At 41.9% G+C, this 115343-nt stretch carries 114 protein-coding genes, 8 tRNA genes, 13 pseudogenes, 2 riboswitches and 1 other annotated feature (1 of these 138 running past the window's edge); of the genes and pseudogenes, 40 read left to right on the top strand and 95 right to left on the bottom strand.

Going from position 1 to position 115343, the window contains the following annotated elements; translation table 11 throughout:
• Positions 1–1241: the 5' portion of a PepSY domain-containing protein gene (locus tag JCM19039_RS02090; RefSeq protein WP_042423352.1), read on the bottom strand. Its footprint begins 124 nt before the window's first position; only the first 1241 of its 1365 coding nucleotides appear in the window; its start codon is at positions 1239–1241; its stop codon lies beyond the left edge, outside the window.
• A gap of 290 nt (positions 1242–1531) precedes the next feature.
• Between JCM19039_RS02090 and JCM19039_RS02085 the strand changes: the two genes are divergently transcribed.
• From JCM19039_RS02085 to JCM19039_RS02070, 4 genes are read left to right on the top strand one after another with little or no spacing between them, the layout of a single operon-like run.
• The gene (locus tag JCM19039_RS02085) at positions 1532–2215 is read left to right on the top strand and encodes a response regulator transcription factor (RefSeq protein WP_042423348.1); all 684 of its coding nucleotides are present in this window, start codon (positions 1532–1534) and stop codon (positions 2213–2215) included.
• Entirely contained in the window at positions 2212–3636 is a 1425-nt protein-coding gene (locus tag JCM19039_RS02080; RefSeq protein WP_042423345.1) for a cell wall metabolism sensor histidine kinase WalK, read from the top strand. Before JCM19039_RS02085 ends, JCM19039_RS02080 begins: the two co-directional genes overlap by 4 nt.
• Positions 3633–4244, top strand: a complete 612-nt coding sequence (locus JCM19039_RS02075) for an SCO family protein (protein ID WP_042423343.1) — start codon at positions 3633–3635, stop codon at positions 4242–4244. The genes JCM19039_RS02080 and JCM19039_RS02075 overlap by 4 nt, the downstream gene beginning before the upstream one ends.
• A gap of 53 nt (positions 4245–4297) precedes the next feature.
• Complete coding sequence (locus JCM19039_RS02070) at positions 4298–4648, top strand: bleomycin resistance family protein (protein ID WP_042423340.1); 351 nt, start codon at positions 4298–4300, stop codon at positions 4646–4648.
• A 138-nt stretch (positions 4649–4786) separates the two neighbouring features.
• Here the strand turns inward: JCM19039_RS02070 and JCM19039_RS02065 are convergent, their stop codons facing one another.
• The 6 genes from JCM19039_RS02065 to JCM19039_RS02045 form a co-directional block, all read right to left on the bottom strand.
• Complete coding sequence (locus tag JCM19039_RS02065) at positions 4787–5098, bottom strand: YxeA family protein (protein ID WP_042423338.1); 312 nt, start codon at positions 5096–5098, stop codon at positions 4787–4789.
• A gap of 26 nt (positions 5099–5124) precedes the next feature.
• The gene (locus tag JCM19039_RS25010) at positions 5125–6087 is read right to left on the bottom strand and encodes an ABC transporter permease (RefSeq protein ID WP_238544894.1); all 963 of its coding nucleotides are present in this window, start codon (positions 6085–6087) and stop codon (positions 5125–5127) included.
• Entirely contained in the window at positions 6024–7049 is a 1026-nt protein-coding gene (locus tag JCM19039_RS25005) for an FtsX-like permease family protein (RefSeq protein WP_238544893.1), read from the bottom strand. Before JCM19039_RS25005 ends, JCM19039_RS25010 begins: the two co-directional genes overlap by 64 nt.
• Positions 7046–7825, bottom strand: a complete 780-nt coding sequence (locus JCM19039_RS02055) for an ABC transporter ATP-binding protein (RefSeq protein ID WP_042423335.1) — start codon at positions 7823–7825, stop codon at positions 7046–7048. Before JCM19039_RS02055 ends, JCM19039_RS25005 begins: the two co-directional genes overlap by 4 nt.
• 149 nt (positions 7826–7974) lie before the next feature.
• Positions 7975–9021: a HAMP domain-containing sensor histidine kinase gene (locus JCM19039_RS02050; protein ID WP_042423332.1), complete on the bottom strand. Its 1047-nt coding sequence runs from the start codon at positions 9019–9021 to the stop codon at positions 7975–7977.
• An 11-nt stretch (positions 9022–9032) separates the two neighbouring features.
• Positions 9033–9716, bottom strand: coding sequence for a response regulator transcription factor (locus JCM19039_RS02045; RefSeq protein WP_081834276.1), 684 nt, complete (start codon positions 9714–9716; stop codon positions 9033–9035).
• Between the two features lie 557 nt (positions 9717–10273).
• On the opposite strand from JCM19039_RS02045, the pseudogene JCM19039_RS27675 reads away from it, so the two are divergent.
• Both JCM19039_RS27675 and JCM19039_RS02030 read left to right on the top strand, forming a co-directional pair.
• A pseudogene (locus JCM19039_RS27675) lies at positions 10274–11700 on the top strand (APC family permease); the annotation flags it as partial.
• Entirely contained in the window at positions 11700–12599 is a 900-nt protein-coding gene (locus tag JCM19039_RS02030) for an agmatinase family protein (RefSeq protein WP_042423324.1), read from the top strand. The pseudogene JCM19039_RS27675 and the gene JCM19039_RS02030, both read left to right, overlap by 1 nt.
• 163 nt (positions 12600–12762) lie before the next feature.
• On the opposite strand, the gene JCM19039_RS02025 is transcribed toward JCM19039_RS02030, so the two are convergent.
• The 9 genes from JCM19039_RS02025 to JCM19039_RS01995 all read right to left on the bottom strand — a co-directional run bounded on the left by JCM19039_RS02025 (position 12763) and on the right by JCM19039_RS01995 (position 17927).
• Positions 12763–13362 (bottom strand): stage II sporulation protein M, encoded by a 600-nt coding sequence (locus JCM19039_RS02025; protein WP_042423321.1) that lies wholly within the window; start codon positions 13360–13362, stop codon positions 12763–12765.
• A 682-nt stretch (positions 13363–14044) separates the two neighbouring features.
• Entirely contained in the window at positions 14045–14251 is a 207-nt protein-coding gene (locus JCM19039_RS02020) for a hypothetical protein (RefSeq protein WP_042423318.1), read from the bottom strand.
• A gap of 183 nt (positions 14252–14434) precedes the next feature.
• Positions 14435–14935, bottom strand: a complete 501-nt coding sequence (locus JCM19039_RS02015; protein WP_052398432.1) for a VOC family protein — start codon at positions 14933–14935, stop codon at positions 14435–14437.
• 363 nt (positions 14936–15298) lie between these two features.
• Positions 15299–15691, bottom strand: a complete 393-nt coding sequence (locus tag JCM19039_RS02010; RefSeq protein ID WP_042423315.1) for a RidA family protein — start codon at positions 15689–15691, stop codon at positions 15299–15301.
• Positions 15692–15955: 264 nt separating this feature from the next.
• On the bottom strand, positions 15956–16129 hold the full coding sequence (locus tag JCM19039_RS24995; protein WP_238544892.1) for a hypothetical protein: 174 nt from the start codon (positions 16127–16129) through the stop codon (positions 15956–15958).
• On the bottom strand, positions 16126–16677 hold the full coding sequence (locus JCM19039_RS24990) for an MFS transporter (protein WP_238544891.1): 552 nt from the start codon (positions 16675–16677) through the stop codon (positions 16126–16128). The genes JCM19039_RS24995 and JCM19039_RS24990 overlap by 4 nt, the downstream gene beginning before the upstream one ends.
• A 17-nt stretch (positions 16678–16694) precedes the next feature.
• Positions 16695–17249, bottom strand: coding sequence for an MFS transporter (locus tag JCM19039_RS24985; protein WP_238544898.1), 555 nt, complete (start codon positions 17247–17249; stop codon positions 16695–16697).
• 97 nt (positions 17250–17346) lie between these two features.
• Positions 17347–17640 (bottom strand): hypothetical protein, encoded by a 294-nt coding sequence (locus tag JCM19039_RS02000; protein WP_152550049.1) that lies wholly within the window; start codon positions 17638–17640, stop codon positions 17347–17349.
• Between the two features lie 23 nt (positions 17641–17663).
• Positions 17664–17927, bottom strand: a complete 264-nt coding sequence (locus JCM19039_RS01995; RefSeq protein WP_042423309.1) for a TetR/AcrR family transcriptional regulator — start codon at positions 17925–17927, stop codon at positions 17664–17666.
• Between the two features lie 114 nt (positions 17928–18041).
• Here JCM19039_RS01995 and JCM19039_RS01990 point away from each other — a divergent pair, with 114 nt between their 5' ends.
• The 12 genes and pseudogenes from JCM19039_RS01990 (at position 18042) to JCM19039_RS01935 (ending at position 31403) form a co-directional block, all read left to right on the top strand.
• Positions 18042–18518: a GNAT family N-acetyltransferase gene (locus JCM19039_RS01990; RefSeq protein ID WP_042423306.1), complete on the top strand. Its 477-nt coding sequence runs from the start codon at positions 18042–18044 to the stop codon at positions 18516–18518.
• Positions 18519–18551: 33 nt separating this feature from the next.
• Positions 18552–19307, top strand: a complete 756-nt coding sequence (locus JCM19039_RS01985; RefSeq protein ID WP_042423303.1) for an IclR family transcriptional regulator — start codon at positions 18552–18554, stop codon at positions 19305–19307.
• A gap of 205 nt (positions 19308–19512) precedes the next feature.
• A complete protein-coding gene (locus JCM19039_RS01980) occupies positions 19513–20421 on the top strand; it encodes an NAD(P)-dependent oxidoreductase (protein ID WP_052398431.1) in 909 nt (302 codons plus the stop codon).
• Positions 20414–20794, top strand: coding sequence for a carboxymuconolactone decarboxylase family protein (locus tag JCM19039_RS01975; protein WP_238544691.1), 381 nt, complete (start codon positions 20414–20416; stop codon positions 20792–20794). The genes JCM19039_RS01980 and JCM19039_RS01975 overlap by 8 nt, the downstream gene beginning before the upstream one ends.
• Before the next feature lie 103 nt (positions 20795–20897).
• The gene (locus JCM19039_RS01970) at positions 20898–22487 is read left to right on the top strand and encodes a DASS family sodium-coupled anion symporter (RefSeq protein ID WP_238544890.1); all 1590 of its coding nucleotides are present in this window, start codon (positions 20898–20900) and stop codon (positions 22485–22487) included.
• 1002 nt (positions 22488–23489) lie between these two features.
• The gene (locus tag JCM19039_RS01965) at positions 23490–24632 is read left to right on the top strand and encodes a hypothetical protein (protein ID WP_042423300.1); all 1143 of its coding nucleotides are present in this window, start codon (positions 23490–23492) and stop codon (positions 24630–24632) included.
• Between the two features lie 155 nt (positions 24633–24787).
• Positions 24788–26065, top strand: coding sequence for a hypothetical protein (locus tag JCM19039_RS01960; RefSeq protein WP_042423298.1), 1278 nt, complete (start codon positions 24788–24790; stop codon positions 26063–26065).
• 131 nt (positions 26066–26196) lie between these two features.
• The gene (locus JCM19039_RS01955; RefSeq protein ID WP_193744121.1) at positions 26197–27687 is read left to right on the top strand and encodes a spore germination protein; all 1491 of its coding nucleotides are present in this window, start codon (positions 26197–26199) and stop codon (positions 27685–27687) included.
• Positions 27688–27693: 6 nt separating this feature from the next.
• Positions 27694–28736, top strand: a pseudogene (locus JCM19039_RS01950) (GerAB/ArcD/ProY family transporter).
• Positions 28736–29812: a Ger(x)C family spore germination protein gene (locus JCM19039_RS01945; RefSeq protein WP_042423290.1), complete on the top strand. Its 1077-nt coding sequence runs from the start codon at positions 28736–28738 to the stop codon at positions 29810–29812. Before JCM19039_RS01950 ends, JCM19039_RS01945 begins: the two are co-directional and overlap by 1 nt.
• Before the next feature lie 83 nt (positions 29813–29895).
• The gene (locus JCM19039_RS01940; protein WP_042423287.1) at positions 29896–30612 is read left to right on the top strand and encodes a bifunctional nitric oxide dioxygenase/dihydropteridine reductase 2; all 717 of its coding nucleotides are present in this window, start codon (positions 29896–29898) and stop codon (positions 30610–30612) included.
• A 74-nt stretch (positions 30613–30686) separates the two neighbouring features.
• On the top strand, positions 30687–31403 hold the full coding sequence (locus tag JCM19039_RS01935) for a GNAT family N-acetyltransferase (RefSeq protein WP_042423284.1): 717 nt from the start codon (positions 30687–30689) through the stop codon (positions 31401–31403).
• A gap of 357 nt (positions 31404–31760) precedes the next feature.
• On the opposite strand, the gene JCM19039_RS01930 is transcribed toward JCM19039_RS01935, so the two are convergent.
• From JCM19039_RS01930 to JCM19039_RS01910, 5 genes are all read right to left on the bottom strand, one after another.
• Positions 31761–32408: a hypothetical protein gene (locus tag JCM19039_RS01930; RefSeq protein ID WP_042423281.1), complete on the bottom strand. Its 648-nt coding sequence runs from the start codon at positions 32406–32408 to the stop codon at positions 31761–31763.
• On the bottom strand, positions 32405–32875 hold the full coding sequence (locus JCM19039_RS01925; protein WP_042423278.1) for a hypothetical protein: 471 nt from the start codon (positions 32873–32875) through the stop codon (positions 32405–32407). The genes JCM19039_RS01930 and JCM19039_RS01925 overlap by 4 nt, the downstream gene beginning before the upstream one ends.
• Positions 32876–33025: 150 nt before the next feature.
• Complete coding sequence (locus JCM19039_RS01920) at positions 33026–33634, bottom strand: DNA-binding response regulator (protein WP_042423276.1); 609 nt, start codon at positions 33632–33634, stop codon at positions 33026–33028.
• Positions 33635–33722: 88 nt separating this feature from the next.
• Positions 33723–34745: a sensor histidine kinase gene (locus JCM19039_RS21385; RefSeq protein WP_052398429.1), complete on the bottom strand. Its 1023-nt coding sequence runs from the start codon at positions 34743–34745 to the stop codon at positions 33723–33725.
• 150 nt (positions 34746–34895) lie between these two features.
• Positions 34896–35255, bottom strand: coding sequence for a DUF4440 domain-containing protein (locus tag JCM19039_RS01910; RefSeq protein WP_042423273.1), 360 nt, complete (start codon positions 35253–35255; stop codon positions 34896–34898).
• Positions 35256–35394: 139 nt separating this feature from the next.
• Between JCM19039_RS01910 and JCM19039_RS01905 the strand changes: the two genes are divergently transcribed.
• Entirely contained in the window at positions 35395–35835 is a 441-nt protein-coding gene (locus tag JCM19039_RS01905) for a GNAT family N-acetyltransferase (protein ID WP_042423489.1), read from the top strand.
• Here JCM19039_RS01905 and JCM19039_RS21380 read toward each other — a convergent pair.
• The 8 genes and pseudogenes from JCM19039_RS21380 to JCM19039_RS01870 form a co-directional block, all read right to left on the bottom strand.
• Complete coding sequence (locus JCM19039_RS21380) at positions 35832–36842, bottom strand: alpha/beta fold hydrolase (RefSeq protein WP_081834272.1); 1011 nt, start codon at positions 36840–36842, stop codon at positions 35832–35834. The two genes, JCM19039_RS01905 and JCM19039_RS21380, sit on opposite strands and share 4 nt — an antisense overlap.
• Before the next feature lie 10 nt (positions 36843–36852).
• Positions 36853–37614 (bottom strand): TetR family transcriptional regulator, encoded by a 762-nt coding sequence (locus tag JCM19039_RS01895; protein WP_042423272.1) that lies wholly within the window; start codon positions 37612–37614, stop codon positions 36853–36855.
• Positions 37615–37747: 133 nt separating this feature from the next.
• Positions 37748–38527: an alpha/beta fold hydrolase gene (locus tag JCM19039_RS01890; RefSeq protein ID WP_238544889.1), complete on the bottom strand. Its 780-nt coding sequence runs from the start codon at positions 38525–38527 to the stop codon at positions 37748–37750.
• The gene (locus JCM19039_RS01885; protein WP_307190121.1) at positions 38500–39189 is read right to left on the bottom strand and encodes a pentapeptide repeat-containing protein; all 690 of its coding nucleotides are present in this window, start codon (positions 39187–39189) and stop codon (positions 38500–38502) included. The genes JCM19039_RS01890 and JCM19039_RS01885 overlap by 28 nt, the downstream gene beginning before the upstream one ends.
• 203 nt (positions 39190–39392) lie before the next feature.
• Positions 39393–39991, bottom strand: a pseudogene (locus JCM19039_RS01880) (response regulator transcription factor).
• Positions 39988–40911, bottom strand: coding sequence for a sensor histidine kinase (locus JCM19039_RS01875; RefSeq protein ID WP_307190120.1), 924 nt, complete (start codon positions 40909–40911; stop codon positions 39988–39990). The pseudogene JCM19039_RS01880 and the gene JCM19039_RS01875 overlap by 4 nt, the downstream one beginning before the upstream one ends.
• The gene (locus JCM19039_RS27025; protein WP_307190119.1) at positions 40890–41123 is read right to left on the bottom strand and encodes a hypothetical protein; all 234 of its coding nucleotides are present in this window, start codon (positions 41121–41123) and stop codon (positions 40890–40892) included. The genes JCM19039_RS01875 and JCM19039_RS27025 overlap by 22 nt, the downstream gene beginning before the upstream one ends.
• Positions 41124–41186: 63 nt before the next feature.
• The gene (locus tag JCM19039_RS01870) at positions 41187–42239 is read right to left on the bottom strand and encodes a fatty acid desaturase (RefSeq protein ID WP_042423269.1); all 1053 of its coding nucleotides are present in this window, start codon (positions 42237–42239) and stop codon (positions 41187–41189) included.
• 235 nt (positions 42240–42474) lie between these two features.
• Positions 42475–42726, top strand: a binding site (T-box leader).
• 46 nt (positions 42727–42772) lie between these two features.
• Here JCM19039_RS01870 and JCM19039_RS01865 point away from each other — a divergent pair.
• Complete coding sequence (locus JCM19039_RS01865) at positions 42773–43765, top strand: tryptophan--tRNA ligase (protein ID WP_042423267.1); 993 nt, start codon at positions 42773–42775, stop codon at positions 43763–43765.
• An 859-nt stretch (positions 43766–44624) separates the two neighbouring features.
• Here JCM19039_RS01865 and JCM19039_RS01860 read toward each other — a convergent pair.
• Positions 44625–45065 carry a hypothetical protein gene (locus JCM19039_RS01860; RefSeq protein ID WP_042423264.1) on the bottom strand — a complete coding sequence of 147 codons (441 nt, stop codon included), beginning with the start codon at positions 45063–45065 and terminating at the stop codon, positions 44625–44627.
• A 15-nt stretch (positions 45066–45080) separates the two neighbouring features.
• Positions 45081–45419, bottom strand: coding sequence for a chloride channel protein (locus JCM19039_RS01855; RefSeq protein ID WP_042423262.1), 339 nt, complete (start codon positions 45417–45419; stop codon positions 45081–45083).
• Between the two features lie 683 nt (positions 45420–46102).
• Between JCM19039_RS01855 and JCM19039_RS26205 the strand changes: the two genes are divergently transcribed.
• Positions 46103–46228 (top strand): hypothetical protein, encoded by a 126-nt coding sequence (locus JCM19039_RS26205; RefSeq protein ID WP_255343605.1) that lies wholly within the window; start codon positions 46103–46105, stop codon positions 46226–46228.
• Between the two features lie 699 nt (positions 46229–46927).
• Positions 46928–47194 (top strand): hypothetical protein, encoded by a 267-nt coding sequence (locus JCM19039_RS01840; RefSeq protein WP_042423256.1) that lies wholly within the window; start codon positions 46928–46930, stop codon positions 47192–47194.
• 54 nt (positions 47195–47248) lie between these two features.
• On the opposite strand, the gene JCM19039_RS01835 is transcribed toward JCM19039_RS01840, so the two are convergent.
• Positions 47249–48820, bottom strand: a complete 1572-nt coding sequence (locus JCM19039_RS01835; protein ID WP_042423254.1) for a glutathione ABC transporter substrate-binding protein — start codon at positions 48818–48820, stop codon at positions 47249–47251.
• 2 nt (positions 48821–48822) lie between these two features.
• Positions 48823–49691 (bottom strand): annotated as a pseudogene (locus tag JCM19039_RS21370) (alpha/beta fold hydrolase).
• Positions 49692–49922: 231 nt separating this feature from the next.
• Between JCM19039_RS21370 and JCM19039_RS01825 the strand changes: the two are divergent.
• Genes JCM19039_RS01825 through JCM19039_RS01820 form a run of 3 tightly spaced genes read left to right on the top strand, consistent with a single transcriptional unit; the run spans position 49923 to position 51457 of the window.
• Entirely contained in the window at positions 49923–50525 is a 603-nt protein-coding gene (locus JCM19039_RS01825; protein ID WP_042423251.1) for a TetR/AcrR family transcriptional regulator, read from the top strand.
• A 21-nt stretch (positions 50526–50546) separates the two neighbouring features.
• Positions 50547–50924: an SDR family NAD(P)-dependent oxidoreductase gene (locus JCM19039_RS27020; protein WP_307190118.1), complete on the top strand. Its 378-nt coding sequence runs from the start codon at positions 50547–50549 to the stop codon at positions 50922–50924.
• Positions 50861–51457: a hypothetical protein gene (locus tag JCM19039_RS01820; protein WP_307190117.1), complete on the top strand. Its 597-nt coding sequence runs from the start codon at positions 50861–50863 to the stop codon at positions 51455–51457. The genes JCM19039_RS27020 and JCM19039_RS01820 overlap by 64 nt, the downstream gene beginning before the upstream one ends.
• Positions 51458–51873: 416 nt before the next feature.
• Here the strand turns inward: JCM19039_RS01820 and JCM19039_RS01810 are convergent.
• From JCM19039_RS01810 to JCM19039_RS01795, 4 genes and pseudogenes are all read right to left on the bottom strand, one after another.
• Positions 51874–52519 (bottom strand): annotated as a pseudogene (locus JCM19039_RS01810) (ABC transporter permease).
• A complete protein-coding gene (locus JCM19039_RS01805; RefSeq protein WP_042423245.1) occupies positions 52519–53439 on the bottom strand; it encodes an osmoprotectant ABC transporter substrate-binding protein in 921 nt (306 codons plus the stop codon). Before JCM19039_RS01805 ends, JCM19039_RS01810 begins: the two are co-directional and overlap by 1 nt.
• The gene (locus JCM19039_RS01800) at positions 53436–54086 is read right to left on the bottom strand and encodes an ABC transporter permease (protein ID WP_152550048.1); all 651 of its coding nucleotides are present in this window, start codon (positions 54084–54086) and stop codon (positions 53436–53438) included. The genes JCM19039_RS01805 and JCM19039_RS01800 overlap by 4 nt, the downstream gene beginning before the upstream one ends.
• 12 nt (positions 54087–54098) lie before the next feature.
• Positions 54099–55247: a betaine/proline/choline family ABC transporter ATP-binding protein gene (locus JCM19039_RS01795; RefSeq protein WP_042423480.1), complete on the bottom strand. Its 1149-nt coding sequence runs from the start codon at positions 55245–55247 to the stop codon at positions 54099–54101.
• A gap of 330 nt (positions 55248–55577) precedes the next feature.
• Between JCM19039_RS01795 and JCM19039_RS01790 the strand changes: the two genes are divergently transcribed.
• The 4 genes from JCM19039_RS01790 to JCM19039_RS01775 are packed head-to-tail and all read left to right on the top strand — an operon-like array spanning position 55578 to position 58389.
• A complete protein-coding gene (locus tag JCM19039_RS01790) occupies positions 55578–56084 on the top strand; it encodes a GbsR/MarR family transcriptional regulator (protein ID WP_373974804.1) in 507 nt (168 codons plus the stop codon).
• On the top strand, positions 56074–56958 hold the full coding sequence (locus tag JCM19039_RS01785; protein WP_042423240.1) for a 3-keto-5-aminohexanoate cleavage protein: 885 nt from the start codon (positions 56074–56076) through the stop codon (positions 56956–56958). Before JCM19039_RS01790 ends, JCM19039_RS01785 begins: the two co-directional genes overlap by 11 nt.
• A gap of 11 nt (positions 56959–56969) precedes the next feature.
• Positions 56970–57932: a 3-hydroxyacyl-CoA dehydrogenase NAD-binding domain-containing protein gene (locus JCM19039_RS01780; RefSeq protein WP_042423238.1), complete on the top strand. Its 963-nt coding sequence runs from the start codon at positions 56970–56972 to the stop codon at positions 57930–57932.
• Positions 57919–58389 carry a thioesterase family protein gene (locus JCM19039_RS01775; RefSeq protein WP_042423234.1) on the top strand — a complete coding sequence of 157 codons (471 nt, stop codon included), beginning with the start codon at positions 57919–57921 and terminating at the stop codon, positions 58387–58389. The genes JCM19039_RS01780 and JCM19039_RS01775 overlap by 14 nt, the downstream gene beginning before the upstream one ends.
• A gap of 62 nt (positions 58390–58451) precedes the next feature.
• On the opposite strand, the gene JCM19039_RS21360 is transcribed toward JCM19039_RS01775, so the two are convergent.
• From JCM19039_RS21360 to JCM19039_RS24975, 8 genes and pseudogenes are all read right to left on the bottom strand, one after another.
• Positions 58452–58712 (bottom strand): hypothetical protein, encoded by a 261-nt coding sequence (locus JCM19039_RS21360; RefSeq protein WP_052398425.1) that lies wholly within the window; start codon positions 58710–58712, stop codon positions 58452–58454.
• On the bottom strand, positions 58691–59506 hold the full coding sequence (locus JCM19039_RS01770; RefSeq protein ID WP_052398424.1) for a hypothetical protein: 816 nt from the start codon (positions 59504–59506) through the stop codon (positions 58691–58693). The genes JCM19039_RS21360 and JCM19039_RS01770 overlap by 22 nt, the downstream gene beginning before the upstream one ends.
• A gap of 170 nt (positions 59507–59676) precedes the next feature.
• Entirely contained in the window at positions 59677–62067 is a 2391-nt protein-coding gene (locus JCM19039_RS01765) for an FtsX-like permease family protein (RefSeq protein ID WP_052398423.1), read from the bottom strand.
• A gap of 187 nt (positions 62068–62254) precedes the next feature.
• Positions 62255–62936: pseudogene (locus tag JCM19039_RS01760) on the bottom strand (ABC transporter ATP-binding protein).
• Between the two features lie 142 nt (positions 62937–63078).
• Complete coding sequence (locus JCM19039_RS01755; protein ID WP_042423231.1) at positions 63079–64080, bottom strand: sensor histidine kinase KdpD; 1002 nt, start codon at positions 64078–64080, stop codon at positions 63079–63081.
• Positions 64081–64082: 2 nt separating this feature from the next.
• On the bottom strand, positions 64083–64772 hold the full coding sequence (locus JCM19039_RS01750; RefSeq protein ID WP_042423228.1) for a response regulator transcription factor: 690 nt from the start codon (positions 64770–64772) through the stop codon (positions 64083–64085).
• 883 nt (positions 64773–65655) lie between these two features.
• Complete coding sequence (locus tag JCM19039_RS24980; protein ID WP_238544887.1) at positions 65656–65775, bottom strand: AraC family transcriptional regulator; 120 nt, start codon at positions 65773–65775, stop codon at positions 65656–65658.
• Between the two features lie 149 nt (positions 65776–65924).
• Positions 65925–66542: pseudogene (locus JCM19039_RS24975) on the bottom strand (AraC family transcriptional regulator); the annotation flags it as partial.
• Positions 66543–66692: 150 nt separating this feature from the next.
• On the opposite strand from JCM19039_RS24975, the gene JCM19039_RS01740 reads away from it, so the two are divergent.
• Both JCM19039_RS01740 and JCM19039_RS01735 read left to right on the top strand, forming a co-directional pair.
• Positions 66693–66935, top strand: coding sequence for an Atu4866 domain-containing protein (locus JCM19039_RS01740; protein ID WP_042423226.1), 243 nt, complete (start codon positions 66693–66695; stop codon positions 66933–66935).
• A 51-nt stretch (positions 66936–66986) separates the two neighbouring features.
• A complete protein-coding gene (locus tag JCM19039_RS01735) occupies positions 66987–67709 on the top strand; it encodes an SDR family oxidoreductase (protein ID WP_042423223.1) in 723 nt (240 codons plus the stop codon).
• Positions 67710–67973: 264 nt separating this feature from the next.
• On the opposite strand, the gene JCM19039_RS01730 is transcribed toward JCM19039_RS01735, so the two are convergent.
• From JCM19039_RS01730 to JCM19039_RS01715, 4 genes are all read right to left on the bottom strand, one after another.
• A complete protein-coding gene (locus JCM19039_RS01730) occupies positions 67974–69029 on the bottom strand; it encodes a hypothetical protein (protein WP_042423220.1) in 1056 nt (351 codons plus the stop codon).
• Between the two features lie 781 nt (positions 69030–69810).
• Positions 69811–70356 (bottom strand): glycoside hydrolase family 73 protein, encoded by a 546-nt coding sequence (locus JCM19039_RS01725; RefSeq protein WP_052398422.1) that lies wholly within the window; start codon positions 70354–70356, stop codon positions 69811–69813.
• Between the two features lie 137 nt (positions 70357–70493).
• Positions 70494–70832: a multidrug efflux SMR transporter gene (locus JCM19039_RS01720; protein ID WP_042423217.1), complete on the bottom strand. Its 339-nt coding sequence runs from the start codon at positions 70830–70832 to the stop codon at positions 70494–70496.
• Positions 70829–71155 (bottom strand): multidrug efflux SMR transporter, encoded by a 327-nt coding sequence (locus tag JCM19039_RS01715; protein WP_042423214.1) that lies wholly within the window; start codon positions 71153–71155, stop codon positions 70829–70831. The genes JCM19039_RS01720 and JCM19039_RS01715 overlap by 4 nt, the downstream gene beginning before the upstream one ends.
• 84 nt (positions 71156–71239) lie before the next feature.
• Positions 71240–71338, bottom strand: a riboswitch (guanidine-I (ykkC/yxkD leader).
• Positions 71339–71652: 314 nt separating this feature from the next.
• Here JCM19039_RS01715 and JCM19039_RS22880 point away from each other — a divergent pair.
• Positions 71653–71919 (top strand): DUF2834 domain-containing protein, encoded by a 267-nt coding sequence (locus JCM19039_RS22880; protein WP_238544886.1) that lies wholly within the window; start codon positions 71653–71655, stop codon positions 71917–71919.
• Between the two features lie 245 nt (positions 71920–72164).
• Here the strand turns inward: JCM19039_RS22880 and JCM19039_RS01710 are convergent, their stop codons facing one another.
• From JCM19039_RS01710 to JCM19039_RS21345, 8 genes are all read right to left on the bottom strand, one after another.
• A complete protein-coding gene (locus JCM19039_RS01710; protein ID WP_042423211.1) occupies positions 72165–72929 on the bottom strand; it encodes an SDR family oxidoreductase in 765 nt (254 codons plus the stop codon).
• Between the two features lie 4 nt (positions 72930–72933).
• Positions 72934–73176 (bottom strand): hypothetical protein, encoded by a 243-nt coding sequence (locus JCM19039_RS21355; protein ID WP_052398421.1) that lies wholly within the window; start codon positions 73174–73176, stop codon positions 72934–72936.
• Positions 73176–73892 (bottom strand): ABC transporter substrate-binding protein, encoded by a 717-nt coding sequence (locus JCM19039_RS01705; protein ID WP_052398420.1) that lies wholly within the window; start codon positions 73890–73892, stop codon positions 73176–73178. The genes JCM19039_RS21355 and JCM19039_RS01705 overlap by 1 nt, the downstream gene beginning before the upstream one ends.
• Positions 73889–74644, bottom strand: coding sequence for an ABC transporter permease (locus JCM19039_RS01700; protein ID WP_042423208.1), 756 nt, complete (start codon positions 74642–74644; stop codon positions 73889–73891). The genes JCM19039_RS01705 and JCM19039_RS01700 overlap by 4 nt, the downstream gene beginning before the upstream one ends.
• A gap of 43 nt (positions 74645–74687) precedes the next feature.
• On the bottom strand, positions 74688–75383 hold the full coding sequence (locus JCM19039_RS01695) for an ABC transporter ATP-binding protein (RefSeq protein WP_052398419.1): 696 nt from the start codon (positions 75381–75383) through the stop codon (positions 74688–74690).
• Positions 75384–75460: 77 nt separating this feature from the next.
• Positions 75461–76843, bottom strand: coding sequence for an acyl-CoA reductase (locus tag JCM19039_RS01690; protein WP_052398418.1), 1383 nt, complete (start codon positions 76841–76843; stop codon positions 75461–75463).
• Positions 76840–77277, bottom strand: coding sequence for a hypothetical protein (locus JCM19039_RS21350; protein ID WP_373974802.1), 438 nt, complete (start codon positions 77275–77277; stop codon positions 76840–76842). Before JCM19039_RS21350 ends, JCM19039_RS01690 begins: the two co-directional genes overlap by 4 nt.
• Before the next feature lie 56 nt (positions 77278–77333).
• Positions 77334–77951, bottom strand: coding sequence for a hypothetical protein (locus JCM19039_RS21345; protein WP_052398416.1), 618 nt, complete (start codon positions 77949–77951; stop codon positions 77334–77336).
• A riboswitch (TPP riboswitch) is annotated at positions 77945–78052 on the bottom strand. (Overlaps the previous gene by 7 nt.)
• Positions 78053–78996: 944 nt before the next feature.
• On the opposite strand from JCM19039_RS21345, the gene JCM19039_RS01680 reads away from it, so the two are divergent.
• The gene (locus JCM19039_RS01680; protein WP_042423206.1) at positions 78997–79992 is read left to right on the top strand and encodes an alpha/beta fold hydrolase; all 996 of its coding nucleotides are present in this window, start codon (positions 78997–78999) and stop codon (positions 79990–79992) included.
• A gap of 105 nt (positions 79993–80097) precedes the next feature.
• Here the strand turns inward: JCM19039_RS01680 and JCM19039_RS24970 are convergent, their stop codons facing one another.
• The 3 genes from JCM19039_RS24970 to JCM19039_RS01670 all read right to left on the bottom strand — a co-directional run bounded on the left by JCM19039_RS24970 (position 80098) and on the right by JCM19039_RS01670 (position 81047).
• A complete protein-coding gene (locus tag JCM19039_RS24970; RefSeq protein WP_238544885.1) occupies positions 80098–80397 on the bottom strand; it encodes an N-acetyltransferase in 300 nt (99 codons plus the stop codon).
• Positions 80398–80607: a hypothetical protein gene (locus JCM19039_RS24965; protein ID WP_238544884.1), complete on the bottom strand. Its 210-nt coding sequence runs from the start codon at positions 80605–80607 to the stop codon at positions 80398–80400.
• A 227-nt stretch (positions 80608–80834) separates the two neighbouring features.
• Positions 80835–81047, bottom strand: a complete 213-nt coding sequence (locus tag JCM19039_RS01670) for a hypothetical protein (protein WP_042423203.1) — start codon at positions 81045–81047, stop codon at positions 80835–80837.
• Between the two features lie 1062 nt (positions 81048–82109).
• On the opposite strand from JCM19039_RS01670, the gene JCM19039_RS01665 reads away from it, so the two are divergent.
• On the top strand, positions 82110–82532 hold the full coding sequence (locus tag JCM19039_RS01665) for a DUF1801 domain-containing protein (RefSeq protein WP_042423200.1): 423 nt from the start codon (positions 82110–82112) through the stop codon (positions 82530–82532).
• 457 nt (positions 82533–82989) lie between these two features.
• On the opposite strand, the gene JCM19039_RS01660 is transcribed toward JCM19039_RS01665, so the two are convergent.
• From JCM19039_RS01660 to JCM19039_RS01650, 5 genes are all read right to left on the bottom strand, one after another.
• Positions 82990–83946: an aminopeptidase gene (locus JCM19039_RS01660; RefSeq protein ID WP_255343604.1), complete on the bottom strand. Its 957-nt coding sequence runs from the start codon at positions 83944–83946 to the stop codon at positions 82990–82992.
• The gene (locus JCM19039_RS26200; protein ID WP_255343603.1) at positions 83918–84145 is read right to left on the bottom strand and encodes an aminopeptidase; all 228 of its coding nucleotides are present in this window, start codon (positions 84143–84145) and stop codon (positions 83918–83920) included. Before JCM19039_RS26200 ends, JCM19039_RS01660 begins: the two co-directional genes overlap by 29 nt.
• A 915-nt stretch (positions 84146–85060) precedes the next feature.
• On the bottom strand, positions 85061–85327 hold the full coding sequence (locus tag JCM19039_RS01655; RefSeq protein ID WP_152550046.1) for a hypothetical protein: 267 nt from the start codon (positions 85325–85327) through the stop codon (positions 85061–85063).
• Positions 85328–85488: 161 nt separating this feature from the next.
• Positions 85489–85695, bottom strand: a complete 207-nt coding sequence (locus JCM19039_RS23540) for a hypothetical protein (protein ID WP_193744118.1) — start codon at positions 85693–85695, stop codon at positions 85489–85491.
• Between the two features lie 41 nt (positions 85696–85736).
• The gene (locus JCM19039_RS01650) at positions 85737–86888 is read right to left on the bottom strand and encodes an OmpA family protein (protein WP_042423194.1); all 1152 of its coding nucleotides are present in this window, start codon (positions 86886–86888) and stop codon (positions 85737–85739) included.
• 1030 nt (positions 86889–87918) lie between these two features.
• Between JCM19039_RS01650 and JCM19039_RS01645 the strand changes: the two genes are divergently transcribed.
• The gene (locus tag JCM19039_RS01645) at positions 87919–88803 is read left to right on the top strand and encodes a CPBP family intramembrane glutamic endopeptidase (RefSeq protein WP_042423191.1); all 885 of its coding nucleotides are present in this window, start codon (positions 87919–87921) and stop codon (positions 88801–88803) included.
• A gap of 853 nt (positions 88804–89656) precedes the next feature.
• On the opposite strand, the gene JCM19039_RS01640 is transcribed toward JCM19039_RS01645, so the two are convergent.
• The 6 genes from JCM19039_RS01640 to JCM19039_RS01615 form a co-directional block, all read right to left on the bottom strand.
• The gene (locus tag JCM19039_RS01640; RefSeq protein WP_042423188.1) at positions 89657–90514 is read right to left on the bottom strand and encodes an NmrA family NAD(P)-binding protein; all 858 of its coding nucleotides are present in this window, start codon (positions 90512–90514) and stop codon (positions 89657–89659) included.
• A gap of 101 nt (positions 90515–90615) precedes the next feature.
• On the bottom strand, positions 90616–90951 hold the full coding sequence (locus tag JCM19039_RS01635; RefSeq protein ID WP_238544883.1) for a nuclear transport factor 2 family protein: 336 nt from the start codon (positions 90949–90951) through the stop codon (positions 90616–90618).
• Positions 90952–91039: 88 nt separating this feature from the next.
• The gene (locus JCM19039_RS01630) at positions 91040–91624 is read right to left on the bottom strand and encodes a TetR/AcrR family transcriptional regulator (protein WP_042423185.1); all 585 of its coding nucleotides are present in this window, start codon (positions 91622–91624) and stop codon (positions 91040–91042) included.
• A gap of 691 nt (positions 91625–92315) precedes the next feature.
• Positions 92316–92954: a hypothetical protein gene (locus tag JCM19039_RS01625; protein ID WP_193744117.1), complete on the bottom strand. Its 639-nt coding sequence runs from the start codon at positions 92952–92954 to the stop codon at positions 92316–92318.
• Positions 92955–92995: 41 nt separating this feature from the next.
• The gene (locus tag JCM19039_RS01620) at positions 92996–93400 is read right to left on the bottom strand and encodes an OmpA family protein (protein WP_042423178.1); all 405 of its coding nucleotides are present in this window, start codon (positions 93398–93400) and stop codon (positions 92996–92998) included.
• Positions 93401–93616: a hypothetical protein gene (locus JCM19039_RS01615; RefSeq protein WP_042423175.1), complete on the bottom strand. Its 216-nt coding sequence runs from the start codon at positions 93614–93616 to the stop codon at positions 93401–93403. It abuts the gene before it with no gap.
• Between JCM19039_RS01615 and JCM19039_RS01610 the strand changes: the two genes are divergently transcribed.
• Complete coding sequence (locus tag JCM19039_RS01610) at positions 93593–94744, top strand: IS4 family transposase (RefSeq protein WP_152550044.1); 1152 nt, start codon at positions 93593–93595, stop codon at positions 94742–94744. The genes JCM19039_RS01615 and JCM19039_RS01610 overlap by 24 nt on opposite strands.
• A 167-nt stretch (positions 94745–94911) precedes the next feature.
• Here the strand turns inward: JCM19039_RS01610 and JCM19039_RS01605 are convergent, their stop codons facing one another.
• Entirely contained in the window at positions 94912–95211 is a 300-nt protein-coding gene (locus JCM19039_RS01605; protein WP_307190116.1) for a hypothetical protein, read from the bottom strand.
• 270 nt (positions 95212–95481) lie between these two features.
• Here JCM19039_RS01605 and JCM19039_RS01600 point away from each other — a divergent pair.
• Positions 95482–96326: pseudogene (locus JCM19039_RS01600) on the top strand (aldo/keto reductase).
• 479 nt (positions 96327–96805) lie between these two features.
• Positions 96806–96919 (top strand): annotated as a pseudogene (locus JCM19039_RS24960) (hypothetical protein); the annotation flags it as partial.
• A 498-nt stretch (positions 96920–97417) separates the two neighbouring features.
• Here the strand turns inward: JCM19039_RS24960 and JCM19039_RS01595 are convergent.
• Positions 97418–98768, bottom strand: a pseudogene (locus tag JCM19039_RS01595) (transposase).
• Positions 98769–99185: 417 nt separating this feature from the next.
• On the opposite strand from JCM19039_RS01595, the gene JCM19039_RS01590 reads away from it, so the two are divergent.
• The gene (locus JCM19039_RS01590; RefSeq protein WP_042423172.1) at positions 99186–101042 is read left to right on the top strand and encodes an AAA family ATPase; all 1857 of its coding nucleotides are present in this window, start codon (positions 99186–99188) and stop codon (positions 101040–101042) included.
• Positions 101043–101323: 281 nt separating this feature from the next.
• Here JCM19039_RS01590 and JCM19039_RS01585 read toward each other — a convergent pair.
• The 9 genes from JCM19039_RS01585 to JCM19039_RS01545 form a co-directional block, all read right to left on the bottom strand.
• Positions 101324–101411: transfer RNA gene (locus tag JCM19039_RS01585), tRNA-Leu, on the bottom strand.
• Positions 101412–101427: 16 nt separating this feature from the next.
• Positions 101428–101513, bottom strand: a tRNA-Leu gene (locus JCM19039_RS01580).
• Positions 101514–101562: 49 nt separating this feature from the next.
• Positions 101563–101637 (bottom strand) — tRNA-Gln (locus tag JCM19039_RS01575).
• 47 nt (positions 101638–101684) lie between these two features.
• Positions 101685–101760: transfer RNA gene (locus tag JCM19039_RS01570), tRNA-Asp, on the bottom strand.
• Positions 101761–102002: 242 nt separating this feature from the next.
• Positions 102003–102078: transfer RNA gene (locus tag JCM19039_RS01565), tRNA-Val, on the bottom strand.
• Between the two features lie 6 nt (positions 102079–102084).
• Positions 102085–102159, bottom strand: a tRNA-Glu gene (locus JCM19039_RS01560).
• A gap of 28 nt (positions 102160–102187) precedes the next feature.
• Positions 102188–102278 (bottom strand) — tRNA-Ser (locus JCM19039_RS01555).
• Between the two features lie 3 nt (positions 102279–102281).
• Positions 102282–102356, bottom strand: a tRNA-Asn gene (locus JCM19039_RS01550).
• Positions 102357–102542: 186 nt separating this feature from the next.
• On the bottom strand, positions 102543–102992 hold the full coding sequence (locus tag JCM19039_RS01545; protein ID WP_042423171.1) for a SprT family protein: 450 nt from the start codon (positions 102990–102992) through the stop codon (positions 102543–102545).
• Positions 102993–103100: 108 nt separating this feature from the next.
• On the opposite strand from JCM19039_RS01545, the gene cmpA reads away from it, so the two are divergent.
• Entirely contained in the window at positions 103101–103232 is a 132-nt protein-coding gene (gene cmpA / locus JCM19039_RS23535) for a cortex morphogenetic protein CmpA (protein ID WP_152549058.1), read from the top strand.
• A 62-nt stretch (positions 103233–103294) separates the two neighbouring features.
• Here cmpA and JCM19039_RS01540 read toward each other — a convergent pair.
• From JCM19039_RS01540 to JCM19039_RS01475, 13 genes and pseudogenes are all read right to left on the bottom strand, one after another.
• Positions 103295–105473: pseudogene (locus tag JCM19039_RS01540) on the bottom strand (Tex family protein).
• Positions 105474–105603: 130 nt separating this feature from the next.
• The gene (locus JCM19039_RS01535) at positions 105604–106029 is read right to left on the bottom strand and encodes a SpoIIE family protein phosphatase (protein ID WP_042401532.1); all 426 of its coding nucleotides are present in this window, start codon (positions 106027–106029) and stop codon (positions 105604–105606) included.
• A 187-nt stretch (positions 106030–106216) separates the two neighbouring features.
• Positions 106217–107001 (bottom strand): annotated as a pseudogene (gene sigB / locus JCM19039_RS01530) (RNA polymerase sigma factor SigB).
• The gene (gene rsbW, locus JCM19039_RS01525) at positions 106967–107449 is read right to left on the bottom strand and encodes an anti-sigma B factor RsbW (protein ID WP_042423168.1); all 483 of its coding nucleotides are present in this window, start codon (positions 107447–107449) and stop codon (positions 106967–106969) included. Before rsbW ends, sigB begins: the two are co-directional and overlap by 35 nt.
• Entirely contained in the window at positions 107446–107778 is a 333-nt protein-coding gene (locus JCM19039_RS01520; RefSeq protein WP_042423165.1) for an STAS domain-containing protein, read from the bottom strand. Before JCM19039_RS01520 ends, rsbW begins: the two co-directional genes overlap by 4 nt.
• A 115-nt stretch (positions 107779–107893) precedes the next feature.
• Positions 107894–108915 (bottom strand): annotated as a pseudogene (locus JCM19039_RS01515) (PP2C family protein-serine/threonine phosphatase).
• 18 nt (positions 108916–108933) lie between these two features.
• A complete protein-coding gene (locus JCM19039_RS01510) occupies positions 108934–109341 on the bottom strand; it encodes an anti-sigma regulatory factor (RefSeq protein ID WP_042401525.1) in 408 nt (135 codons plus the stop codon).
• Between the two features lie 4 nt (positions 109342–109345).
• Entirely contained in the window at positions 109346–109702 is a 357-nt protein-coding gene (locus tag JCM19039_RS01505; protein ID WP_042401523.1) for an STAS domain-containing protein, read from the bottom strand.
• A complete protein-coding gene (locus JCM19039_RS26850) occupies positions 109699–110550 on the bottom strand; it encodes an STAS domain-containing protein (protein WP_042423163.1) in 852 nt (283 codons plus the stop codon). Before JCM19039_RS26850 ends, JCM19039_RS01505 begins: the two co-directional genes overlap by 4 nt.
• Positions 110551–110753: 203 nt before the next feature.
• A complete protein-coding gene (locus JCM19039_RS01495) occupies positions 110754–111035 on the bottom strand; it encodes a CopG family ribbon-helix-helix protein (protein ID WP_042401613.1) in 282 nt (93 codons plus the stop codon).
• A gap of 245 nt (positions 111036–111280) precedes the next feature.
• Complete coding sequence (gene alr, locus JCM19039_RS01490) at positions 111281–112396, bottom strand: alanine racemase (RefSeq protein WP_042423161.1); 1116 nt, start codon at positions 112394–112396, stop codon at positions 111281–111283.
• Between the two features lie 750 nt (positions 112397–113146).
• Positions 113147–113401 carry a hypothetical protein gene (locus tag JCM19039_RS01485; RefSeq protein WP_042423159.1) on the bottom strand — a complete coding sequence of 85 codons (255 nt, stop codon included), beginning with the start codon at positions 113399–113401 and terminating at the stop codon, positions 113147–113149.
• A 699-nt stretch (positions 113402–114100) separates the two neighbouring features.
• Complete coding sequence (locus JCM19039_RS01475) at positions 114101–115126, bottom strand: outer membrane lipoprotein carrier protein LolA (protein ID WP_042401513.1); 1026 nt, start codon at positions 115124–115126, stop codon at positions 114101–114103.
• Positions 115127–115343: the final 217 nt, after the last annotated feature.

The following is a 115343-nucleotide window of genomic DNA, read 5'->3' as shown; positions in this document are numbered from 1 at the left end:
GCAAAGATGAGGAGAATCGTCAATATCCCTCTCGCTTCGGTAATTCGGATTGATCTCGGTGCACCAGAATGGGTCGTTGGCTTCCTGCGTTTCCATAGCCAAAAACCACTTAAAATCATGACCACCATCCCTACGCAAACGAGCAGTCCGGCTATCTGATTCCAAAACCCAAATTGTAATCCTTTATGAATCGTAATGCCAAGCGCCATCGCTTTACCTATCGTTCCATAATCATCGTATCGGTAATCGGCCAAAACCGCGCCGTTATATTGATCGATATGAACGGTTGCTTCATCTTGAGCTCGATGCGGGAAGACAGAAAGTGTGAAAACTCCTTCTTGTCCACTTGGATATAAGATATCGTATGTCGGATGAATATCGAGCTGTTTTGCCACCCTCGTCACTTCGGTAATGGATACTTGTTCAAATCCTGCAATATATTGTGATTCTGGTACAGGCAGATTTTCTGCAGCCCAACTCACATCAGCTACATCTTCAGATATGACTTCAGATTCGGGAGCAGAACCAACCCATATTGAAGGTGGATACCCTGCACCTGTGCTCGTCACTAGTTGTTGAACCCCATTTCCCCAAAAGCCGGTCCACAATAAGCCAGTGACGAGTAAGAAAATCATGCCTCCGGAAAGCCAAAATGCTGGCACCGCGTGAAAATCACGAATGAGTGTGCGTTTACCTTTTCTAAAGCGGGGAACGATCACTCCTTGAACTTTATTTTTTTTACGAGGAAACCATAAGTACAGGCCACTCACAATCATAATAATTGTCCAACAAGCGACGAGCTCGACAATTCGATCCCCGGTTGTCCCTGCCATAAGTTCACTATGTAAGTCAGCCAACCGATCCATCACACGATCGCGATCTTGCAACGTACCGAGAATCGACCCCGTATAAGGATTGACAAACACCGTTAACGACTCACCCGCTTCATCAACAATTCCTACTTCAGCAGAGCGATTGGCATCTTCCCCAGGCCGATATCTAACCACTTCGCCGCCGTGTTCATCCGCTGCAATTTCTACTTGCTCCTCAGGTGGTAGCGTCTCTCCAGACGCTTCTACTTCGTAATAATCAGCATAGATTGCAGCTTCAATATCCCATTTAAAAAGATAAATTCCCCCTGTAATCGCTAGTACGAGCAAAAAAGGAACCAATAGTAGACCTGCATATAAATGCCAGCGCCATATTACTTGCACATTCATCTGTTTTGATTTTTTTGCCATCGGTACGCTCCCCTCAACTACCACTTTTGTAAAGATTGTTCGTTGTTCTGCGATGTAGTGCCTAACGGTTTTGACAGCGTGTGACTTCCACAAAGCCCGCTACCGTATGTATATCCATCCTAAATAAGCGTTGTGAAGTCTATGTGAAATCTTCAATTCTGGCTTTTATGCCACACAATTTCTTCACAAATCGTGCCTACACTACAAGTAGAAACATTTACTAACTCATCACGTTGTACAATCTAGTGAAAAATTAGCTATAATGCAGTTGAAATGAGAAGGAGGCTACCATGAGTGAACGAAAGACGATTCTCGTCGTAGACGATGAGGAGCCATTATTAAACCTCGTAACTTCAGTATTAATATCAAACGGATACAACGTCGAACGTGCAACGAATGGTTTGGCTGCCCTTAAAAAACTTCGCACGTCGTCGATCCATCTTGTCATTATGGATGTAATGATGCCGGGTATGGACGGCTTTGAACTGTGCCAAGAAGTTAGACACCGATCGGACATTCCGATCATTATGCTTACCGCTCGTGGGGAACAAGAAGAACGAGTACGGGGGCTTCAATTAGGTGCTGATGACTATATTGTCAAACCGTTTGGCCTAGACGAACTCGTAGCTAGAATTCACGCAGTCCTTCGACGCTTAGGTCATCGAAACGAGCGGACGCTCATTAAAGTGGGCAACCTTGTTATCAATGTCGAATCACGAACCGTTACGAATGACACAGCGCATATTTCCTTGTCAAAGAAAGAATTTGACCTGTTAGTATTTCTTGCCGAACACCCTGCGCAAGTATTTTCTCGAGACCACCTTCACGAGTTGCTTTGGGATAAGGATATGACAGAGGGGAATTTGCGAACAGTAGATACACACATAAAAACATTACGAATAAAACTAAAATCCGCGAAACATTTAATACAGACCGTTTGGGGAGTGGGTTACAAATTTCAAAAGGAAACATGAATAAACGCCACCACTCATTGCGAACACGCATCTGGATAACGCTCATTGCTGTATTCCTTCTGTTAGCGCTACTCAGCGTATACGTCGCCTCGTATTTATATGAACGGCTATATGTCGACGAACACATTCAATCACTGACTGAGTCGGGAGAAGAACTTGCATCCATCTATTATGGATACGACTCAGAGAGTTCCTTTTTATGGCGTGTGCAATGGACCGACCAAAGCTCTGGTGCCGATGTGTTCTACTTTGATCAAGAGCACCCTCTACTCGAACCCGACAGCAGAGACAACCTTATGATTGAATTCTTCACCTCGGATGAGCAGAACGAATTGCTATCTGGAAAGACCATCGAAATTATTCGTACGCACCCAAGCTACGACCAAGAAGTGCTCGGTGTCGTTGTTCCTCTCATAGAAAATGAACAATTTACAGGGATGATCTTACTGTCCCAACCCCTCACGAGCATTTACGAACCTCTATCAGAACTTCGTACTGTAGGCTTAGGTTTGCTTTTCATGTTCGTCATTTTATTTTTTATAACCGGGAAATTAATCTCAAAAGAAATGATTACACCGATTCAGAAAATGGAAAGAGCCGCTCTACGGATGGCAAATGGTGAGTATGATGCTCGCATAACTGCCACGTCCAAAACCAATGAAATCAACCAGCTTGGTGAATCATTAAACCATCTCGCGGGCACACTTCAGTCGGAAGAAAAGAACCGTACAGAATTTATCGGTAACGTATCTCATGAATTACGTTCACCTCTTGGTTACATTAAAGGGTACGCAGAAGGAATTGAAAAAGGGATAATAAAAAGTGAAGACGGGATTCCTATTATTCGGCAGGAAGCGGAATCGATGCTTCATTTAGCCAATGACCTATTAGATCTCACCAAACTACAAAGTGATACGTATGAGCTCCACTTTGAACCGGTAGCTTTTGCACAGATTGTTCATGATCTTTTGAATCGAGCTGCACAAGTTGCTGATGAGAAGAGCATTGTTATTCATCGGGACATTGATGACAGTTGCATCATACATGGTGACACGCAGAGGTTAGCTCAAGTCGTTCGCAACCTTTTGGATAACGCCATAAACTATTCTAACGAATCATCCTCCATACAGGTTACTTTAAAAACATTTGATAATTGCTTTCTCTTCACCATTCAAGATGAAGGCGTTGGAATTCCAGAGGAGAAAGTTCAGCATATTAGTGAACGATTTTACCGGGTCAACAGTGCCCGCTCAAGATCAGATGGGGGTAGTGGGGTTGGACTCGCAATTGTAGATGAGATTGTTAAGAAACACGGAGGGACATTTACCGTATCTTCGCGCTTAGGCGTCGGGACCGTCGTTCAAATCGAACTCCCAGAATATGTAGACGAGGACAACGAGAAAGGGAGTGAAAACACATGAAAAAGTCTTTCACCTATGCTCTCCCTCTACTTGTAGGTCTCATACTGGGGGGGTGCGCGTCATTTTTCACGCCTTCGAACGAGACAACGGCTGAGGTTGCTCGCGATCTAAGCGAACAATCCTTGTACGTTTCATCGTTTTCTTTTGTGAACCAAGACGAAGACGCTGTTACTGACGAAGATTTTCACGGCTCATACTGGTTAGCGACGATGACATTCACCGACTGTCCGACGATCTGCAACATGATGACGCCAAATATGGCTGAAATCCAAGAAGCATCTGAGGAACAAGGACTCGCATTATCCTTTGTCTCTTTTACTGTCGACCCAGCCACCGATACCCCTGACGTCTTGCAAACATACGGGGAGCAGTACAATGTAGATTTCTCAAACTGGGACTTCTTAACCGGGTACGACCCTAATGAGATTGAACAGTTTGTTGAAGAATCTTTTCACTCTACTGTATTAAACGATCCAGCAGATCCCGATATTATTCATACGACCAACTTCTTCTTAATTAACGACGAAGGCCAAGTTGTGCGAAGTTATGATGGTTTGAATTCGAATATCCCACCAATCATATCTGACCTTGAGTCGGTAATACATTAAGGGAGGGGCTTTCTTAAATTTTAGAAAGCTCCTTCAAAGGATGGATGATCTATTTGAAAATGATACATGCAATTCCAAAACTACCGGTTCATAACATCACATCAAGTATTACTTTCTATGAGTATCAATTGGGGTTTACACTCATATACAGTGATGAGGAGTATGCGATTTTAACCTATGACAAAGTAGAGCTGCACATTTTTAAGTGGTTTACAACAGATGGCGTATCACAATTGATTGCACAAAGTTGTCGTATTCGGGTTAAAGACGTTGCTAAGTTTTATGACGACTATAAAGAAAAGAACATTATCCATCCTAACGGTCATTTAATAGCGCAGCCTTGGGGAGAAACAGATTTTACAGTCGTTGATATTAATAATAATGCAATTAGTTTTTATGAGTAGCTACCTTTAAAAAAGTCGCACTTGTTGCGTTTACGCGTTTTCCTATACGACGGTTTCAAAAACCCTTGATGTTCCCGGCACTGAAAATCAAAGGTTTTTATTGTTCCCTAAACTACTTGTACCACTGTTGGATTCCCCTCAATGTACAGGCATATGTTCTTCTTTAATAAACTCATATTCTTCTGCAAACGTACCTTTAGCAAGTACTCTTACATACGTGCCGTGATCAAGTGGAGTGCTCGTCGTAAATACAACTCTTTTTGTCTCGTTGCCCTCAGTAACCCCTTGCATTGAGTATTTATATCTTCCATTATCTTCTTCGGGCTCGCCTTGGATCTCGACGTAGACGTATTCTGCTTCTATTAGAGGATTATAACGATCCACTGTTTCGCGAAAGATTAGGTAGGCACTAGCGATAAAAACAAGTGAAATAAGACTAAAGATGAACATCTTTTTTTCATAACTATTTTTCCTTTCTATAAAGCTTTTCGAACGATGCTTCTGTAATAACGAATGGTCAAGATGGTGAACATCAAATAGATCGTAATATAAGCTGCCATACTCATAATAATTGGGGTAAGCATGCTTGCGACAATTAGAACAGAACCTACGTTTAAAGCAAAAGCAGCGTGTAATAACCCAATTGCTAGAGGAATGATGTAAACAAAAAGCTGCTTACGGATAATTCCTTTCATAATATCGTTCACTTGAAATCCGAGTTGACGCAGTGTCCGGTAATGCTCTTTTTCTTGTTCAGCTTCTGTCATTTGTTTAAAGTACAAAATGCTACCTGTAGAGAGGAGAAACACAATCCCTAAAAAGCCGGCGATGAAAATGAGTAGACCGAAGGTTTGAATGGATTGTTCGTACGAAGTATGGAAGTCAGTAATAAACAAATCACTTTCTACATTTCCCAGAAAGATATTAGAAGCGACATCTGACTGGTCAGCATCTAACAACTGAAACGTCTCATAAGTCAACACCTCTGCGAATTCCCCAACTTGAATATTTTCCCTTATGCTTTGAAAGGTTGCTTCCGAAACAATGAGTTGATCGCCAAAAAATCTGTAGTTCATCACGTTTTCAAGTTTGAAATTAGAGACAGTTAGTTGCATTTCTTCGTCGTTTGTTGCTATGAATTTTACTTCTTTCGGAAATGAAAGCTCCATTCCTTCAATAATCGCTCGAGTATTATAATAGATCGCTTCCCCCTCTTCAGGTTGTTCTACATCCACCCCAGCCTGCGCGAGTTGTTCCGATGAAAAAAGCAGAAATGTTCTTTGACGTTCGTCTGCATTATTTTCCTTCGAAGTCCATGTACCATCAAATCGAATTGCATGAAGCTCTGCATAATGAAAGTCGATTTGCTCCTCTTCTAGACGATTTGAAATCGTACCAGCTTCTTGTGGCATATCTTCCACGGCAAAATCAAAGGGCATCGCAATCTGACATCATTTTCGGTTGAGTAATATAACGAATAGGAGAGGGAAATCATCGTAATTGTCATCGCCGAAAGAACGGTAATTAAGGTTAACGAGTTCGCGTGGCCTTTTAGCCTGTGCATTAATGACGCAACAGATAAACTATGATATAAACCAAGGTTTCCTCTTTGCTTTCTTCTAAACAAATACAACATCCAGCTAATCGTTGTGTGAAAAATAAGATATGTCCCAAAAATGGTGCTTGAGAGAACGAGTAGCATTAGAAATAGGAGTGAATCAGCATGTTCAATCATTAATGTTGAGATAAAGTATCCAAAAACGATGAGACCAATTCCTGTTAACGCTAAGATTGCAGACAACATATTCGGTCGCTTATTTATACGATCTGCCCGTTTTGTGGCATGAAATAATTGCAACAACGTACTTCGGTATACGATCAAGATAATTTGTACAGATGTAATGAGAATAAGGCCTATAAATACAACCATTGTCTGAATTACCGCTTGGCTAGAAAAAGGTAAGCCAAACATTCCGTCAACACCGATAAGGTTCATGAACAGCAACAGAAAGACTCGGGAAAATAACATCCCAACAATAAGACCAATTACGAGGGCTCCAATACCCAGGATGATGTGTTCAAATATTAATAAGCGCGAAACCCACCCTTTCGATAAACCGATCAGCTGATATAACCCAATCTCCTGGCTGCGCCTTCGAATGAAGATACTCGTGGCATAGGAACTAAATACGACCGAGATGAAAATAAGTAGTAGACCTGCTACTTGAAAGGCTGCAGAAAAGTTCACACTTGCGTTAGCCATCATCACAACCGTTTCATCATGCTGAAGCGTCGAGAAGATAAAGTAAAAACTGATGCAAGAGATCATGGCAAAAAAGTATAGGTAATACATTTTTATATTTTTTCGAACGCTCCGAATGACGAGCTTCTGAATGCTCACCTTACATGACCTCCTCCGAGCACTGCCTGCATATCAAGGATGTCTTTAAAGAACGCATCCCTCGTTTTATCTCCCCGATACAATTCAGAGTACACATGCCCATCGTGCAAGAACACTACACGGCTACAATAGCTAGAAGCCAACGGGTCGTGGGATACCATCACGATCGTTACTTTTCTTAACTGATTAATTTCGTATAGATTATCTAATAAATTCGAGGCTGCTTTTGAATCTAATGCGCCAGTAGGTTCGTCCGCAAAAACGATCGAAGGGGAGTGAATTAATGCCCGTGCGGCTGAAGTTCGTTGCTTTTGCCCTCCTGAGATTTCGGACGGATACTTATTCGCTAATTCTTCGATCTCCAACATTGTGGCAATGTCATGAAATGCGCGCTCAGCTTGACTGTTCGTTATTGGTGTTAAGGAGATAGGCAACAAAATGTTTTCCTTTACCGTTAACGTGTCCAGTAAATTATAGTCTTGAAAAATAAATCCTAGATGTTCACGTCGGATGTTTGAAAGTTTGCGATCCTTCATGGCTGTTATTTCGTAGTCATTAATAAAGACCTTTCCATCTGTTGCTCGATCAATCGTGGCAAGTGTGTTAAGTAGTGTTGTTTTTCCAGAGCCTGACGGTCCCATAATTCCAATAAACTCACCTTCTGTCACGCGAAGATCAATTCCGTTTAACACGTTCTGGGCATTTTGATGCGAACTATAGGTTTTACGAATTCCCTCAGCAATAAGAACAGATCTAGGTGTGCTTTCGTTTGTCATGTCTTACACTCCAGTCAAGTTGTTCTATACAAAGTGTAATTCTTTTAAGAAACAAGGTCGTAGGTTTTACATGATAAATAAACGGTGAATGTGATATTTTTGTCACTTTAAAAAAACAGTCAGGTTTTCAACATGTCCTGACTGCTACGCTATTTCGGTTGCAAAAGTGTTCGTCTCGTCTGTTCAAATGAATTGCCTGGCTTAAAGATCATGGAGAATGATGAACCTTGGCCAACGATTGAACGAACGTTTAGTTGGATGTGTAGTTTGTTGCTAATTTCGTTTGCGAGGTAAAGCCCCATACCGGTTGAGGCATGTTGCACACGCCCATTATCTCCTGTGAAACCTCGATCAAAAATTCGTGGGAGGTCATGCCCTTGTATGCCTGGCCCTTCATCTTTAAAAGTAACAGTTACAGCATTTTTTTGATCTACTTCGGTAGTAATAACTATGGTTCCATTGTCTGGGCTATATTTAATTGCATTAGTTAACAGTTGGCGCATGACAAATGCACACCACTTTCTGTCGGTGTAACTCGTAGCTGCATCACTTCTGCTTACGTCAATCGCCAAATTCTTTTCCATACACCAAGTCGATAACTCACGAATTTCTTCTTTTATTACAAGATTTACGTCCAGCTCTTCTGGAAGCAAATCTGACTCTAACGTAGCTAAACGTGATATGTAGAGTTGCTGATCGAGAAGTAAGTGCATTTTCAACCAACTTGAGCTTAGCCGCTGAGCTAGCTCATTCGAACGATGGGCATCAATCGTAATTTTCATCGCAGTAAGAGGCGTTTTCATTTCATGGATCCAGGAGGCAAGATCATTATATTCCAAAAGATTATTGGATTTTTCTCGATGACGTAATGTTTGATTTTGCTCATGGATCTTTTCAATTAGCTTGTTCACGATACCGTCAGGAAAACGGCTGTCTGGATATGGAATACGCTCAAACCAATTCTCACCCAAATCTGTTGCAAGAGAAGATAATAGTTTATAGTATGCGGTTTCTTTTTTGTACCTCCAGAATATAAATACGAAACAAACAGTCAGAAACAATACATTTAAATATAGGAGAGAATTGGGTTCTACTCGAATCCCCATATCAAGCAAGATGAGCGTGTTCGTAAGGATAAGAAGGAACCCGAGTAATCCAATCCAGCTTTTTTTATACAGAAGATAATGAATAAACAATGGTAGACCCCCTAAAGTGTCACAGCCATATATCCGAGTCCTTTCTTTGTGACGATTCCATCAGCTAAATTAAGAGCTAAGAGCTTTTGGCGTACTCTAGTGATGTTGGCTGTTAGTGTATTGTCATTAATATATTGATCATCATCCCATAGCATCTTCATCAATTCATGACGAGAAACCACCTGATTATTCGCTTTTACTAAAACCGAAAGAATAAAGAATTCATTTTTGGTAAGGTCAACCTTCTTACCTTCTTTATATATTCCACCACTCTTAAAGTCGAGAATCGCGTCATTCCATTTAACGACATCAGAGGATGCTTCTTCATACGTATATGTACGTCGACAAATCGCTTGGATTTTTGCAAGCAGTACTTCCATATGAAAAGGTTTTTGAACATAATCGTCCGCTCCTAAATTCATCGCCATCACCATATCCGTCGGGTGATCTCTTGAAGAAAGGAAGATAATGGGCACTTTGGAGACAGCTCGTATCTCCCTGCACCAGTGAAAACCGTCGTACTTTGGCAATTGTATATCAATGATGACGAGTTGAGGGTTGTGGGCGACGAAGTCTTCCATAACATGAGAAAAATCACTCGGGTGACTCACCTCATATGACCATTGGTTCAACCCTTCCTTTAAAGCTTTCAAGAGAAGCGAATCATCCTCGATAATATACACATTCAGGTTCATTAGAAAACATCCCTCCAATTTCATTACCAGGTTTCATGCTTTCTTTCAATGATAATTCTATAAATTTGACATTAGTATAATAGAGCTTACACGGATTGTCGAATTCAGTTCTCTACTTCTTTAGCACCCTATCCTTTGTCTAAAGAATCCTAAAGCTTATCCTCTGCATTGCACAAAGGTGGTCTCCACCATCATCAATTCTCCTCTCCTTTCATTCCGTTTATCTTAACAAACGGAATTCCCGCTATTGAAACTCTCGCTGAAGCTCCTAAATCGTAGACGCCTTTATTAGGGACGATTATGTTCTCAACTGCTGATAGTAGATCGAAGAACCTCCCCCTACAAAATGAATATTTGATTATAACAGTAGAGAGAAGTTGATCTATAAGTTCATAAACCTAAACCTTAACATGGATATCATTCAGATGTAGTAACTCTCCTCCATTAAGCTGTCTGCGTTTATAAAATAGGGTTGCTACTTCCTACAATTCTGAAATTGCCTATTGATAATAATATATTTTACAAGTATTATAATTAATCAAAGTGCATTTTTATACATGAAGGATAGGGAGAAGAATACTATGGGGAAAAAGGGTATGACGAATGTAGATTTCTTTGGTCTTGCTTTTGGGAGTATGATTGGAATCGGTTGGGTTATTTCCGTCCCACAATGGATAAGTTCAGCGGGTAGCCTTGGTGCAATCATTGCACTACTCGTTACGATGACGATCGTCATCCCCATTGGCTATGTGTACGCTGAATTAACGTCTAGTTTAAAACTTGCTGGTGGTGAGTTTACTTATACGGCACAATCATTAGGAAAGACTGCAGGCTTTTTATGCGGTTGGTTCCTTATATTAGGATATCTAATCATCTTACCTTGGGTTGCGATATCTGTTCCAATTCTATTTGCTTATGTTTTTCCATTTTTAAATCAGATTCCTTTGTATACGATCATTGGAGAAACGGTATACTTGCCGCACATTCTTCTTAGCCTCGCCATGATTGTAGGAATGACGTACATCAATTACAAAGGCGCTAAACTTTCTGCTCGCTTTCAAAACACGGCTACGTTCGTCATGTTGTTTACCTTTATTGCCTTTTTAGTCGGTGGATTTTTCTTCGGAGATGCTCAGAATGCGACTCCACTGATGCAAACAAACAGTGAAGACTCTTGGGTAACCGGCATTGTCCTTGCGGTTGCTTCCATCCTGTTCTTTATGAATGGTTTTGATACCATTTCCAAAACGATTGATGAAGCAGATCAAGGCATTAATTATAAAAATTTAGGAAAAGTCACACTTAGCACCATTATCGTAGGTGGCGGGCTATACATCATCATAGTCGCTGCATCCTCTTTTTTAATGCCCGCTGAACAAATGGGCTCAATGGGGTCATTACCCTTATTCATGCTTTAGAATATCAAACGGGTTCAAAGCTGCTTCCGCTAATCGTTGTCTTCGGAGTCTTATTAGGTGTAATTACGACCTTTAATGGCTTTCTTTTGGCAGGCAGTCGGTTAGTTCGTTCTTTCGCAGCAGAAGGGTATTTACCTAAGTTTTTTGCGAAGCAACATCGCCGCTACAAAACGCCATCCTATACGTTATGGACGATGGCAGCCATCGCTTTTGTAGGCGTATTGTTTGGGAGCGGTGCTTTATTACCTCTCGTCATTATGGGTGGTATTTCTTTTCTCATCGCTTGGTTTTGTATGGCACTTAGTGCCGTTCGGGTGCGACAGATTCTACCTTCACTAGCCAAACCATACAAGATGCCTGGCGGCATCACGATGGCGTACATCGCTTCTCTATTTTCCGGTGTTCTGCTGTTCGCTATGCTCATCCCAGGTACACCGATCTCGATGGGTTCCGTTGAGTACATCTTATTTGCGGTCTGGCTAATTATTGGTGCTTTATTTTATATTTTTTATACGCGAAATAACGTCACACAATTACATTCACTTAAAAAAAGGAGTGCATCATAATGAAAAGTTATCAATCATTTGGAATTTTAGGGTTTCCTTGGGATGGAGGGGCATCGCTTGGGCGACCAGGATCCCGCTTTGCTCCTAAGAAAATTCGCGAAGCTTTTCAATGGTTTGCCAATCGTATTGAGGAAAATAAAGTGTACAATGTTGAAAAACGAACCGTCTATACCTTCTCAGAAGATCCCATTCAAGACTTCGGCAACATAGATATTGTTGCCTACAGCACAGAAGATACGTTCAAAAATGCAGAGCAAAAAGTAACGGAAATATTACAAACTGAATCCTTCCCCTTTATTCTTGGTGGAGACCACTCAATTTCTTATCCTGTCATTAAAGCATTACATGATCAACATCCTGGAAAGAAGATAGGGATTGTTCAATTTGATGCCCATCTTGATCTTGTTGACTCCTCTCCTATCCAAGGAAAATATTCGCAAAGCAGTCAAATGAGACGAGCATTAGAACTGGAACACATTCACCCTGAGCATATTGTGCAAATCGGCGTTCGCAGTTACAACTATCCATGGTATGGTTCTTACCTTGCTAACTCTGGCATTAAACAAGTGACGGCCGCTGAAGTGCACACCCAGCCGATTGAAGAAACCATTCAGTTCGCTTTGTCGGCAATGGAAGAAGTTGACCTCATTTACGTCACATTTGATATGGACGTACTTGAACCGGCCTACGCCCCCGGTGTCGGCGCTAACGAACCCGGGGGGTTAACCCCTGTTCAATGCTTTCAAATGCTTGAAGCCTTGTATCCAATTACAGATGCCTTTGATATTGCAGAAGTAAACCCACTCTATGATCATCAAGATATTACAACCTCTATGGCAGCACGCATCATGTTTGATTGTTTCGTAGCTAAAATGAAAAAAGAAGAATCCACCAATTAACTAGACGGGGACGAATCATATCCTGCACGTGAAATAATTTCAATAACCCTTGGTCTTTCCGATACTGGAGATCGGGGGTTTTGTTATGCTCAATGACTCTTATAAAATTGTCTAACTTTATAATTATTGTGCCATGTCAAATTAACTCATAAGCTACTTTTCACTATAAAAATAGCGGAGTAATAAACGCTTCTATTACAGCCGCAAATATTAACACGGGGAATACGAGTACAAAATAGCCTATAAAGAAATTCTTTACGTTACCTAGAATCGAACTGTTTTCTTTTTTCTTGTTTCTAAACAAATTGGTTATTGATCTAATAATTGATTTATTTAATTTATAGAGTAATGCTGCAGCAATACAAAATCCTAGAAACTCAAACATAAAGTGAGGAACGATGCCGATAAGAATATCTGAGAAAAGTAGCTCTTCATTGGCAAATGCCATAGGCAAGTACAGCGCTAACCCGACAGAAAAACTAGTCATCGCTATATTAATAACATAAAGAAACGGAATGGGAATCAATGCAAATATAAGCATTTGCATCGGAACGTAGACACTGTTATTGACCACATAAGCCATAAAGCGCTCCCATGAGTTCGAGTCACGATCAGTAGAAGATGATTCGAGTGTGTTAAACAAAGAATCAAAGTCAGGACTGATAAGCGCAACACATAGAAAAGTAGCGATTATCATTGCGATTGATAGTAAAAAGAAATAAATAGTTCTTCTAATCATGTCCTTCGAAAATAGCTTTTCCACGCGATCACACCCTCTTTGTTATACATGCAGTAAATGATAAGAAATAATTTAGTTACTGCTGCAATGAGCACTACTGAAGCCACGCTATCAAAAAATCGCCTTCCCCATCTTCCAATTTCTATAGTGTCATATCGAGATAACGAGAACATCACGAGATGTCTAACTTTGGGTTAATTCAAGCTCGCCGACTACTATGAATAAGTAAATTAGGGGACATTTATAAAGGATATAAAGCTTTCATTATTTTTTTCGGAGGCACCCCAAAGAATTATGCGGAATAAGAAATGACAGAGTCAATTCTAGCGATTGTAAACGAAATGAGAAAACTGACCTCTAAATTTGGTTCATCAATTGTGGATATAACTCTAAATGTGTTAACGGATGCGCGTCTAGAAAGGTTTGTAAAATCAAGAGGAATTATTATCTGAGGAGAACAATGATTTGTAATATGAGAGGGGGGCTTAGTTCGGCATGTTGATGAGACTATTCCTTTCACTAAAGCGTAATTGTAAGCAAGCGTTTTGAATCACCTCATTACCTTAACCTGTTAATGAGATGATTATTTCTTGAGTGATTAACGACCTTTTTTTTATATTATATTTTGCTTAAGACAGTTAACTTTTCGATTAATGAACATTTAGCACATCTTCTACTCTTCTGTTTGAAGAACGAATGTTTCTCTTTACTCACTCAAACCATTCATCTCTCTTTCAATGAGAAACACAGAAATTTCAAAGGCTTGTATTCGCCGTTTGGCTAGAGTGATTTGAGATTTATACTGATCAGGTTTTTCTTTAGATTCAAAGGTTTTTACTGTTTCTCTTAACTTGTTTAATGTCGAGTCAATCTGACGTTTTGCTTCAACTAAGTCCGCTCGTGAAACCTCCATTTTAGTCCCACCCTTCTTAGTGTTGAATAACGGCAACTTCCGAGGGTCGTTGTTGCTGTTACACCTCAACATTTAGTATACAGCCTCATTACTAGTAACCTATTTGTTTGTGCAGTGTTTAGCTTGACGTAATGCAAGCAATTATCCCACGTATCAAGTGAAATGAATATAAATTGAAGCCCATTATTTTATGACAACACCTTTATACGTTTCAACCATGTTTCTTGTGTACAATTCAATAATGTTCTTTTCTGTGTCCTTAAAGTAAATTCTATATTCTCTCTGACTGTCCATCTCTTCTACGATTACTTTATAATCAATATCTTCTGTCTGAAGAACATGCAATACTTCTTCCACATTTTCAATGGCAACATGTAATGCGAAATGCACATGAACGCCTCCCTCATCATATAAATTTGACCAGGATGAGATTGCTTTCTGCTTTTCTATTCGTTCTTGTTCATTGAATTTCCTTGGTAGCCATAAGCCTAAGCGTGTATTACCTCCAACATACAACCACGTTGCCCAAAGACTACTTTTGTCGACGGTCGCAGATCCACCATCGGTATATCCCCATTGGTCCACAATTGGAAAACCTAACTTTTGATGCCAGAATTTAATAGCCTTGTCCATTGACTCCACTTCCACTACCAATTCTGATATCCCATTAACATTCATTTTCATAAGAATTCACCTCCCCCAAGATTAATTGGATATGAAAATTGTAATTTAATTAAACTGTTTTTTGTTCAATCTAAAGGAGGTTTCGATACGCAACTTTAGTCGTACGCTTTTGTAGTTGAACCTTTCTGTAATCATTTGGACAGTTTTAAGTTTACTGTATAGTACAAAATAAGAGTGGAGAATAACGGGGACTTCACTCAAGAAATTGGAGCGCGTAAATGTAAAAATCCTACCACGCGACATTTGCTTGTTAAATACTAACAACTACCGAAGGTTAGAGTCGCAGAATTAGATAATGCAAGTGTAGGAATTACGATGGTTTAATGAAAAAAGAACAGCTTTTCACTGTTCTTTCCCTAAAACTTAAAGTTCCGCGCACCATAATTCGATTTCGATTTTTAATTCAGGTAGCCCGAGTGCGGTTATATATGCAATCGTCATTGACGGGTATTCATTCGCGAACCATTCATTCCACAACTGATAAAAATAATCCCAATCGATCTCTTCAGTTGCCCACACGTTCACTTTAATCACGCTGTCTGGCGACAATCCTTCTGATTTGAGCACTTGTTTCATATTTGCAAATGTATTCTTGATTTGCTCATTTAGCTGATCTGGGACGTTCCCGTTCATGTCTGTCCCGATTTGACCCGCGGTTACAATGAAACCCGCACCTTTTGGCACTCTTGTAACGTGACTGTAGTTCCCAACCGGTGCATGCATTAGACGGGGGTTCGTTCGAACAATTCTCTCCATGAATATAACCTCTCTCACTATACGTTTTCTGCGTATTTCTTACGAATTAGACACACTTCACCAATTTTTGACTAATCAATAAAAAACAGCAGTCGAATACCCATAACCCATAGAGATAAACGAAAGTATTTTCTTTTTCATGGCACGGGCACTTCCTTTCACGATCGTCTGAGAAGTATATTTGTTAAATGCAATTCAGAGTAGCAATTTCTCTTACTACATATCATAACATAAGGACTTCCCAAAACTGGAAAGTCCATGCATTTACGCTCTCTTCTCGTTAATAAAACGGGTGAGCACGAGTGCTAGAAGGGCAATGAGTGCCATCATGAAAAAGGCAAGTGAAGTTCCCCAATACGTACCCACTTCGTACGGGGCGTCCATCGTTGTTGCTGTAACACTGATGATCGTTGATAGCACAATAATGCCAAACGTCATCCCAAATTGCCGAACCGTATTGACGAGTGCCGACCATGTGGGATATCTTCATCATCCAGTGCATTCATGCTTACCGTCACGAGTGGCATAAGCGTTAATCCAAAACCGATCATAAAGAAGCAAAAGTGGAACATTACCCAATACGGTGAACTATCCATACCGACGGTGTTCAACAAAACGAGAGACAATAACGTAAATGAAAAACCAATAAATGAAATCTTCTTTCCTCCATACCGATCGTATAAATTCCCAGATATGATCGTTATCACACTTAACAAGATCGTTCCTGGAACGAGTATGAAACCAGAAAGAAACGCCGTTGTCCCGAGTACATCTTGAGCAAACATCGGTAGAATCGTTTCTGCGGATAGTAACAACATCATATTTAAAAAGACAAGAATCATCGCTAAACGAAAGGTGCTATTTTTAAGTAACATCAAATTAAGCACCGGCATATCAAGGTTTATTTGTCTTTTTACGAACACGACTAATGCTAGCGCACCTGCGACAATTGGACCGGCGACGAGCAAATGCGTAAATCCATACACACTGATGTTACTCATTCCTAAAATAAGCAATGAGAACCTAGTGCCGAAACGATAATGGACAATACGTCCAATCGCGCCGCTTGTTTTTTTATCACATCTTTCATCGTAAAGACGGCGGCCACGAGCGTGATGATAATGAGTGGCAAGATCACCCAATGAAGGGATCGCCAATCAAACACATCAATAATCATGCCTGAAATTGATGGTGCACTGGCCGGCGCAACATTAATAACCGCACCGAGTAGACCCATCGCAAACCCTCGCCGCTCATAAGGAAATACCGTGAGTAAAATTGTTTGGACGAGAGGCAAAATAATGCCCGCGCCGACGGCTTGAATGACTCGGGAAAGAACAAGTGTCCCAAATTGTGCTGATACCCCTCCCAAGACGGTTCCAGCAGCGAGACACCCAAGCGCGAATACGACAAGTGCTTTCGTTGAAAAACGATTCGATAAATACCCCGACATCGGAATGAGCACGATGGTCGTAAGCAAAAACGCCGTTGTGAGCCATTGTACTTGAGTAGCATTAACCCCATACTCTTCCATAATTGTCGGGTATGCTGTGATCAATAAAAATTGACTGAACGTAAACAAAAATGCCGCAGAAAGAATAACGGCTACGACACCTTTATGTGCAATTTTTCCTCCCGCTCATGTTTTCATCTCCTCACTTTCTCATGCCATTTAAGAACAATGGTAAAATTGCTTGAACTCTCCGTTCAAATCGGCCAACATCGCCAAAGAATAATTCAATAAAACAACCTTCAACAACCGTCAAAAAGGCAATTGAAACGTCTGCTTCACTTTGCAAAAGCCGGAAGTGATCGGTTCGCTTCTTCTCGCGAATATATCGCGCCAGTAATTTTTCAAATGAGACGAGCAAGGCGCCTGTATATTGAGAGGACTCGTAAGACTTTAAGTGACTCGGTGGAAAATACAGCATCCGCAGTAAAAACTTCAACTGTAGGTGGTCCTCGCTTTCTTTTACAAACCATCTAAAAATGCATGCAACGTTTCATCTAACGGTTGATCCCGTTGTTCAAGAAAAAAACGCACAATCTTTTGTTTTCCATCGTGTAGCGCCTCGGTTAAGACCGCATAAAAGATCTCTTCCTTACTACGGTAATGGGCATAGATCGATGCTTTTTTAATTCCGACCTCATTAGCAATTTGGTTCATTGAAAATGCATCATAATCATACGCCGCCAGGTACTGAAGCGCGACGTTCCGAATGGCTGTTGCTGTCATTGTCTCCCCTCCCTACCGGTAGTAGGTTCATTATTTCATAGATCTATAACCGGGTCAATCGTCCAAGCATGCTAGAATAGACATACGTGCAGATCCACTCAGGAGGAATAACTTATGAAAATTCGTCACATTAGAGAAAGCGATTATGATCGTATCGTCCCCCTAATCAATGACTGGTGGGCGGGAAGACAAATGGCTGATATGGTGCCCCGCTTGTTCTTTGACCATTTTCAGCCGACAAGCTTTATTGCAGATGAGGACGGTGAAATTCTTGGATTTCTTATCGGCTTCTTGTCCCCTGCCCGGACGAATGAAGCTTATATACATTTCGTTGGCGTCGACCCGAACCACCGTCAGAAAAGTATCGGCAAAAACTTATACGAGCACTTTTTCTCTACCGCGCAACAAGAAAGGCGTAGCATCGTTCGCGCTGTTACTTCCCCTGTTAACGAAGCGTCGATTGCCTATCATGTTAAAATGGGATTTTCGATTGAGCGTGGTAAAGAGGAAAATGGGATTCATATACACAAAAATTATGACGGGCCCGGACAAGATCGCGTGCGATTTGTAAAGGAGCTCGACCTTATTTAGCGAATAACACTCTCTACTTATGGAGGTTGGACTATGACAAACAGAACAAAAGACAACTTATTAGATAAATCTCTAAAAATCATCCAAGCATTTGTTGATGTTAACGAAGGTTGGGGGGTTAGAGAACTTGCTGCTGCAATGAATTATACCGTGCCTACTACTCATCGAATCTTGCTGCAGCTTAAAGATCACGGGATTGTCGAATACCAAACGGATAAGAATAAATACTATATAGGCACTGAATTGATACGTATAGGTGCTAAAGTAGCCAATACAACCCCTCTGCAAAGTATCACAAAGCCCTTCTTAAAAACGTTAGCTGAAAAGTATGAAGAAACCATTTGTTTACTTATGCTTCGAAAAGATAAAAAACAAATCTTTTGGGCTGATAAAGTGAATGGCCCGAAACCGTTGCAATATATCATTCCTATCGGAGAAATGCAGCCAATCCCTTATGGGGGTAGTGGAAAAACGATTTTGGCGTTTTTAGAAAACGATCTTATTGAAGAGATATTAAATGATGAAAAGTTTACATCAACAGAGAAAGAAAGCATATTAACGCAACTTCAGCACATTCGGAACGAAAAAGTCACAAGCACGGTTAGTGAACGTTTGGAAGGGTCAACAGGAATTGCTTCTCCTATCTTTAATCATGAAAACCACCCCGTCGGTAGCCTTCTGCTAACAGCTCCAACCCCTAGAGTTACACCTGATGTTGTTAAGAATGCTTCTGTAGATATACGCGATGCTGCCAAAGAGATCTCTTCCATCCTCGGTTCAAGTTTGTAAAGCGGGCATTTCACCCGCTTTGCAAACTCTTCAACTTAATGATTGCAGTTGCAATGTGAACACAATCCCCCTTAACCTCAAATGATTACCCAGTACAATAATTCCGAAATCTTAAACAAGTAATTGACAGCTATCTTTTGCTAGTATAAACTGTTCCTAATTAACGATACACTGTATCATATTATGATACAAGGAGGTGATTTTGTTGAATAGAATTGGTTTTATTGGCGTTGGTGCTATGGGTCACTGGATGGTCAAACGCCTGTTAGATCACCAATTAGATGTAACCGTTTTCGATTCAAACCCCGAAGCATTAGAACCATTTTTAAATCAACCAATAGGCGTTGCACGTTCTGTAACAGAAATCGGTGAGAACTGTAACATCGTCATTCTCATGCTTCCAGACTCTCAAATTGTAAAAGACGTGATTCTCGGAAACGGCGGACTCGTCACATCGCTTAGTAAAGAATCGATCATTATTGATATGGGTAGTTCGTATCCCGTTGAAACTCAGAAGATCGCGACAATTTTACGAAAGGAGACGCTTCGTTTTGTAGACGCACCAGTCTCAGGTGGTGTAAGAAAAGCAATTAGTGGTGAACTTACGGTCATGGTCGGCGCAGAAGAAACAGACTATTATGAGATCGAGCCTATTCTCCAGTATTTAGGCACCAATATTCGCTGGGTTGGCCAATCAGGTTCTGGACATGCTTTGAAATCAATTAATAATTATTTATCAGCTTCATCGATGTATGCAACAGCAGAAGCGATGGTCTTACTTAAAAAAATGGGTATTGAGCTCAATTCTGCATTAGAAATCATTAACGAAAGTACTGGGCAAAGCCATTCAACGTCGTACAAGTACCCAACTTTCATCTTGCCTAGAACCTTTAATTCAAATTTTTCTTTAAAGCTTTTACTCAAAGATATAAAAATGGCCAAATCTTTAGCAAATGATGTTCACATGCCGATGCTGCTCGGTTCTTCACTAGTTGAGATCTATGAAGCTGCCCATCTAATGGGCGGAGAGAATCAAGACCACACCGAGATCATTAAGTTTCTTGAGCAATTAGCAAAACAAAACTTATTTGAAGGAGAGAAAAGTGATGAATGAACAATTTGAAAAAGGGCTTAAAATCCGTAAAGAAGTGCTTGGAAGTGAATATGTCGAGAATTCCATAAACAACGCTACTAGCTTTAATAAAGATCTACAAGAACTCGTGACCTCGTATTGTTGGGGAGAAGTTTGGGGGAGAGAAGGTCTACCAAGAAAAACAAGAAGCATCATCAACTTAGCGATGATTACCGCTTTAAATCGACCTCATGAACTGAAACTTCATGTTCGTGGGGCGCTAAGAAACGGGCTTACAGAAGATGAGATTAAAGAAGTTTTGCTACAAACCGCCATATATTGTGGTGTACCTGCAGCCATTGATAGTTTTCGGGTAGCGAAAGAAGCAATTGATGAGCATACAGCCAGTTCTTAAACATGCCAATCTCCTAACTGCGTTAGGAGATTCTTTTTCAACAAAGCGAAAGGAGAAGGTTGATGTCTAGCTACAACGTTATTCACCGAGTATGGAATGCACTTTGGACCAACATTTAATTATGAGAAGAATGCTCCACTTTTCTCAACATCTTCAATTAGAAAAAGATGAACACAATCATGAAAAATCTACATCTTTAAATACTGACAAAGAACCCAAACCAGTGCGTACGTATTCAAAAACAAAATTTATCGGGTTACTTCTAGGTCCTGTACTCTTTCTTGTGACACTGTTTCTGTTCCATCCACCTGAATTAAGCTTTGAAGGTAGAGCTACATTGGCTATCACACTGTGGGTTGCGACGTGGTGGATTACAGAAGCGATCCCCATTCCTGCTAGTGCTTTACTTCCAGTGATCTTGTTTCCGCTTTTCGGAGCGCTAGAAGCAGATGGCGTTGTTTCCTCTTATGGAAATGATATCATCTTTCTCTTTTTAGGAGGGTTTCTCATTGCAGCGGCAATGGAGAAATGGAATTTGCACTTACGAATTGCCCTCACCATCATTAATTTCGTGGGTGCGAGCCCTAACCGACTCGTTTTAGGATTTATGATCGCTACTGGCTTTTTATCTCTATGGATTTCAAACACTGCCGCTGCTATGCTTATGATTCCAATTGGTCTTGCGATCATTACTCAAGCAACAGAGTCTTTCAAACATCATAACCAACCTCTGGACGACTTAAAAAAGTTCGAGAAGTCGATTGTTTTCGGTATTGGTTATGCTGCAACTATTGCCGGATCTGGAACATTAATTAGCGGGACGGCGAATCCAATCATGGCTGGTCAAGCAAGTCAAATGTTCGGAATTGACATTACTTTCGGTCAAATAATGGCAATTGGTATCCCTTTTGTCACAGTCTTTATCGTCCTCGCTTGGGGGTACATTACAAAAATAAAATACCGTACATCGCTTCACTACTTACCAGGCGGTTCAGACATTATTAAATCAGAAAAGAAGAAACTAGGGCGCATGAATTTCGAAGAGAAGATCGTACTTTTTGTCTTCCTTACTGTTGCCTTTTTATGGATTACGCGAACTTTCATTTGGGAAAGTGTGTTCATACAGATTACCGATGGGATGATTGCTATGGTTGCTGTACTCTTACTCTTCGCTATTCCTGCTTCTTCCTTACAAGAAAGAATCCTCGAATGGAAAGACACAGCTAAGATTCCTTGGGGGATATTAGTTCTTTTTGGAGGAGGATTGGCTATTGCAGCTGCTTTTCAGAACACTGGATTGGCCAAATGGATCGGTATACAATTTACATTACTAGAGGGAACGCATTTTCTAGTTATTATTATTGTACTTACGTTGTCAGTACTGCTACTCACTGAAATCACTTCAACGACAGCTACAGCTACGTTACTCATGCCGATCGTCGGTTCACTTGGCTTAGCACTCGGTGTTAACCCTGTTGTATTAATGGTTGCTTGTGCCTTCGCTACGAATGCATCATTTATGTTGCCTGTGGCAACCCCACCAAATGCGATTATGTTTGGTACTGGAAAAATTACAAGCTTGGATATGATAAAGGTTGGTGGCGTACTTAATATTATATCTGCGATCCTAATTGTAAGCGTTGTCACTTTGTTAGTTCCTCTAATTTGGGGCATGGATCTTCTAAGTCTCTAACGTTGACCATACTAAACTTTGTTTCAATTTTTTCGATTAAATACTTCGCGTTCGTTTGCATAGTGCGGTATGAATCGGATCAATAAAAAGTAATTGGTGACCGTTACACCATTGCGGCTGCAGGCAGAGGCTTGCAGCCTTTAGTATTACAATTGCGCAAACTTAGTCTAACGATATATTGAATAGAAGAATGACCTCCAATAATAGGGTACGCGCTTCAAACCACCTATGCTTTCTAACGTTTGGCAATGAAAAGTCGACTGATCTTTTCGCTCAAACAGAACGTTTTTGTCCACTAGGGAAGAGAGAGGGAGCAGAGTAAAGTTTCCTGCTTCTCTGCCCTTTTATGTGACCGTCCAAACTGAAATGGATGAATTAATGTTGTAAACTGCCTCATATATTACGATTTGTGACAGTTGGCAACGTTTATGTGACAACCCTCGTTAATAATCGCTTGTATTGCTAAATGAAGTACCTCACAAACAAATATATGAGGCAATTGGCACCTTAAAGTGCGCCGTTTGAGAGGAGAATTGTCACATAGAATAGTCAAAGAGATAAGATGAATGCCCCCTATTCTATGCAATGATCCCCAGTTCTCTTACTTTTTCACATCACTCACTAGAGACGGACGTTATCAACGACCTGCATTGAAGGTGCCAAAATGAACCAGGACGGGATTCGGAAGTAATCTTTTTGACTTTTCTACGTCGAGATTATAAAGAGGTGGTTCGATACTCTCTCAACCATAAATTTCAATGAATTTCTTAATGCGTTTAACTCATTGAAAACAAGCCACAAGTTCCTACTCGTGGCTTGTTTCTATATGTTTAAGTTGATTGTTACATTTCTGTAGTTATATCAGTTTCAACACCAATTTACAATCCACATTGGCGTAACCCCCCCAATATACACATTTCCATATTTGTCCCCCGCCATTTAACCACCCATCAGCGCTTGTCCAGGCATAAACTGTTACAACACAAATTATGGGGTGAGGGGATGGCTTCAAATCAAACGGAACTTTTGCAAGAGCTGAGTGTGCAAACAAATCCGATTATCATTGAGAACAGCTTTACCATTAGTCAAACGATTACCATCACTTATGGTGTCACCTTCGTAAGTGGAGCGGGTGGGCCGTATACATTAACTCGCGCACTTACATTTTCCGATTATATGTTCAATATCGTATTAAACGGATCCATGCAAGTGATTGATCTAATTTTAGATGGGGATGCAGCGAATCATCCGATTACAGACACAACAAATCGGAGCTTAATTGCAGTTACTGGCGGATCTTTATTTTTAGAATCAGGGTCGATCTTAACGAACAACAATGCCTTTTTAGAAGGTGGTGGCGTTTATTTAAGGGGAAATCCTGCTTTTGTTAACACGCTCGTCATGAGAGGAGATGCTCGCATTACGGGCGGCTATACTCGTGTAACGGGCGGCGGCATTATGGCTGCACTTCGAAATAATGGGGATTCTGTCACAATTGCTGAAAATGCCCTCATCGATTCAAACCAAGCACAATTTGGTGGTGGCGTTTATTTTCGATCTTACGTACAAGGTGTCGGTGGAAATTTGACGATCGGTGATAACGTTCAGATTGCAGCGAACTCCGCCGTTGCAAATGGCGGGGGGATTTATGTATCCAACTTCATCACTGGAAACACCGTCCCTATTTCATTGACCATCACGGGAAATGCGTTGATCAATCAAAATACAGCGAATAACGGTGCGGGTCTTTACCTTTTTGCTACAAACAGTAATGATGCGTATATTCAAACGGGTACACCTTCCATTACAAACAACACAGCTGGCAATAACGGGGCGGCTGGATTTTTGAATTTCTTAGCGCCAAGTCAAGCAAATGTAACAATTACAGGTGGGACAGTCACCGATAACACAGCGAATTTCGCCGCTGGTGGTTTTCAAGTCTCTTCAGCTGGAGGAGGAACGTGTGACCTTTCCAATGTCATTTTCTCAGGAAACAGCGCAGGCGCATCACAAGCGGGGGATTCCTATATTCAGATAGTTCAACCAATCCTTCAAACATCGCGATTAATGCGGTTACATTCCAAGGTAATTCGGCGGGCACTAACGGTGGCGGAGCGATTATTAACGGCGGTCCGGGCCCGCTAAACGTTACCGTTCTAAACAGTCTGTTCACGGATAATATTGCAGGAGCCGCAGGTAGCGGAGGCGGATTAACGATTACGAGTGGCTCAGGTGGCTCAACGACTGAAGTTATTGGAACGCAGTTTACAAACAATACGGCCGGCGTGGATGGCGGCGGTTTGTTCTTCGGTCAAGGTGCAAACGGCAATGATACGTTTGCCATTGAATCTTCTACGATTACGAACAACACAGCAACAATTGATGGTGGAGGGATTCACTTTTCTGCAGGCGGGGGCGTGTTGAATGCAAGCATTTCCAACACGAACGTTTCCGACAACATTTCTACGAACGGAAATGGCGGAGGCATCTGGGCGAGTGATCCAAATGCAAATGTGACGTTGAACGGTAGCACGACCGTTGCTGGCAATACGACCATTAACGGAAATGGCGGGGGTGTTTATTTCAACGCCACAACAGGTACGCTGCTCGTCACAGGTCCAGTTGTCATTGAAGAGAATGCAGCGAACAATAACCTCCAACTGGCGGCGAATAATGGTGGCGGCATCGCTGTAGTCGGAGGTACGGCTATTATTGAGAATTCTACGCAGATTCGCAACAATTTAGCAGGTAGATTAGGCGGCGGTATATTCATTGGGAACGGGGCTAGTGCTACCGGAACTGGCGGTACGATTTCCGGAAATGAAGCTGGTCTCTCCGGGGGTGCTATCTATACAAGTACAGGTGGAATTCTAACATTGTCAAACGCTACGGTCATCGGTGTTCCGGTTCCGAATGTTGCGCCGATTGGCCCTGGAATATTTAATGGTGGAACGTTTAATGTAAGTGGCGTGCAAAGCATCACAAACGGCCTTTACATTCCAACTGCTGAAAATGTTGCACAAATTCAAGGACCGCTCGCCGGCTCGGTGATTCAATTAAATAACACAGGTTACGTCGTGACAAATCCACAAGGTGTACCAATCACGGTCGCTGTCGCAACACTGGGATACCCATTGCTCAGCCAAAGTGACGCAGATGCTTTTTTAAAGCCAGTCGTCGGTTTTGACGGTTGGGAAGTTCGACTAAATGCAGACCGGACTGCGGTTGAAATTGCACCAGTCGTGTATACAATTACGTATTTGAACTTACAAGGCGGCCAAAGCAATAATCCGCCGACGTATACCGTCTTAGATTTGCCAATTGTGTTAAACGATCCTGACCCAATTCCAGGCCTCACTTTTATCGGTTGGCAAGATGAGTTTGGCAATTTCATCACGGTTATTCCTGAAGGAACAACTGGAGATCTCGTGCTGACTGCTGTATTCCAGCAAATCAATCCTCCAGTGCCACCTGGTCCTGTTGTAACAGGCGATCAGATCATTAATCAGTCCATTCGAATTCCTTGTGGTTGTTTCGATTTCTGTTCATGTAAAGAAAAAGAAGACGAGTGTAAATAACTTCCGTCCGGCCCGAAGAGCATCATCATTGCTCGGGCCGGATTTTTTTGTATAGACTTCACTCGCTTACATAAACTACACACACAGCCAAGCTTTTCCTATTCCCATTCGTAAAGTCGGTGTCACACATGTTGCTAAAGAGAAAATATCAGACGAACAGTCACTCTATTTCCCAGTCAGCCAAGACAACCATCGAACAGCTCCATCGTTCTGCTGACTTTGTGACAGATGAATTGACGGCGAGCAACCCGTTTCGCATTCATTATTACAAAACACTCGTCAATCAACGATCCATACATAATATCGTTTTACGCTATCTGAAAAGCCAAGACATGAACACACTGGAAGAAGTGCAGGAATTGTTGCCCGTGGAGGGGATTAAAAAGCTCGGGTTCCAACATTCTGTTCAAGATGAATTGTTACGCGGCAACCTTATTGTAGTGGAAAAAAACAATCCGCAAACGCTCTTGTCCATTCCCCTTAGAAAAACTGAGCAGCGTGCCGTGGAGATTACGGAGAACGAATTTACGGTACTGGGCCCAAAAGAAGCCTTTATTGAAGCGTTGGATGTGAACATCAACCTCATCCGCAAGCAGTTTCATAACACACATCTCATCATTCGCGAACAGACGGTTGGAAGTGAAGGGAAAAATACAGCAGCCATCATGTACGTCGAAACGATTGCTTCTAAACAAAACGTAAACACAATGATCCAGCGCCTCGAAGATTTGAGCTATGATGAGCCGATTGATGTTTCACAACTCGGGCATCTCATCTCTGACAATCCGAACTCTCCTTTTGCTCAGCTACTCGGAACAGAGCGACCCGATCGGGTTTTAGCTGCATTGAATGAAGGAAAAGTCGTCACTATGCTTGATGGATCTCCAATGGCACTCATTGGTCCGACAAACTTGTACGAGTTCTTTTCTTCACCTGACGATAATTACGTTTTATGGCCTGTCGGTTCTTTTATTCGGATGATGAGAATCTTCGGTGTCTTGTTCTCTGTAATTTCGACTTCTTTATACATTGCCATCACGACGTATCATCATGAACTCATTCCGAATGATTTGTTAACGACGATGATTTCATCAAGAATCGAAGTCCCCTACCCACCCATAGTGGAAGTGTTATTTCTGGAGATCACGATTGAATTGCTTCGCGAAGGCGGTGCACGGTTACCGAATCGGATTGGGCAAACGATCGGTATTGTCGGAGGGATCGTCATCGGAACAGCTGTTGTTGAAGCTTCTCTTGCGAGCAGTGTTCTCCTCATTATCGTGTCGTTAACCGCACTCGCATCATTTACGACGCCCACGTATCAGATGGGAAATACGATCCGTCTTATTCGATTTCCCTTTATCCTTTTCTCACAATGGTTAGGGTTTCTAGGGATTTCAATTTGTTCACTATTGTTCCTCGTGCATCTCTTGAATCTCAAATCATTAGGAAATCCATATATGGCCCCAATCTATCCGTTCAGGTGGGGTGATTTACGTAACAGCTTAGCGGTCTTGCCCGTCCGTATGCAAAACATGCGGCCGAGTTTTTTAAGACCGCAAAAAACAAAGCGATTTTCACCCAGGCCTTTAAACCATCAATCCGAGGACATTGAAGAATAAGGTGACATGATGATTTCCAAACAACTCTCCCCATTTTTTGCATTTTTTATCGTCGCTGTCATGCAGATCGGAGTCGGCATATTTACGTATGCGAGAGAGATTGCTGCAATTACAGGAAATGATGGCTGGATTTCCATCCTGCTCGCAGGCGTAGCACCCACCTTATTTTATGGTTAATGTACCGAATGCTTCGCCATGAGAATACGCTCACATCCATCCATGAACAAGCCTTTCACAAATTCGGGAAAGTTGTTGATCTGTTTTTTATTCTCTATTTCACGGCGCTCGTCATCGTCCTCACGACAACGTATGTAGAGATCGTGCGCGTCTGGTTATTTCCAGGCCTTGATCACTGGGTACTCATTATCATCCTCATTGGCCTCGTATATCTATTCACCAATTCCGGACTGAGAACGATTGTTGGCGTTTGCGTGATCGCTTTTTTCTTGATTATTCCTTTGTTGTTGTTTTCGCATTACCCTTCTGGGATGCTGCAAACGGGGAGCCTTTTCCCAGTATTCAACCATTCCGTTCTCGAGATCATGCAAGGTGCAAAAAAAATGACGTTTCAACTGTTAGGCATTGAAGTGCTTCTCGTCGCCTATCCATTTTTAAAAGATGGACAAGCTTCCCATCGCTTTGCCCAGTGGGGTCTCGCATTTAACATTGTGCTTTACGTGTTCATCTATACAATCACTTACCTCATATTTCATGAACACCATTTGGTTGAAATTATGTGGCCTACCCTTTCTGTATGGCAAATGGAATACTTAGGCATTTCCCTCTGGTTAATCATATTGTTACCGACGATGAGCCTATATTTATGGTCCAGTAGCTATATCACCAAGCAATCATTCTCCATTCGTCAACGGCCGGCCTTGCGTATTCTTACAGTCATTTGCATTGTGACTGCCTCTTTTTTTCAGAGGGAAGTCGACATTCTACAGCTCAGTCGCGTGTTAAGCACCGTTGGTTTTTATACGCTCTATTTGTATATTCCTTTTCTGTTCATTTGGACAACTGCAAAGCGAAAGTGGGGATCGGTTTGATGAAAAAATGGTTACTACTGCTCGTCACCGTCTTACTCATCAGTTGTAGTCCTGAACAAACAAAAATTGAAGACGTTCAATACTTACAAGCGTTAGGTCATGACTTGTATGACGGTAAACTCGAAACGACAGGAATTACGACGGTTATCATGCCGATGGATGAAGTCATACCTGAAAGCGAGAGCCTTGTTACCGAGTACGAACATCTTGAAGCCCTCTATTCTGGATTTCAATCGGAGTCTTCCCGAATTGTGGACACGAGCCGGACGAGTTTGCAATTGTTTAATGATGAAGTTGCGCAAGCAGGCGTTTTTCAAATTGTAGATAACACACAGAGAAATCCAATGATTGAGCAAGATATGCACCTCGCTGTAACGGAAGGCTCAACACGTGACATTCTTGAGTTTAATTACCCGTTTCATACAACACCTGAAAAATACCTCGTAGACCTTATCGAACGAAATGAAGAGATTCAACTTCCAAAGAGCAACTTGCATGAATTCTTATACCGTTACTATGCTGATGGGGCTGAGCCGTTTTTGCCGTTCATTGAAAAGCAAGATGACCGTGTAGAAGTCGTAGGTCTTGCACTGTTTAAAGAAGATGAACATAAGCAAACGCTTTCGATGGATCAAACGAAATATTTTCGGCAACTGTTCGAAAAAACAGCAGGCGGCAACCTAAGTGTTCCGTTCAACAATAATCGGAAAGTGACACTGATTGATCTTGAAACGAAACCTGATTGGAAAATTGAGCAGGTCGGAGACCACGATTTCCACGTCACCATTGATGTTGCGATTCATGCGTCCTTACGTGAAACAACAAACGTGGATGCCGATGAATACGAAAACGTCCAACAGATCGAACGTCTGACCGAGGAATTGGCAGAAACGGAGATGAACAGCATTGTTAGCTTTCTTCAAGATGAAAATATTGATGCAATCGGCATTGGAGAAATTGCGAGTTATCATATTCGCGGGCTCGATATTCAACAGTGGGAAACCGACCATTTCCAAGATGCCGACATTCGTGTAAACGTCGATGTGTCTCTAGAAGATACGGGCGCCGTCAAGTAGATTCACCTCTCTCCCTTGAGAATTGTTCTCAATTAGTATATAGTGAAGGTACTTACACTTTTGCTTGATTGGGAGGAACCGATATGCAAATCTATTGGACGAAGATTAATAAAATTATTGACGAGTCACCTGAAGTGAAAACGTACATGCTCGACTGCCCAGAAGGATTCACATGGGAAGAAGGCGCACACACTCACCTGGCATTTGAAGGGTTTAATGCTGGGGAGAAACCAAACCGCAGCCTCATCCGCCACATGTCGATTAGCACATTGCCACATGAGAACTCCATTGGCATTACGACGCGTATAAAAGAACAGTGCTCAGAATTTAAGACGATATTAAGAAACCTAAACATTGGCGATGAAGTAGCCTTATTCAAGACCCATTCCAACGTCCCATTGAAAAGAGAAGATAAGAATATTTACTTGCTATCGTCTGGTGTCGGTCTAGCCACATTCCGACCGCTCGTCCTTGATTATTTAGAGCGTGCGGACAATGTAAATCAAATTCATTCTTTAAACATTGACTCGTCAAAAGAGTACCTATTCACAACGATGTTTGCATCCGCACCCGAGAAAAAGTTCACCGTCCAGTTTGTCGATAACCGAGGGGACTATTACGAAGAAGTCCGCAAACTCGCCGCAGACAAAAACGGTCTTTTCTACATCGTTGGTAGCGATGAGTTTCTCGTTCACAACATCGATGTACTTCGTAACGAAGGCATTCAACCAGAACAAATGATGCTCGACAAGCACGAGCAAAAAATGGCGGAGTTCTTATCCACGAACGTATCCATCTAAAACACTCGCACAATCCAACAACCGTTGGATTGTGTTTTTATTTTCGCTATACTCATAAGAAAAGGGCTGATTCGATGGACGAGAATACGAATGAATTTAATCAACCTGTAGGAAAACCCCTTCCGAATTGGAAAGAGAGTGTCATCCCTACTGAAATGAAGTACATCGGTCGATACACGATCGTTACGAGATTGAGTCTTGCCTACACTAAGGAACTATACGACGCTTTTTCGCAGTCTCATCCGAGCCATTGGACGTACCTTTCCGAGGAGCGTCCGAATCATTTTAGCGATTTTGAACGTTTGATGGAAAAGAAAATTGCAAGCAACATCCACATTTATTATGTGGTCATCAACAAATTAACCGAGAAACCCGTCGGTATTTTTAGCTTGCTTAGAATCGATCCCCGTAACGGCGTCATCGAAGTCGGTAACATCCATTTTTCAGATTCCCTCAAAAAGACAGCAATGGCAACTGAAGCCCACGCGCTACTCGCCGAATACATATTTGAAGAGCTCAGATACCGCCGCTACGAATGGAAATGCGACTCCTTAAATGCCCCGTCGATCCATAGCGCAAAACGCCTGGGCTTTACATACGAAGGAACATTTAGAAACGCTGTTATCTACAAAAACCGCTCAAGAGACACAAGCTGGTTCTCTATGCTATTGGAAGAATGGCCAGATCGAAAACAAGCCTTCCACCGTTGGCTCTCTCCCGCTAACTTTGATAATAAAGGAGAGCAAATCAAACGGTTGGAGTCGTTCCGGGAGTTAGGAGGGGCAAGGTAAGATCATACATCCTGTCTATGATGGGATTTTCTAAAACTTGCTAGCGTACTCGGCTGAAATTTTACCATTGGTCATTCTATGGTAAAATTTCACGTTTCTATGGGAAGATTTTCAACAATACGCCTCGTAAAATAAGGAGAACCTTACCACAAAACCATCTATGGTAAGTTTCTCCTCCCATGCCCGCGCCAATGCTCAGGCCGAAAAAGCAGTATGTCTATGATGGAATAATATTCGGTCGCAACGTACATGCTGCTAAAATCCCCACATAGAACGGATTCGATGTTACGTTAACGAGGAACTTAGAGCGTGAGACGCTATTTATTCGTCAACATTCCCACAACATACAAAGACGCATCAGCTTCTAGACCCGAGCGAAAAGAGATGGCTGGCTGAGTAAATCACGTCAATGACGACGACAATGAGCCACACAGAACAGATGGCGAAAACCGTTTCTGACGCATACGGAGACTGTTCATAGTCCCCTGCCGAAAACCATTCACCGATATCTCTGAGCGATTCACCCCAACTTGAGACCGGCACAGGTCCTTGCGACCAAAAGAACACTTGCACACTAAGAAAAATAAGGACGTGCACTGACGTAACAAGAAAATCTTTTCGCATGATCTGACGGGGATCTCGCTGTTTCCTCATCCGTTCCCGGTCTCGTGGTGTTAATAAGTCTTGGCCACGAAACTGACCGATCTTCTTACGCATCCAACGATCGAGGCGACGGAAGTCACTAATGCCAAACGTACACGCATACAGCACAAAGATGGTGATGATGATTGTGAATGGAGACACTTCTCCTGTCTCACGGTAAACGACAAGTGCGAGCACCGCTTGAAACAATGTCATTCCGATAAATGTGATAAGGAAGAGTATGCTCGCATTTTTTCTTTGCCACAAATAACGAAGCGCCCCAAACAAAAGAAGCGATAACCAACTCGAGATTTCGGCAATAATAAACCATTCCCACTGATAACTGACGAGTATAGAACTCACAGCTGTTGCTTCTCGTTTCTAACGAGTTGTAAGGTAAACAGTGCTCCCCAAACGGAAACGAACACGTAAAAACTTCGTTGGAGCAACCCACCGATTAACGGAAAGAACACGGTTAATGCCATGCCAATAAAACAGAGAATGAGCAAACTAAAGAAAACCCAATTTAGCGTCTTGCCCGCGCGTTCACGTCTCGCATACATCGCTAGTATGATCGGCACAAGAAACATCGCCAATGCCGGAAGTGTGTGCGCAGTAAAATGAATATCCGCAGGAATGAGTCCAGATAGGACCGCCCCAACTGAAAATACGACCCATAACCGAAAAGCAACCGGTACACGTGTGAACTGGTGAATAATAATTCCCCCGGCGAAATAAGCATTCCAGAAAGAACAAATAGCGTATTTACGATTAGGTAATGAGGAGAACAGATCATATAGCTCGCCATAGGGTAAGCATTTTCTTCGCATACCGTCACTCCAAGATCACTCATTGGTTGCATCCTAAAATCGTAAGGCACAGGTGAGGCGGCGATAGCAAATGGTTCGTAGAGAATCGGAAGTAATGAAGCCACCCACGCCACCACACCGATCCACAGTAATTGTTGTCGTCGCTTCACGTCACATCCACCCTTTCTCTTCGGCGATACGGACGGCTTCGTGGCGATGAGTGACGTGCAGTTTCTGAAGAGCCGACGATAAGTAATTGCGTACCGTTCCTTCTGATAAATGCTTCCCTATTGCGATTTGTTCGGTTGAAAGCCCTTCTTTAACAGCGTGTAACAACATCACTTCTCGTTCATTCAACGGATTCGTTTCCAATGAAAATAGCAGCGGTTGCAAATCGGTCGATATGACTCGTTCTCCTTCATGTATGCGTACAATCGACTCAATTAACGTTTCGATTGGTTCATCTTTTAACAAATAACCGTCGACGTTGGCAATCATCGCTTTCTCAATGTACCCAGGACGTGAGAATGTCGTTAATAATGCGACTTTGCCGTCATACTCTTCACCTTTCTTCAGCTGTTCTGCCACTTGAATGCCCGTGAGGCCCGGCATCTCGATATCCAGTAGTGCGACGTCGACGTGCTCCGTAGCCGCTAGCTGTAAAGCTTCGCTCCCATTGCCCGTTGAGGCCACGATGTCAATATGATCTGACAGTTGCAATAACGACTGAATCGCATCACGGAGTAACACTTGATCTTCTGCTAAGAGAAGTCGAATCATTTGTTTTCCTCATTTCCAATTGGGATCATTAACGTGACGACCGTACCTTTTGGTGTTGAATGGATCGTCGCGTTCCCTTTTGCTAATTTCATTCGCTCACGATTGAATCGAGTCCGTTTCCAGACGGAATGAGCTGTTGCTCAAAACCGTTGCCGTTATCAACCACACGTGAGGTAAACGATTGCTGATCGGTAGAAAAAGATACACTTACTTCACTGGCCTCACTATGTTTATATACATTCAGTAGAGCTTCTCGAAGGGATTGAGCAATCATCGTTTCAATGACATCGCTCAATTCGGGGACATTTACAATACCATCGTTTTTAAACGTCGTCTGATTCGTCTGAAACAACTGCTTAGCGTGCATAACTTCTTCTGTAATGGACGTATAGCGAAGCGTCGTCACAACTTCACGCACTTGTTTTGAAGCAAATCGCGTTGTTTGTAGAACGTCATTCATTTCTGCTTTCGCACGTTCAGGATCATGATCGATAAATCTGAGAGCCAATTCACTTTTCACTTTCATCATCGTTAACGTGTGGCCAAGAGTGTCGTGCAATTCACGGGCAATTCGATTGCGTTCTTCTTCTTGGATGTACACATCCAATTGCGACTGGGTATTTTCTAGCTCTCTTTGCAACTCTTTTGCTCGAATGACGGACCGAGAAACGTATGGAATTAGAAGCTGAATAATTAAGATCGGAAAAAGGACGGTTGAAACATACGCACCCTCAGCCGGTGGCACAGCCACTACATAAACAACCCCGTGTGTCACAACGAGCAGCGCTTGTTGGCATAGTAGCGTAGGAACAATAGGGACTTTTCGATAAAAATCTGTAAAAAAGATCATAAAGATGAGTAAATAATAATGAAGCACGAATGCTAGAAGAATAAACAATAGAAACGCAAGTGCACTAAACAACACATAGCGCATATCAAAGTACCAGAGCGTCCCTAAATATAGAGCTAAAATAACGAGAACAATCAAGACTCTCCACACATACGAGAAATCATTGTCATACGTCAAAACGTTAAAAAAGAAAAACACAATACTTACGAGCTCCAAAAGTAAAAAACGCTTCGCATAATTCGGATAAAAAGAAACATCCATCCACACGATCTCCTCTGATTCGGCTAATTTTATTGTAGCGAAGACTCATGATGAAACCTATTCACGACTGTCATCACTTCTATGTGACACGTGTCACATGATGAATATAAAAACACTCTACCCGCTGGAGAGTGTTTATTGTCCATATGCTTATTCGTATGCTTTAGGAATGTTCGTCCCTTGGTGGAAGTACAATTGCCAGCGCCCCTCTTCGAATGTCCACACCGAGCTTCTTAATGACTCTCTTTTTGTCTGGCTGTTAAACACTCGATATGTTGTGAGTACGGATTGCGTTGACAATCGGTGTATGGAAAAGTCATGCATCGTTAAATCAACCTCCTCAAAAACACCTGGTTGAATGACATCTTCTGTATAGAAAACCTTTCCGGAACTTCCAAATTCAAAAAAATCCTTCGATAACAATCCGCGAAGTTGTTCAGGAGAAGAGCGAATCTCATACGATAAATGGCTTTCTTCTAGCTGTTGAATATGTGCTTTTAATTCTCCCATCCATCATCACTCCACAATTCTAATGTCTTACACAACGCTTGGAAAAGTGTCTGGGCAACCTTTTAATCTTGATCGTTTCCATTAGGATTGACATGCGACCATGACAAATTATATTGAACCAAAAGGGGAAAACAACACGATGCATATTACACGAGCAACGATCGAAGACCTGAGCCGAGTAGCTCCATTATTTGATTTGTACAGGGGCTTTTATCATCAAACGAGCGACCTTCCAGGCGCTACGGAGTACATACAAGCGCGTCTGGAGAATAGTGATTCAACCATCTTTCTCGCTGAAATCGACGGGGAAGACGTTGGTTTTGTTCAACTGTACCCAACATATTCTTCCATTTCCATGCAAAAAAGCTGGATACTTAATGACCTTTACGTACTAGAAGGCGCTCGGAAACATGGCGTAGGAGAAGCTCTCATGAAACGAGCACAACAATTAGGTAAAGAGACTGGTGCTAACGCCATTGAATTGAGCACTGCCATTAACAATACCCGCGCCCAACATTTGTACGAAAAATTAAACTACAGACGCGAAACTGACTTCTATACGTATACGCTGCACCTTTAATATACATCATTTTGGTGTGTAATGAAGACTTTTTCAGGGGAGGATGACAGGCTTTTGTCTTTCACCTCTCTTCGCCAATACGTTCGATCAATCAGATCCGCTACCTGTTGAGGATGTTTTTGTGGAATCATATGACCCACATTTTTGAGTATGAACAGATTAGAATGCTCTATTTCTTTAAAGAGGCGGTTAGCCATTTGTACAGTGTTAAAAGGGTCACTATCACCAACAATTATCGTGATTGGAGTCGTAATTTTGCAATAATGATGGCTATTGGCGTAAGCACATTCAGGAAAAAGAAGCACATCCTCGCGATTCGCCCGAAACTGTTTGGGACGCCCCCATAAGTCCAAGAGTAGTTCTTCATACCCACTCGGCGCAACTTCTGGTTTGAACGTCTCCCTAACGGTTTGTTTCCCCATTCTTTTGGCCACTGGTGTGGCTAACAGCGTATTCATTAAAAGCGTGCCTAAAAATGGGGTCATAATGAGCTTTGATAACAAGTCGCCTCGTTCTGCAGGATAACCTTCTTTGTACATGGCAGCCCCTAAAGTAACGATGTTCGCCACATCTTTAGGGAATTGACGAGCATAAGAGAGCGTTAATGTGCCGCTCCAAGAATGGCCAACGATGGTTACAGGTTCAACGATTCCAATCTCATATAATGCTTTATGGATAAGTTCCGCTTGCTTGTCTGCTGACATTGCTTTTTTAGGTCGGTCACTATGCCCATAGCCAGGCCGGTCAAATGATATACAATCATATTCTTTATTAGAAAGATAGTAAAGCACTTCAGTAAAGTCTTCACAAGAATTGACACCGCCGTGCAACAACACAACCGGTTGCCCCTTTCCTTGACGTAAATAGTGTAACTTCAACCCATCAACGTCTACAAACCTTCCTTTTGGGGGATTTCGTTTTTCAATTTTTTTGAATTGGTATTGATTCAATAGAACAAGTGCTAGAACACTGACAAAAATTAGTAGTACGATGATGATTCCAGTCATCTTATCCCCCCTATTGTTTGATCATCGTGTTAACCATCGTTGTTGCTACCGTATCCGCTAGATCAAACAAAGAAACGGATTCAGGCGCAACGGCCCACATGAGTATCGTGCCGTTCATCAAGGCATGTAAAGTAATGGCCGCTTGCCTCGCATCTACTTGCTCAGAAACCTTTCCCCTTTTTTGCAACGCTCGCATAACTTCTTCGGTCCCTGTAAAGAGCATTGCGAATGAACCATCTAGTTGTTGCTTGACACGCTCGTCACGCCGTCTAGATACGAATTCATACAATAATGTTGGAGGATCGTCGACACACCGTTGAAACTCATGCTTCACCATCGCTTTAAGCGCTTTTTCAGGATCTGGCTGCTCAAAAACTTGTTCAACCATTTCTGGAATTCCACGAAGTAAATCAGTTAAGACGAGATCCATTAACGCTAGGAACACATCATCTTTACTATCAAAATACCAATAGATCGCCCCCTTTGTAAGCTTGGCTTCGGAACTGATGTCATTCAATGTGGCTTTATCATACCCACGCTGCTTAAATACTTGCTTTGCCGCTGCGAGTAACCTTCCCTTTGTCCCAAGATGTTGACTACCTTCAGCTGCACGAACTCGCTCGTGCATCGTTTCTTTTGACCCAAAGTAACGTTTGACAGTCGTCCAGTGTACCCCGGCTTCACGAGCAACTTTTGCAAACGTTAATTGATCAACTGAGGAATGATGCAGTAACGCCACAATTGCTGTTTCCACTTTATCGTTTGTTTTCATAAGGTTTCCTTCCTCAGTGTGCTAAAAACATACTAACGAGTATGTTTTTAGCATATCATAAGACGGCTAAATTGAATACTTATCACGAAAACACACGTTGCCTCTGCAACGTGTGTTTTCAAGTCTATATCACTTACTCCTCTTCCATCCACTTCCCCATCAACTGATGAAATGTCGTTGGGCTATGCAACGGAACACCGTGACCTACATCTGGCATGACATACCCTTTGCACTGGTCATTACACTCTATTAGCTGGGTCATCGATTTTTTCATCAGTGCTTTTTCTTTTTCTCCGATAATGACGAGCATTTTACAGGTTGTGTCTTCAAAACCTTCAGGTATTGAAAATGATAAATTTTCAGTCATCACTTGATGGAAGATTGTTTTTGGCATAGCAATCGTTTCTTTATAATAGTCTTGGAAATACTGGTCACTTATGTACAATTGTTTTGCCTGCAAGCGCGCAAAGGCCTTGTTTCTCGCGAGTGGCAAGCTCCAAGTTGCCATCGTTGCGACCACTCTATGAAATTTCATTGCACTCGTCGACGCACTGATGATGACGGCACGGTCAATGAGTGACGCACTTTTACTAAGCATTGATACGAGCACTTGCGCCCCTAATGAAAAACCGATAACGGTGACTTGGCGTTCGTCTTTATATTGTTCAATCAATGCCAAAAGCTCATCTGCACAATCGTGTATTGAAAAGTGGCTCTTACTGCTCCGTCCATGGCCGAGAAGGTCTGGGACGATGCATTCATAATCTCTGAAATACTCGACTTGCTCTTGCCACATCCAACCACTCACTCCCCCGCCATGAAGAAAGACGAGTAGAGGGAGACGGTCCCCACTTCGATATGTATCATAATGAAGGTTCACTTCGATCACCGCCGTTCTTTGTGCGTCAACCAATGGTCTGGCACTTGCAAGTGTTCTGGAATTATTGTGTTTGCATCGCCTTTTGCTGAATTCAACTGTGCTTGAGTCAGGAAAAGCGCGCCACTCAAGTTCGCTCCCTGAAATTTTGCCCCTCGCACATCCGCACCGAGAAAGTCGCACCGGCGTAAATCACTGTTCGTGAAATTTGCCGCAATCATCAGTCTTCCACGAAAATTTTCATGAGAAAGATCTTGATTGGAGAAATTAGCTTCAATACAATCGGTTCCTTTTTTATGAAGAAGTGCGTTTCTTTTCTTTTTTTGTGTACGATACGCGTCACTTGAACGATTTAGCCATCCACTCACTTCAGTACGATAGTGTGCGATATCCGTGTTCATAATTTCCGCTGGGGATTGATGTGTTTGCGTGCTTATTGTGTCGTAAAGCTCACCTAGCTGTTTGAGAAACGGTGCTGTCTCCTCAAGTTGCATACATTGATTTACATAGACCATCATCTCTTGCAATTGTTGGACGACTGGAAAGACACGGAACATTTCTTCAGATGTACTCGGATGAGTACGCCAATCGTTGCCGGCATAAATGAGTTGTGAAACCTTTTGGCCAGCACCGAAACATTCATAAGAAACGCACCCGTGAAACCCTCTTTCTCGTAATTGATCGTGAACTTTGCACAAGAAATCCTTTCGCAAATGCCGACACGGTTCACCACTCTCTTTGTCGTCGGGAAATCTGCAGATTTCGGTAAGGTAATGCTACACAGCATAGGCCAAAGCACTGAAAACAGTCACGTGTTAATTCTGCTTGCAAACGTCACACTTCCTTTAATTTTGTAAATGAAAATGAGAGGGACTGTGAAATCCCCACTTCTAGTAAACTGTTATTTAAACCAACCTCTATCTTTAAACAGAGAAATGGCTTCAATTCGATTGCTTACATTTAGCTTTTCGTAAATGACAGAAACGTAATTTCGGACGGTGCCGGTTTTGATTTTCAGGTGATCGGCGACTTCTTTCGTACTTTTTCCTTCAGCAATCAGTTGAATGACTTGCCCTTCTCGGTCCGTAAGCGGGTTATCATTTTGATTGATCATATCCATAAGTTCCGGTGCGTACACTTTCCGACCACTCATAATCGTTCTGATTGCTCTCGCCAGTTCGTCACTTGGGCTATCTTTTAACAAATACCCACTCACACCTGCCGCGCGGGCATAGTTGAAGTACCCAGTTCTCGCAAAGGTCGTCAAGATAATAATCTTGCATTGCTCATCTTTGAGCGCCTCGGCCGCTTCTATTCCCGTCATCATTGGCATCTCGATATCCATTATGCAAACGTCTGGCTTCAATTCCTTGACGAGGTCAACCGCTTCAACCCTGTCTTTGCCTTACCTACAACGGTCATGTCACCTTCTAACTCGAGTAGTGATGCGAGTGCCCCGAGCAGCATTCCCTGATCTTCTGCGATCACAATCTGAATCATAATAAACCTCCCGCCTCCTGATGAATAATTCGAGGAATTCGAATGACTAACCTCGTTCCCTCTTTAGTTGAGTGAACGTCTAACTCACCATTTACAAAATCCAAACGTTCTTTCATGCCGATCATTCCACTTCCCTGCTCTGACGGCTTGTCAGATTGTATCCCTACACCGTGATCTTGCACTTCCATTCGCCATTCGTTTGCGAGTACCGCTAAGCGAATTTCACAAGTTTTTGACTGACTATGTTTAACTACGTTCGTTACCGATTCTTTTAAACACATGCAAAACACATCTTCAATGAGCAGCGGCAAATGTTTGAATGATTGTTCCCCGTGAATTTCACACGTGATATGACTGGAGTGCAGCAGTTGTTGGACGCGAACGATCTCATCTTCAAGACGGGCCGTTCTCATGTCGGAAACAATTTCTCTCACTTCACTCAATGCCGTTCTTGACGTCTGATGAATATCTTCGATTTCTTGGTGGACCAAGTCTGGTTTAGTAGGTAATAGTTTCATAGCGAGGTCACTTTTCAATCCGATTAATGATAGTTTCTGTCCGAGTGTATCGTGAAGATCCCGGGCAATCCGTTGCCTTTCCTCAATAATCATAAGCTGGGAAATTCGATCATTGGCATCTTTAAGTTGACTTTCCAATTCCTCTCGACGGTTCCGGTGATAGATCGTAAACGGCAACAAAATAACCCCTAAAATACTTAAAACGTTGAACGGCAATTGGGCCATAAACTCCTCATATTCAAGCAGAAATCCAATAAGAAAGGCAATAACCGTTGTGGATAGGTGAACGACGTATAAGCTAATAAAACCTGCTTTACTTTTTAAGTTACCAATAAAAAAGGCAATAAACAAGGCGAAATACACGTAACCGAAGTAGATCGTCATGCCAATACTAATAAGCATTTCAAGCTTAACGCGACATAAACCGTCCACCCTTTTTTAATGAAGGACAATCGATAAATGGTAAAGAAAAAAACGATCATGGCAACACCAAGAATGATTTCATAAATGGTTGCTGAACGAATAATAAAGTAAAAAGGTAGCAAACAAAAGGCAATCCAAGCAAACAAGCTCAGACCTGTATTCTTTGGAAAAATGTGAAACCAATGATACACCGAAAATAACCCCTTTCACCGTAGGCAACACAGAAAAAGCTCTCGACAGGAGAGCTTTTCTTTTTACGATCTGTGTTCTGCTTGCTTACTGTTCGTTTGAACACGTAGCATGGCACGTTGACGCCGAGCCCGCTTTAACGCTTTGAAACTCACAAAAGTTTGATTGTTTTCATCATATAGTCGAAACCGAATGGATTCAAGACTCTTTTTCAATGTGATGGTCGTTGCCGTTTGCAACGGCGGGGTATTGTTATGGGTTTTTTCTAGATGATAATTCGGGACCTTAGGGCTCAAATGATGAACATGATGATACCCAATATTGCCAGTCATCCATTGAATGACTTTCGGCAATTTATAATAAGAGCTACCATCCACGGCGGCTTTTACAAAATCCCACTCATCATCGTTTTCAAAGTAAGAATCCTCAAATTGATGTTGTACATAAAAAAGCCAAATTCCTGCAGCCCCTGATACGTACATAATTGGAAGTTGAACGATTAAAAACGCTTCCCAGCCGATGAGCGCCATCATTCCAACATAAATAGCGACGAGGCACACATTCGTAAGCACTGTATTCAGTCGCTCTTTCTGTTTAACTCCTTTTTTATTGAAGCGATTTTCTACGAGAAACAAATAGAGAGGTCCGAGTCCAAACAAAATGATCGGGTTTCGATACAGTCGGTACTTTAGCCGCTCAAACTTCGACGCCGATTCGTATTCTTCCACTGTCATGACCCAAATGTCACCGGTGCCTCGTTTATCAAGATTCCCGCTCGTCGCATGATGAATGGCATGGCTATGCTTCCATTTTTCAAATGGAAAATGCGTCAGCACTCCGCACACATTCCCGATAATCCGATTCCACTTCCGACTCGTAAAGAAACTCGCATGCGTACAATCATGAAAAATAATAAAGATTCGAACGACAAATCCTGCCGCAACAATTGAAAATAACAAACTCAGCAAAATAGAAATTTGTAAACTTTGATACGCCAAAAACCATGTAATAAAAAACGGAACGATCGTATTGATTAATTGTACAATACCAGCTTTCGTATTGGACGTTGCATAAGGTGCAACACTTTTCTTCAAAGCCCGTTGTTTTTCCCTACTCATATCAATTCACCCCAAACGGATACGTTACCGTTAGTGTATCCAATCAATGAACGGAGCGTAAGGCACATCTGTCACAGCACATGTATGACAAGTGTCATGGGTGGGGGGAAGTTATTTCGCTATGACCCTCGAAGTGTAATCGTATAAAGCCCCCAATGAGGGTGCTGATTAACTGCTGACACAACAATCCGCCTTGATTAATTGTCACCCGTCTTCTATAATGAGCGATAATATCATACGAGCAAAGATGAAGAAGAGTAAACATTCCGAATGTTGCAGAGAGCTGATGGTTGGTGCGAATCAGTACAGGGTGAATGTTGAATGGGCTTCTGAGCTCCTAAGCTGAACTGCGGAGTAGGCTTAGCGGAATGTCTTACCGTTACATGAGACAAAATATCGAGACCACCTGTGGTCTTTGTATGGATAAGTGCGTTTATTGTAAAATAAACGAATGAAGGTGGTACCACGGGAGTTCCTCGTCCTTTTTTGGACGGGGAACTTTTTTATATTTCAAATAAGAAAGGGAGGCTACTATGAAGAAAACGGTGCTTACAGGCATTAAACCGACTGGAGACGTACATGTAGGCAATTACATTGGATCAATTAAACCCTCATTGCTTCTAGCTCAAGAACAAGCCTATCAACCTGTCTACTTTATCGCGGATTATCATGCTCTCACTACCCCACGCACACACGCTGATTCTAAAACGTTATCGTATGGGGTGGCTGCTACTTGGTTAGCTCTTGGCTTAGAGCCCGAAAAAGTCATCTTCTATAAGCAATCAGATGTCCCGGAGATTTATGAACTCAGTTGGATTCTAAGCTGCGTGACCCACAAAGGGTTCATGAATCGCGCTCATGCTTACAAAGCGATTACCGACAAAAACCGCTTGAATGGAAGTGAGCAAGACTTGAATGTAAACATGGGTCTATTCAATTATCCAATACTCATGGCTGCAGATGTACTATCCTTCCAATCAGAGATTGTGCCTGTAGGCAAAGACCAAATTCAGCACATTGAAATTGCTCGTGACATTGCCCAAAGCTTTAATTCAACCTATGGGGATACGTTCAAGCTTCCAAACTATAAAATTGATGAAGATACAGCGACCTTGCCAGGATTAGATGGACGGAAAATGAGCAAGAGTTATCATAATACGATTCCGCTGTTTGCAGAACCTAAAGTACTGCAAAAGCTCATTAACAAGATCAAAACCGACTCATCCACACCAGATGCACCTAAGGATCCAAACGCTTCCGTGCTTTTTACTCTCTATAAAGAATTTGGAACCCCTGAGCAAATTAACGAGTTGCGAGAGCAGTTTATCCGAGGCATTTCCTGGGGACAGGTGAAGAATGAATTGTTCACCGTAATGAATACAGCGTTGACCGAACCAAGAGGAAAATACCAACAATTCATGGCGTCACCGAAGACGATTGATCAAATTTTGGAAGAAGGGGCCCAAAAAGCACGAGCCATTACAGGTCCCATTTTAAGAGATGTGAAAGACAAGATCGGTTTGTAGGATTATTAAATTTTAAGATCTATATAGAATGAACTTAACATCTTCCTAATTGGGCAAATTGTTGTTGCTCTCCACTGCAGGCGGATGGTAGCAGTCCAGACTATAAGTGCAACATCGGTGGCCAAATGACAGCCACCGTGTTTTCTTTACACTCCAGACTATAAGTGCAACATCGGTGGTAAAAAGACGCCCACCGTGTTTTCTATGCACTTCAGACTACAAGTGCAACATCGGTGATCAAAGTACGCCCACCGTGTTTTCTATGCACTCCAGAGCATATGGGCGACATTACCTCGCCACTTCGGTATGTGGAAAAGTCCAAATGCCTCATAAGTTCATATTTGTGACACTTGGGAAAGAAAAATCATGATTTTAAACGTGAATGCGCACATAAACGGAGTCAACGGTCACAAATCCCAATATATGTGACCGTTGAGGGCCAAAAGTGCAAGGTTTGAGAACTGGATTGTCACATAAGTGCCAGGAAATCACACGCTTGCGCCAGGTGGTGACCATCGGTCACATCTTTTTACCATTCAGCAAACGTCTTCCTTGTTGCCCACAACCTTTGCAGTAACGAACAACGATCGACATCGAAGTGAGATGCACTTCAACAGACGATAGGTAGGCATTTGCCCGTAAAGGCTGGTCTCGGTTTTCGGATTCAGTGTATTTCTTTAGTTCAACTTATCTAGCCTTAAAGATCATTCAAATATGTACCGTCACACAAAAACACAACATCTAACTTAGATATTGTGTTTTGTGTGTATTTTATGGCTTGTCATCATTCTTTTTACAACAAGCCAGTCTTTACATGAACCAGTTGAGCAATATGCTCATACGTCGTAAAGCTATATAATCATTCCTCCAACACAAATGTCACGCGCTCTTCTAACTGCTCACCCTCTTCTTCCCAACTTATGTCCAAATATGTTTCGATGCCGACATCTTGCCGGTAATTCTGGATGATGTCGGGGGCAGGCATCGTTAGTTCGCACGGTTCATTTGGGTTCATGTCAGCATCGTGACTGACTGAACCGCTTTGCCGGTCTTCCTCAATAACGATGGTGACTGGAGATTCTAACGTTTCTATGCTGCCTACGTACGTCACTTCAATGTCTAGATTCGTCGCACTCGCAGGTGATTCCCCTTCAAAGATCTCCCCCACAGCATCGACCTCCCAATGGTCCGAGGATCCATGAAATGTTGCTGAATCAACAACTTCTGGGTTGTCGTCTGGGTCGTTCGTACAGGCGACGAGTACGAACATGCTACTGATTAAGAGCGTTTTTTTAAACATGCACATCTCTCCTAACTAATTCAGCCAATGAGTCATTACAAATACTAAAATTAGACTAATAACTGTGAAGACAACCGCTTCAATCCGTTTTCTTGCTTTCGTTTTATTCGCTTTTTTTGTTAAATACCTTCGCTCTTTTTCTACAATTTTTTCTTCACTTCTAAACACCCAGCTACACGTGACACCAATCAGAGCACCAACTATATACGGGAGGAATTGAATAAATGTGGGCAATTGCTCGTTTATAATTACTTGTGCAATGAAGAATCCTGTTAACAGAGAAATCGGAGTGTATACAAAGGTACGAATGGCTGCTTTTCTTTTCATTTCTTCATATGAATTAACATTCTCCATAAAAAACAACACCTAATTCGAATACAGATTACTACAGATTTTACCATATATTTCACATTGCTAGTCTTTCAACGAGGCGACGTTTCTTTCCTCAATTATTTAGTAAGAAATTCCATCGAAATTTTTTAAAAAAACTGTTGCTTTCATATCTTTCCTGGTTGTATGATATACGCAAGTTTTAAGAATTAAAACTCATAAACTAACACTTGCGAGGTGGTATTATGAAGCGTATCGTTTATCAAACCAATAAGAAGTTTCGTCAGTTTTTTTCGAAAGAGTACTTTACACATGATTGTAACTGTACGGAAACCGAACATCAGCGAATGTATTATCTTTTTGGAGACGATATTGTTTCTGAATGCCTTCTCCATCGACAAGACATGCCCGAGCACAGCGAAACTGTATGAGTAAGGGCTGTTCATTACAATGAAGTTCTTATAATACAATCATGTTAAGAACCGATGTAAAGGTATGGAAACCGTTGTAAGCTGTTTATATGTAGCTATAATGAAACAAATGAGATTTTCCCAAAGGGGAGTAGCATTCGAGTAGCTGTCGTCATTACGGGAGAAATCCTCGGCACTACTGGCAACTATTGTTACTTGCGAGACCTTTGTCCATCTAACTTGGTGGGCAAAGGTTTTTTTGTATCCTTTGTTGCCACCTTTGAAGGAGAATGTTCAATGAGTACACTAAAGAAACGGCCCAAGTCAAAAGTAGTTAGAGAATGGTTTAAAGAAACCCAAAAACATGTCGTTCCACTTGTAAAGAAAGAACTTGCCAAACGTAAAGGAACGAAAAAACGATAGTGGCTGCTGTGACACATATGTATAAGCAATATGCTGACAGTGTTTCATTTCGGATAGTAAAAGGAACGTATGAAGTCTACTCATCACACCCTCACTTGTCCATTTGCGGTGTAGGAAGAAGCGCTGCTCTTTTTAAAGTACTTAAAGAGAATCGAGTCATTAAAGTATATTATCCTCCTCTGAATCGATCGCTATACAAGAATACATGAACGATATGAAAATTACGGATCACCCTCAATACGCTTCACTTTATGAAGTCGGTACCAATTATATTGTTCTCGACTACATCAGGGGAAAGACAGCGTTTCAATGTTTGCATGAAAGAATTCATATTTCCCCTGATCAAATTAATCAGGTGGATGATGCGTTAGGCTACGCACGCAAACAAGGATTTTACCCGTCAGATATCCACTTGCACAACCTATGAATTACGAGCGACGGTTTAGTACGTATCATTGATATTGCCCGCTTTTCTAAGCCAAAACCATGTCGACAGTGGGACGATCTTAAAGCCGGCTACTACAAGCATTACCGGAAAGCTTACTTTCCTTCTCAAATCCCAAAATGGCTGATGAACACCCTTGCAAAAATCTATCGTTCACGGGACTCCGATCGTGATTGAAAGATACATTTCTTTCGTGCAATAATGGTGTAAGAGTATTCTGTGAATATTTGTTGTTTTTGATTGGAGTGTTTTCCATGGATTTTATTTTTTCGAATCATTTTATCTTTATAATGATTGTGTTTGCGGCGATTGCCTGCGGTATGCTCATTAAAAACGATGTGAGCAAAGATAAACGACAAGTTGTTTTTGGAATTAGCATGGCCCCAGCGATCCTTTTATACTGGAACATATCGTCTACGAGCCCATCCAATTTTTTAATGTTCATCTTACCACTTCTCCTCACCATCGCTTATATCATTACAACGACTTATCATGTGTACAAGATGGTGAAAAACGGTTAAAAAAAGAAAAGCAACGTAGTGTATTGGGACAACTACGTTGCTTTTCTTTACATCCTAATAGGCGTCATCTTCATTTACTTCTGTCACAAACAAACGATACAAGTTGTCTGGCATTTTAATAAGGCCCTCAACATTCTCCGAAATCGCGTAGATGTTGTCTTGGTGAACGAGGTTTACCATCGGTGCTTCTTCAACGATGATGGCTTGCGCTTCGTGATACAAACTTTCGCGAGTGTCTACATCGGTCTCTTGGCGTGCATCAAATAACAGTTCATCAACGTCTGCATTCTCATAGTACGTTCTGTTGCCTGAACCACCCCAGTTGCTTGAATGGAAAGGATTATAAAGGCCGTTATCACTATCTCCAGAAACGGCTGTCCAAGACATAATCATTGCCTCATGTGTACCATTCGCCGTACCGTCTAGCAATGTGCCCCACTCCATCGACTCAATGCTCATATCCACACCGACTTCTGACAACTGGTCCTGAATGATTACCGCCATTTGCTGGGTGACTTCATCCGCATCGCCGACCCAAACAGTAAAGTTGATGTCTTCGCCAATTTCCTCTAAAAGTGACTGAGCCGCTTCTGGATCGTAAGCAATCGGTTCTAAATTGTCGTCATACCCAAAGATTAAATCACTAATCGGTCCATCTGCTACTTTCCCGTTTCCTTGCATAATTCCCCCGAGTATTACTTCCTTATCAATGGCCATAGAGATCGCTCGACGAACATCTGCATCTTGAAACAGCTCATGCTGATTATTAAATCCTAAATAGGTCATGCCTAAGCTCGCATCACTGACGAGCTCAACATTTTCCGTGCTTTCTACTTGACTCGTATTTAATGCACTAATTGTATCCGCTACATGTGCTTCTCCGTTAGAAACCATTCCGATTCGCGTTAGCTCTTCAGGAACAACTTTAAATGTAACAGCATCAAGGGCTACAGGATCTCCCCAATATTCAGTATTTCGAGAGAGAACGGCTTCATTTCCTTGATTCCATGTGTCTAATACAAAAGGTCCTGTCCCCGCCGTCTCCGTATCAAGATTAAACTCCCCCTCTTCTACTGCATCAAGAGCTTTCGGACTAATGATACTGCCTCCATTATGCGCTAAGTGTGCGGGTAATGGTGCAAACGGATAAGAGGTTGTAATCGTTACTTCATTCTCCCCTTCAACGTCAATTGAATCAATCATGTCAAACAAAAACGCCCGTGGTGATGCGACATCTGGATCAATGACACGTTCTAGCGACTGCTTGACCGATTCTCCTGTTAACGGCTCACCGTCGTGGAACGTGATATCTTCTCGAAGCTCAAAAACCCAAGTGAGTTCATCCACTTGCTCGAAAGATTCTGCCAAGTGAGGTTGGACTTCCATATTTTCATCCATAATCGTTAAACTTTCATAGATTTGACTTCGTACTTGTGTAGAAGCCGTATCATTTGAACCGTGCGGACTCAAGTCAACCGCATCGCTAGACATTGCAAAAATAAGCTCAGAATCTCCTCCCGTTGACTCAGTCGTTTCCTCAACCTGTTCGTCAACATCTTCGCTACAGCCCGCTAAAGCGACAGCCAGCATAATGGCGACAGCACTTTTACTTGTTCTTCTTTTCATGATTACCTCTCCTCTGTAGTTGCTGTTTGAACAAACGTTTTCACTACACGCATAAATCGCTCATATTCGTCTGACATCACTCGATGACTACTATTTTCAAATAACACATACGTCGCTGTAGGTATAGATTCAGCTACGGCTTCATTCGCTTTAGGAGGTGTGATCCAATCATGAGCACCGGCGATGACGAGGGTTGGGACTGTGATCGAACGATTGCTTTCTGTAAAATCCATCTCCCGCATAAAACCGCCAAACCCTTGGTTCAATGCCCGATAATTTCTACGCACTTTTGGCCTTTTGGCTTTCCCTTCTTTCTGCTCCCGTACTGAATAGAAAGACCCCATTTGTGCATAAAACAGATCCAACTCTTCGTCCGTTTGAAAGTCCCCATTCCAAAGCTTTTCGCAAATCTCAATCTGCTCAGGGGTCCCATTTTCTTTCACAATCTCCTTTGCATCTTCAAGAAAACGATGATTCGGCGCTGTCGTGACGAGTAGTAATCCTAATAAACGCTGACCATACTTCCGTGCATACCCTTGAGCAACCATCCCCCATATGAGTGGCCTAAAATCCATACTCGATCCAATCCGAGGTGCTCGCGCAATGCTTCCAAATCTTCAACGTTATAATCAATATGTAATGTCTCCTCGGGCGCATCGTCTGAAAATCCACACCCACGCTGGTCCACATAAATGAGTTGCATCGTATCAGTAAGCGCTTGAAATGTTGGCTTAAACCCGATATGATTCCCTCCTGGTCCACCATGTAGCACAAAACAAACAGGCTTTTTCACTAAATTTCCCTCTCGAACTTCATACTCTGCACCTTCAACATCAAAGTAAAGCCTTGTTCCATTCACCGTTGCGTACATCTGGTTCATTCCTTTCCGTGAAAATTTTCCGAATATAATTACAAGGATACTGAATTCTGGATTCAATGTAAATATTAAATGCCTGCTTCTTATAGGTAGATCCATCCATTTACGTAGAGAATACTGTCTTATGTGTTTGAAATTTTCAATACTTCAAATTGCCGAATGAGAAAAATTGCACATTGAGCAATTTTAGTTTACGATACAAGGAAAGACGAAGGGGCAATGATGATGGACACTCACAGCTTGCGTGAAAGAAAAAAAGAAGCGACGAGGGCTTCAATTGCTAATTGTGCCTTTCACTTGGCTCAAAAATATGGTGTCGATGGCTTCGGCATTCAAGACATTGCCAATGATGCAACGATCTCCCGCCGTACTTTCTCAAACTACTTTTCTTGTAAAGAAGAAGCCATTGCTCATGCAGCTTTTATGTTCGACAAAAATATTGACTTGTTGTCTATGAGCGTCGACATTAATGAAGAAACCCCGTTATCTCTTATTAAGTACGGGTTAAAAAACCAGAGGGTCTTTGAAAATATAGAACGTAAACATCAAATTGTTCAACTCGGGAGAACGAATCAAACATTGATGCTTTATATTTATGGGACATTCACTGAAATTCAGCGTCATAGTTTTGACGCGCTAAAAACTCATTTTGGTCATCGTTACCCTGATTATTATTATCAACTTCTCTTGGGTGCTGTGATTTCTGCAATTATTCCTACGACCGATTCGCAAGGTTTTACAAGACTTCCCGAGCAGCTAACCGAAAGCCATTTTAACGATTATTTGGATGATGTTTTCCTCACGTTAGAAAATGGTTTTTCACATTAATTCAAAATATGGAGAGATATAATGGAAAATAAAACGGTCATTATCACCGGTTCCAATAGTGGCATTGGATTTGAAGCGGCGAAACACTTCGCACAACTAGGCAGTCACGTCGTGCTCGCGGTAAGAAATGTAGCAAAAGGTGAAGAAGCTAAAGATGAGATTCTCACTAATTACCCAAATGCTCAGGTTTACGTAAATTACCTTGATTTAGCGAAACTTGAAACCGTTGACCCGTTTGTCGGTCGAATACAAGAGAGCTTCTCTGCCATTGACGTGCTCATTAACAATGCGGGGGTCATGATGCCCCCCCACACCGTTACAGATGATGCTTTGAATTGCAATTCGCCAGTAATCATCTCGGTCACTTCGCACTTACCGGACGATTACTCCCCTTATTAGAAATAGGAGAAGCATCCCGAATTGTCACGTTAACTTCCATTGCATATCGCTACGGAACCATTTATTTTGATAACTTAGACGGAGAATCAGGGTACAGTAGCTCCAAATTTTACAGCCAGAGTAAGTTAGCGAATCTCCTGTTTGCAAAAGAACTTAATGATCGCTTAAAAACACACGGCTACACTACGATTAGCGTAGCCGCTCATCCTGGGTTATCCTCCACAAATCTATTTAAACTTGGAAAAAATGAAACCCGTTGGTTTGCCAAACCACTTCTTAAACTCTTTAGCCAACCGCCAAGTATGGGGGCATTGCCGATGATTATGGCAGCAACTGATGATTCGCTCCAAGGTGGTGAACTCATTGGCCCCGATGGCGCAGGTGGGAGGAAAGGAAACCCAACGATCGAGGAACCAAAGACCGACGTTTATCATTCAGCTACGATGCGTAAACTTTGGACTGTTTCAGAAGACTTAACGAACACCCACTTTGCTAATGACAATGAAACGGTTACCCATTCAGCTACTAGATAGTTTGAACCAAAGAAACTCAACAGTACTTGATGTTGAAACTGCATCAAATCTCAATTCCTTCCGCTCGGCGTAAGAAGTTCTACGAACCTTTTCTGTCACAAAGGAAAACGAGGCGTCGGCCCCTTTGGTGATGACAGGGTACTCGCTTATGGGCATTGAATCTGCGCTCCAGTTTGAACAAACTGCGCGCATGTTTAGCGGAATGAGCGCCAAAATCGTTAAACTAGGCAAACTTGCGCGCAGAAAGTGTAAACTAGCGCGCAAAATGGCACCCAGCACCGCGCTACCCTTCCAACCCAACAGCGCAAATCAGGAAAGTCTTACGTTCATTCTATATAGAGAACCTGAGTTGTTATACAAACAAGAACAAGCGCCATGACGCTTGTTCTTGTTTGCACTTCTCATCAATTAGGCATTTAAGCAGCCGCAGCTTTATTGGCGGGGTTTAGTTTTCGTTCGATTTTACCCATGATAAGGTCCGCAATAATTGCCATCAGCTGTCGGGATCGCCCCTGCGAGAATAATTGCCGTTCCGTCGGTTGCATTTGTTCCACGCACGATAATGGCACCAAGTCCCCCAGCACCAACGAACGTTCCAATTGCGACAATACCAATTCCGACAACGAGTGCTGTACGAATTCCTGCCATAATAACGCTAACTGCAAGGGGTAACTCCACCTTCGTTAACAATTGTAAGCGTGTCATCCCTGAAGCATAAGCGGCGTTTGTTACTGTCTTGTCAACACCTTTAATGCCAACATACGTGTTTTGGATGATCGGTAGTAGTGAGTAAAAGAATACGGTCGTAATGACCGTCGTTGTACCAAGTCCCATCGCAACCATCGTAATAGCCATAAAGCCGAGTACGGGAATCGTTTGGATAATGCTACCAAAAGTGAGTACCCAAGAACTTAGTTTTCCGTACCTTGCAATAAGAATGCCTACTGGAATGGAAACGATCGATGCAAAAAGGACTCCGTAGGCAGCCATCAAGAAGTGACGGTAAAACTCTTCCCAGATGTAAAAACCATTTTGAGAAACATACGTAATAAACGTTTCCATTACTGATCCTCCTCGTTGACTTCGACATCTTCGAAGTAGTTATGCGCTTCGAGAAATTGTTGAGCAATCGTTGATGGGCCAACCAATTCAACATCGCCCATATAATTCATCTCTTGCATATCTTCTGTGCTTACCGTATCACTTAACTTATGAAGAATGCCTTCAAGTTCTGGGTGATCATCAAGCACTTCATTACGTATCACAGGTGAAGCGTCATATGGAGGAAAAAAGTCATCTTCCAGAACGGTTAAATCATAAGCCGCAATACGACCATCTGATGAATAGCCTAGAACGGCATCCATGTTCCCAGAAGCCGCTGCTTCATAAACAAGACCAATTGCCATCGGGTACACATCACCAAAAGCAAAATGCGTTTCAGTGAATGCCGCATAACCATCTCCTGTTCGATTGACCCAGGCATTATCAACGCCGAAATTCATCTCATCTGCGAATGGTTTTAAGTCATCTACATGTTCAATATTCTCTTGTTCTGCAAATGCTTCTGTAACAGAAACCGTGTAACTATTATCAAATCCATAGGATTCTGCCCACGTCTGATTGAACAACTCATCGAATTCCTGCTGGACGATCTGCATCGCTTCTTCAGGATCTGTAACATCTTCATAATTGAGCACGCCCGCGATATCTGTTCCCGTATAACGGGTTGCTGTAATATCAACTTCTTCTTGCATCATCGCTTGATGCAACACCATTGTCGATCCAAGATTTGTTACTAATTCAGTCTCTAAATCTGTATAATGCTCAATCATATGAGCAAGTGTGTAACCCCAGATTTCGGATTCAACGGTATCTAACGTTGCAATGCGAATCGTCTGTTCGGATGGCCCACCTAATCCGGGTAAAGAACAGCCTGATAAGACAAGTGCTGAAGCCAACACGGTTGGTATTATTTTTTTCATGCGGTTTCACCTCTCATTGCAACCGGTGTTAGTTTCTTTTCAATCATCGAAAGTAAACCATTTGCAAGTAAGGCAAGCAAGGTTGCAGGAATCGTTCCTAGAATAATTAACTCAGGTTGATACAAGTTTAAGCCATCAAAGATGAGATCACCTAAACCACCACCACCGATAAAAGCGGCAAGAGTTGCCCAACCAATTAAGTACACCGTCGCAAAGCGAATGCCCGACATTATGACGGGTAGCGCAAGAGGTAGTTCAATCTTTCTAACTGTTTCCCAACTGCTCATTCCCATGCCTTTTCCGGCTTCTTTTAAACTATGATCAACTTCCATCACACCGGTATACGTGTTTCTTAATATTGGCAGTACCGAGTAGATAAACAGAGCGATAATTGCTGGTAACACACCGACGCCAAGAAACGGCATCAAAAATGCAAGAATTGCAAGGCTAGGAACGGTCTGTAAGATACCGACGAATGAAATGATTCGATCAGCGACTTTTGGAATTTTCGTTAATAAAACGCCAGCAGGGATTGCTACAATCACTCCGAGAAGGATCGCTGCCAGTGAAATGTACATATGCTCGCCGGTCTTTTCGACTAGATCCCAGCCGTACGTTGTTAGCGTATCGATGATTGCTTCAAACATGTCGTAACCTCCTTATTCCGTTGCGGCAACTTGGGTGGTTTCTTCACCCCAGATTGTGTCGTAAACCATATTCGCGAGCGCTGCTCTCGTGACGATTCCTACAAGTCGATTGTTCTCTTCAACGACTGGCACGTACGCACTACCACGGCGAAGCATCCGATACATGGAGTCACGCAACAAGTCCTCACTATGAACGGAATATTCTTCGGTATCCATCGCTTCATAGACGAAGTTCCGTTTCTTATAATGCGAATCAATCATTTCAATGTCGATGTATCCTTTTAACGTATTCATCTCATCAATGACTAACAGAGAATCGACACGGTTGTCACGCATCACTTGAATCGCTTCTTTTAAAGTGCGCTCTTCTTTCACTGTTACTGGCTCTGCATTCATGATTTGCTTAACGGTCGTTACATCTGGACGACTTTGAAGCAAACGATCTTTGCCGATGAAGTCTTCAACAAAATCATTAGCAGGATTCATTAGAATCTCGTCTGGACTTCCCACTTGCACGATTTCTCCAGCGTTCATAATGACGATTTTATCGGCTAGTTTAATGGCTTCATCCATATCATGAGTGACAAAAACAATCGTTTTGTCCACTTCTTTTTGTAACTTCTTGAATTCCTCTTGCAATCCATCACGTGTAATCGGATCTAGCGCTCCAAATGGCTCGTCCATCAAGATTAGCGGTGGATTTGCAGCTAATGCACGCAACACACCAATTCGTTGTTGTTGTCCACCGCTGAGCTCGTGTGGATAACGCTGTAAGTACTCTTCCGGTAAATCCACTAAAGAAATAAGCTCTTGCGCACGTTCTTGTTGCTTTTGCTTACTCCATTTTAATAATGAACCTACAAGAGAGATGTTCTCGCCTACCGTCATGTGTGGCATCAAACCGATTTGTTGGATCACATAACCAATCGAACGACGCAATTGCACAGAATCTTGATCTAACACATTCGTCCCATCCACTAAAATTTGACCTTTCGATGGTTCTACGAGACGGTTAATCATTTTCATTGTTGTTGTTTTTCCACAACCACTTGGTCCAATAAATACGACAAACTCACCTCGTTCAATCGTTAAGTTTAGCTTATTTACTGCAGGCTTTTTACTGCCATCAAAGGTTTTTGTTACGTCTTTGAATTCTAGCAAATCAAGCACCTCCATCATTTCTTACTCTCGTTTGCAACTTTTTCAGTATAATGTTTCGACCTTAAATTAGGAAAACCCGAAAAAACCGATACAGTTTGTTTAATCTATGCAATTTAAACTTTACAAAGTACACAAAAGGTAATATCGTAAAATTACTAACGATTCCTCACTTTTTCTACCTGATTTGTTTTTTTGCAATTGATTTGAGGAATGGTAAGGTTAATCACAGTGATTGAAGGAGGCATGTCAGTGGAATCATTATCAAACGATCAGCTACTTACTGAATTACAAGCTGCAGAAGATCAAATTACCGATCGAATTGCTGATAATATGGAGACATTTGGTGTTTCATCAACAGTTGGAAGGCTGCTCGGTATCATTTATATGAATCGTGAAGCGATGACGTTAGATGCCCTTGCCGAAGAAACAGGCATGAGCAAAACGAGAATGAGTCAAGTGATGCGCCAGATGCTTGCACTAAACATTGCAGAAAAAGAATTTGTCAAAGGCAGTCGCAAAGAACATTACAATGTAGAAAGCGATTATGCGCAGACGTTCATCTCGTTGTTTACGACGAACTGGAGGGAAGTTGTATCACGTAACATGACGCTTGAACGACGATTACGAGAGCGCGTTGATCATATGAAGACTTCCTTATCGAGTGAAACACCCGTTGAAATTAACGATCGCGTTGAAGCGCTGTCCGAAGAACTTGATGCGTGGCAAGCGTATTACAACTGGATTGATCGACTCGTGTACTTCTTTGAAAGTGGCCAGATCTTTGATCATGTACCGATTCGCGACAGCCAAAAGGAGGACAACCATCATGAAAAATAAACGAATCATTACCGCTGCACTTACAGGGGCGGGTGACACAACGAGCAAAAGCAAGCACGTACCGATTACACCAAAAGAAATTGCAGATTCAGCCATTGAATCAGCAAAAGCGGGTGCAGCGATTGCACACATCCATGTCCGTGATCCGAAAACTGGAAAGCTAAGTCATGACGTTGAACTTTTTAAAGAAACGGTTGAACGAATTCGTGAAGCTGATACGGATGTAATTATTAACATTACTGCCGGCGGTGGCGGTGACTTTGTCCCAAGTCTAGAAACACCAACTGCAGGTGGCTCTGGAACAGACATACAGACCCCTCAAGAACGCCATGAACCTGTCAGCAAATTGCTACCAGAAATCTGTACGCTCGATTGTGGCAGCTTGAATTTCGGAGATGATGTCTATCTTGGCCCTGCTGGATGGCTCCGTAAGCATGCACAGCTCATTAAAGACAGTGGCGTGAAACCTGAGATGGAGATTTTTGATACGGGTCATATTCGTTTAGCGAATCAGCTCATCTCTGAAGGATTAATTGAAGGAAATCCCATGTATCAATTCTGTCTAGGGATCCCATGGGGTGCCGATGCAGATGCGGAAACGATTGATTATATGCGGAAACGTACTGTGGAAGGCGCACACTGGTCGGCATTTGGAATTGGTCGTATGCAGCTCCCGATGGTCGCACAATCAGCGTTACTCGGAGGAAATGTACGTGTTGGACTTGAAGACAACCTTTACCTTGAAAAAGGTGTACTCGGTTCAAATGAGCAACTTGTCGACCGAGCCGTTTCCGTCTTGAATAGTGTTAACCTTGAACCTATGACACCAAGAGAAGCACGTGAACAATTGAATTTAAAAGCATTTAATCAATAGAGGTGTAAAACATGAAGACATTTGCAGTACTCGGTACGGGTGTTATTGGCAACGGTTGGATCGCTCGTTTTATCGCGAATGGTCACCGCGTACACGCCTTCGATCCTGCTCCAGGTGCCGAAGAAAACACGCGGAACCTCCTTGAAGAAATTTGGCCTACACTCACAGAATATGGCATTTCCGAAGATGCATCGCTGAACAATCTTACATTCTTTGAAACCTTGGAAGAAGCGGTTGAAGATGCGGATCTCATTCAAGAAAATGTACCTGAACGTCAAGAACTAAAGAAATCCGTGCTCGCTCAAGCCGATGCTGCGTCGAAACCAGAAGCAGTTCTCGCTTCGAGCACATCGGGTTATCTGCCGTCTTTGCTGCAAGAGGCTTGCACGAAACATCCAGAGCGAGTCATTGTTGCTCACCCTTTTAACCCGGTCTATTTAGTGCCGCTTGTCGAAATTGCCGGGGGTAAACAAACGGATCGTCGTTACATGGAGCAAGCACAAGCAATGTACGATAAGATGAACATGAAGCCACTCATGATGAGCGGGGAGATCGATGGCCACATTGGTGATCGCCTGATGGAAGCCCTTTGGAGAGAAAGTCTTCACATCGTCAATGACGGCGTTGCGACAACAGAAGAAGTCGACAAAGCCATCGTTTATGGCCCTGGCCTTCGTTGGGCATTAATGGGACCGTTTATGACGTTGCATTTAGCAGGCGGCAACGCCGGCATGCGCCATATGCTTGAGCAATTTGGTCCGGCGCTAAAACTTCCGTGGACACGTCTCGTTGCCCCTGAACTAACGGAAGAATTAAGCGAAAAAGTCATTCAAGGAACGGCTGAACAAAGTGGAACTGTATCAATCGCAGACCTTGAACATCGACGCGATCGTTTCTTAATAAAATTGATGGATTTACTCGAAGAAGAAGGATTTTGGCCATCAGAAAAGGTGATTGCTTATGACAGAACGTAAAGTCATTTGGAACGGTCGTGTCCAATCTGACATGGTCGATTACAATGGTCACATGAACGATGCATCTTATTCCTTGGTGTTTAGTGAGAGCCTCGATGCACTCATGGAAACGACCGGGTTGGATGCATCTGGACGAGAGCGCCACGCATACACGATTTTCACGCTAGAAGCGCACATTCGTTATTTACAAGAAGCCCATGAACAACAAGCGTTACGTACGACTGTTACCATTCTCGATCAAGATGCAAAACGCATGCACCTCTGGTTTGAGATGGAAAATGAAGATGGTGACACAATTGCAACGAGTGAACAAATGGTTATGGGGATGAGCACGACAACTGGACGCCCTGGACCGTTTCCAGAGGAAGTTGAACAAAGCCTCTCTCCTCTGCCTAAATTAGATAGAGAACACTGGCCAACACACGCAAATGTGCAGATGGGTATTCGAAGGAAATAAAAAGCTCGCATTGTGGTTACACAATGCGAGCTTTTTTGTTTGATTTTATCAAAGCTACCAATTTATACGACCTTTTGCTTCGGCCGCTTTACAATATTAATAATCAGACTAACGATGACGATAAATCCAATATACCCTAGCAGAGGATACACGGTGTTGACGAGGTCAACAAAGCCGATAAATCCAAATCCTAAGCCGAGTAAGCAAACAACAACAACTGCTCCTCTGTAGGCGTTCGTGTTCGGTGCAAAGAAGCGCACAAGGAATGTGTATAACGACGTTGCTGCTGTACTATAGATCATCATGAGCAAACCGATTGCCATGAAGAATCAACAATTGGATTAAACTCATGTGCCAATAATAGGATTGGCATTTCAGCTTCATGAACCCGATCTAAGTTCAAGTACACACCCAGTGCCACTATAACAGCAATTACACCTAACACCACACCACCTAAGATCGCACCATTTCGTAACCCTTTCCGATCCTTCTCAACAGCACCCATCACAACCATAATCGCAAAACCGACCATAAAGTTAAACGAGACACTAATGAGCGTACTGAGTGTCCAATGTGGAGACACCGTTAATTGTTGGCTAGCGATGCTTTCCAACGTCGCGAAGCTCGCTTCGCTCGCAAAGATCGAATACACAACAATAATGAACAATAGCACGAGTATGTAAGGACTTAATGAGCTAATGATCGTAATGATTTTATTCGTATCGAGTAATAAGGTGGATATGAGTACGAGACTCATAAAGACATAGCCCCAAATCGGTGCAAGGCCGAATGATTGTTCAAATAATGAACCACTTCCTGCAATCATTATCGCTCCTAAGCCAAACAAGAAAAAAGTCAGCGCGATATCAATGACCGGTCCAAGATATTTTCCACATAAATGATACAGCACCTTTTTGTGATTGCGAACGTGTAACTGATCTCCGAGCATCACGAGCTGGTAACCGAGAATCGGCAACAAAATCATCGTAACCGCCGTTCCTACAATTCCCCACACACCATGACTAACAAAGAATTGAAGCATTTCTTGTCCTGAAGCATAGCCCGCACCAACGACGGCACCAACATAAACCCCAGCAACACGGAGTGTCGTCTTCAATGTTTTTTACCTCCTATACTGCACGCTGTACCGCACATTTTCCTCTATCTATATATAATAAATATTTAGATAAAACGATACTATTAAATTATTGAATGTCAAACGAAACACGATAATATGATAATAAGATAATAAGAAGAGCCCCACAAAAGTGAGGCTCCACACTCCGATTACACATTTTCTTGTTTTAGTGTCTCAATGATATTGTCTTTTTTGATTTTGGACATGGAATAGACCATCGCAACGATGACGATTACCAGAACCGCAACAATGGCAATGATAATCTCCAGCCACGGCAGTGTAAAAGCGTAAGCAAAAGCATTTTGATTCGTAATATAGATGCTATACATAATCCCAATACTAATTGGAAGCCCATACAACAACGCCTTTAGACCATAAAAGATGCTTTCGAAATAGATCATCTTGTTAAACGACCGAGGCGTCATACCGATTGATTTTAACATCGCAAATTCTCGTCTTCTAAGTGCAATACTCGTCGAAATTGTGTTTATAATGTTTGCGATAGCAATCATTGATATGAGCGTAATAAACCCGTATAAAAAGATGGACATGACGGTGATGACTTGTTGATCCCGCTGCTCTTGAGCATACGTATTATGAATCGCTGACTCATCAATGAGCGCATGATCTTCAAGTTCTTGTTGTAAGGCCTCCGGTTGGTCAGTCGTTACATACAGCATATCATACAAAGGTTGACCGCTTTCCATTTGAATCTCTTCAAATACATCTGGTGAAACGATGAGAACCATTGACCCTAACCATTGTTCAAAATAACCAAGTGGGTAATCATTCGTAATCGCTCCAATCTCAAGTTCAACAACGTCTTCGTATTCGTACAATTCTCGTTCCTCATCGTAATTTTCCTGTTCTACTGTGAACGTATCATTTTCATTCGCAAGCACACTAGGCGCTTCTACATATTTGCCCGCTTCTGTATCTTCGTACAGAATCTCACTCACAAGTATGGCCCGCGTTTCATCTGCATCGATAAATCGCTCAACATCTTCACCGATGGAAGTCACGTATTCAGAAAAGCTATTAGCATCGAGACCAATCACTTGGACATGATAAGGATAGTTCCCATCCATTAAGTAATCGATGTTATCCTCGACCTGATTGGTCAAGCCTTCAGGCCACCTTTCCGGCTCAACAAGCGTTCGAAATGTCACGGAGCGGTTTACACTGCCTTCATTTGCAGAATCCATGTTTAGTACTTGATCAACAATGGCTGCAAACTCTTCATCATTACGATCGACTTGAATACTAAGATCGTAGTTTTGGTTCCCAAAAGACATGTGCATCGATTGCGAAAGTGCTGAAGCAAAGTATGATATCGAAAGAAATAAAATGATGCTGACAACTAATGAAGAAACGGTCACGAAATAACGCTTATTATTTCGCTTCAAATTCTTTAATGCGAAATCTCCTTCAACCCCAAACAGCTTTCGCACGAGAGAATTGGTTTTCACCTTCTTTTTCGTAAGCTTAACGTCTTGTGATTGACGGATTGCATCAATCGCGGTAATTCGTGAAGCTCGCAAGGCCGGAATAATCGTGGAAATGAGAATTGTCAATGCTGCAAGACCGATTGAAATAAAGACCGATTCTTTAGAAACGACCATTATTAGTTCAGTATCGAGTGCGCTAGAAAGGAGATCGTTAATAAAATAAGTCGTCACCCAAATTCCTGCAACTCCAGCTACAATCCCAATAGGGATCGCAATCAGTCCAATGATCAATCCTTCAAAGTAGACCGAATTTCGTTTCTGGCGCTTCGTCGCGCCAACACTTGAGAGCATCCCTAAATATCGAGAACGCTCAGATACAGAGATGGCAAACGAATTAAAGATGAGAGCCACTGATCCAATGACGATAATTACCATCACAATGGCCATGAGTCCATACAGCGTCGTTTGCATATTGTCGCTTGCAGTGAGCCCATGTGCACGTAATAATGAATCATTGTAGAACGGTTGCTCTAAGCCTACCCCCTCGGCAAACGTGCTCACTTGATCATAAATCGTACGGTCCACATCCCTGACTGACATGTACGCCATCGCTGTGCTGCCGTCTGCAATTTCGCCTTCATCAAGATGACCGATAATAGGGTAACCTGGTGTCCAAGAATGCTGCCAGAGAGGCTCCCGGACAACCCCAACGACATTAAAGGAATCTTCCGTGACATTCGTTAGTCGCTCGGCACGTTCGCCGTTAAGGGTGTGTAGAGCATACGCATGTGTCCGCTCACCATCGAACGTGATGTCTTCTGCGACACGCTCCCCCATTTCCAGATCAATCTCACTACCGATGTCCGTCAATTGTTCCGACACAATCACTTCATCTGGTCCACTCGGAAATCGCCCTTCAACAAGCTCTAATTGCATCGTTTCAAAACCTGTTTCATTTAATTTTGTGACATATACATAGGGCTTTAATGAATCAGTACTCGCCCCGTGCTCAGCGTAACCAGACTCACGTAATAGCGCGACGTCATCAAACAAATCACTTTCTTGAATTGCTTGAAGTTGCGCTTGGTTCACCTGCTCAAATGCAGCATGCCAATCGCCTACATTTTCAATGGCATTGCGCTTGAAGACGTCTTGAAACGTCGACCCTAACGTCGCAACTGCATGATCATGGCAACAGAAATAATCGTTCCCATGATTGTAATGAGCGTGCGTTTTTTGTTCTCTTTAAGATGACGCCTAGTTATTTTGTTGACGATGCTCATGGACGAATCACCTCGTCCTTACTCACGCGCCCGTCTTCAATCGAAATGACTCGATCCGCTTGAAGAGCAATACGGTCATCGTGCGTAATGACGAGCAACGTCTGATTGTACGTGCGGTTGAACATCTTTAGTAGATCAATAATTTCTTTACTGTTTTTACTGTCTAAGTTTCCCGTTGGCTCATCTGCAACATAATCGCAGGGTTGCTAATTAACGCTCGACCAATGGACACACGTTGTTGCTGACCCCCAGACAGTTGATTCGGCAAGTGATGAATACGCTCTTGCAACCCTAACAACTCTACCGTTTCTTGAAACTGTTTCTTATCAACCTTATGACCGTCTAACAAAAGCGGCAACGTAATATTCTCTTCAACCGTTAAAATCGGCAACAGATTATAAAATTGATAAATTAACCCGATTTGTCGGCGACGAAAAATCGCTAAGTTTGTTTCATTTAATTGATAAATATCTGTATTATCGACCAAACATTGCCACTGCTCGGACGATCCACGCCTCCCAATAAATGTAGAAGCGTTGACTTCCCTGAGCCGGATGGACCCACGATCGCCACAAACTCTCCTTTTTTCACAGAGAATGATACGTCATCTAACGCCTTCACCGCTGTATCTGCTTGTCCGTATACTTTTGACAATTGTTCAACCTTTAAAATCTCCATAACGTTCCCTCCAGATCATCTGTATACGTTAAGCATAAGCGTCCAACGTGACGGCTTCGTGACTCGGCAAGTGACAATACCGTCACTTAAAATGAAATGCAAATAAGAGTAGCGTTAATGCTTCTTTGCATAACGACTACTCTTAGATCGTCTGTTTGTAAAACTTCATTGAAAACGTTGTCCCTATGCCCTCTTCACTTCGCACTTCAAGGTCGCCACCTTGCCTTGTGACAATCTGATACGCCATTGCCAAACCTATGCCAACACTATTATCACCAGCATTTTCCCCTTTGTAAAAACGTTTAAAAACATACGGCACGTCATGTTTTGGAATGCCGCTGCCATAGTCAGTAACCTCAATTTCTTGATACAACGCATTCTCGTGATAATGAATCGTTAACGTCTTTCCTGGATGACTATGTTCTACTGCATTCTTAAGAATGTTAATAAGGGCTTCCTTTGTCCAATGGTAATCTGCAACGAGTCGACTTTCATCGTTGCCAACCCGGTTAATCGTTAAACCTTTTAAATCAATGGAAATGAGCATGGGCTTAAGTGCATCTTCAACCAACGTATTCATGTCAAACCGGTCTCTCTTAAACGCAATTGTTCCTGCATCCATCTTTGAGAGCTTCAACAGAGAACTTACTAGCCAATCTAGCCGTTCCAATTGTTCTTGAATGACCTTTGTGAACTGCTGGCGCTTTGCAACATCGAGGTTATCCCTCTCAAGTAAATCCGCCATCACCATCATTGATGTGATGGGTGTTTTCAACTGATGAGACACGTCCGAAATCGCTTCTGTAAGCTTCTCTTTATCTCCTTTCAATCCAGCCGAGTAGTCTGCTAGCCGTGTTGTCACTTTATAGATGTTATTCTTTAAGATACTTAACTCGCCTTCTTCATTATCCCGTACATCGAGCGTATAGTCTCCAGCATTGATTTGTTGTAAGTATGCCGACAACCGTTGTAGTCGTTTGTATTTCCAATGTGTAAAAGACAGATGAACCGTTATGAGGAGTATCGACAAGCTAATCATCATAATGAGTGCAGCATTTGGAAAAATAAGGACTCCGGTAATCGCGACAAGACAGATGATCAATTGACTCACTAAAAGCAGACGTATTTCTCGATTACGCAACATCTTCATTCACCTGCCCGATACCCCAGACCTCTAACCGTCTGAATGATCTGGGGTTGTTGAGGGTGGTCTTCAAGTTTTTCACGTAATCGTTTAATGTAAACCGTAAGTGTATTGTCATTCACAAACTCACCCGCCACATCCCAAATCTGCTCCAATAATTGAGCTCGGGATAATACTTGTCCTTTATGTTGCAGAAATATAAGTAATAAACGGTATTCTAACGCCGTCAACATGACTTCCTGCCCGGCCTTCCACACCTTCGCCTCTTGAACAGCAACCTCAACATCATAAAGCTCCACACGAGTATTCTGCTCATGACCGTGTTGCTTTTCATAACGACGCAACACCGACTTTATTCTGGAGATTAACTCACGAATTCGAAACGGCTTGGTAATGTAATCGTCCGCGCCCATATCAAGCCCCATCACTACATTCACCTCATCATCAACGACGGTAAGGAAAATGACCGGAATGTCCTTCTTGCCTTTTACGAGCTCACAAAGCTCATATCCAGAACCATCGGGCAATGACAAATCAAGCAAACAAAGTGAAATTGACTCGATCGATGCACTAATCATTGATTTCGCACAAGCAACATCTACAGCATGAATCGTTTCAAACCCTTCTTGTTGGAGTGAATATTCCAGACCGAGCGCAATCGTTTTGTCATCCTCTACGAGTAGAATCGTCATCAACGTATTCCCCTTGTGCTTTACTTTTAGGATAGACAGAACGGTGAAGGTTGTAAACAGGGAGTGACGACTTCGATGAAAGTGTGGTACTAACTTTATATTCTGTAGATTACTCTGAAAACTAAAAACACCCCCCAAAATGATTTATTTGAGGCGGGCACTCTACAATCTGTAAATCATTTCACTTTTTAAGACAAAACGATATTTACATCTTCTTTTACTCTTAATCATTCATCAAAATTTATTGATGGATTCACTTGACCATTAACCATTAAGATTCACCTTACGGTGAGGGAACGCCTGAGGGTGAACTTCCCAAACTACTGCTTCATAATCACAGTTTTTGACTATCATTTCGTACATCCAACCACTGTAAACTACATAGATATACGCTAACTTTTTATTTTCAGTTGAATGTATTTATATTGCTTTATTATTGAATCCATTAGCTTTGTCATATGTGAACTTAACATGATCCCCACGTTGAAGTTTGTTTATAATCTCATCTCGGTTATCATGATGCCAACATGCTACAACATATCTAAAGTGAATTCATCTTTGTAAAAGAAAATCGGTGCAACAAATTTATAAGAGTCAGTTGCTAAGATACCGCCAGTTGCACGAAGGAGGTCCATCTGCGTAGCATCTTTAGAAAGACCTAAGCCTTGTCATGCAAATGGACCAAAGTTCACTCTTGCACACCCTTATTTGAAAAAAACAACAATTTATTATTGTTCCAAGGACTGAAACATACATAGCATATCACGGTATGTGAAATTAATTTATTGAGTGTTCGTTTTCGGATCAATAAGCACGTTACGTACAGGGAAGTAAAACATCCCCGTAGCCCAATTCTGAGCATATATTCGGGCATCATTACTCGTTATTGGAATGTAGTTTTCAGATCGTCTCTTGGTGATCGGCTAAACATTTTCTTATATTCACGCGAGAAGTAAGATGGGCTTTCATAACCAACATGAAATGCCGCGTCGGAGCTAGCCAATGTTCCCTTATCATTAATCTTCTGGCTTCATGAAGTCGAAGGGATTTCTGGTACTGAATCGGCGTCATCGCAGTCACCTGTTTAAAATGCTGATAGAATGCAGGAGCGCTAAGATTTACATGTTTTGCAAGCTCTTCTATGTTGATTTTAGTAGCATAGTGCTGTTTTAAATAGTTGATCGCTTTAGCGATTTCTGACATTTTACTTCCTCGAGCAGCAAACAATTGGATCCTCTCCCCTTGCTCTCCTTTCATGACACGATATAAGATTTCCTTTGTAATTAGTGGAGCGAGAAAATCCTTATCATTAGGCGTTTTTAATAGTGTCAAAAGACGTAGCCAGGCGTCGAGTAAAGCTCCGGTTGTCTGACTAACAAATAGTCCTCTTTTTGAGATATTTAGATTATCGTTTTTTTGTTTCTCACTGCCAATGCTGTTAACCAACTGCAGTTGATCAAAATCCAACCGTAAACATAGATATGGCTCTTCCTCACTTGCCTTCACGACTTCTCCAACAACTGGAAGGTCGACGGCGACGACAAGATAGTCGCCATTTCCATATGAATAGTCTTCACCATTTAACGAGACAACCTTACCACCTTGTATGATCATACATAATGCCGGTTGATGTAATGTTTTTATTGGCTCAAGAGGTGTTGAAGATCGAATTATCGAAAGGCCCGTTATATTCGTATTGTGTATTCCGTCAACTCTGGCGAATGAATTGACTAGCTTGATTAGTTCTTCTTCTCGATGTTTGACGTGCATCTGCTCCGCCATAATCAGCACCTCCTCTTGTTTGAAAGCATAGGGGGTTTTAGAGAATAAAGCAAGAATTGAAGAGTAAGAGGCTACCGCTCCACCTTGTTCTTCATGAATACTTAGAGTAGATCATAACAAAAAGGAGTTGAACAGGAAGTGAGTGAAGATAACCACCCCTACGTCGGTATTTGGATTACGAAAGATCGTAGAATTCGACATGAATTATTGCCCAATGGCCGATACGTTGAAGCTCGCGGTACTATTGAAGCCGCGTATAAGGGGAACTATCAAATTACAGGCAACTATATTGCCTATAAAGATGATACTGGGTTCACAGCTGACGGAGAGTTTCACAATAACATTTTATATCATGCGGGTATGGTCCTTTACCGTGACTAAGTTCAAACGAAATTAAATTCTACACTCATTTATTTAAGGAGATGAGAAAGCATGACAACACATGAAAAAGTTGTTCTAGTAACAGGTGGGAGTAGTGGAATTGGGGCAGCTACTGTTGAGAAATTGGCAGAACAGGGACTTACGGTTATTGCCGCAGCAAGAAGAACAGGTAAGCTTGAAGAACTTGCATCAAAACTTCGTAATAAAAACTATGCAGTAGACTATAAGCAGTTGGATGTGACCAATTTTGAACAGATGGAACAAGTCGTACAAGAGATCAAAGAAGCGTACGGACAATTAGATGTTCTTGTAAACAATGCAGGTATCATGCCTTTATCCATGCTAGAAAAACGAAAGATTACAGAGTGGAATCAAATGATTGATGTAAATATAAAGGGAGTCTTGCACGGAATTGCTTCTGTGCTGCCTCTAATGAAAGTACAACAGCGGGGTCATATTATTAATATCGCTTCAATCGGCGCGTACAGTGTCACCCCAACTGCCTCTGTGTACTGTGCAACCAAATATGCGGTCCGTGCCATTACAGATGGGTTACGTCAAGAATTGACACACAACATCCGTACCACCCTCATTTCACCAGGTGTAACCGAATCAGAATTAGCAGATCATATTACAGACGGAGAAGCAAGCGAAGCTATGGTAGAGTATCGCAAGATTGCTCTCCCAGCATCTGCTATCGCCGATGCAATCTCATATGCTATTTTGCAACCGAGTGAAGTAGATGTGAACGAACTAGTTGTTAGACCAACATAATATTTTGGTTATAGAGAGGGCGACAACATGCCCTCTCGCTTTAAGTGATCTACTACGTTTACTCCCTCTACTACAACCTCATACTCTTTACCATACCATCAATGGGAGCAGCAGCAACACAAGCTTCCGCAAATTAACCAACACTTCACATCTGTTCTCTATTATTTTAAATGAATTGCTTCTTAGATTTGAATTATTAAAAGCAATAGATTTATTTTTTAGGCATATATGGATGACTTTCGATATTGAGTTATTCTTGAAGTTTTACTGCTGCGCTTCGGTTTTTAATCTAATATTATCATGATTAATTATAGATAAAATTTCATCTATTTCAGTTATATCATAAGGAGTCGCTACTCCTTTCACTCTCTTTGTTAACATTATTTTTACTAGTGCGGCTATGACTAGTGAAGTTGTTCGATAATCGGAAAATGTCTGTAAATAATAGCCTTTCTTTTTGTATTCCCCTTGAATAAGCCCCTTAACTTCGACAGTAAGCATCGCATCTTCTTTTTTTTGAGGATTATGCTTAACGATTCTTTTCATTACACCGGAATTGAGATTATATATAAATGGTAACAACCGAGTTTTCTTAAGGAGATATATCATGTAATTAAAAGGACGGTTACTCCATCCAGTCCAAAAGTTTACCGGGAACATATTACTTAGAAGTATCCTTTCTGAATGTTCGATATTCCGAACTTTTTTGTATTTAGCATGACCAAGAAAATACATTTTTTTTGACTGGGAGAAACTACTTATTTTTTGATCCCCCCTTATGATAGGTTCATCTATTAAACGTAGCATGTCCTTTATTCCCGCGATCCCGACATCCGCATTCTTATTTTGTAAAAATCCCAAATCTACAGATTCTATATAATCGAAATCATCTATTGCCTTTTTGATGAGTAATCCAGACAAACCAGGCAAGAACCCCGATAACAGCAAAACTCCTGTACCTTGTTTTAAAGCATCATCATGGTATTTTATTACTCGCCTATATAAAGAGTAAGACGGGGTTACATCTAAAGAAGGGATTCTCATTCTTAAAGCTATCTCTTGTATCTTTGATTCAAACTGTTTAATTAAAACAACTGCCATGTCAATTCCAATTAAAGCTTGTTCAATACTTTTATCTTCTTTTACATCAAGGTACCGCCATTTTGTATGATTACCCAAACTAGCAGCGAAATTTACGCCTCTTTCCTTATTATAGTCAGTGATTATTAAGGTAACATCTTCTGGAATGAGGTTTGTAATGTCATTACATACTAGCTTTCCAAGAACACCTGTAGCTCCAATAATGAGAACATTTTTCAAAATATCTCCTCCGATATATGTAAGTCGATTATAAATCCGTTATGTATCCATATATGTGATGTCTTATTCTATGAATATGGACCCCCATTTTTAATACTTTAATTACGATATCTTTCCCCCAATTATGGTGATATCCTACAGCACTAGCTTAAGTATGCTTCTCATGATTTTCTACCAATTAGAGTGACCCAGTACATGTAAAGTCTCCTCGTTAAATAACCTTGCTATCAGTTCTTTCTCTTCTTTTTCAATGAGTTCTTGTGCTGTTGGTTTTTCTGAACTTTGACAAGCAGTTAATAAAATAACGATAAAAACCTTTTCAATGGCTTGTCAACTTTCAATTCTAGTTTTTATTTAAATAGCTGTGTGTATTAAGCACCTGCGTATGATCGTAACATTGGCACCTTAATTATAAAGATTAAGGTTGGCATTGTTAAACTCGACTGAGAGTGACGACTTACGATTCCCGGGATTATTCTGCATAACACAAGGGGATCGAACCAATATTGCAATAGGCTCGATCATCGTTTTTTAACCTGATAACTAAGAGCTTTTGACTACTTTCATTCACAGCATTTAATCTAAACGTCGTACATTAGGGTAGATTTATTGTACGATAAAATAATCTAGCCTGAATAGCTATATTTTTATCAAGTATTTAGCGTTAGGTTTTTATTGACATGCTTATTAGCAGTTCATATAAAGGTGGGGTTATTTTATAATTATTTTTAAACTCAATTGCACGTCTGTTTACTAGATTTTTGTACTAGCGACGTCCTCTCTAACAAGACGTAGCGCCTTCAGACCCACCACTAGCACTTAGCGCTTCTTCATCCCAATCGGTAAGTTGGTATTCTTCGATAAGTGTAGTGATCCGCTCGACATAGTTAGGGTCGGTCGCATAGCCTGCATCAAATAGCGCCTGTGCAGCGACAAGATAGTCGGTCTCACCAATGACAGCATCATACAAGCCACGCACGTGCAAATAGTCGGCATAATCTTGAATCGACGCTCCCCAAGAATCGTAAATTCGGAACGTATCATACACTTGAATATCTTCACCATCAATATGCTCCCACGTTAAGTGACAAATCACATCCCCTGTCCAACTTGGATCATCAAAGGATACGGGCTCACCTGGCCCATCGCATACACCGTTCGCGACTTTAATCCCGAATAGTGCATTCCCATTTTGTGCCAAATCAGATTGTCCGTTCCCCGATTCATGTGCCGCTTGTGCAGCAGCAATGGAAGGTAAGATTTGAAAGTCCTCCCACAATGTCATCACTGTCTCACGGATTTCTTGTAGAAATTCCTCTCTCGTCATCTTCTCGTTCCCCTTTCCTATTTTTTCGTCGTTCAATATAAAAAGAGGAAAAAAGAAGTAAAACTCAACCATTCTAAGGAAAATGTGTCTGTGTCTTTATTCTCAAACTTCCGCCTTCGATGGCTTACCTAGTGTTGTTAATCGCCATGGGGAGCATAGTTAATTAGATACCACACGCAAACCAATGACGCTACGACGATGACGGCCAAACATACAATACGCTTAACATCTTTGGAATCGTTGTAAAAAATCATGCCGATGACCGCACTTCCGACAGTCCCCATACCCGTCCATACCGCGTATGCGACTCCAAGAGGGATCTGCTCCATCGCAATGGCTAAGAGGGTGAGACTAATCGCAAACCCAAACACAACGAACAAAATCCCGCTCACCTTTTCACCTTTTATATAACGTTGAATTCCGTTGACACCAACGACTTCAAGTAACCCCGCAATAATGAGAATGATCCAACTCATGACTGACCTTCCTCCTTTTCACCTGTGACCATTTTCAGTCCTAACACGCCAGAAAGAAGCATCACAATGAAAAAGATCACGCCAATATTAATCGCTGTACCAAAGAATATAATGTCAACAGCTACCGTTCCTACCGTTCCTAATCCAACGAATACCGCATACACCGTACTCGTCGGCAACGTCGACGCTGCCCGAATTAACAAACCAAAACTAATGACAATGGCGATAATCGTTAACGTCCATGCGAACGCATCATTCGCATATTTTAAACCCGTTGCCCAACCGATTTCGAAAATCGCCGCAATCACAACAACAATCCACATAAAATCACCTCATGTTTTATTATTCCCAAGGCTGTCGAGAACATGAAAAAGCCCGGGACATACTGCGTGACATCATCACACAATATCTCCCGGGCTTTTTTCCCTCCGTGAACAGCACTAGAAAAAGCTGCACTTTCCCTCGGACCAGACCTACTGAGTAGCGGAACCCTAGAAAGTTTCATTCTACTATAAGTAACTAACGGTAGTTCATATTATAATTTATTGATCTATACAAGTCAACTCATCGTACGCAAAACAGCCATAAAAAACGATCGCTGAAGTTGTTTTACCTGACGAACCATCTCGTCTGCTCGTGGATGACACCGAGTGATGTCGTTTACAAAATTGTTAAAACGAACATACTAAACATTTAAACGGTAGTATCTATAATAGAACCCTCTAATAGAAAAGGGATCCTATTATTTAGAATGGAGGTTTAAAATGAAATACTTTTATGGAACGTTAGCTCTTTTGGGTACAATATTACCTACTCACAATTGATCCCTTGGCTATCTACTTATGGATTTAGCCTAACTCAGTTTTTTATTGAAATGAATCATTCTAAAATGGGAGCATTTGCTTGGTGGGATGTGCTTATCTCTATTATTGTTCTCATTGGTTTTATACTGTACGAAGGGAAGAGAGTGGGAATGAAGCACCTATGGGTGCCCGTAATAGCAACCCTCACAGTTGGTGTTTCTTTGGGATTACCTCTATTCTTATTGCTGCGAGAACGATATATTCACAAACAAAGAATCATGTAGTACTTAAAGTAAATTCATGCACTTGTATTCTTGTCATCACCTACAAATTGATGGGCATTCCAAATGTTCAAGGTAATTTGAGCATTTGGAATGCATGTGGTTTAGTTTTTCATTTTCCTTGAAGATTACCTATATAAAAATTCAGGTTCAAGTGCACGTACCCTAGTAATACTTCCCCCAAAGCGTTGCTCACCCTCGTCCTGTGAACCGGCGCAAGACGTAACAGTCTTGCGCCGGTTCACAAGCTATCCCATAACAAGCCCTCCGTCAACGGTCAAGGTTTGTCCTGTCATAAAGTCACTCCACTTGGACGCGAGAAACAATGCGGGTCCAACGATATCTTCAGGCTTGGCAATACGACCTAACGGCGTGGACGCACTGATTTGTTCTTTCAGTTCTTCCTTTGTCTGTTTTGATGCTTCTGTTGGGTAGACGAGACCAGGAGCAATCGCATTGATACGAATACCTATGGCGCCGAGATCTTTGGACATGCTTCTCGTATACCCGATGATGGCTGCCTTCGCCGTGATGTAGTCTTGATAAGGTACGACCGGATGCTGAACGAGATTTGTAGCGAGATTAATGATGCTCCCTGACCCTTTATGGCGCATGTAAGGCAATGACCCTTGCACGAGCAAATGCGCGGCTTTTAGCCCACCGTCAAATTGACTCGTGTAATCGCCCCATTTCATCTCCCATGCTTTTTTTCGTGTTTCAGGATTAAAGACATACGGAGCAAAGACATTATTCACGAGCACATCAATCGTACCAAACTGATGGCTCGCCGTTTCAACCAATTTCTTTGCGCCTGACTCAGTCGTCACATCCGCTTTTACGAGACAAGCTTTCCCACCGAACAGCTCACATTGTTCAGCAACGCGAGCTGCTGCCACTTCATCGTTTCGATAGTTAACGACGACAAACGCCCCTTCTTTAGCAAACCCTTTTGCAATTGCCGAACCGATTCCCTTACTAGACCCACTGACGATGACTACTTTTTTCTCTAACATGGGATCACTCCTCAATAATGTGTCTGATATGGTTTTCCATGTGAAGCGGTTCTTCAATGAGTCCAAGCTCATAATACCGATCGGCGCCGCTTTGTACAATCGCATCATCAGGTCCACCAAGCACGCCTTCATCATCCAGACTCGCCGCATTCCGCAACTCAATAATTTCACGATTCAACGCAGTTTCCCTCCCATCAACTGCAATCGTATTGGCCAGCTCTGCAGCTTCGCCCGGCTCATCGATCATCACTGCGCGCTCTTTTCATACGCATGCAAGAAAGCCACTAACTCGTCACGAGACGTTTCAAACGTATCACGTTCCACGACAAAAAAATCACTTGGGATGTTCGCATAATCTTTTAGCTCGATTACATTAAGCGGTTCATCATCGGCGAATTCAAAAGCAGCCAAAGCTGTATCCGTAGCAGCGGTGGCATCGACTTCTTCATGAAGTAAAGGTGCGAAGTTCGCAATCCCAACCTCAAGAATGTCAACGTCCTCTACACCCAGTCCCGCCTCATGCAGAAGTAGCATCAGATTCTGATACGTCCCGCTTGCTCGACTGTACACACCGATGGTCTTCTCCTTTAAGTCCTTCACCTCATCAATGCCCGCACGTTCCAGCGTAACGACGTTAAAGACATTCTGTGGGTACACCGTATAAATGATGATTAGGTCCTCTCCTTGAGCTAACGCGCTGTACACAGCACCAGGATCTGTAAAAGCAATGTCCGCTTGACCTGCCAGCATTGTCGTGAGCGCATCACCCCCTCCGCTTCCGGGAACGAGACGCAAGTCGATTCCTTCCTCTTCAAAAAATCCATGCTCCTCCTCTGCTAATAGATGCGTCTGTTCCGTAATTGGTTGACTCCAGCTCGCCACCGTCAACGGTTTGGTATCGTCGTTATGTTGACACCCACTAAACAGTATCCAAATGAGCCCGAACCCGACCACTCGCTTCACTGACGCTCACCTCCATGTCGTTTTTCTATCCATCTTCGTTCTGCTATGTAGACACCCCCATACAATAAGAGACCGATCGCCGTTAAAAGCAGTAAAACCGCAAACATTAAAGCCGTATCCATCATACTTTGAGATGCAATAATTAGCGCGCCTAACCCTTGATTAGCTCCAATAAACTCTCCAACAATCGCACCGACAATGGCTAGAATTACAGCTACCCGTAGCCCTTGAAACAGGATGGGCAGACCCGCAGGCAGCTGCAAATGCACGAGTGTTTGCCAGCGATTGGCGTGCATCATTCGAAAAAGGTCACGGCGGTTTTTGTCCACATGCTGGACCGCACTTACGGTCGCCTCTAAGATCGGAAAAAAGCATACAAGAGCGGTAATAATTACTTTTGATGTCATTCCGTAGCCAAACCAGAGCATAAACAGCGGAGCAAGTGCGAGCTTTGGAACCGCTTGTGAAGCGACCAAGTAAGGAAAAAGCACACGGCGAAGCCATTCACTTTGACCCATCAAGATGCCGCCTGCAAACCCTACGGTTAATCCGAGCGCCAAGCCGAGCAGGATTTCCGATACAGTGACCACGATATGAGGCCAAAAGTAACCGGTGATGAGCCCGTCAATGAGCACGACGAACACGGTCATCGGTCCAGGAAGCAAAAGATCTGAGAAACCACGAGCAAACCACTCCCATCCGAAAATAACTACGATAAGCAGTATTAAAGAATAAATCCAGGTACGTCTCATACAGTCAGTTCCTGTAAAGAAGATCTTACGTGAGAACAAAAATCTAAGAACACCCGTGAATCTCTGCGATGGTCATGTAGATGCTGACGAAGTGGCGGTTCAAGGTGATGGACGACTTTGCTTGATGAATGATCCCAATGCAATCTGCAAGATACGTGGCTTCCATTAGATCATGGGTGATGAATAGCACCGTCAACTGCTTCTCTTGTTGCAACAAGAGAAGCTCGTGCTGAAGCTCTTCTGTCGTCATTTGATCCAGCGACGCGAACGGTTCATCAAAGAAGAGAAGCGACGGTTCCGTCATGAGTGCTCGTGCAATCGCAACACGGCTCTGTTGCCCCCCTGACAACATGTGTGGGTATTTGCGTTCTGTATCAGCAATGTTCAGCCTATCAAGCAGGTCACTGGCTCGTTGTTTGTCATAATCCTCCACGCTTCGGTGCAGCTGAATTGGCAAATACAAATTCTGAAGCACGGTTTTCCACGGCAAGAGCGTTGCTTCTTGAAATACCATGCCTGCCTTTTCCACCGGACCCGTCACTCGTTCTCCTCTGCGCTTTACCGTCCCTTCACTTGGCATCAATAGACCGGATGCCAGCTTTAACAAGGTTGACTTCCCACTGCCGCTTCTGCCAATCCAGCAGTGACATGCTCCTTTTTCGATCGTCCAATTTACCCCTTTGGCACCTTGCGTTCCATCTGGATATGTATGTGAAACCTTATCTAACTCCAACTCCATGCTTTACTCCTTTCAGTCTCGGTACGGATTGTACAGCTCGGCATTCTCTTCGGCAAAGCGCTCCACTTGTGCGTACGTCACGAGTTCACGAAACAGCGCGCGCCATCCGGCTGCCATCCCGCTTGTGGAGAGGTCATGTGACCTACTCCGGTAATTCTCGTCACGCCGAGTTGACTGAGCTGCTCGGACCAACGAAACAGTTTATTTCGATTTGCGGAGATTCCTACGGTTTGCAAAATACGCCGATACGGCTCAAGAGCGGTCAACACTTCCTCAAATGAGTGAAACGCCACCACTTGAATGTTCCGATATAACGGCGACGGTGTAAGTTTGCCACCATCACTGTAGGCCACGGAGGTCTTCCCGTCAGCGCTTCGCCAATGATGCCACCCCTCGTCCCACGCTAAGCTCTCTCCCCATTCCGACACGCGTAATGCTTCCTCCATTTTTATTGGCCTACTCGGATTGTGAGCTTCTTTCGTTACCAACTGTTGAAATAACATCTCTGCCCACTCATTCGCTCGTGTCCTTCCGCCCGCTTCCACAAAAACCACTTGAGGAGAATAACACCCTTGTTGGTCGAAACAGACCACATCCCATGCGGTTTGCGCAGCATTTTTCTCTGCTTGATCACCCGTTAGTGCTTCGCTTGCAATGATGCTGAAGCTAAGCTTATGACCAAAATGAATGTACTTGGCACTAGCCGGCACGTGCTGCTGCAATGCCTCGATCGTTTCATTGCTGCCGTACCCAATCACCACGTCCGATTCTTTAAACAACACCTGCTCACGATGCTCATCTCCACCAGACCACCACACCGCCGCAAACGCATTCGACAACTTGGGCTCCACGTCTGCCAACACATGACAAATGCTCCCGATAAAAAGGGGCTCAGCACTTGCCATTTTTCCGATCGCCCCTCCTTTAACAAGCAAATTTGACAGGAAGCTCCATAATGGCAAACCAGGCACGTTCCCCGCCCAAACATGGGTCGTCAATCGAGGCCCGATTGCTTTTTCAAAGCCCCCGGACATGTTCGGTGTGAACGCATCGAGAACCGAAGAATCGCGAAACGCGGAAGCCAAAAAGCGCGTAAGTTCTTGTTTTCGAAACATTTTAAATGTCTCATGTAAGGCATGACGCACGGTCTCCGTGCTGTCCCCTGAAATGACCGGCAGGAGCTGTTCAAGCTCTTTTCTAACGGGATGACCTCGATCGAGCAGCCGTAGCATGGCCTCATCAATAATTTCAATCAGTCTGTTTGTATGCAGGAGAGACAAAACCTGCTCTTGCGCTTCTTTTACGACAAGACTCAGGTTCCGAAGTTCTTCAGCTGTTGGTGCGGGAACCGTGACATGGACACTTACATCTTCAGATGTAAAAGTCAAAACGTCTGAGGAAATTTCTGTATCCTGAAGTATGGAAGGGATATAACCGGCGGATACGTGAATTTCTCTCATTGCGTCTTCCCCTCCAAGTATTGTTTCATGGATAATGAACAACCCGTCGGCTCAGCTTGTTCCTGCCTACCGATTAGCTCAAACCCTTCTCCTCGTTGAACGGCGACATCTTTCGTCACGATGGCTGGTACACTCGTCACATTCGCCACATCCACATGTACGAGCACACCGGCTTCACCTTCCTGTACTTCTTCGCCAGAGAGTGGATCAATAATTTTGAAGCGAAGCCAGAATGGCGGCACTTTAATTGGTGATTCATTATCAACGACAGAGTAGTATTGCGTGGAAAGCTCGGTCATGCCGTACATGTTCATACGGTTTTCAGGCAATACTGGGAGCGTTCGGTAGAGCTGTTTGTAGAAATGATCCATTGTCATCGTTCCTGCCGCGTATTTCAGCCCCCCTGTATCAAAAACAATACTGTTTGGGTGAATAGGTAAAGACCCTTGACTGGCCTTCTCAAAGACGGATAAGTAACTATAACTTGCCCCTAAAATGTACGTCGCTGATCACGGTGCGCGTGCAGCCATGAAAGAAAGCGCTCGTGTTCATACCCTTCTTCAGTGATAAAGTGGTCAGAATCCCACGTTCCGTATTCCTTGCGAATTAACGATAAATAATGCGCCAACGAAGAGTGCATCATGTTCGATTCATGTGGAAAAAGAATCGCCGTTGGTCGTCGTTCTGATCCCACAAACGACCGAAAGCTCTTTATAGCCGATACGTCATAAACTTCCAAATCTTCATGATAATGAACGCCCTGTACTTCACTTGTCGTGCCGCTCGTCTTAAACGATCGATTACACTGTTGGCTTGGCACAGTTCGAAGTTCAGCGGTTTTAAATGCATCGGTGGACACCGCTGGAATATCGCGCCACGTGTTCACATGAGCAACCACGACCCCTTTTTTCTTACAATAAGAACGATACGGTTTGTTATGTTCATACGCATGCGAAAACAGTGAAATTGCGATGGCATTAAACGTGTCTTCGTTCTCTTCGTTCCCCGCTAAAAAATTTAGAACATCTGTTTTTATCACGTCAAATTCCTCTCTTTCCATAAAAATACACTTTTGCGCAGGCAAAAGTGTAGATGCATTATCGTCCATTCAAACACCTTCCCTGCGCTGGCATGATCCAACAGGTTCAATCGGTCAACAGCTTGCGCTGTAATCTCAGCCTCACATTAGAGACCCCCGCGTTCGTATTCAATTCTCTTTTAGCATAATGGTTTTTGCGTGAAAACTCAAGATATTCCTAAACTTCCTATGTCAGTGTTTCGGAAGTCAGGCAGCGAACACTTCGTCTTTATTAGAGGAGTATTACTAAACAACATTAAATTAATTCCACTTGATAGTGAAAATGAACAAGTGGTTGTCGGGACGACACGATCCCTCAGGACCGACCCAGCGCATTTAAAATTCAAAAGCAATAACGAAAAGTTCACGGTAAATCAGCTACAGAGAGCGAGCCATTTCAAAGTCAAATTTTGTACAAGACCAAACTGGAAACCACCTAAAAACAAATAGATGTTTTGTAACTACCAAAAACGATACAACCGTTTTAGATAGCCGTTTACCCTTAATTCGACAGTTATCTATTTGTTACGAAGTACAGATTAGCGCGTGTAGAACAACAAGAATTTGGTTCCAGTGAATCAACAGCACAGAAAAATACCGTCATTCAATTACAGCTGGTGAATGAGTCGTTTTTAACTCTTGTACATACCCGATAGATCATGTCTGATAGAAACTCGAAACGAGCAGACACAAACAATTGACCAAGAATTAATGAAACTTCCCTATCTATCGTACCAACGACCTATTGGACATGACTCTATAATTGCAGAATGCCGAGCTTGTGGGGTTTGGCGAGAAGACAATCATAATACTTTAAACGAAGTACTCCGTGAGATCAAAGTAATTTCTGGGTAGAAAATGCATCGGTTATTCGAGATTCCTAAGGTGCATTAAGCATTTTACATACAAGCGGTTTACTTTTTTATTTTCTTGACGAATAAAAATGGTCATGATATAAGTTAATTAATTAGATAATTTTCTAATTAAGTAAGTATAGTGAAAACTTACTTATGTCTAAGTAAGCAAGTTGTCATGATGATTCAATGCCCGTACACATTAGAAGGGAGACTTTTATATGAATTACCTTCAGAAATTGATGCGTTTAATCTGGATATCATTTGCTGTGATTGCCTTTATCTTTTTACTCGGTACATATTATGAAATTCACACCTATCAAAACATCGCTCAATATTATCCACCTCCAGGCAAACAATATGACCTTAAAAACAGCACAATCCATGCGAATGTATTAGGTAAAGACACTGGAAAAGAGCCAACAATTGTTATCGAAGCTGGTATTGGAAGCTGGTCAAAAGATTGGCAAATCGTGCAACAGCGACTATCTGCGTACACCCAAGTTGTCACATATGATCGCGCAGGCTATGGGTGGAGTTCACCAATAGCAGAATTCCAAAGTGCCGAACAACAAACATCAGATTTGCGTAAACTTCTTAATAAACTTGATATTAAAACACCTATTATACTTGTGGCACATTCAGCTGGCGGAGTATACGCTCGTATGTATTTAGAGGAATATCCTGAAGATGTTGCGGGTCTCGTCTTAATCGATACTCGAAATGAATATTTCTCTAAGGAGAATCCAGAATATTCGCTCAAAATGCTTGCTGCTGAAACGCAAAAATTAAATAGTTTTCTTGCACAAATTGGATTCATTCGATTCTTGAACAGTAGTATGAGCTTAAATCACTTACCAGAAGAATTTGATAAGCAGCTTTACAAAGATGTGTTATGGGATAAATATTTTTTTGATACCATAACTGAAGAAGTGAACAATATACAGCGTCTTGAAAGCGAACTTGAACCCTTACCCAATAACATTCCAATTACAGTGATTATTCCTGATAACCAACAAATGAATGCGGAAGAATTAGGGTTCTCACAACAATATGAACAATTACTACAACAAGAGTGGCTCAAACATCAGCTGTCTATGAATGCAGATCGCCATATTATTGCTGAAGACAGTAGCCACAGCGTCATGTTTGATAATCCGGATATCATTGTTTCAGAGACACTTCACATGATTCGTGACTTAAGTGTAGAACAGTAAATTTCCATTAGTTTATTGTGCTAACTTGTATGTGAATAGTTCTATGCAAAATCTTTTAAGAATTATTATCATAAGATACAGCAGAAAACTCTCACAATCAATAAGTTAGTTAACAATCGTTCTTTTAAATTTTAAGTTTATATAATTCTCGTGAGTGGAGTTGGCGTACCCCAACTCCTGAAACTGATAATGAAACCCTTTTGCTTCATAAAAGGGAATGCCCTTTTGATTCCCCTCTTGTACACTTACCCACTGCTCAGTGGCACCTAGATTCAGTTGTTGCGTTGTTATTTCGGCAAGGATTTTTGAGCCAATACCTTCATTTCTTCTGTTTGGATCCAAGTAAAGCACGTACACCTCAGAACGACCGTCCGACTGCATCCCGCCGCCACCTGCTCCGATCACTTATCCGTCCTCTAGAGCAACAAAGTAGCCGCCCCAATGTTCGTCGGTAAACATCACTTCATTTGTAACTCGTTGTTCGTTGTAAAATTCAGTACAAATTCGTTCAATGTATTCATCGGACACAAGCCCTCTGTACGTCGCCCAGTACCCTTTCGTGCACACACGAATAATTCCCGGCACGTTGTCGATCGTTGCTCGTTGAATGCGCATCACAAATCCCCCTCTCCTTCAATGAAATACTGATTCAAGTGTACACGATCTCCTTAGCTATATAAATTGAATGGTGCGGGAGATTTTTAAATTTAGTCGAGGAGGTGGTGTCGAATGGGTGCACTCTCATGTCGATTATGTTCACATGCATGTCGAAAGCGTGCACTTTGCCACACGGATAGGTAACTAAAATAAATTTGGAGTGGGTGAACATATCTTAATCATTTTCAAACACTACGGCGAGAATCCATAAAGCTCACGACGTCCATCGCTAAAAATATCGATATTCCAATGATCATTGGATACACAATAAAAAGGATAATCACATCCGTCACGATGGCATCAGGAACAATGCCCAACCAATATGCCCTCTCTACGATTTGATGCTGAAGATAGACGAACGGCAAGAAAAGAAATATGCCTATGACCTTGCCTCGCATAACATCCCCACCTACATTGTAGTAAACACTTGGTTCATAACCTTCTTTTGCGAGCACGCTACTTGATATTGGAGCGGTCCTTATAGAATCTAGCGTGGAACCGACTATCTCGGAACTGCTTGAGTACCTTAAGGGATTTGCTCAACTAATTCCTACGGTATCAAGAACTGCATGAAGATTTAAAAACGCAACTGATATAGCAAATATCAATTGTTTCTCATTTATAACCCCATGTTGTTTACTTACCTTTCCTGGATGACTTGGCTATATGGACCATCCAACGCAAATAAGAAACAGAACGCCACCTACAGAATATGGTTGAAACAGCAAATGCAGTCATGACGATAACGCATATCCCTAAAACTGCAAAGATAATTAAATCCGTATCACATAATGAGGCCACTATAACCGATGGCATCGCATTACACAATTTCTTATGGGACACCCGTGTATTAAAGAGGAAAATATTTTGCACTCCAAAAGCTGAAATCAATTCGAATGATAATTCAAACCCGTGTAGTATAGCGCCTACTGTCTCTAAAAACTAGTCACTTCAAATATCTACAACAGGAAGTCTTCTTTGGAAAAACAACTCTGATCCATTCGTTTTAAAAAAGCGTACTGAGCTTAGAATTGAACGTCACCATCTTACATTAAAAACACTCCATCTCCGTTTTCTTTTATTCCGGTTACTTCAGAACTAAAGGTCACATTGACTAAAAGCTAGGACTAGTTGAGCTCTTCTTCCTCCAAGCTTTCACCGATCCTTCTCACCAACCACCTCTGCTGGATTGCGGACAATTCTTGCAATGCCTCTTTCTACATCTTCTTTTGCTAACTATCATTGAAATGATTTTAATTCAATGCCTTGATATTCTTACAACCATACTATCAGTACACAGCTCTCAGAAGTTTCATCTCTTAAAGTACAGATGAATTTGAACCGTTTGATAAAAAAAGGTAAGATTACAGAAATAAGTCACAAGTGATCATTTGGAAAAACGGTGCTTGTGCTTGACCGGCAATGTAAAAAATTCCTTTGAGGCGTAGGAGAGTGTGTGTATGTATGAACCGAAGATGAAGGAAAACGACTATAGTGTAAAGGAATTTATTGAAAGTGTAGAGAGCGAGAAGAAGAAAGCAGATGCCTATCAGTTATTGGAACTCTTTGAAGAGGTGACGGGTTACGACGCAAAAATGTGGGGTCCTAGTATTATCGGCTTTGGCAGCTATCACTACAAGTATGCATCCGGACATGAAGGAGATGCACCTCTAGTAGGTTTTTCTCCAAGAAAAGCCAAGATTAGTCTTTATTTAGCCTATGAAAGTGAAAAAAGAGAGAAGATGTTAGAAAGATTCGGCAAGCACTCGAAAAGTAAGGCTTGTGTTTACGTAAATAAATTAGCTGATATTGATACAAGGGTGTTAAAGGAATTAATAGAACATACAGTAGAAACGTATCAGAATCTCTATCCAAACAAATAACATCAACGTTTTTTTGAGCAGGAGAGAAATAAAGACCACAATAGAAAGATAACGTTTTTCACGAACATTCCGCTTCGCCAGGCACATTGAATGGTTGCGATCGTAAGGGTTGTGATTAACGACTAGGGAACACGTTATGACAATACCGTGTCAGAACCAACGTCTAAAGTGATCAAAACTGATTTCTTCTACGGTCATACCTTCAATGACCAACAAACCTGTGATATTTTGTTTATTCGTTTCACATTATACTCATTTATGTTTCAGTAGGTTATTTAACTTCCGTGGCATTTAAGTGACTAAATTCTTATCTAAATAGTGTTATCATCGAAACTTCTTTGCTATGAAGAGTCGCCAACTTGGAATTGAACGTCACCATCTTTCATTAACAACACCCTACCTCGGTTTTCTTTCATTCCGATTACTTTCATATCATTAGAACCAAAGGTCACATTCACTAATAGGAGGGAACGATTGAGCCTGCTTCCTCTAACTCTTTCACTGACCGTCTCCTGCCATTTTCGAGGTTGGATGGAGAAGCGTTTCCAATTCCAATGTGGCACGCCGTATTCTCGTCAAACAAAGTGTTGTAAAAGAGCGTGTCCGTCTGAGCAAGAGGAGTATGGTTAGAAACTAAAGCAATTTCGCCTAAATAATGTGAACCTTCGTCCGTTTCAATTAGCCTTTGTAACGCCTTTTGCCCAATTGAGGCATGGTAGTTAGTGATCCGCCCATCTTCAAAGATTAAATAGAAATCATTGATAACACTTCCCTCATAAATCAGTGGTTTAGTCGCTACGAGTTTTCCACTCACCTTATTTTTGTGGGGAGCTGTAAATATTTCTTCTGTTGGGATGTTTGGAAAGAACGTAATTCCCTCTGAATCTTTAACCCCTCCACCGATATAGATATGATTGTTAGGCAGACCGACGATTAAATCAGTTCCTAGACTATTCGTAAAATGTAAGGATTCAAACTGGCTGTCATTTAGATACTTCTTTCGGGACGCCAAGACTCTGTCATGATTTGTCCAGTCTATAATAGGATTTATCCCATCCGCCCGGGCACCTCGTAAGATGAGTTGCCACAACGTTTGTATCGCTTCTTCTTGTTCTAAATCGGGAAATACTTGAGTTGCCCAAGCAAATGATGGGACAGCTAGAAGACACCAACGTAACTGGTGAGATCTAGTTTTTTCGTAATGATCCTTCAACTTAGTCCGAAACGCCTTCTGGAAACGGCTCATCCGCTCTGCGGGCACTTCTTTAAAAACATCTAAGTTTTCAGAAATAATCCGGATATGGGCAGCACCTGCATCATCCCACTCCTTAAAACGTGCCTTCTCCCACTCAGGTATGCAATCGATATGAACGTCCGCTGCATTCTTAAAAAAAAAGTTTAGTTGCCTGTTCATCTGACCAGTTTATAACCACATGTGAAGCCTCAGCATCATAAGCCTCTGTTTGAATTAGACGAGCAAACGTTGCATCTTTGATGTCACTATGAATGATGACCAATTGGTTCTTTTGCACATTCACACCTGCCCGGACAGCAAGCGTTGCGTACTTTTTCAGCTGCTCATCGTCAACATGGTCGTAAATTCCCTTCATCATCTCTCTATCAACTCCAAACTTGAGGATATAATTCATTCGCTATTCATTGATAACCTAGATGAAGAGTACGAAAATTTGAAGGTTACGATAGTATCCCCTCTCGATACCACTGGCTACCATTGATTAACTCGCGAACAGTCTAAATAGCAATCACTGAGAATTGAAATACCAAAAAAAGTAAGCACGCAGAGATTATCCTTTTCTAAAATGCTATATAAGTTAAACAAAAGAAATTCACTGAATCCGATGACCGAGATCGGTCTTTACAGGCAAACGCCCACCTATTGTCTGTTGATGTTCATCTCACTTCAACAACTTCGTTGCCGATCGTTGTTCGTCACTGCAAGAATTGCGGACAACACGGAAAACGTTGGCCGAAGGGTAAAAAGATGTGATTGATCATCACCACCTGGCGCAAGCATGTGCTGACCTGTCACGTATGTGACAATCCAGCCCTCAAACCGGGCACTTTCGGCCCTCAACGGTCACATATATCGCGATTTGTGACCGTTGACTTCGTTTATGTGCGCATCCACGTTTAAAATGATGCTATTTCTTTCCCAAGTGTCACTTAAATGAATATATGGGGCATTTGGACTTTTTTCCACACCGTAACCAGTAGCAGAAACGTGAACCGTATCGCCCTTGTACTCTAGAGTGTCAAGAAAACACGGTGCTGTATTTTGACTACCGATGTTGCACTTGTGCTCTGGAATACATAGAAAACACGGTGGGCGTACTTTGACCACCGATGTTGCCCTTGTGCTCTGGAGTACAACCATCCGCCAGCAGTGAAAAGCACCAACTAACTGTGCTAATCAGGAAAAGGTTTAGTTCATTCCATATAGATCGTTCTTCCACTCTCCACAGTGTAATTTACTATGGGTAACTACGGACAACTAGCAGCAAATGCTATTATTGATTTGTTTCATTTTCACTATCCTCAAATTCTCCGTCAATCGGTACATCAATAATTCTCCAAGGAACGAGATAGTCTATCCATTGATCAATATTTAAATCATAGTTATCGCTTGGGGCTTTATCGACCGTAATCGTCTCGCCCGGAACATCAGGCCAAATGATAGTGACGACCATTGCCCCACCCTCGCCTAGTGTATTCCCTGAACCTTCACGTACATTACGATGGGTTAACGGGGTCAATTCTTCTGTTCCCTTTTCCACCTCATCATAGGCAGTTAGAGCCCAATAATCAATTGGAAAAATGCGTTTGTCCCCATAAAGTAACGTAACACCGTTCGCGTCATAATTATCAAGAAAACCACCTGATGTAAGTGCATCACCTTCTACATGAAGACTCCTCGCACCGTGACCATATCCAATATTTACAGGATTGTGAATGTGACTGGATCTGTCACTCGTATTATGCAGCGAACACGCCCGATAATATAGCCATCTAACCTCTTTAAAGAATCTATAGATACCCCCATAGGATTATTACTGTATTCGACTTCAATGACTTCACCATCTTCGTATGTGGCAACAGGTCCTAAGTTGTCAGGGAGTTCGAACTCTTCCTCTGTCACTTCCACCATGTCATCAGGTTGTGAGAAATGAAATTCTACACGGCGGTTCAGTTGTTGACCTTCTTCATCTTCATTAGAAGCAATGGCTCATTAAATGACATTCCTTCTGTTTCTACGCCATCAAAAACTTCAAGATCCATGATGGTTTCTAACTCTTCGTAGACTGACTGCGCACGACTTTCAGATAATTCTTGATTATACGCTTCATCTCCTTGGTCATCCGTGTGACCTACAATCATAAGATTTCCACCGCTTACACGTTCTAATTCTTCTGCTGTTGTTTCTAATATTTGCTCAGTATCATCCTGTAATTCTGCAGAGTCAAATTCAAACAACACATCGGAATCTAATGTAATTGATGCTTGCCCTTCCTCTACTAAAGTTCCTACTGGAGCGTTGACACTTTCATTGTACGTTTGTAATGGATAGATTTGTTCCGTAAGATCTTCCAATGAAGTTGATGTGGTGTCTAACACATTCTCATATAAAAATCCTTCCGCAGTATCAATGACTTCATCTGATTGGACAACGGGAACATCTAAAATGAGATCGAAACTTTCCATCATGACATGAACTTGCTCTTCTGTCGGAGCATCAAAAACCGCTGAATAACTGACGATATCTCCCTCATTGAATTCACGATTATCAATCTCTTCACTTTTCAACGCATGTGTAGAAAGATATTGATCTCCTCTGTCGTCTCTGTACTCTTGATAAAATAACGTATGAGAAATCGTATCGTTTGTACTGTCAAACAACCGTATTTGATAGCCAAGACGATCATATTGATTTCCCCGTGCAGTAGATTGATTGGAAGTCCTTGTTGTACTTGGATGACTTAACATGTGATCTAAACCAATCCTTGCCTCACCACTGACTTTTTCAAACTCAACGGTAAAAATAGCAAGGTCATCTTCCCGCTCAATAGGATGTACCGTTACACCCACCTCAACTTCTTCCCCTTCACGCTCGAATGTTTCTGTATGTACAACGGGTTCTGGGGCAACACTGTCAACGTCATTCTCGGACTCGCGAGAATGTTCTTCCTCTTCTTCATTCAATAACTCGTCTGCTTCTTCCTCTTCAGAGGTGGCGTCATCTGCTTCACCATCAACCTCTTCTTCTGTATCCGCACCATTGTTAAAACACCCAGCCAACGTAAAAGATACAGCTAATAAAGCGAATAATTGTTTCTTCATATTAACCTCCTAACTCAAGGTAAAGTATTTCAAGATAACTTAATTTTACCATAATCCACCTCAAATACAGAATTAGGCGAAGACACAAAATGTTTAATAGAAATACCAAACCTTTAAGGAATATCGAACAACTATTACCAGATTGGCTTTCAATGTCGGGAGACCGTGAAAACTGATTCAAGCTCCTAGTATATAAGCAGTGCATTGTACTTATGCCATGCAATTTTGACAAGTGATTTTAACTTTTCAGTTGATAATTAGAGCGAACATGAAGTTTATAATACAATTTACTGTTCGCTTCTTTATAGCTATACTTACTAAAACATTCATAATAGGTTGGGAAAATATGACCTAATTTTTAAAATTCCGTTTACCAAAAACCCCTGTTAATTAGCCTTATTTTAAGAATTATAATCTCTAATGACTTTACTTGTTGAGACGCATAGAAGGTATACTAACACAGTATTTATGGAATGTTCCCGTACAAATCCTCAAATGCAGAACAGAGTTTATGTAGCCGCAATTCAAGTGGTGGTCGAGCCCACCACTTGAAAGTAACACTCCTATTTCCATGAATTATGCAATTCATACCTTCCTAGCAAGTTGCATGCACAATTGTATTTGTGAATTGATCTATTACGCTTATCTATTAATTCATCTCTGCGATTACAAATTAACTACCTTTTAAACGAATGTTATCAAGTTGATATAAGCATAGGAGCTGATCCCGTCTTTGGGAAGTACAAGAGGCTCAAAAGAACCGTAGTAACTAAAAGAAGAAGCAGAAAATGTAGATTATTAGCTGATACAAAGATATACCTGTGGCCAAGCAAAGAGTACTAAAATCCTTCGTCTTAATGCTACGAACACTGAGACTAAATAACGATTATAAGGAAATTTGATACAATACAGTTAGGCAAACGGACCATTTACCGAAATAATGATTATCGTGCATGATGTTACAGAAGATAAAAACCAATTGTGAGAAATTCACTTTACAGTAAAGGCAAATACTTTAGGTGAGGTTTACATGAATAATAATCAGCTGTTGAAAAGTAGATACCAGTGGCTTGTATACTGTGGGTTAATACTAATTTTTATTGCAGCAGCCTGGATTATGATACAAAATGAAGGGCTGATTCAATTTAGTGCTGATCATGATATAACAATTCCTTTTTGGCACAACTGGGTGATTTCAGGAGCTTTGCTATTATTGATCCTATTGTTACCAGGAAATTCTTCAGACAATAATCCATTTAAAAATGAGAATAGAAAAGTGGTGGTTCATCAATCCACCATATTAACCACACTCGCTTTTCTACTCTTCATCGGATTTCTTTTGGTACCTAGTGATGATGTATTTGTTTACTTCCCCATATTTAAATTTTTACTGTTGCTTACTGTACCAGTTTTAATGTTCGGAATTTATAAAGAAAAACGCTCAAAAAATCATTGTTTATCAAGCCATACTTATTTAAAAGATAACCAATGGATTTACCCTTCAATAATTACAGTTGTTTGGATTATTCTATATTTCTTCAGTCCCTTTGCCAGTCCTGAAGTTCCTGGGTACGAGATGGATTTGATTGTATTGATCATAGGGGCATCGTTCTCCTTTTTGATGAATAGTGTATTGGAAGAACTATTTTACAGAGTTTGGCTACAGACAAGGCTTGAAGTATTGCTCGGTACATGGCCTGCAATCATGGCGTCTTCCTTGCTTTGGGCAATTTGGCATATGGCAATCCAAGGTGGAGACTCAGCAGATATTGCATTCTCAAATGTAATCATTAACCAGGGGGTCACCGGATTATTTTTAGGATTCTTATGGGCGAAATACAGAAATGTATGGGTACTTATCATCATTCACGGTTTAATGAATTTCCCGTTGCAAATTTTAGCCGGATTATTTTAAATTAATAAATCTGTTTGGTATCAAATCGAGAATGAAATAATTGTCACTGCGTGATAATTGAAACTGATTTGTTGCATATCATAAGCCTAATTTCCCGTTTAGAACAATCAAAGATTAGGCTTTATATATTTATTTGCAGTACAAATTAGCGACTGAAAAGAGTGTAGAATAACGTTTAAAGTAATAGGTCTATACCAAGAAAGGCTTCATGACTGGAAAGAAAGTGCAAAAGTAACTGTAACTAATTGAAATGATAAACTGGTATATAAGACTTTAAAAGAAAAACAACCAAATCATAGGCTTTGAACCTATGATTTGGTTGTTTTCATATCATCACAAATGAGAATAGAATGAGCTTCACCATATTTCACATATCTATGGAACTTTATAATCATTTTGATGCACTAACATGATTCAATTTCATAAGTCATTATATCTGCCAATAAAGCGAACAATTTATTTGAAACGAAAACGGTGACGCCTGCGGAAAAGGGCCGAAGTGAGGCACAGCAAGGAACGGGGTGACCGAGGAGCCTCATCCGGTTCTTCGGGGTAAAATAGGCACAGCGAATACAAGCGAAGCGCAGGGCGTAACGATGTCGCCCATACAAAATCGACTGCATTAAAAAACACGGTGGCAGATGTTTCACCACCGATGTTGACCTTTTACTCTGGAGCACACGCATCCGCCTGTAGTGTAAATCAATAAACGACACTGTGGCTAAATGTTCATTTTTTGTGTACCTAAATCAAGTTATGAGGTACATTAAGTTGTATCGATTTGAATTTCAACTGTAACTATTTAAGAACAGTAAATAATTTATCTATTTTTAACTAATTTGAATGTGCCATATTATTTCACCCAAGCGTTCTCATGGTGTTCCACAAATTGTTTAAAGGAAATCGGGTATCTCCCTGTTACCTGCCAGATGGTATCTGTTACCTGTGATTCCGCACCCTTTTCGCGTATTCTTCGATCTATCCCAGTCATAAATTTTGCATAATCTTTTGAAAACCCCGCATCGACCCATTTCATTATAAATTCTTTGTCTGTAATGGATTGATGTTTAATTTGCCGTCCAGCGACTCTACCAATAATTTGACCGACTTCCTTATAGGTCAAAGCGTCGGGACCAGTAATAATATGCTCTGTATTGTGCGGTTTAACATCGATTAGAGCCCTCACCCCAACTTCAGCAATATCTCTTGCATCTACAAATCCTATTTTTCCTTGACCTGTCGCACTTATGATCAAATTCTGCATGTTAATCGTTTCAACATGCGGAACCTGGGTGAAATTCTGCATAAAAAAAGAGGGTCTTAACACTGTCCATTCTGGCGCTAACTTTTTTAACGCTAGATGTACAGGACCGAAAGCGGGCCCTTCTTCAGATATAGAGGCACTACTAAGTAATACAAAGCGCTTTACTCCTTGAGCCAATGCTTTTTCAATAAATGGAATCATCACTTTAGCTGGCTCTAAATCGCCAACTGGTGCAACCAAATATATTTGATCTACATTCTTCAGTACAGAAAGATGGGTTGATTCCTCATACCAATCAAAATAGATATTTATGGATTCATCCGAATTCAATTGCAAATGCCTTCCCGCCGCAACAAAAGGTTTTTTCAATTCAAAAAGTCTCTTGGCAATCCTACTCCCCGTCTTACCGCTTGCTCCAATGATTAGGGTGTTTTTTTCTTGTACCATCTGTCTCTCACTCCTCATATATTATGATTGAACTGATTCAAGTACGACCAACGGATTCCAGTAATCTTTAAAAAGTTTTATTTTACCATTCTGAAGTTCTATTACAGAAATATATGTTTGCTGATATGGTTTCCTTGTTTTAGTAGCAAAACCTTCACAACTATACTCGGCAACAATGGTTGAATTAGATTTATCAACATGCAGATTCGGGGAGGAGAACCTATGAATTTGCAAAAGATAGGTAGTTCTTCAATATGATTTCTAATTTCAGCTTTTCCTTCAAGTTTTTGAGGGAAATTTTCTGGAGCATATGGAAATTCAAACACAATTGCTTCATCAAAAAGATCAATCCAACGTTCTAAATCCTGTTCAAGAAGACTGTTTTGGAAAATATAAAGAACATCTCTCGCTTGTTGATACAAATTATGATTGGGCATCTTTATACACCTTTCCTGTTTTGTTATATTTATTTACCGGACTGATTGGTCTAAAATAGGCAAAATTTAATGAAGCGGTAGCGCTTCATTAATTGTCCAAGTTGGATAACGTAACCTTAACGTAATCATCTAATACTTTGGGATCATTCGTTATTTTAGCCAGTTGTGTCATGGAATGTCTGGAATAATTCAAGTAACGGGCAAAGGCTCTAAGTTCCTGTCTTTGATTAATTTCGCCTTGTTTCTGACCCCGTACTAATGTTTCATAAAACACATCTTCTAAGCGCTTTAGATCTTTCGTAAGGAATTCAGCAACCTCCGTATCGTGGGGCATTCGATCAAAAGCAGAATACAGAATAAAACACTCCTTACGCCTGTTTTCATCCTTCAAAACAGAGGCACCTTCATAAAATACATCAGATATTCCCTGCTTAACAGAGTTTGAGGTTGTTAAGTAAGAGATGACATCGTCACTTTTGGCTGTTACGTAATGTTTCAGTGCGGAGATAAATAAATCTCTCTTAGTCCCGTACGTATCATATAGGCTCTGTCTTGCAATTCCCAACCCATCAAGCAACTGTTTCAGTGAAGTTCCTTCGTATCCATAGTGACCAAATACCTCCATTGCTTTATGCAGCACTAGTTTAGTGTCGAACTCCTTATTTCTTCCCAATTCCCTCCCTCCTTTGGAAATTATTTTACCTTATTCGGACTAAACGGTCAAGAAACGTGAGTTAGGATTGATCTATCGCAATGTAACTGGAAACCAAAATCATCCAAAATAACCTCATTTAGAAAAATGATTATTTTTGGTGAATAAAATATTAAAAAATTTTAGTCTTTATTGAGATAAACACACAAAAAATACCACCCGCTCATCTGCGTTGGTATTGCTTCGTTCGTATAAATGGTGCGGTTGAATGGACTTGAACCACCACGGAATTTAACTCCCACTAGGCCCTCAATGTTGGGGAACCACCCTATATGATACAAACCCCTGATATGTAAGCATTGTGTTTTACTGTTTCCATGCATTTTGATGAGCTGATAAGAAATTTGGTGAATTTGTGGTAAATAATCAAGCGAACATTAATTTATAAACATTAATGTTCGCCTTCAGTTTTAACTATCACTTTTTCGTTTAACATTGAACACACCCAGTCATCCTATCTGTAAAGCTCTTATCCATTTATTAAAACGCAAACAGTCTAAATAGCAATCACTGCGAATTGGAATAACAAAACAGTAAGCAAGCAGAGATTATTCTTTTCCTAAAATGCTAGATCGTTCTTCCGATTTTCCGCGATGTCACTTACTATGGGTGATTACGTACAACTCGCAGCAAGTGCTTTTATTCAGTTGCTTCATTCACCATTATTTAATTCACCCTGCTCAAATTCTCTGTCGATAGGCACATCAATAATTCTCCAAGGAACGAGATAGTCTATCCATTGATCAATGTTTAAATCATAGTTATCGCTTGGGGCTTTATCGACCGTAATCGTCTCGCCCGGAACATCAGGCCAAATGATAGTGACGACCATTGCCCCACCTTCGCCTAGTGTATTCCCTGAACCTTCACGTACATTACGAAGGGTTAACGGGGTCAATTCTTCTGTTCCCTTTTCCACCTCATCATAGGCAGTTAGAGCCCAATAATCAATTGGAAAAATGCGTTTGTCCCCATACAGTAATGTGACACCGTCTGCGTCATAATTATCAAGAAAGCCACCTGACGTTAGGGAATCGCCTTCTACATGAAGACCTCTCGCACCGTGGTCATATCCATTGTTTACAGGATTGTGAATGCTGCTGGATTTGTCACTCGTATTATCCAGCGAACACGCCCAATTATATAGCCGTCTATTCTCGTTAAAGAATCTATAATTGATTCCAAAGAGATTTTGATTGCTATGTTGGACTTCAATGACTTCACCATCTTTGTATGTGGCAACAGGTCCTAAGTTGTCAGGAAGTTCGAACTCTTCCTCTGTCACTTCCACCATGTCATCAGATTGTGAGAAATGAAATTCTACACGGCGGTTCAGTTGTTGACCTTCTTCATCTTCATTAGAAGCAATGGCTCATTATATGACATTCCTTCTGTTTCTACGCCATCAAAAACTTCAAGATCCATGATGGTTTCTAACTCATCGTAGACTGACTGTGCACGACTTTCAGATAATTCTTGGTTATACGCTTCATCTCCTTGGTCATCCGTGTGACCTACAATCATAAGATCTCCGCCACTCACACGTTCTAATTCTTCTGCTGTTGCTTCTAATATATGCGCAGCATCATCTTGCAACTCGGAAGAATCAAATTCAAACAACACATCGGAATCTAATGTAATTGATGCTTGCCCTTCCTCTACTAAAGTTCCTACTGGAGCGTTGACACTTTCATTGTATGTTTGCAATGGATAGATTTGTTCCGTAAGATCTTCCAATTAAGTTGATGTGGTATCTAACACATTCTCATATAAAAATCCTTCCGCAGTATCAATGACTTCATCTGATTGGACAACGGGAACATCTAAAATGAGATCGAAACTTTCCATCATGACATGAATTTGCTCTTCTATCGGAGCATCAAAGACCGCTGAGTAACTAACGACATTTCCCTCATTGAATTCGCGATTATGACAACCCAAGCATACATCCAATTGTTTCTCCTTGCACACTTAAAAGAGACCGATAGCCTTGCGGCGATTTCGGACGGATTGGTCGATGACAATCTGCAACAGGCGGTAGGCTTTCAGGAGATTAGCCCCTCCCAACTGTCTCGACAACATCGAGGCGTCGACCCATCGTTGTTATCGACGATCTTTGTGGATCTCGTGCACCAAATCCGGCACTTTCACCGAAAAGCATCTCGACGCATCCCGCTAAAGATCATTGATTCAAGCACGATCCCCCTGGATCTCAAGCGGTATAAATGGGCGAAGTTCCGGAAGACAAAAGCGGGCGTCAAACTCCACTTGCGCCTGGTCTATATGGATCGAGACACGACTTATCCGGACAAGGCGGTGTTAACGCCGGCAAAGAAGCATGATCGCGGCCAACTCGACGTACTTGTGGACGACAAAGAATCTATGTATGTCTTTGACCGCGGCTACATCGATGACGAACGCTTCGACCGAATGACCGATGAGGGGTACTTTTTCGTCTCCAGGCATCGGAAAAATGCCTGTGTACGGGTTCTTGAATCCTTTCCTTTGACAGAGGACAGTCCTGTGCTTTCCCATCAGATGATCGTGATCGGAACTTCACAAAACGGCACAGAGAACGTATTTCGTCTGCTAAAAGTCGTTGATACTGAGGGAGATCAACTTCTCCTGATGACAAATCGTTTTGATGGACGTGCTGAAGAAATCGCAAACATGTATCACGATCGTTGGGCCATTGAGCTCTTTTTCAAATGGTTGAAACAGCATGTGAAAATAAAGGCTTTGTACGGGTTCGACGAAACTGCTGTCCACAATCAAATCTTTCTTGCGCTCATTGTGTATTGTCTCCATGTCCTTATCCAGCTGGAAACCAACAGCAATAAGAGGATTTTACAAATCTCCCGGAGGCTCAAAGCTGCCCTGTGGAAACCATCTAGGGTGTGGATCCGCCGCTTTGACAACCGTGCCGTTCCAAAAAGGACATTACTTGTTGTCTGCACTAGGGTCTTAAATGTATCATTTTCCCAAAAAGACAGAGCGCCCCTTTGTTCAGGGTTATCTTTTTATCATTCGTTGACCGCAAACAATATTATGAAATTTCTAACTATATTCATGCAATGCTAGTGATTTAACACCTCTTAGATTCACACTGAAATTGAGTTTTTGATTCTCTTATAATCCACCTGTTAATTGATCATATATATATTCTTTACTATTTGAGAAGTCTTTGTTCAGAACATGACCAACCATACATGAATCTATATAGAATTGCATCAATTTGCGAAAGCACATCATTTAGTTTTGACTTGCTTGATAATATCCCAAACTTCATTTAGTTCATACTTAAGAGGCCATTTAGCTGGGTTGGAACTATCTGAAATTACCCCCTCTATAATGTTAAGGTAATAATTGGATTTCCTTTCCAAATAATCGACTGTATCTGTCGCTTTCTGCAATTGAAGGATGGCAAGTTCTTTTTGTCTTAAGATGATCTCGTAGCGTTCCCTAATGGTAGAATCGCCTTTTATGCAAAGATCAGCGTAGGTTTTAATATCTTCGATAGACATCCCGCATTGTTTTAAAATCTTCACACCGATAAGCCAATTGACGGATTCCTCATTGAATAGACGGTTGTTATTTTGATCTCTCTGTAAGCTTGGTATTAATCCTTATCCGTGTAATAACGAATCGCATGCTCGCTTAAGTCAAGCATTTTTGCCACTTCTTTTACCGTGTACATGGATTTCCTCCTCATAAAAAATAAATTGAAGATTTCTCTTGCCTTCGTGTAACACGAAGGGTGTAATATGCTTATTGTAGCAGTCAAAAAACTAAAAAGTCAAAATAATGGAGGGATTGGAATGGAATTTTTAACGTTGAACAACGGGGTAAACATGCCTATCTTAGGGTTTGGGGTTTACCAAATTCACGATCCTGAAGAATGTGAAAGATGCGTGTTTGATGCGATTAGCGTCGGTTATCGTTCCATTGATACCGCACAGGTCTACCAGAATGAGGAAGCAGTAGGCCGTGCAATCAAAAAAAGTCGATTGCCAAGAGAAGACTTCTTCGTCACCACTAAAGTCTGGATTTCCAATGCTGGCTATGATAAAGCAATGGCATCCATTCAGGAATCCATGAACAAGCTCCAGCTTGATTATTTAGACCTTGTCCTGATTCATCAACCACTTAATGATTACTATGGAACGTACCGTGCGATGGAGGAACTCTATAAAGAAGGCAAAATCAGGCGATCGGGGTTAGCAACTTCTATCCGGACAGATATGTCGATTTGGTGGAATTCAGCGAAGTGGTGCCAACTGTGAATCAGGTAGAAACTCATGTCTTTAATCAGCAGACAGCAGCACATGATCTTATGAAAAAATACAATACGCAGATTGAATCTTGGGGTCCTTTTGCAGAAGGGAAAAACAATTTATTCACGAACTCAACTTTACGGGAAGTTGGCGATAAATATAACAAATCCACAGCCCAGGTTGCATTGCGCTTCTTAATTCAGAGAGATGTAGTGGTTATTCCCAAAACAGTAAATAAAAATAGAATGGAAGAAAACTATAATGTGTTTGACTTTACACTGACAGCAGAGGACATGGAGAAAATAGAGGCGCTCGATACAGGCAAAAGTTTATTTTTCTCCCACTATGATCCACAAACCGTAGAATATATCATTAGTCTCGGCAAGTAAAGGTGGAGCGAATCGTTCCTTGCGGTTCCGATTTCCATGCTGTTTAAAACGGCAAACATTTAGAGAACGGAACATAACTAGCTTCTGATACAAAAACATCTCCTTCACTTGAAAAATAGTGATGGAGACCTTTTTTGTTTTGTTCCAAGTATTAGCTTGGCGTATGTTTCCTTCCGCTAAAATGTTGGCGCCACCCCATACTGTATGTAATAACTCAACACAGATGTGTCACATTCGTTTGAGTTTGTATTTTCATGGCTCATTTAATCTATGACACTTAAGAAGTCACTTATTTTCATTAGCCCAAACATTCATGTCTTTTCGATGGAAATTGATTTAAAATGCATCGCCGTGTTTACTTTGTTCTTTGTTATTTAAAATTTTTTGCATGTTTTACCATCATCAGTAGCTTCTAGGTCTGCTTGATCGTATATTTCTCTTGTGACATTTATCACATGATTGGAAAAATATATATGCTACGTTTGGACCATGGCTCTATAAAAACGACAATTGACACTCATTGTCACCTTTTCCCTAACAAACAAAAAGAAACAGCAGATCGTCTTGATGAATTATTTAAGCTTCTTTCCTGACACATTATCGAGTATCCGAACTTTGGATCAAGCAAAAAATATTACAATTAATGCCAAGAAATAAAACTGGAGTAATCAACACAAAAAAGTTCTCATTCCTCCAACGAAACGAAAACACAAAAAAATACCAAATTCGCTGAAAGCGTTGGTATCACTGAGTGTTTGTATGGTGCGGTTGAGTGGACTTGAACCACCACGGGATTTAACTCCCACTAAGCCCTCAATATTGAGAAAATGCATTGCGTGTTAAAAACGCCTGGTATATGTACATTTAATTACACTAAATATATAAAATTACGGTTGATTACAGATCTTATGGAGTAAAACTGGAGTAAGAAAGCAAACGAAAAAATGAACATTAAATTATCTAATGATTAAAAATTTCGCTTTTAACTTCTACTCAGTGTAGAGGTATTCTCAATTGAGTCAATTTCATAAGTCCTCTTTCTAAAAAAGCATAAAGAATTCCTGTGTCAAAAATACTCGTTTTTAAACACGTTAAACGGACGGTGATTGCAGGTGATTTGTTATTCGATCGCAAGCGAGTTTTGCGCCATTGTATAGCAAGTGAACAAGACTAAAATGGACCTTGGCTCGTTTCACCGTGCGGAACGGTTGTTGTTTAATTGAAAGAATTCTTTAAGGTAAGCAATCACACGTTCGACGGCGGTTCGAAGTGTGTAGATGCTCCTCCACGCCTTCGAGCCTCGTTCAGGTACGCTATACCGCGGAGGTTGGTGGTGATTTTTATTTTGAACACCTTCTGACACAAGGAATTCGACGCAAGGGGACAGGTCGCACATTCTTTCGGACGTGTGTATTTGAGGGTTTCGTAGCGCGCATCAAAGCTGTCATAGCGATACGAATGTTCCCGAACACAGGTCGGGGCGAAATGGGAATCAAACCCCACGGGCTCAGTCTCATTTCGCTTATTGTAGGCGATCACCGAGCGTGAACCGTTTCGATGCACTTGTTCATAGATCGCGGGCGAATCGTAGCCCGCATCCATGGTTACATAAGTCACTCGGAGAGACGGTAAGCATTGCACCACACCTTTCAGTAAAGGAATCGTAGCCTTCCCATCATGTAAGTTTCCTGATTAAAACAAGGATTGCAAGAGGTATTGACTTTGTGTGCCAACTGCGAAATGGCCTTTATAGCCAAACCAAAAGACATTCTTGCCCGCGCTGTTTTTCTTAATGCCCCACCTTGGATGCAATGGCACTTCTTTTTCGTAACTCTTCATGAGGAACATCCAGTTGATCGTCGATGTTCTTTTCAAAAAGCGTGAGCGCACGCTTGACGCTCGGCTCGCTCCTTGAGCCAGACTTCATGTTCGGCTTTTGGCTTCCGCCCTCGTTTCTTCGTTGTCGGCTTTGGACGTTTTGGTTTTACGGGGGCACGATCACGAGCTTGAATATGTGTCGCATCAATCGCTACGGTATCATCCGTAATAAACCCTTCGTGAAACGCTTGGTTAAGGACTTCCATTTGAAGGGTTTCAAGGACGTTGCTGTTCTGGATTTTCGTCACCATCCGTGAAAACGATGCTTCAGAAGGAATGGCGTCAGACACAAGAAAGCCACAGTCTAGTTGAAATGTTAAGTCGTTCCGTAAACGACGGACCAAATCTTTAATGGTCGGAATCCGTTCAAGAATTCTAATGAGCAAGGCATGAATCATCGCTGGGTAGTTCAACTGTAAAGGGGCACCATCATGAGATTTTTCGACACAACCTCGATCAAAGGATTGATCTCAATCGCCGAAAAAATCTCATCAAATCGATGAGTAGGTTCTAAATCATATAATCTTGCAGGTCAAACAAGCTCTCTTGTCGTATAATAGCTATAAGGGAGTCTTCCTCCAGTCTGTAGGGGTTTTTGTCGTACTTAACTCATTCGACTGGTTGGAGAGGTACTCCTTTTTTCGTGGTTGAAAACCCTTGGGCTACGTGGGTTACGAGTTATGAAATTCATTCAATTATCAAATATTATAAATGTCAGCCAGTGATTTTCTGCTTGAAATTTTCTTCAGAAAATATCTAGCAGTGAATAAGTCCCATTACCAACCAAGATTAAGCAAAGAAAAAAACAGCTCTATGCGCATTTACTCAGAAAGAAGGCGTAAGAGGAATATTAAGTTTAGGTGCAGTAAGGGTATAAACTTTATTAATCTAAAATCATTACATGTGCATAACAGCATATTATATAGACATATATTCCCTATTTATGTTAAGCTACACTCAAATGAATAGGAGGTATGTACCATGATATTGCACTCATTATCTATTCAAGGATTTAGAAGGCATTTAGATACTAATGTGATATGTTCCGATACTACTTTTCTCATTGGATCAAACAATGCAGGGAAAAGCTCGGTACTAAAAGCTATAGAGTACCTACTAAATGATACTAAAAAAATCAATAATAGTGATTTTTGTTGTATTCTTAATGAAGACAATGAAAATATCCAGATAAGTGACGAGGTAACATTGACCGCAGAGTTCAAAGAAGTTCCGGTATATGCGCACAAATGGAAAGGATTTAATAAGCAAAGAATGTTCAAATCTACTGAGGATGAAAGCTATAGTATTTTCTACAGGAAAACATATAGACCTAACCAAAATTGCAAAGTAGAAATGAAGCAATATAAAAGCACAATAAAAGAAGCTTTTAATGGCTGTACTTCTATCCAGGATTACGTGGATGCTGGCCTTGATGAAGATACAGCTAAACAAATCTTTCCTGAAAAAAAGCTTACACAGAAACTGACTGACAGTGATAAAAAAATTCTTAAAGATGAAGGAATAGAAGATATTTTCGATATAAATTATGATGAGATTGAATGGTTTGAGAATCCAGGAGGAATTTCTCCAAATGTTTCTCATAGACTCCCTAAATTTCTTCTTATTGCTGACAATTCAAAAAGTGAGGTTCTATCCGGACAAAGTGGCCCACTTATGTCAACTTTGAAACAACTTTTTGAAGATGTGAGAGATGAGTCAGATAATTTCAAGCAAGCTCAACATTATTTAGATGAACTTGCAAAAGAGTTAAATCCTGATGATACTGAAAGCGATTTCTATGATCTCCTGAGTGGTTTAAACAAAGTGGTAGGAGATGTTTTTCCTGAGACTTCTTTTTTAGCAAAAGCTAATTTGTCGAATGCTGATGAGGTAATTAAACCTACTTTTGATGTACAACTAGGCAGTAATATCGTAACAAGTGTTGATTATCAAGGGGCTGGCGTAATAAGGTCTGCTATTTTTGCAATGTTAAGATATAGAAATATCAGAGAAAACAAAAAGAAACAATCTGGAGAATATATCAGGCCATTAATAATTGCTTTTGAAGAACCAGAGATTTATTTACACCCTCAAGCAGCAAAACAGATGAGAGATACTATATACGACTTAGCTAAGGACAAAAATAACCAAATAATATGTACTACCCATTCTCCATATATGATTGATTTAAGTAAAAGCTCTAATCAAGTATTGAACGCCTTTCATGTAGAAAACACTACATTCGATCATGAAGGCGAGGTTCTTCCATTTGAACAAGTATATTACAATCCTTTTAATATTAGCGAAGCATTTAAGCAACTTGTGGAAAACGATCAATCATATATTAAGATGTTACTGAAGATAGATGACAATATAGCTAAGATCTTTTTCTCTAAGAATGTTTTAATTATTGAGGGTGACACAGAAGATGTAGTTATTAAAGAAACAATGGCAAGAATGCCAGAAGAAATGTACAAAGAGTTCTCCTATAACTGGGAAGTAATAAGGGCTAGAGGAAAAGCAACTATTATTTCATTAATTAAATACTTAAAGGCACTTGGTATTACACCATATGTAATTCACGATAGAGATAAGGGTACAGCCAGAGCAGAAGCCTTTAATCAGCCAATTGTCGACGCTGCTGGTTTCGATCAAGTTATTATTCTCGAAGAATGTATGGAAGATCTTCTAGGGTATACCGCGCCTAAAAATAATAAGCCTTATACAGCGTATAATTTCATTAATAAGAATTGGGGTGACTCTTGGGATGACGTTAATGTTGAGTGGCGAAATATAATCGGAGGTTTAATCACTCAAAAAAAATACCAGTATTCTTAATAGAAAGGGCTAAATACATTTTCACTTGAATATATATTCATTCAACGTAAGGTACAATACAGATTAATTTTTTCTGTATATGTACCTTTATTTAATTTCCCAAACATCCCTTACCGAATTCTTCATTAATCAGAAAACCCGAACATTTACTAAGTAACTATAGATTTCCATTTATTTACACGGAGTAAACGATACGAAGAACACCCTCATTTTTAAGCAAAAATGAGCGCACAAAAAAATACCAAATTCGCTGAAAGCGTTGGTATCACTGAGTGTTTGTATGGTGCGGTTGAGTGGACTTGAACCACCACGGGATTTAACTCCCACTAGGCCCTCAACCTAGCGCGTCTGCCATTCCGCCACAACCGCGTTATGGTAATAATTATGGTGCGGGTGGAGGGACTTGAACCCCCACGTCACAAGGACACTAGATCCTAAGTCTAGCGCGTCTGCCAATTCCGCCACACCCGCATGTGTGTAATAAATCTGTGGTCGGCAGCGACCTGGTTTTTGAAAAAAATGGCTGGGCCAGCTGGATTCGAACCAGCGCATCACGGAATCAAAATCCGATGCCTTACCGCTTGGCTATGGCCCAATTTCATTTTTGTAGTTTTCAAGGATTGGTTTCTCAAATAATGTAAATGGCGGGCCTGACGGGAATCGAACCCGCGATCTCCTGCGTGACAGGCAGGCATGTTAACCGCTACACCACAGGCCCCTATTATTTAAAATAAGCGGCGGATTTCTTTGTCAGCTTCCTTTCCTCACTCGAGTCGTGTACATTGTACACTCACTCGTTCAGTCAGTTGCTTCCGCGAACTCCTTGCTTCTTTTAAATACTATTTTTTTGAATGAATTAGCTACGATTATCGCATCACTAATGGTCATCTCATCTGCTCGTTGCGCCGTGCAGACTTTTTCTATTGTACTCGTTTCACCGTCTGGTGTCAATGGTGAAAATGGTGGAGGGTGACGGGATCGAACCGCCGACCCCCTGCTTGTAAGGCAGATGCTCTCCCAGCTGAGCTAACCCTCCGAATATTGGTGACCCGTGCGGGATTCGAACCCGCGTTACCGCCGTGAAAGGGCGGTGTCTTAACCCCTTGACCAACGGGCCATACTTGTCCACTTGTTAGGTAATTCAATGGCGGAGAAGGAGGGATTTGAACCCTCGCGCCGCTTGCGCGACCTACACCCTTAGCAGGGGCGCCTCTTCAGCCACTTGAGTACTTCTCCGAATGGCTCCACAGGCAGGATTCGAACCAGCGACCTACCGGTTAACAGCCGGTTGCTCTACCACTGAGCTACTGTGGAATCTGTCAATTGAAGTGCCAGTCATTTTATGACGGCAAGTAATATGATAACATCTTAGTTGTTTCAATGTCAACAACATTTTATGTAATGTTCCTTGCTTTATCGCTGTTGTGGCGCGTTTTCCGCGCTCTCTCTTAGCGACTGTTATAATATATCATAGCGATTCAGAGAACGTCAACGATTTTCCTAAATTTTTTTTAGACGTCCTCTGCACCCTCCGCAAACGTATTGTTTCGTGTTGATTTGCCGCTTGCGTTTGTACTGTCTGCTACACGACTTACATTCGTACAAATGCTTATATGTCAAGGGTTTGTACATTCCTGGTATCGTCTGACAATGCCTCGATCCACCGACTTGAGCTAGCAGTTCTTTGAAGCTTCTGTCTTTATGTTGATAGCCCTTTCCTTCTAAGTGAAGATGGTAATGACATAGCTCGTGCAAAATGATTCGTTTTAATTCTTCATCCCCGAAATAGTCTAACTGTTTTGGATTTATTTCGATATGATGCGTGGAGAGCATGTATCTGCCACCCGTCGTTCGCAACCGGTTATTAAATGTGATCTGATGACGAAAGGGTTTATTGAAAGCGTTCAAAGAGAGCTGCTCGGTCCATTGTTGCAATTGTTCATTCTCCATACCCGTACCCACACTTTATTTTTAATTAGTAAACGTATACAAGCGTGTGCTCATATACTAAGGCTAACACCTTCCGTACCTTATCCTATACGGCAAGGAGGGGATGGCATGCCTTATTGGTTAAGAAAACAGTTGGAAAAGGCGTATTACGAAAAAAACCATTATGAAATCGTCATGCTCAATCAATGTTGGTATTCGTATTTACGTAAAAATGAATATAAAGATCTCTTCCAATCATAGCAATTGCACAGGCATAAGAAAACCTAAGCGAATTCCATTCGCTTAGGTTTTTAATGGTGTTGTTAGGTCGTCACTTTCTTCTTGGTCGGTTGCAGCATCGTCAGTGCAATTCTCCCTTTACGCTCATCTACGCTTTCAACCCAGACAGTCACGATGTCGCCAACAGCGACGACGTCTTGTGGGTTCTTTACAAAACGATTGGCGAGCTTGGAAATATGGACAAGCCCGTCTTGTTTCACGCCAATATCAATAAACGCGCCAAAATCAACGACATTTCGAACTGTGCCTGTAAGCTCCATCCCTTCATCTAAATCTTCCATCGCCATGACGCCTGTTTTTAAAATCGGTTTCGGTAAATCTTCACGAGGGTCTCTTCCTGGGCGCATGAGCGCTTGCACGATGTCTTGTAACGTGATTTTACCAACGTCGAGTTCGTTACTCAGCTGTTCGAGCTCTGCAATCTGTAGTCTTTCTTTCGTGTCTTCTGAGCCGATTTCTTGTGGTTTTATGTTCATGTCTTTGAGCAGTTGCTTCGTGACTTTGTAGCTTTCTGGGTGAATCGGTGTTTGATCAAGAGGGTCTTTGCCTTCTACGATACGCAGAAAACCTGCAGCTTGCTCAAACGTTTTTGCACCGAGTCTTGGTACCTTCTTCAAATCGGATCTCGACATGTATTTGCCATTCTCTTCGCGGTGCTTCACGATCAAATTCGCAACCGTGCCATTAAGACCTGCCACATATTGGAGCAAGCTAGAAGAAGCTGTATTCACATCAACGCCGACGAGGTTTACTGCTGACTCGACAACAAAATCAAGGCTGTCAGACAGCTTGCCTGCGCTAACGTCGTGTTGATACTGCCCAACACCAATAGATTTTGGATCAATTTTCACGAGTTCAGATAGTGGGTCTTGCAAACGTCTTGCAATCGAGATTGCACTTCTTTTTTCCACTTCTAAATCAGGGAATTCTTCGCGTGCCTTCTCTGACGCGGAGTATACACTTGCTCCAGCCTCATTCACAATAAGGTATGCAACGTCGAGATTAGCCTCAGCTATGAGATCGGCAACAAAGGTCTCTGTTTCCCGAGAAGCGGTCCCATTACCAATTGCAATCACTGTCACACTGTACGTCTCGACGAGCCGCTTTACAATAGCACCCGCTTTTTTCGTATCATTCACAGGCGGTGTTGGGTACATAACTCCTGTTTCTAATACTTTTCCAATCCCATCGACGACAGCAAACTTACAGCCTGTTCGATACGCAGGGTCAATGCCTAGTACAACTTTTTCTTTGAACGGAGGTTGAAGAAGCAACTGTTTCAAGTTTGACGCAAACACTTGAATGGCTTTTTCTTCTGCTGCTTCTGTGCATTCATTCCGGATTTCTCGTTCTATAGAAGGAGCAACTAACCGTTTGTACCCATCCTCAATCGCTCTTTGTACATAGGGGAGGGCGGGTGAACCGAAACGCTTCACAATCCGCTTTTCAATACGGTCGTTCATAAGAGAGGCGTCAATTCTCACAGACACACGCAGTACGTTCTCCTTCTCCCCACGGTTCATCGCAAGAATACGATATGACGGAACTTGGTTCACACGCTCTTCAAATTCGTAGTACATTTCATAGATGCCTTCATCGTCAACAGCATTTTTCTTTTTGCTCGCTTCGATTATCCCTTGCTTATAGGTGATGGATCGAACATCTTGCGAATGCCCGCGTCATCGGAAATCCATTCCGCAATGATATCTTGTGCGCCAGTAATGGCATCTTCAATTGAATCAACGCCAAGTTCTTCGTTCAAGTAACGTTCCGATTCTTTTTCTACATTCATTTCTTTTGGCAGCGCATAAATGGCTTCAGCGAGTGGCTCTAACCCTTTTTCTTTGGCAGTCGTCGCCTCGTTCGTTTTTTCTGTTTGTACGGGCGGTAGATGTCTTCAAGCGTTTGCAGCTTATTTGCATTTACAATGCTCGTTTGAATATCTTCATTCATCTTGCCTTGTTCATCGATTAAGCGGTACACTTCACTTTTTCGTTCAGCAAGTTGTGTTTCATATTGATAAAGATCAAGCACTTCTTTAATGACAATCTCATCAGCATTGCCTGTTTGCTCTTTACGATAACGAGCGATAAAAGGAATGGTATTCCCTTCTTTATGCAGGTCAATCATCGCCTTCGCTTTACTCGTATTTACGTTAGCTTTTTCGGCGATGAGTTCCAGCATCTCTTCTTCATTGAGCATTTCCATATGCACAAACCTCCCAGCTTCATAGCCATACTGTATCATAGATTCAATAGTTACTTCATGATTCAAAACGAAAAAAAACGCAAGCCCAGAGAGCTTCGCGTTCGACAGAATAAAGTATAGAAGATTAGTGCACATATCCAGATATAATGGTTACATCGTCTTTATCTATGGAAACTTTCTTTGATAAATGTTTCACTACATCTGCTGGACGATCATAAACATCTGTTAAGTTTCTCTTCTGGCCAAGGTGGTTCACTCCATCAGAATGAAGAACGAAGCCGACCTTAGATTGAAAAGTGAAGTGATGCACCCTTGCTTTGAATGATCGACCAGATAAGAAGCCCGCAGTCGGAATTAGTCTCATCACATCTTTATTGTCAATTTGCAAGAGGCATTCAACGTTTCCAATGTTCCCGCACGTAATCTGGTTATTCACGTAATCAATCCTCACGACAGTAAGAACGACGCCCCGTTCGTGAGCAAGCGCTCGATTCACGAGAGCAAATATATCTTCCATCGGTGCATCGAATTTCTGTTCGACGATATCCATTGCAATCTCCGAAGACTTGCGAGCCCTTTGCCACTTCCAAGACCATCCGCTAAAGCCGCTAGAAAATACCGTTCATTCTCCACAGTAATAAACATGTCACCGCAGACTGCATTCCCATTCTTTCCGGCTTGGAATGCAGCTGTTGTGGCATTGGAATGTTGTTCTTCGATGATTTTATTTAGCACCATTAGTAACACTCCGATGGTTCGACTCGAATGGATTCGCGCAACTTCTGCAACGCGCGTCTTTGGAGTCGGGATACGTGCATTTGCGATATATCTAACAAGTCTCCTGTTTCTTTTTGACTAAGGTTCTCAAAGTATGTGCACTTTAAAATCTCTTTCTCACGCTCTGTAAGAACTGCAAATGCCTTCTCAAGAAGCAGTTGTTGATCCGTCTGCTCAAACCCTTCGTCAGTTGAACCGACAAGATCAAGCAGCGTCACCGCACTGCCTTCTGCATCCGCTTCAATCGAGCGGTCAACGGACAATGCTTGATAACTCTTACCCATCTCCATCGTTTCAAGCACTTCTTCTTCACTAACTTCTAAGTGATTGGCAATCTCATTCACTTGAGGAGAGCGTTGCAATTCAGTCGTCAGTTCTTCAACCGCTTTTTTAATTCTAGGGCCCAATTCTTTAATTCGCTTGGCACATGTACACTCCATGTCTTATCGCGAATAAACCGCTTGATCTCACCGACGATGGTTGGCACAGCAAACGATTCAAAAGACCGGTTAAACGACGCATCATAACGTCTGAGGGCAGCGAGCAACCCGATCATTCCGACTTGATATAAGTCGTCGTCATGACCTTGTCCCCTAGAAAACTTTCTCGCCAATGACTGTACAAGAGATTCGAAATGCAAGACGAGTTTCGTTTGCACGTCTTCGTTAGGGTCCTGCTGAAACTCGGTAATCCATTCGTAAATTGGTTGCTCAGCCTTTTTCGTTGACTGTTGCTTCGAGTCCATCGGCACCTTGAGCCACCTCATCCCTTTGTAAGAACTTCTTCATTTTAATCGTAACACCGTTTCCTTGCTGAATGTCTACCTCGTCCATCAGCGTTTCGATTAAAAACAGCCCAAGGCCTCCTTCCTGCAAATCCTGAACAGGGGTGCTTGCATTAACTGGTCCATTCGCTTTCTTGAGCGTCGGATTCTTCCCACCCTCATCAGAGACCATCATTTCAAACCGATCTTCAAACATTGTAAAGGCAAGGTTAATATCTCCATGACCCTCATCATAAGCATGATCCACTACATTTGTACATGCTTCTGCGATCGCAACCTTCATATCTTCAATCGTATCGTAAGCGTATCCCATACGATTCGCAATTCCAGAAACGGTCAAACGAACAATACTCACATATTCCGGCTTTGCAGGCACCTTCATCTCAATTTTGTCGAGTTTAGCCTTCATCTCTTGGCTTCCTCCTTCTCTTCATCGATGTCCATAACCTCGTCCAGGCCGGTAATTGTGAATAACCGTTTTACTCTATGGTTGAGTGAGACAATCTTCAGTTCTCCATTATGATTATGCGCTTCTTTAAGGGCGCCAACAAAAATGCCAAGCCCCGTACTGTCAATATAATCAACGCCAGCCAAATCAACGACCGTTTTACTGTTCTCTTCGCTCGTTAACGGGGCAAGCGCTTCTTTAAGCTGTGGTGCAGTATATGCGTCAATCTCTCCTGATACGAATAACTTCGTACCGTTATCAATGGCTGTTTTCTTTAGATCAAGCTTCATAGCTGAAAAAACCCTCCCCAAAATTCTTGCTGTAATCTATAGCATTCCAATAAATGAATGATAAATGAGTACTTATAAAACAAAGCGGCCAGTGGCCGCTAGGTTACTCTACCCGTTATGTCGATTTAGTAAACGTCCGGCGAAGAATCAGTAATGTAAAGTCATCACGTAACTCTAAACCTTGCCAACGCTCGAGATCCCGATATACGTTATCGACAATTTCTTGAGCAGAGAGGTGTGCGTATTTTCGAATGAGATCTGTAAGCTCTTCGCGCTCTAAAAAACGCTCTTCGGTACGCGATTCGGTCACACCGTCAGACAATAGGACGACAAAGTCTCCTTCGTCTAGATATTGTTCATATTGACGGTATTTCGCATCTCTGGAAATGCCTAGGGCAACCCCTTTTGCGTAAAGTTCACTAAAATGATCCGCTCGCTTATTATAATAAAACCCAGGCTCATGACCTGCTCCGCCATAATAAAGCACATGTTCATCATGACTGTAACTGGCATACATCATCGTCACAAACATATGAGAAGCAATATTTTGCTCAATTGTTCGGTTTAACGTCTCGAGTAATTCAGAGGGTGGCAGCAGCTCATTGGGCATGCTATCCATCGCGTATTTGATCATGGACATGCAAAGTGCAGCTGGAATTCCTTTGCCGATAATATCGGCAATGGCCACCCAATGTGCCCATTCACATCTTTAATGACATGATAATAATCGCCACTCATCTTTGAAGCTGGGACGGTAATGACCCCGATATCAAGGTCATCGACTTGAGGAATCTCCTGAGGCATAAAGGTATGCTGCATGTCTGCAGCAATATCAATTTCTGATTCCAATTCTCGTTGTTTATTCCGGAGGATTTGATGTTCTCGATATGCCATTCCATACCCGATCATCACTTCTAAGAGGAACTGAAACGATTCTTGTGTTTCTTCAGGGAGGTCAGGGTACAGCTCTTGGATGACCTCCAAATGTATACTTACAATTTCTTCTGGAGAAACGTTCTCTTCCAACACTTTCTTACTGAATTGTTGTGCATCGTATAAGCTTTGTTCGTTTTTCTTGTGTAAGAAATTGAACAATATCTTTTTATAACTGGTTTGGAGCAATTCATAGCTGTCCATGACGGAACATCCCTTCCTCTAACGGAGCCACTTCACGGTCGTTATGGTTGTTCCCTCACCTGGCATAGATTCAATGTCAAATTCATCCATTAATCGCTTTACGCCCGGTAATCCTGCACCTAATCCGCCAGAGGTTGTAAATCCATCTACCATAACATCCCGAAGATTTTCTATGCCCGGCCCTTTGTCACGAGCGACCACCTTTATTCCTTCACGCCCATCGTTGTCTTTCACAACGGAGGTCAATTCGATTTGTCCAATTTCTGTGTATAGATATATATTTCTTGCAAGTTCAGATATTGCGGTCGTGATTCTTGCTTGGTCTACACTGCCAAAACCGATGTTCTTTGATAACTCTCTTCCGGCCTGACGTGCAGATACAATCCCCCATTCGTTTCCGATTTCAATACAGGATTGGTTATTCATATAGTCAACCCCCCAATTCCTGTTGCAATCTTTCAAGGCCTTGTTCTAAGTCCAGAGCAGTCTGTACTTCTTGCAAAGATACCCCCATGTCAATCAATGTTATGGCAACTGCTGGCTGAATGCCTGTCAAAACAACTTTAGCACCCATTAGGTTTGACATTTCGACGACATCACCGATCACTTTAGCAATGAACGAATCAATCATGTCTACCGACGTCAAGTCGATAACTACGCCTAATGAGCCTTCTTGGTGTATTTTATTTAATAAATCTTCTTGAAACTGAAGTGCCGTTTGGTCATCAAGTTCTACTTGCACAGAGATTAACAAATACCTGCCAAGTTTTAGGATCGGGATTCTCATCGTTTCAACCCTCCATTAGATTGCATCTGCTCGCTCGTTTCGATTGTCCGATTTGTGAGTTCAAGTGCTGCTTCAATTCCTTTTTTTAGCGTGCTTTTCGTCGTGAATGCATCTAGATCAATACCTAAATTGACAATCGTCTGTGCAATTTCTGGGCGAATTCCGACGAGTAAACATTCGGCACCAACAAGTCTTACAGCTTCGGACGCCTTAATAATGTGGTGAGCGACCATTGTATCCACCACTGGTACGCCTGTAATATCAATGAGAACGACTTGAGCGCGATGCTCGATGATCCCTTCTAGAAGGTTTTCCATGATTTGCGCTGCCCGCTTTGTGTCAATTGTCCCTACGATTGGCATCACACTAATCTTGTCAAAGACTGGAATTAATGGTGCAGACAATTCTTTCATTGCGGTTTTTTGCATCGTCATCACTTCGTTTTGAATCTTCGAGAACTCTTCTGCTAACCGAGTAATCTGTTCGTCTAACCAATCTTCAAACTCAACAGACACGTCCACAAACTCTTCCTTTGTAAAGTTAGCAGATACGTTATGCAAGACAACTCTTCTCAACGCTTGAAGACTCCGTATAAATTCACTGAATGCCCACCCATTATATATGAGGCGATTCGCAAATCGATGCACAGCATCTCTGTTCTCTTCACTACTCAGCTCTATAGATTGGAAGACGACAGAGATAAATTCGTCTTTCATTTCTTGTTGCATATCTTTACTGGAAAATGTGCTTCCTTGTTTTGTAAACTCATGTTGTTCTAATGACTTTCGCCATTCTTCAATATACAAGGATTTATTGTCTTTTAAGTGCTGCAAAACTACTGATTTCATCCTTATTTACACCACCATCATCGAGAAAATCCAATCATACATTTTTAAGATGAACGTACTTCATTTATTATTTCACTTTAATCCTGTGAAATCAACTAATCAATGCGAATGCTCAGCAATTTGTAACATACAAAAAGTTGCCGCTAATAACATACGACAACTTTTACACACATATGAAATAATAATAGCAAGAAAAGGGGGTATTAAACGCCGCTTACTAATCTTCTGCCAATCTGAAGTTCACATTCTTCTTCAATAACGAAAGACTCCGCTGCAAGGTTCAAATTAATGTTTGCCATTTCAACATAACCCTGTCGCATATGCTCAATGACATCCTGCTGTTTACGCTCAAATAAATATTTAGTTGCAGCTTGATGGATAAAGTCACTACGGTTCACACCATCATGTTTGATCATTTTGTCCACCTCTTGCAATAAATATTGAGGAAGGCGAATCGTTATCTGTCTGCAATCTTCATTAGACAAGGTAAGACACCTCCAACCCTTTACGTCCAATTCGTTCTCCTTTACATATAATAGCATTCAGAACATGAATTTGCAAAATCTGATCTACAAAACCAAGATCGTTGTCCTATGCCATTTGCACTACCACACGAACAGAATTCGCCACCGATAGTTAAAATCCTGCACTATTTTTTATGGAAATTACGAATATGATCAGCAGCTAACATCATGTCTTGATTTCTACCGTTTCCTTCCTCCTCCTAAGCCTACGTGTAAATCCGAGGGATTCTACTGTTTAACAGGCAAGGAATTTCATACGTGATTGTGTCCAAACGTCCAGCCACTTCTTCAATGGAAATTGCGTCATCACCATCTCCACCAATTAATGTCACTTTAGATCCTACAGCTATTGGTCTAGGAAGCTTCACCATAAACTGATCCATGCATATCCTTCCAACAATTGGCACACGTTCCCCGTCAACGAGCACCGTTCCCTTCTTTGCATTGGCACGAACCCAACCATCCCCATAGCCAACTGGAACGGTACCGATCCACGTATCTTCCTCGGCAATAAATGTCGCGCCATAACTAATACCGCTTCCTTTAGTTACTCTTTTCACGTGGGTTAACGTGCTGAAGAGCGACATCGACGGTGACAACATAAAAGGAAGCTCTCCGCACAGCTCTTCCGAAGGAAGCAGTCCATACATCGATATGCCGAAACGAACCATGTTATAACAAGCATTTGGAAACCTCATCGCTGCAGCACTATTTGCGCAATGGATATAGGGAATGCGTCCCAACTTATGTTTCGCCACCTGCACCGCTTTTTCAAATGCGACCATCTGTTCATTGAAGTATTGCTCTTCTAGCTCATCCGCCGTTGCGAGGTGCGTAAACAACCCTTGTATTGCGATCCGATCGGCTTGGTCAACTTGATGCAATACATTCTCGAGTTCTTCAACTGTTCTAACGCCAAGCCTTCCCATACCAGAGTCAAACTTCACGTGGATTTGCAGCGTATGATCAGTCGGTACATGTTGCTCTGCTTCAGCCAACCAATCTGGCTGAAATGCTGTGAGTGCAATGTTGTGCTCACTTGCATATGCCGCTGCCTTCGCTGACGTTCTCCCGAGCACCACGATCGGCGCACGAATTCCTGCCTCGCGAAGAGAGACCGCTTCTTCCATTAATGCAGTACCTAGATGAGACGCTCCAGCGTCAAGCGCTGCTTCAGCCGTTTTCACTGCACCGTGACCGTACCCGTCCGCCTTCACGACAGCCATAATGTGTGTATCGGAAGCTTGTATGTTTTTAAGTGCTTGGATATTTTTTTGAATTGCTTGTAGATCAATCTCTGCCCACGTTTCTCGGTACATCATTTGCGCATTCTCCTCAACTACATTCGTTTTATCTATTATGTGAGCGGAAAAAAGGGGAAGTCAATGGGGTGTTCGGTCGCTTTGCAAATTACGAACGAGCGAGGAGCTAGGAATATGTTCATCTACGCATGGTGAAATTTAGTTTCCCGAACCTACACCGTTGATACTTGTTTCCACTACAAGCAGATGTACTCACTCCAGAGTATAATGGCATCCGCTCGGTTTCTGCCCATAGTTGCATGCAAATTATATAATACCTGTCACAAATATGGGTTTTTGAGGCAATTTGCATCGGGACATCATGAATATTAAACGTGGATTGCCACATAGACTTCGCAAATCGTCACAAATCGGAATATATGTGGCTGTTTGCGCCTTAAAGTGAACGGTTTGAGTGGTGGATCGTCACATAACAAGGGAGAAAAGATAACACCTCTCGTCCTTTAAGATTAGGTCACTGAAAAAGGTTTTTGAAAACCGTAAATAGATCGGATCAGCTGGTTCGTGTTAACAAGTGGCTTAGATCGTGAGGTGCTTGTTGTCGTGTTCTCGCACTTTACTTACGAATTCTCATGAGTGGCTTCAGCCTATGGTAGGATTTTTTTCTATTATGGAGACGATTTAGCTAATATCTTACCATTGTTTCGTCTATGGTAGGTTTTGCAACAACGAAACGCGGAAAAGAAGAGAAATCTTACCGTAAGGAGCTCTATGGTAAGATCCCCGCCATCCTGAATGTTGGCAAGGGGGCTAAAAGAGGAAATTTGAAAACCGTATACGATTGTTTCGCTTGCTATAAATAGCAGATCCCGCATCGACGCTGTCTTTGATGGGAGTTTCTTTGATGAGGACCCATTTTTTGCTGAACCCCATATCTATATAGAATGAACGTAAGGTTTCCCTAATTTGCGCTGTTGGGTTAGAGTCGTAGCGCGGTGCCACTTTGCGCGCTAGTTTACAGTTTTTGCGCGCAAGTTTGCCTAGTTTAACGATTTTGGCGCTCATCCCCTAAACTCCTGCGCAGTTTGTTCCAACTGGAGCGCAGATGCAACACCCATAAGCAAGCAACCTGTCGGCCCCAGCGGGGCCGAAGCCAAATCGGACGCGGTTCGACGCGGCTCGCGCCGACAGCTTGTGGGTACGTGGGGGGCATGTGAGCCGGTAATCTGTTACCGAGTTCCCTCATTCTGTTCCCTAGTTTATGAGAATATACCGCTTTTCCTGCGATGTTCCCCAACTTGAGCACAGTTTTGTCCCAACTCGAGCACAGTTTCAAGTTTACCAAGCGTACCACTGGCTCTTGAAGAAATTATTTCGTTCAACTTATATAGAAAGGCGCTCTCCCTCGTAGACGGTTCTATGATGGGATTATTTACGTTCGTGACACTCCATGTCGCTGGAATCCAACACAGATTGGACCCTTGGTTTATTTCATTTCACTCGTCCGCAAACACTTTTCTATTCCGGGCCCAGAAAAGTGAACGGATTTTCTACCTCGACCCAAACCTTGCACATTTTTTTCGTCTCGATTCACCAAGCCTCTTAGTGGAACAAGAAGCCTATGATGCCCACGCTCGTGCCACATAGACCCTTTTGTTCTTACTCATATCGAACAAAGCTGCCCAAGGCTTACATAATAAATCGCATTACGCGCACTACTAAAAACGGTCGCGAGAATCTCGCGACCGTCTTAAAAAGCCTATGCTATTTTTCAGAAGTTCTTGTCATCGAGCGAGCAACGGCAGCCATCTCGTCCATGTGTAGAGAGTCAGATGCGATAATGAACTCCACACCATCAACGGTCCACGTTAACGACTGACCACTTTCTACGCCAACGACATCGCCAAGATCAATAGGATTCCCTTCCCCAAGCTCGGTCATCGTCATGCCTGATGCAGCAGGAACACTCATCGGCTGTTGAATAATTGTAAATGCCTGATCCCCATCGTAGTTCATGATAATCCGCGTCCCGTCTTCTGTATCAACTTCTTTGCTTTCAACGAGTTGCGTATTGGATGGTTCATACGAAGGCATAAATACCTCATCTTCGACCTCTTCTTGCATTTCTTCAACTGCTGCAGGTGCATCTTCTGACTCTGGCATGTTACGGTCCATATTGAATTCTTCCTCGTCCAGCGCCGGACTTAATTCAAAGTCTAAGAAAGCCACTTCGACGAGGGGTTCATAATTCTGGTCGAATACCCGAACCGCGTGCGGCGTTAGGTCGTCGTTTAATACAATTTCTTGTTGCTGCAAGTTCTGATTTTGGTAATTGGTTCTCGTTTGAAACACGTACTTGTCTTCTTCAATTGCAAATGACCGCTCAGAATCTGACAATATATCTGCAATTAACGACTCGTATAAATACATCTGGCTATTGTTGCTTGGCCAATCACTTTGGAAGCGGAAGCTTTTGTTTAACGAAGGCGTTAGCAAAAATACACCGTCATCATTTCTCAGAATCATCTGATTTGGTTCTTCATTTTCATTTTGCAACTCGACTTTGTAGTAACGATTCTCTTCATTTTGCAGATGTGCAATGCTCACATGGTACTCCCGGGGCTCTTGACCGGTCTGCATCGTCATAGACGCTTCTGTTTGATACCCGTCCATCGTTTGCAATGTTTCATTGAGGTCTTCGACAACCTCATCTTCTGATTTCTCTCCACATGCAACAAGCATCCCTATGGACAGGAAGAGTGCAGCACCGATTCCGATTTTCTTATTCATTACTTTCATCTCCTTTGTCTTAGATGTAACGACAAAGAAGGAACCTACTTACTTGATTACGAAATGTGCGCGGGCAGGAACATTCATCTTAGAAGTTTAGGTTCAACTTAAGCAATCACACAGCACGAGTGGCACATTCTGTAAAGAGACGATAATTGAAACAACGATCGGATCACCTAAGTGAGCACTGGAGCACTATCGTGTGAAACATCGACTT

The sequence above is a fragment of the Geomicrobium sp. JCM 19039 genome, assembly GCF_000698145.1.
GTDB lineage: Bacteria > Bacillota > Bacilli > Bacillales > Marinococcaceae > Geomicrobium_A.
The sequence above is the reverse complement of the archived record's forward strand: the minus strand, read 5'-3'. Positions and strand labels throughout refer to the sequence as shown.

What these genes read in the sequence shown, in the direction of transcription:
- JCM19039_RS02085 (WP_042423348.1), top strand. Translation starts at nt 1,532, where the DNA reads ATGAGTGAACGAAAGACGATTCTCGTCGTAGACGATGAGGAGCCATTA.
- JCM19039_RS02080 (WP_042423345.1), top strand. Translation starts at nt 2,212, where the DNA reads ATGAATAAACGCCACCACTCATTGCGAACACGCATCTGGATAACGCTC.
- JCM19039_RS02075 (WP_042423343.1), top strand. Translation starts at nt 3,633, where the DNA reads ATGAAAAAGTCTTTCACCTATGCTCTCCCTCTACTTGTAGGTCTCATA.
- JCM19039_RS02065 (WP_042423338.1), bottom strand. Translation starts at nt 5,098, where the DNA reads ATGTTCATCTTTAGTCTTATTTCACTTGTTTTTATCGCTAGTGCCTAC.
- JCM19039_RS25010 (WP_238544894.1), bottom strand. Translation starts at nt 6,087, where the DNA reads ATGCCCTTTGATTTTGCCGTGGAAGATATGCCACAAGAAGCTGGTACG.
- JCM19039_RS02055 (WP_042423335.1), bottom strand. Translation starts at nt 7,825, where the DNA reads ATGACAAACGAAAGCACACCTAGATCTGTTCTTATTGCTGAGGGAATT.
- JCM19039_RS02045 (WP_081834276.1), bottom strand. Translation starts at nt 9,716, where the DNA reads ATGAACCTGAATGTGTATATTATCGAGGATGATTCGCTTCTCTTGAAA.
- JCM19039_RS02030 (WP_042423324.1), top strand. Translation starts at nt 11,700, where the DNA reads ATGAAAAGTTATCAATCATTTGGAATTTTAGGGTTTCCTTGGGATGGA.
- JCM19039_RS02020 (WP_042423318.1), bottom strand. Translation starts at nt 14,251, where the DNA reads ATGGAGGTTTCACGAGCGGACTTAGTTGAAGCAAAACGTCAGATTGAC.
- JCM19039_RS02015 (WP_052398432.1), bottom strand. Translation starts at nt 14,935, where the DNA reads ATGAAAATGAATGTTAATGGGATATCAGAATTGGTAGTGGAAGTGGAG.
- JCM19039_RS02010 (WP_042423315.1), bottom strand. Translation starts at nt 15,691, where the DNA reads ATGGAGAGAATTGTTCGAACGAACCCCCGTCTAATGCATGCACCGGTT.
- JCM19039_RS24995 (WP_238544892.1), bottom strand. Translation starts at nt 16,129, where the DNA reads ATGACGTTTGGCATTATTGTGCTATCAACGATCATCAGTGTTACAGCA.
- JCM19039_RS01995 (WP_042423309.1), bottom strand. Translation starts at nt 17,927, where the DNA reads ATGACAGCAACAGCCATTCGGAACGTCGCGCTTCAGTACCTGGCGGCG.
- JCM19039_RS01990 (WP_042423306.1), top strand. Translation starts at nt 18,042, where the DNA reads ATGAAAATTCGTCACATTAGAGAAAGCGATTATGATCGTATCGTCCCC.
- JCM19039_RS01985 (WP_042423303.1), top strand. Translation starts at nt 18,552, where the DNA reads ATGACAAACAGAACAAAAGACAACTTATTAGATAAATCTCTAAAAATC.
- JCM19039_RS01975 (WP_238544691.1), top strand. Translation starts at nt 20,414, where the DNA reads ATGAATGAACAATTTGAAAAAGGGCTTAAAATCCGTAAAGAAGTGCTT.
- JCM19039_RS01965 (WP_042423300.1), top strand. Translation starts at nt 23,490, where the DNA reads ATGGCTTCAAATCAAACGGAACTTTTGCAAGAGCTGAGTGTGCAAACA.
- JCM19039_RS01945 (WP_042423290.1), top strand. Translation starts at nt 28,736, where the DNA reads ATGAAAAAATGGTTACTACTGCTCGTCACCGTCTTACTCATCAGTTGT.
- JCM19039_RS01940 (WP_042423287.1), top strand. Translation starts at nt 29,896, where the DNA reads ATGCAAATCTATTGGACGAAGATTAATAAAATTATTGACGAGTCACCT.
- JCM19039_RS01935 (WP_042423284.1), top strand. Translation starts at nt 30,687, where the DNA reads ATGGACGAGAATACGAATGAATTTAATCAACCTGTAGGAAAACCCCTT.
- JCM19039_RS01925 (WP_042423278.1), bottom strand. Translation starts at nt 32,875, where the DNA reads ATGCGAAGAAAATGCTTACCCTATGGCGAGCTATATGATCTGTTCTCC.
- JCM19039_RS01920 (WP_042423276.1), bottom strand. Translation starts at nt 33,634, where the DNA reads ATGATTCGACTTCTCTTAGCAGAAGATCAAGTGTTACTCCGTGATGCG.
- JCM19039_RS21385 (WP_052398429.1), bottom strand. Translation starts at nt 34,745, where the DNA reads ATGGATGTTTCTTTTTATCCGAATTATGCGAAGCGTTTTTTACTTTTG.
- JCM19039_RS01910 (WP_042423273.1), bottom strand. Translation starts at nt 35,255, where the DNA reads ATGGGAGAATTAAAAGCACATATTCAACAGCTAGAAGAAAGCCATTTA.
- JCM19039_RS01905 (WP_042423489.1), top strand. Translation starts at nt 35,395, where the DNA reads ATGCATATTACACGAGCAACGATCGAAGACCTGAGCCGAGTAGCTCCA.
- JCM19039_RS21380 (WP_081834272.1), bottom strand. Translation starts at nt 36,842, where the DNA reads ATGACTGGAATCATCATCGTACTACTAATTTTTGTCAGTGTTCTAGCA.
- JCM19039_RS01895 (WP_042423272.1), bottom strand. Translation starts at nt 37,614, where the DNA reads ATGAAAACAAACGATAAAGTGGAAACAGCAATTGTGGCGTTACTGCAT.
- JCM19039_RS01875 (WP_307190120.1), bottom strand. Translation starts at nt 40,911, where the DNA reads ATGCTTATTAGTATTGGCATGACGATCTACTTCGGTTACGTGTATTTC.
- JCM19039_RS01870 (WP_042423269.1), bottom strand. Translation starts at nt 42,239, where the DNA reads ATGAGTAGGGAAAAACAACGGGCTTTGAAGAAAAGTGTTGCACCTTAT.
- JCM19039_RS01865 (WP_042423267.1), top strand. Translation starts at nt 42,773, where the DNA reads ATGAAGAAAACGGTGCTTACAGGCATTAAACCGACTGGAGACGTACAT.
- JCM19039_RS01860 (WP_042423264.1), bottom strand. Translation starts at nt 45,065, where the DNA reads ATGTTTAAAAAAACGCTCTTAATCAGTAGCATGTTCGTACTCGTCGCC.
- JCM19039_RS01855 (WP_042423262.1), bottom strand. Translation starts at nt 45,419, where the DNA reads ATGGAGAATGTTAATTCATATGAAGAAATGAAAAGAAAAGCAGCCATT.
- JCM19039_RS26205 (WP_255343605.1), top strand. Translation starts at nt 46,103, where the DNA reads ATGAGTACACTAAAGAAACGGCCCAAGTCAAAAGTAGTTAGAGAATGG.
- JCM19039_RS01840 (WP_042423256.1), top strand. Translation starts at nt 46,928, where the DNA reads ATGGATTTTATTTTTTCGAATCATTTTATCTTTATAATGATTGTGTTT.
- JCM19039_RS01835 (WP_042423254.1), bottom strand. Translation starts at nt 48,820, where the DNA reads ATGAAAAGAAGAACAAGTAAAAGTGCTGTCGCCATTATGCTGGCTGTC.
- JCM19039_RS01825 (WP_042423251.1), top strand. Translation starts at nt 49,923, where the DNA reads ATGGACACTCACAGCTTGCGTGAAAGAAAAAAAGAAGCGACGAGGGCT.
- JCM19039_RS27020 (WP_307190118.1), top strand. Translation starts at nt 50,547, where the DNA reads ATGGAAAATAAAACGGTCATTATCACCGGTTCCAATAGTGGCATTGGA.
- JCM19039_RS01805 (WP_042423245.1), bottom strand. Translation starts at nt 53,439, where the DNA reads ATGAAAAAAATAATACCAACCGTGTTGGCTTCAGCACTTGTCTTATCA.
- JCM19039_RS01800 (WP_152550048.1), bottom strand. Translation starts at nt 54,086, where the DNA reads ATGTTTGAAGCAATCATCGATACGCTAACAACGTACGGCTGGGATCTA.
- JCM19039_RS01790 (WP_373974804.1), top strand. Translation starts at nt 55,578, where the DNA reads ATGGAGACATTTGGTGTTTCATCAACAGTTGGAAGGCTGCTCGGTATC.
- JCM19039_RS01785 (WP_042423240.1), top strand. Translation starts at nt 56,074, where the DNA reads ATGAAAAATAAACGAATCATTACCGCTGCACTTACAGGGGCGGGTGAC.
- JCM19039_RS01780 (WP_042423238.1), top strand. Translation starts at nt 56,970, where the DNA reads ATGAAGACATTTGCAGTACTCGGTACGGGTGTTATTGGCAACGGTTGG.
- JCM19039_RS01775 (WP_042423234.1), top strand. Translation starts at nt 57,919, where the DNA reads ATGACAGAACGTAAAGTCATTTGGAACGGTCGTGTCCAATCTGACATG.
- JCM19039_RS21360 (WP_052398425.1), bottom strand. Translation starts at nt 58,712, where the DNA reads ATGGCAATCGGTTTGCTCATGATGATCTATAGTACAGCAGCAACGTCG.
- JCM19039_RS01755 (WP_042423231.1), bottom strand. Translation starts at nt 64,080, where the DNA reads ATGTTGCGTAATCGAGAAATACGTCTGCTTTTAGTGAGTCAATTGATC.
- JCM19039_RS01750 (WP_042423228.1), bottom strand. Translation starts at nt 64,772, where the DNA reads ATGACGATTCTACTCGTAGAGGATGACAAAACGATTGCGCTCGGTCTG.
- JCM19039_RS01735 (WP_042423223.1), top strand. Translation starts at nt 66,987, where the DNA reads ATGACAACACATGAAAAAGTTGTTCTAGTAACAGGTGGGAGTAGTGGA.
- JCM19039_RS01725 (WP_052398422.1), bottom strand. Translation starts at nt 70,356, where the DNA reads ATGACGAGAGAGGAATTTCTACAAGAAATCCGTGAGACAGTGATGACA.
- JCM19039_RS01720 (WP_042423217.1), bottom strand. Translation starts at nt 70,832, where the DNA reads ATGAGTTGGATCATTCTCATTATTGCGGGGTTACTTGAAGTCGTTGGT.
- JCM19039_RS01715 (WP_042423214.1), bottom strand. Translation starts at nt 71,155, where the DNA reads ATGTGGATTGTTGTTGTGATTGCGGCGATTTTCGAAATCGGTTGGGCA.
- JCM19039_RS01710 (WP_042423211.1), bottom strand. Translation starts at nt 72,929, where the DNA reads ATGTTAGAGAAAAAAGTAGTCATCGTCAGTGGGTCTAGTAAGGGAATC.
- JCM19039_RS21355 (WP_052398421.1), bottom strand. Translation starts at nt 73,176, where the DNA reads ATGATCGATGAGCCGGGCGAAGCTGCAGAGCTGGCCAATACGATTGCA.
- JCM19039_RS01700 (WP_042423208.1), bottom strand. Translation starts at nt 74,644, where the DNA reads ATGAGACGTACCTGGATTTATTCTTTAATACTGCTTATCGTAGTTATT.
- JCM19039_RS01695 (WP_052398419.1), bottom strand. Translation starts at nt 75,383, where the DNA reads ATGGAGTTGGAGTTAGATAAGGTTTCACATACATATCCAGATGGAACG.
- JCM19039_RS01690 (WP_052398418.1), bottom strand. Translation starts at nt 76,843, where the DNA reads ATGAGAGAAATTCACGTATCCGCCGGTTATATCCCTTCCATACTTCAG.
- JCM19039_RS21345 (WP_052398416.1), bottom strand. Translation starts at nt 77,951, where the DNA reads ATGGACGATAATGCATCTACACTTTTGCCTGCGCAAAAGTGTATTTTT.
- JCM19039_RS01680 (WP_042423206.1), top strand. Translation starts at nt 78,997, where the DNA reads ATGAATTACCTTCAGAAATTGATGCGTTTAATCTGGATATCATTTGCT.
- JCM19039_RS24965 (WP_238544884.1), bottom strand. Translation starts at nt 80,607, where the DNA reads ATGCGCATTCAACGAGCAACGATCGACAACGTGCCGGGAATTATTCGT.
- JCM19039_RS01670 (WP_042423203.1), bottom strand. Translation starts at nt 81,047, where the DNA reads ATGCGAGGCAAGGTCATAGGCATATTTCTTTTCTTGCCGTTCGTCTAT.
- JCM19039_RS01665 (WP_042423200.1), top strand. Translation starts at nt 82,110, where the DNA reads ATGTATGAACCGAAGATGAAGGAAAACGACTATAGTGTAAAGGAATTT.
- JCM19039_RS01660 (WP_255343604.1), bottom strand. Translation starts at nt 83,946, where the DNA reads ATGAACAGGCAACTAAACTTTTTTTTTAAGAATGCAGCGGACGTTCAT.
- JCM19039_RS26200 (WP_255343603.1), bottom strand. Translation starts at nt 84,145, where the DNA reads ATGATGAAGGGAATTTACGACCATGTTGACGATGAGCAGCTGAAAAAG.
- JCM19039_RS01650 (WP_042423194.1), bottom strand. Translation starts at nt 86,888, where the DNA reads ATGAAGAAACAATTATTCGCTTTATTAGCTGTATCTTTTACGTTGGCT.
- JCM19039_RS01645 (WP_042423191.1), top strand. Translation starts at nt 87,919, where the DNA reads ATGAATAATAATCAGCTGTTGAAAAGTAGATACCAGTGGCTTGTATAC.
- JCM19039_RS01640 (WP_042423188.1), bottom strand. Translation starts at nt 90,514, where the DNA reads ATGGTACAAGAAAAAAACACCCTAATCATTGGAGCAAGCGGTAAGACG.
- JCM19039_RS01635 (WP_238544883.1), bottom strand. Translation starts at nt 90,951, where the DNA reads ATGCCCAATCATAATTTGTATCAACAAGCGAGAGATGTTCTTTATATT.
- JCM19039_RS01610 (WP_152550044.1), top strand. Translation starts at nt 93,593, where the DNA reads ATGACAACCCAAGCATACATCCAATTGTTTCTCCTTGCACACTTAAAA.
- JCM19039_RS01590 (WP_042423172.1), top strand. Translation starts at nt 99,186, where the DNA reads ATGATATTGCACTCATTATCTATTCAAGGATTTAGAAGGCATTTAGAT.
- JCM19039_RS01545 (WP_042423171.1), bottom strand. Translation starts at nt 102,992, where the DNA reads ATGGAGAATGAACAATTGCAACAATGGACCGAGCAGCTCTCTTTGAAC.
- cmpA (WP_152549058.1), top strand. Translation starts at nt 103,101, where the DNA reads ATGCCTTATTGGTTAAGAAAACAGTTGGAAAAGGCGTATTACGAAAAA.
- JCM19039_RS01535 (WP_042401532.1), bottom strand. Translation starts at nt 106,029, where the DNA reads ATGGATATCGTCGAACAGAAATTCGATGCACCGATGGAAGATATATTT.
- rsbW (WP_042423168.1), bottom strand. Translation starts at nt 107,449, where the DNA reads ATGAAGGCTAAACTCGACAAAATTGAGATGAAGGTGCCTGCAAAGCCG.
- JCM19039_RS01520 (WP_042423165.1), bottom strand. Translation starts at nt 107,778, where the DNA reads ATGAAGCTTGATCTAAAGAAAACAGCCATTGATAACGGTACGAAGTTA.
- JCM19039_RS01510 (WP_042401525.1), bottom strand. Translation starts at nt 109,341, where the DNA reads ATGAATAACCAATCCTGTATTGAAATCGGAAACGAATGGGGGATTGTA.
- JCM19039_RS01505 (WP_042401523.1), bottom strand. Translation starts at nt 109,702, where the DNA reads ATGAGAATCCCGATCCTAAAACTTGGCAGGTATTTGTTAATCTCTGTG.
- JCM19039_RS26850 (WP_042423163.1), bottom strand. Translation starts at nt 110,550, where the DNA reads ATGAAATCAGTAGTTTTGCAGCACTTAAAAGACAATAAATCCTTGTAT.
- alr (WP_042423161.1), bottom strand. Translation starts at nt 112,396, where the DNA reads ATGATGTACCGAGAAACGTGGGCAGAGATTGATCTACAAGCAATTCAA.
- JCM19039_RS01485 (WP_042423159.1), bottom strand. Translation starts at nt 113,401, where the DNA reads ATGAGCGCCAAAATCGTTAAACTAGGCAAACTTGCGCGCAAAAACTGT.
- JCM19039_RS01475 (WP_042401513.1), bottom strand. Translation starts at nt 115,126, where the DNA reads ATGAATAAGAAAATCGGAATCGGTGCTGCACTCTTCCTGTCCATAGGG.